Origin of the sequence: Raoultibacter timonensis (assembly GCF_022845715.1) — a bacterium.
In the GTDB taxonomy this organism is placed as follows: domain Bacteria; phylum Actinomycetota; class Coriobacteriia; order Coriobacteriales; family Eggerthellaceae; genus Raoultibacter; species Raoultibacter timonensis.
In genome coordinates this window covers 2,422,200-2,537,542 of record NZ_AP025564.1, presented here as the reverse complement: position 1 = coordinate 2,537,542, position 115,343 = coordinate 2,422,200, and the positions used below count along the sequence as shown (strand labels likewise).

Annotated in this window: 90 protein-coding genes, 2 tRNA genes, 1 other RNA gene and 1 riboswitch (2 of these 94 cut by a window edge); of the genes, 63 read left to right on the top strand and 30 right to left on the bottom strand. The window is 61.5% G+C overall.

Annotated features, from left to right (window positions below; genetic code table 11):
* Positions 1–187 carry the 3' portion of an SPFH domain-containing protein gene (locus MWL89_RS10455; protein ID WP_244385978.1) on the top strand. The gene continues 773 nt to the left of window position 1, outside the view, so only the last 187 of its 960 coding nucleotides appear in the window; the start codon falls outside the window, past its left edge; the stop codon is at positions 185–187.
* 109 nt (positions 188–296) lie between these two features.
* Positions 297–482 carry a type II toxin-antitoxin system antitoxin gene (locus MWL89_RS10450; protein ID WP_102377751.1) on the top strand — a complete coding sequence of 62 codons (186 nt, stop codon included), beginning with the start codon at positions 297–299 and terminating at the stop codon, positions 480–482.
* Positions 483–615: 133 nt separating this feature from the next.
* On the opposite strand, the gene MWL89_RS10445 is transcribed toward MWL89_RS10450, so the two are convergent.
* Both MWL89_RS10445 and MWL89_RS10440 read right to left on the bottom strand, forming a co-directional pair.
* On the bottom strand, positions 616–1,122 hold the full coding sequence (locus tag MWL89_RS10445; protein WP_244385977.1) for a hypothetical protein: 507 nt from the start codon (positions 1,120–1,122) through the stop codon (positions 616–618).
* Between the two features lie 106 nt (positions 1,123–1,228).
* Positions 1,229–2,482: a lysozyme family protein gene (locus MWL89_RS10440; RefSeq protein ID WP_244385976.1), complete on the bottom strand. Its 1,254-nt coding sequence runs from the start codon at positions 2,480–2,482 to the stop codon at positions 1,229–1,231.
* Between the two features lie 288 nt (positions 2,483–2,770).
* Here MWL89_RS10440 and map point away from each other — a divergent pair, with 288 nt between their 5' ends.
* The 8 genes from map (at position 2,771) to MWL89_RS10400 (ending at position 13,423) form a co-directional block, all read left to right on the top strand.
* The gene (map, locus tag MWL89_RS10435) at positions 2,771–3,541 is read left to right on the top strand and encodes a type I methionyl aminopeptidase (protein WP_244385975.1); all 771 of its coding nucleotides are present in this window, start codon (positions 2,771–2,773) and stop codon (positions 3,539–3,541) included.
* A 209-nt stretch (positions 3,542–3,750) separates the two neighbouring features.
* Complete coding sequence (locus MWL89_RS10430; RefSeq protein ID WP_244385974.1) at positions 3,751–4,986, top strand: carboxylate--amine ligase; 1,236 nt, start codon at positions 3,751–3,753, stop codon at positions 4,984–4,986.
* Positions 4,987–5,129: 143 nt separating this feature from the next.
* A complete protein-coding gene (locus tag MWL89_RS10425; RefSeq protein WP_244385973.1) occupies positions 5,130–5,915 on the top strand; it encodes an aspartate/glutamate racemase family protein in 786 nt (261 codons plus the stop codon).
* Between the two features lie 14 nt (positions 5,916–5,929).
* Complete coding sequence (gene asnB, locus MWL89_RS10420; RefSeq protein ID WP_244385972.1) at positions 5,930–7,798, top strand: asparagine synthase (glutamine-hydrolyzing); 1,869 nt, start codon at positions 5,930–5,932, stop codon at positions 7,796–7,798.
* 305 nt (positions 7,799–8,103) lie between these two features.
* A complete protein-coding gene (locus tag MWL89_RS10415) occupies positions 8,104–9,159 on the top strand; it encodes a murein hydrolase activator EnvC family protein (RefSeq protein WP_180994990.1) in 1,056 nt (351 codons plus the stop codon).
* Between the two features lie 33 nt (positions 9,160–9,192).
* Entirely contained in the window at positions 9,193–10,449 is a 1,257-nt protein-coding gene (locus tag MWL89_RS10410) for a coiled-coil domain-containing protein (RefSeq protein ID WP_244385971.1), read from the top strand.
* A 661-nt stretch (positions 10,450–11,110) separates the two neighbouring features.
* On the top strand, positions 11,111–11,896 hold the full coding sequence (locus MWL89_RS10405) for an ABC transporter ATP-binding protein (RefSeq protein ID WP_244385970.1): 786 nt from the start codon (positions 11,111–11,113) through the stop codon (positions 11,894–11,896).
* Positions 11,897–11,968: 72 nt separating this feature from the next.
* Positions 11,969–13,423, top strand: a complete 1,455-nt coding sequence (locus MWL89_RS10400) for a hypothetical protein (RefSeq protein ID WP_244385969.1) — start codon at positions 11,969–11,971, stop codon at positions 13,421–13,423.
* A 70-nt stretch (positions 13,424–13,493) separates the two neighbouring features.
* Here the strand turns inward: MWL89_RS10400 and murJ are convergent, their stop codons facing one another.
* Positions 13,494–15,482, bottom strand: coding sequence for a murein biosynthesis integral membrane protein MurJ (gene murJ / locus MWL89_RS10395; protein WP_244385968.1), 1,989 nt, complete (start codon positions 15,480–15,482; stop codon positions 13,494–13,496).
* A gap of 101 nt (positions 15,483–15,583) precedes the next feature.
* Here murJ and MWL89_RS10390 point away from each other — a divergent pair, with 101 nt between their 5' ends.
* Positions 15,584–16,483: an NAD(+)/NADH kinase gene (locus MWL89_RS10390; RefSeq protein WP_102377761.1), complete on the top strand. Its 900-nt coding sequence runs from the start codon at positions 15,584–15,586 to the stop codon at positions 16,481–16,483.
* Positions 16,484–18,262: 1,779 nt separating this feature from the next.
* Here MWL89_RS10390 and MWL89_RS10385 read toward each other — a convergent pair.
* The 7 genes from MWL89_RS10385 to MWL89_RS10355 all read right to left on the bottom strand — a co-directional run bounded on the left by MWL89_RS10385 (position 18,263) and on the right by MWL89_RS10355 (position 26,087).
* Positions 18,263–19,399 (bottom strand): ABC transporter ATP-binding protein, encoded by a 1,137-nt coding sequence (locus MWL89_RS10385; RefSeq protein WP_244385967.1) that lies wholly within the window; start codon positions 19,397–19,399, stop codon positions 18,263–18,265.
* Positions 19,400–20,434 (bottom strand): hypothetical protein, encoded by a 1,035-nt coding sequence (locus tag MWL89_RS10380; protein WP_244385966.1) that lies wholly within the window; start codon positions 20,432–20,434, stop codon positions 19,400–19,402.
* Complete coding sequence (locus tag MWL89_RS10375; protein WP_244385965.1) at positions 20,427–20,957, bottom strand: efflux RND transporter periplasmic adaptor subunit; 531 nt, start codon at positions 20,955–20,957, stop codon at positions 20,427–20,429. The genes MWL89_RS10380 and MWL89_RS10375 overlap by 8 nt, the downstream gene beginning before the upstream one ends.
* Before the next feature lie 58 nt (positions 20,958–21,015).
* Entirely contained in the window at positions 21,016–21,867 is an 852-nt protein-coding gene (locus MWL89_RS10370) for a carbohydrate ABC transporter permease (protein WP_102377766.1), read from the bottom strand.
* The gene (locus MWL89_RS10365; protein ID WP_244385964.1) at positions 21,864–22,727 is read right to left on the bottom strand and encodes a carbohydrate ABC transporter permease; all 864 of its coding nucleotides are present in this window, start codon (positions 22,725–22,727) and stop codon (positions 21,864–21,866) included. Before MWL89_RS10365 ends, MWL89_RS10370 begins: the two co-directional genes overlap by 4 nt.
* Before the next feature lie 9 nt (positions 22,728–22,736).
* Positions 22,737–25,067: a type 2 periplasmic-binding domain-containing protein gene (locus MWL89_RS10360; RefSeq protein WP_244385963.1), complete on the bottom strand. Its 2,331-nt coding sequence runs from the start codon at positions 25,065–25,067 to the stop codon at positions 22,737–22,739.
* Positions 25,068–25,172: 105 nt separating this feature from the next.
* A complete protein-coding gene (locus tag MWL89_RS10355; protein WP_244385962.1) occupies positions 25,173–26,087 on the bottom strand; it encodes a hypothetical protein in 915 nt (304 codons plus the stop codon).
* Positions 26,088–26,270: 183 nt separating this feature from the next.
* Here MWL89_RS10355 and MWL89_RS10350 point away from each other — a divergent pair, with 183 nt between their 5' ends.
* Together MWL89_RS10350 and MWL89_RS10345 are read left to right on the top strand one after the other, a co-directional pair.
* Positions 26,271–26,849, top strand: coding sequence for a helix-turn-helix transcriptional regulator (locus MWL89_RS10350; RefSeq protein WP_244385961.1), 579 nt, complete (start codon positions 26,271–26,273; stop codon positions 26,847–26,849).
* Positions 26,850–27,035: 186 nt separating this feature from the next.
* Entirely contained in the window at positions 27,036–29,765 is a 2,730-nt protein-coding gene (locus MWL89_RS10345; protein ID WP_244385960.1) for a cell wall-binding repeat-containing protein, read from the top strand.
* Between the two features lie 138 nt (positions 29,766–29,903).
* Here MWL89_RS10345 and MWL89_RS10340 read toward each other — a convergent pair whose 3' ends face one another.
* The 3 genes from MWL89_RS10340 to MWL89_RS10330 all read right to left on the bottom strand — a co-directional run bounded on the left by MWL89_RS10340 (position 29,904) and on the right by MWL89_RS10330 (position 34,728).
* Positions 29,904–31,382 (bottom strand): DUF1846 domain-containing protein, encoded by a 1,479-nt coding sequence (locus tag MWL89_RS10340; protein WP_244385959.1) that lies wholly within the window; start codon positions 31,380–31,382, stop codon positions 29,904–29,906.
* Positions 31,383–31,457: 75 nt separating this feature from the next.
* Complete coding sequence (locus MWL89_RS10335; RefSeq protein ID WP_244385958.1) at positions 31,458–33,065, bottom strand: helix-turn-helix transcriptional regulator; 1,608 nt, start codon at positions 33,063–33,065, stop codon at positions 31,458–31,460.
* 151 nt (positions 33,066–33,216) lie between these two features.
* The gene (locus tag MWL89_RS10330; RefSeq protein WP_244385957.1) at positions 33,217–34,728 is read right to left on the bottom strand and encodes a flavocytochrome c; all 1,512 of its coding nucleotides are present in this window, start codon (positions 34,726–34,728) and stop codon (positions 33,217–33,219) included.
* 447 nt (positions 34,729–35,175) lie between these two features.
* Between MWL89_RS10330 and MWL89_RS10325 the strand changes: the two genes are divergently transcribed.
* The 29 genes from MWL89_RS10325 (at position 35,176) to MWL89_RS10185 (ending at position 68,154) form a co-directional block, all read left to right on the top strand.
* Entirely contained in the window at positions 35,176–36,780 is a 1,605-nt protein-coding gene (locus tag MWL89_RS10325) for a CTP synthase (protein ID WP_244385956.1), read from the top strand.
* Between the two features lie 9 nt (positions 36,781–36,789).
* Positions 36,790–37,695, top strand: coding sequence for a site-specific tyrosine recombinase XerD (xerD, locus tag MWL89_RS10320; RefSeq protein ID WP_244385955.1), 906 nt, complete (start codon positions 36,790–36,792; stop codon positions 37,693–37,695).
* A 314-nt stretch (positions 37,696–38,009) separates the two neighbouring features.
* Positions 38,010–39,281 (top strand): lysylphosphatidylglycerol synthase transmembrane domain-containing protein, encoded by a 1,272-nt coding sequence (locus tag MWL89_RS10315; protein WP_244385954.1) that lies wholly within the window; start codon positions 38,010–38,012, stop codon positions 39,279–39,281.
* Between the two features lie 504 nt (positions 39,282–39,785).
* Positions 39,786–40,748, top strand: coding sequence for a hypothetical protein (locus tag MWL89_RS10310; RefSeq protein WP_244385953.1), 963 nt, complete (start codon positions 39,786–39,788; stop codon positions 40,746–40,748).
* Between the two features lie 921 nt (positions 40,749–41,669).
* Positions 41,670–42,101: a division/cell wall cluster transcriptional repressor MraZ gene (locus MWL89_RS10305; protein ID WP_102377777.1), complete on the top strand. Its 432-nt coding sequence runs from the start codon at positions 41,670–41,672 to the stop codon at positions 42,099–42,101.
* Between the two features lie 18 nt (positions 42,102–42,119).
* Complete coding sequence (gene rsmH / locus MWL89_RS10300) at positions 42,120–43,076, top strand: 16S rRNA (cytosine(1402)-N(4))-methyltransferase RsmH (protein WP_102377778.1); 957 nt, start codon at positions 42,120–42,122, stop codon at positions 43,074–43,076.
* Positions 43,077–43,205: 129 nt separating this feature from the next.
* Positions 43,206–43,676, top strand: a complete 471-nt coding sequence (locus MWL89_RS10295; RefSeq protein ID WP_102377779.1) for an FtsB/FtsL family cell division protein — start codon at positions 43,206–43,208, stop codon at positions 43,674–43,676.
* Between the two features lie 4 nt (positions 43,677–43,680).
* Positions 43,681–45,438 (top strand): peptidoglycan D,D-transpeptidase FtsI family protein, encoded by a 1,758-nt coding sequence (locus tag MWL89_RS10290; RefSeq protein ID WP_244385952.1) that lies wholly within the window; start codon positions 43,681–43,683, stop codon positions 45,436–45,438.
* 10 nt (positions 45,439–45,448) lie between these two features.
* Positions 45,449–46,930: a UDP-N-acetylmuramoyl-L-alanyl-D-glutamate--2,6-diaminopimelate ligase gene (locus MWL89_RS10285; protein ID WP_244385951.1), complete on the top strand. Its 1,482-nt coding sequence runs from the start codon at positions 45,449–45,451 to the stop codon at positions 46,928–46,930.
* A 14-nt stretch (positions 46,931–46,944) separates the two neighbouring features.
* Positions 46,945–48,378, top strand: coding sequence for a UDP-N-acetylmuramoyl-tripeptide--D-alanyl-D-alanine ligase (locus MWL89_RS10280; protein WP_244385950.1), 1,434 nt, complete (start codon positions 46,945–46,947; stop codon positions 48,376–48,378).
* A 1-nt stretch (position 48,379) separates the two neighbouring features.
* On the top strand, positions 48,380–49,426 hold the full coding sequence (gene mraY, locus MWL89_RS10275) for a phospho-N-acetylmuramoyl-pentapeptide-transferase (protein ID WP_244385949.1): 1,047 nt from the start codon (positions 48,380–48,382) through the stop codon (positions 49,424–49,426).
* Position 49,427: 1 nt separating this feature from the next.
* Positions 49,428–50,906, top strand: a complete 1,479-nt coding sequence (gene murD, locus MWL89_RS10270; protein ID WP_244385948.1) for a UDP-N-acetylmuramoyl-L-alanine--D-glutamate ligase — start codon at positions 49,428–49,430, stop codon at positions 50,904–50,906.
* Positions 50,907–50,985: 79 nt separating this feature from the next.
* A complete protein-coding gene (locus tag MWL89_RS10265; protein WP_244385947.1) occupies positions 50,986–52,269 on the top strand; it encodes an FtsW/RodA/SpoVE family cell cycle protein in 1,284 nt (427 codons plus the stop codon).
* A gap of 3 nt (positions 52,270–52,272) precedes the next feature.
* The gene (gene murG / locus MWL89_RS10260) at positions 52,273–53,373 is read left to right on the top strand and encodes an undecaprenyldiphospho-muramoylpentapeptide beta-N-acetylglucosaminyltransferase (protein ID WP_244385946.1); all 1,101 of its coding nucleotides are present in this window, start codon (positions 52,273–52,275) and stop codon (positions 53,371–53,373) included.
* 96 nt (positions 53,374–53,469) lie between these two features.
* Positions 53,470–54,894 (top strand): UDP-N-acetylmuramate--L-alanine ligase, encoded by a 1,425-nt coding sequence (gene murC, locus MWL89_RS10255; RefSeq protein WP_244385945.1) that lies wholly within the window; start codon positions 53,470–53,472, stop codon positions 54,892–54,894.
* A 10-nt stretch (positions 54,895–54,904) separates the two neighbouring features.
* A complete protein-coding gene (gene murB, locus MWL89_RS10250) occupies positions 54,905–55,831 on the top strand; it encodes a UDP-N-acetylmuramate dehydrogenase (protein ID WP_244385944.1) in 927 nt (308 codons plus the stop codon).
* Positions 55,785–56,828: a cell division protein FtsQ/DivIB gene (locus tag MWL89_RS10245; protein ID WP_244385943.1), complete on the top strand. Its 1,044-nt coding sequence runs from the start codon at positions 55,785–55,787 to the stop codon at positions 56,826–56,828. Before murB ends, MWL89_RS10245 begins: the two co-directional genes overlap by 47 nt.
* A 345-nt stretch (positions 56,829–57,173) precedes the next feature.
* Positions 57,174–58,295: a cell division protein FtsZ gene (gene ftsZ / locus MWL89_RS10240; protein ID WP_102377786.1), complete on the top strand. Its 1,122-nt coding sequence runs from the start codon at positions 57,174–57,176 to the stop codon at positions 58,293–58,295.
* Positions 58,296–58,319: 24 nt separating this feature from the next.
* Complete coding sequence (locus MWL89_RS10235; protein ID WP_102377789.1) at positions 58,320–59,153, top strand: purine nucleoside phosphorylase YfiH/LACC1 family protein; 834 nt, start codon at positions 58,320–58,322, stop codon at positions 59,151–59,153.
* Positions 59,154–59,158: 5 nt separating this feature from the next.
* A complete protein-coding gene (locus MWL89_RS10230; protein WP_244385942.1) occupies positions 59,159–59,851 on the top strand; it encodes a YggS family pyridoxal phosphate-dependent enzyme in 693 nt (230 codons plus the stop codon).
* Positions 59,852–59,920: 69 nt separating this feature from the next.
* On the top strand, positions 59,921–60,817 hold the full coding sequence (locus MWL89_RS10225; RefSeq protein ID WP_102377791.1) for a cell division protein SepF: 897 nt from the start codon (positions 59,921–59,923) through the stop codon (positions 60,815–60,817).
* A complete protein-coding gene (gene proC / locus MWL89_RS10220; protein WP_102377792.1) occupies positions 60,817–61,656 on the top strand; it encodes a pyrroline-5-carboxylate reductase in 840 nt (279 codons plus the stop codon). The genes MWL89_RS10225 and proC overlap by 1 nt, the downstream gene beginning before the upstream one ends.
* Complete coding sequence (locus tag MWL89_RS10215) at positions 61,650–61,910, top strand: YggT family protein (protein ID WP_102377793.1); 261 nt, start codon at positions 61,650–61,652, stop codon at positions 61,908–61,910. The genes proC and MWL89_RS10215 overlap by 7 nt, the downstream gene beginning before the upstream one ends.
* A gap of 44 nt (positions 61,911–61,954) precedes the next feature.
* Positions 61,955–62,740, top strand: a complete 786-nt coding sequence (locus MWL89_RS10210; RefSeq protein ID WP_244385941.1) for a DivIVA domain-containing protein — start codon at positions 61,955–61,957, stop codon at positions 62,738–62,740.
* Positions 62,741–63,389: 649 nt separating this feature from the next.
* Complete coding sequence (locus tag MWL89_RS10205; RefSeq protein WP_102377795.1) at positions 63,390–64,166, top strand: MerR family transcriptional regulator; 777 nt, start codon at positions 63,390–63,392, stop codon at positions 64,164–64,166.
* A 97-nt stretch (positions 64,167–64,263) separates the two neighbouring features.
* Complete coding sequence (nirJ2, locus tag MWL89_RS10200) at positions 64,264–65,277, top strand: putative heme d1 biosynthesis radical SAM protein NirJ2 (RefSeq protein WP_244385940.1); 1,014 nt, start codon at positions 64,264–64,266, stop codon at positions 65,275–65,277.
* A 67-nt stretch (positions 65,278–65,344) separates the two neighbouring features.
* Positions 65,345–66,370, top strand: a complete 1,026-nt coding sequence (locus tag MWL89_RS10195; RefSeq protein WP_102377797.1) for an ABC transporter substrate-binding protein — start codon at positions 65,345–65,347, stop codon at positions 66,368–66,370.
* A gap of 10 nt (positions 66,371–66,380) precedes the next feature.
* Positions 66,381–67,397 (top strand): FecCD family ABC transporter permease, encoded by a 1,017-nt coding sequence (locus tag MWL89_RS10190; protein WP_244385939.1) that lies wholly within the window; start codon positions 66,381–66,383, stop codon positions 67,395–67,397.
* Positions 67,384–68,154 carry an ABC transporter ATP-binding protein gene (locus MWL89_RS10185; protein ID WP_244385938.1) on the top strand — a complete coding sequence of 257 codons (771 nt, stop codon included), beginning with the start codon at positions 67,384–67,386 and terminating at the stop codon, positions 68,152–68,154. The genes MWL89_RS10190 and MWL89_RS10185 overlap by 14 nt, the downstream gene beginning before the upstream one ends.
* Before the next feature lie 50 nt (positions 68,155–68,204).
* Here the strand turns inward: MWL89_RS10185 and MWL89_RS10180 are convergent, their stop codons facing one another.
* Both MWL89_RS10180 and MWL89_RS10175 read right to left on the bottom strand, forming a co-directional pair.
* Complete coding sequence (locus MWL89_RS10180) at positions 68,205–69,554, bottom strand: FAD-dependent oxidoreductase (protein ID WP_244385937.1); 1,350 nt, start codon at positions 69,552–69,554, stop codon at positions 68,205–68,207.
* Positions 69,555–69,641: 87 nt separating this feature from the next.
* Positions 69,642–69,932, bottom strand: coding sequence for a hypothetical protein (locus MWL89_RS10175; protein ID WP_244385936.1), 291 nt, complete (start codon positions 69,930–69,932; stop codon positions 69,642–69,644).
* Between the two features lie 667 nt (positions 69,933–70,599).
* Here MWL89_RS10175 and MWL89_RS10170 point away from each other — a divergent pair.
* On the top strand, positions 70,600–71,520 hold the full coding sequence (locus MWL89_RS10170; protein ID WP_244385935.1) for a LysR family transcriptional regulator: 921 nt from the start codon (positions 70,600–70,602) through the stop codon (positions 71,518–71,520).
* A 95-nt stretch (positions 71,521–71,615) separates the two neighbouring features.
* Here the strand turns inward: MWL89_RS10170 and MWL89_RS10165 are convergent, their stop codons facing one another.
* The 3 genes from MWL89_RS10165 to rnpB all read right to left on the bottom strand — a co-directional run bounded on the left by MWL89_RS10165 (position 71,616) and on the right by rnpB (position 73,676).
* Entirely contained in the window at positions 71,616–72,299 is a 684-nt protein-coding gene (locus MWL89_RS10165; protein ID WP_244385934.1) for a DUF2461 domain-containing protein, read from the bottom strand.
* A complete protein-coding gene (locus MWL89_RS10160) occupies positions 72,289–73,167 on the bottom strand; it encodes an RNA polymerase sigma factor (protein ID WP_244385933.1) in 879 nt (292 codons plus the stop codon). The genes MWL89_RS10165 and MWL89_RS10160 overlap by 11 nt, the downstream gene beginning before the upstream one ends.
* Positions 73,168–73,314: 147 nt before the next feature.
* An RNA gene (rnpB, locus tag MWL89_RS10155) (RNase P RNA component class A) lies at positions 73,315–73,676 on the bottom strand.
* A 46-nt stretch (positions 73,677–73,722) separates the two neighbouring features.
* Here rnpB and MWL89_RS10150 point away from each other — a divergent pair.
* From MWL89_RS10150 to MWL89_RS10140, 3 genes are read left to right on the top strand one after another with little or no spacing between them, the layout of a single operon-like run.
* Positions 73,723–74,217, top strand: coding sequence for a GNAT family N-acetyltransferase (locus MWL89_RS10150; protein WP_102377800.1), 495 nt, complete (start codon positions 73,723–73,725; stop codon positions 74,215–74,217).
* Between the two features lie 2 nt (positions 74,218–74,219).
* Complete coding sequence (locus MWL89_RS10145; RefSeq protein ID WP_244385932.1) at positions 74,220–74,732, top strand: GNAT family N-acetyltransferase; 513 nt, start codon at positions 74,220–74,222, stop codon at positions 74,730–74,732.
* A gap of 1 nt (position 74,733) precedes the next feature.
* Complete coding sequence (locus tag MWL89_RS10140) at positions 74,734–75,384, top strand: thiamine diphosphokinase (protein ID WP_244385931.1); 651 nt, start codon at positions 74,734–74,736, stop codon at positions 75,382–75,384.
* A gap of 154 nt (positions 75,385–75,538) precedes the next feature.
* On the opposite strand, the gene MWL89_RS10135 is transcribed toward MWL89_RS10140, so the two are convergent.
* The gene (locus MWL89_RS10135; RefSeq protein ID WP_244385930.1) at positions 75,539–76,360 is read right to left on the bottom strand and encodes a hypothetical protein; all 822 of its coding nucleotides are present in this window, start codon (positions 76,358–76,360) and stop codon (positions 75,539–75,541) included.
* Between the two features lie 161 nt (positions 76,361–76,521).
* Positions 76,522–76,649, top strand: a riboswitch (TPP riboswitch).
* On the opposite strand from MWL89_RS10135, the gene thiC reads away from it, so the two are divergent.
* The 4 genes from thiC (at position 76,638) to thiD (ending at position 80,395) form a co-directional block, all read left to right on the top strand.
* Positions 76,638–77,936 (top strand): phosphomethylpyrimidine synthase ThiC, encoded by a 1,299-nt coding sequence (gene thiC, locus MWL89_RS10130; RefSeq protein WP_102377807.1) that lies wholly within the window; start codon positions 76,638–76,640, stop codon positions 77,934–77,936. It overlaps the preceding riboswitch by 12 nt.
* 97 nt (positions 77,937–78,033) lie before the next feature.
* Positions 78,034–78,873 (top strand): hydroxyethylthiazole kinase, encoded by an 840-nt coding sequence (gene thiM, locus MWL89_RS10125; protein ID WP_102377808.1) that lies wholly within the window; start codon positions 78,034–78,036, stop codon positions 78,871–78,873.
* Positions 78,874–78,876: 3 nt separating this feature from the next.
* Entirely contained in the window at positions 78,877–79,524 is a 648-nt protein-coding gene (thiE, locus tag MWL89_RS10120) for a thiamine phosphate synthase (RefSeq protein ID WP_244385929.1), read from the top strand.
* Positions 79,525–79,612: 88 nt separating this feature from the next.
* Entirely contained in the window at positions 79,613–80,395 is a 783-nt protein-coding gene (thiD, locus tag MWL89_RS10115) for a bifunctional hydroxymethylpyrimidine kinase/phosphomethylpyrimidine kinase (RefSeq protein WP_244385928.1), read from the top strand.
* 697 nt (positions 80,396–81,092) lie between these two features.
* On the opposite strand, the gene MWL89_RS10110 is transcribed toward thiD, so the two are convergent.
* Together MWL89_RS10110 and MWL89_RS10105 are read right to left on the bottom strand one after the other, a co-directional pair.
* Positions 81,093–82,718, bottom strand: a complete 1,626-nt coding sequence (locus MWL89_RS10110) for an amidohydrolase (protein ID WP_244385927.1) — start codon at positions 82,716–82,718, stop codon at positions 81,093–81,095.
* Positions 82,719–82,808: 90 nt separating this feature from the next.
* Positions 82,809–83,846 (bottom strand): MBL fold metallo-hydrolase, encoded by a 1,038-nt coding sequence (locus MWL89_RS10105; RefSeq protein WP_244385926.1) that lies wholly within the window; start codon positions 83,844–83,846, stop codon positions 82,809–82,811.
* A gap of 154 nt (positions 83,847–84,000) precedes the next feature.
* On the opposite strand from MWL89_RS10105, the gene MWL89_RS10100 reads away from it, so the two are divergent.
* The 4 genes from MWL89_RS10100 (at position 84,001) to MWL89_RS10085 (ending at position 92,041) form a co-directional block, all read left to right on the top strand.
* On the top strand, positions 84,001–86,622 hold the full coding sequence (locus tag MWL89_RS10100) for a cation-translocating P-type ATPase (RefSeq protein ID WP_244385925.1): 2,622 nt from the start codon (positions 84,001–84,003) through the stop codon (positions 86,620–86,622).
* 8 nt (positions 86,623–86,630) lie between these two features.
* Entirely contained in the window at positions 86,631–87,653 is a 1,023-nt protein-coding gene (locus MWL89_RS10095) for an alpha/beta hydrolase (protein ID WP_244385924.1), read from the top strand.
* 107 nt (positions 87,654–87,760) lie between these two features.
* Positions 87,761–88,270, top strand: coding sequence for a GNAT family N-acetyltransferase (locus MWL89_RS10090; RefSeq protein WP_244385923.1), 510 nt, complete (start codon positions 87,761–87,763; stop codon positions 88,268–88,270).
* 267 nt (positions 88,271–88,537) lie between these two features.
* On the top strand, positions 88,538–92,041 hold the full coding sequence (locus MWL89_RS10085; RefSeq protein ID WP_244385922.1) for a bifunctional diguanylate cyclase/phosphodiesterase: 3,504 nt from the start codon (positions 88,538–88,540) through the stop codon (positions 92,039–92,041).
* A gap of 70 nt (positions 92,042–92,111) precedes the next feature.
* Here the strand turns inward: MWL89_RS10085 and MWL89_RS10080 are convergent, their stop codons facing one another.
* The 4 genes from MWL89_RS10080 to MWL89_RS10065 form a co-directional block, all read right to left on the bottom strand.
* Complete coding sequence (locus MWL89_RS10080; protein WP_244385921.1) at positions 92,112–93,536, bottom strand: SLC13 family permease; 1,425 nt, start codon at positions 93,534–93,536, stop codon at positions 92,112–92,114.
* A 138-nt stretch (positions 93,537–93,674) separates the two neighbouring features.
* Entirely contained in the window at positions 93,675–95,093 is a 1,419-nt protein-coding gene (locus MWL89_RS10075) for an SLC13 family permease (RefSeq protein ID WP_102377817.1), read from the bottom strand.
* Positions 95,094–95,175: 82 nt separating this feature from the next.
* Complete coding sequence (locus MWL89_RS10070; RefSeq protein WP_102377818.1) at positions 95,176–95,985, bottom strand: 4Fe-4S dicluster domain-containing protein; 810 nt, start codon at positions 95,983–95,985, stop codon at positions 95,176–95,178.
* 3 nt (positions 95,986–95,988) lie between these two features.
* Positions 95,989–98,601: a molybdopterin dinucleotide binding domain-containing protein gene (locus MWL89_RS10065; protein ID WP_102377819.1), complete on the bottom strand. Its 2,613-nt coding sequence runs from the start codon at positions 98,599–98,601 to the stop codon at positions 95,989–95,991.
* Positions 98,602–99,020: 419 nt separating this feature from the next.
* On the opposite strand from MWL89_RS10065, the gene MWL89_RS10060 reads away from it, so the two are divergent.
* Positions 99,021–99,986, top strand: a complete 966-nt coding sequence (locus MWL89_RS10060) for a LysR family transcriptional regulator (RefSeq protein ID WP_244385920.1) — start codon at positions 99,021–99,023, stop codon at positions 99,984–99,986.
* Positions 99,987–101,545: 1,559 nt separating this feature from the next.
* Positions 101,546–101,806, top strand: a complete 261-nt coding sequence (locus tag MWL89_RS10055; RefSeq protein ID WP_102377822.1) for a hypothetical protein — start codon at positions 101,546–101,548, stop codon at positions 101,804–101,806.
* Between the two features lie 142 nt (positions 101,807–101,948).
* Here the strand turns inward: MWL89_RS10055 and MWL89_RS10050 are convergent, their stop codons facing one another.
* Positions 101,949–103,424, bottom strand: a complete 1,476-nt coding sequence (locus MWL89_RS10050) for a response regulator transcription factor (RefSeq protein WP_244385919.1) — start codon at positions 103,422–103,424, stop codon at positions 101,949–101,951.
* 241 nt (positions 103,425–103,665) lie between these two features.
* Between MWL89_RS10050 and MWL89_RS10045 the strand changes: the two genes are divergently transcribed.
* Positions 103,666–105,312, top strand: a complete 1,647-nt coding sequence (locus tag MWL89_RS10045; RefSeq protein WP_180994998.1) for an FAD-binding protein — start codon at positions 103,666–103,668, stop codon at positions 105,310–105,312.
* Positions 105,313–105,688: 376 nt separating this feature from the next.
* Here the strand turns inward: MWL89_RS10045 and MWL89_RS10040 are convergent, their stop codons facing one another.
* Positions 105,689–107,203, bottom strand: a complete 1,515-nt coding sequence (locus tag MWL89_RS10040) for a helix-turn-helix transcriptional regulator (RefSeq protein ID WP_102377825.1) — start codon at positions 107,201–107,203, stop codon at positions 105,689–105,691.
* Between the two features lie 208 nt (positions 107,204–107,411).
* Between MWL89_RS10040 and MWL89_RS16400 the strand changes: the two genes are divergently transcribed.
* From MWL89_RS16400 to MWL89_RS10015, 6 genes are all read left to right on the top strand, one after another.
* Positions 107,412–107,771, top strand: coding sequence for a zinc-ribbon domain-containing protein (locus tag MWL89_RS16400; RefSeq protein ID WP_425226267.1), 360 nt, complete (start codon positions 107,412–107,414; stop codon positions 107,769–107,771).
* A 33-nt stretch (positions 107,772–107,804) separates the two neighbouring features.
* Positions 107,805–107,981, top strand: coding sequence for a hypothetical protein (locus MWL89_RS10035; protein WP_244385918.1), 177 nt, complete (start codon positions 107,805–107,807; stop codon positions 107,979–107,981).
* 18 nt (positions 107,982–107,999) lie between these two features.
* A complete protein-coding gene (locus tag MWL89_RS10030) occupies positions 108,000–110,612 on the top strand; it encodes a molybdopterin-dependent oxidoreductase (protein ID WP_244385917.1) in 2,613 nt (870 codons plus the stop codon).
* Position 110,613: 1 nt separating this feature from the next.
* On the top strand, positions 110,614–111,441 hold the full coding sequence (locus MWL89_RS10025) for a 4Fe-4S dicluster domain-containing protein (protein ID WP_244385916.1): 828 nt from the start codon (positions 110,614–110,616) through the stop codon (positions 111,439–111,441).
* A gap of 71 nt (positions 111,442–111,512) precedes the next feature.
* On the top strand, positions 111,513–112,922 hold the full coding sequence (locus MWL89_RS10020) for an SLC13 family permease (protein ID WP_180994999.1): 1,410 nt from the start codon (positions 111,513–111,515) through the stop codon (positions 112,920–112,922).
* 69 nt (positions 112,923–112,991) lie between these two features.
* The gene (locus MWL89_RS10015) at positions 112,992–114,401 is read left to right on the top strand and encodes an SLC13 family permease (protein ID WP_102377829.1); all 1,410 of its coding nucleotides are present in this window, start codon (positions 112,992–112,994) and stop codon (positions 114,399–114,401) included.
* A 78-nt stretch (positions 114,402–114,479) separates the two neighbouring features.
* Here MWL89_RS10015 and MWL89_RS10010 read toward each other — a convergent pair.
* The 3 genes from MWL89_RS10010 to MWL89_RS10000 form a co-directional block, all read right to left on the bottom strand.
* Positions 114,480–114,556: transfer RNA gene (locus tag MWL89_RS10010), tRNA-Glu, on the bottom strand.
* Between the two features lie 98 nt (positions 114,557–114,654).
* Positions 114,655–114,728, bottom strand: a tRNA-Gln gene (locus tag MWL89_RS10005).
* A 341-nt stretch (positions 114,729–115,069) separates the two neighbouring features.
* Positions 115,070–115,343 carry the 3' end of a CDGSH iron-sulfur domain-containing protein gene (locus MWL89_RS10000; protein WP_102379494.1) on the bottom strand. The gene runs 437 nt beyond the window's last position, so the window shows 274 of its 711 coding nt (coding positions 438–711); the start codon falls outside the window, past its right edge; it ends in the stop codon at positions 115,070–115,072.

Below are 115,343 nucleotides of genomic sequence, written 5' to 3'. Positions count from 1 at the left end.
CGCCCGTGAGAAGATCGTGCAGGGTGCGGTTTCGATGGTCGACATGGCGCTCTCCGAGCTTGCGGCGAAGCACGTGGTCGATTTGGACGACGAGCGCCGTGCGGCGATGGTTTCGAACCTCATGGTGGTTCTCTGCGGCGATTCCGAAGCCCAGCCCGTGCTCAATACGGGTACACTGTATCAATAAGCGAACGGCTGCATGCGGCACACGCGGCGGTTTCCTGGACGGAAAGCGGTGCGCCGCGCATTTGTGGGCAGATGGCGGAATATGACAGTAAGGCGGTACCGGAAGCGTTATGGCGAAGCGGAAGCAATATCCTTTACGCGTTGATTCGGAGATATGGGAGGCTATCGAGAGATGGGCCGCCGACGATCTTCGAAGCGTCAATGCGCAGGTGGAGTTCATCTTGCGCAAGTCGCTCAAGGATGCCGGTCGCTTGGGCAAGAGGGATGCGCCCGCCGACGAGTCGGACGAGGGCTAGAGAAGATCGAGGAACGTACGCGGGCGGCTATCAACGGCCGCCCGCTTTGTTTTGCCGGGTTCTTGAGCCTCGAACGCCAACCGGCCGTCTTCCGAGCGGGACGGCGCTTCCGAGAGGGTCGCAGCGGGCGGCCTCATGTCGCCTGCATGCGCTTCGAAAAGAGCGAAAGGACGACAAACGCTGCCGCCATGGCGACGAGGCCCGCGCCGTCGAACGCCACGAAACGTGCGATGCTCGATGCGAGCAGGTCGTGCCCTGCGGGGATCGAGACGAGAATGGCGCTTTCCCCGATAAGCCCGATCGTCTGCTGCGTCAACACTACGGCGAAGAGGGTGCGGTGCTTGGCAGGATCAACGATGACGGGCGGGTAGGTCGCGTTCCACATGAGGAACGCGACCCCGAGCCCCTGAACCGCGATGTTGCCCGCGACTCCCGAAAGCTCGTAGGCGGGCGCGAACGTATCGGGCCAGACGATGAACTGCACTGCGCACTGCACGTTCATGAGGAACACCGCGAGAACCGCTACGCGCGCTGCCCAGAGCACCGCCTTGTACACGGTTGGCTGAGGGCACGCGCGCGGCGCCCCCGATTCCTCGGCCGCCTTTGCGCAAGCTGCATGCTTCCTGTTCCCGTCGTCCACCTGTTCGCCTTTCGTGCTATGGCCCCTATTGTACCCGATGGACCGACGGGAGCGCGGCCTTGAAGCTGCGTTCCTTTTACTGAGCAGCAAGGAGCCGAACCCGAAGCTACGCGCTCTGTTTGCGGCCGAGGTCGGTGTTGTCCTTCTTGCGGTCGCGGAGCCCTTCAACGGGGCTCTCTTCGTCTTCGGAGCGGTAGTCTTCGCCTGCTTTGTCCTGGAGTTCGCGGATGGCCTTATGGCTCGGCACGTCCTGCGTGCGGCCGTTCACCCGGGCGTTCCACGCGAAGAACTCATGGTCGGCAGGCAGGGTGTCGACCTCGACGAAGTCCTCCTTGTCGGCGGTCAGCGTAACCTGGTTGGCGAGGACGTCGCGCACGTAGTCCTTCGTCTCGTGGAAGTCGAGCAGCTCGGGGAACTCCCCGTCGGTGCCCATGGTTTCCTGCCACTCTTTGCCGTCGTACTTCTCGAGGAGCTCGGCGGCCTTGTGCAGGTGGGTGATCTCCTGTTCGAGGTGCATCTCCCACATCTTCTTGACGTACGGGTCTACCTCGGTCTCGAAGAACGAATAGTACAGGTAGCACTCCATGTACTCGCGCAGAAGCATGTTCTCGAGCCAGGTGCACGTGGGGTCGAGCAGCGCGCCGTAATGGGTCACGTGCTGCTCTTCGACCATGGCGATTTCCTGGTAGAGATCGCGGCCGACGCCTTCGGGGTAGGTGTTGCCGAGGTTCATGTAGAAGTTCATGGTCTGCTGCTCGCCTGCGGTGAGGATGAGCGCTCCGAGCTTCGTGCGGATGTCGGCGGTCTTGAAATCGCGTGCTTCCTTCACGGCCTCCGAGGGATGGCGGTGATGTGCGATGGTGGGTCGGCCGGGTGTGATCTCGACATAGCCCCTCACGAGCTTGTGGGCTGGAATGTCCTCGTCCATCTTGAGCAGGTCGGCGTAGCGGTACAGATGGTCGAAATCCTCGAGCAGGGCGAAGTCCATGCAGGCCTTCGCGTACTCGTCAGGCTCGTGCATGGCGAGCCAGGCGGTCAGATCGACGGCGAGGTGCTCGTAGCCGATGGTCAGTTCGAGCTGCGTCTCGTCGCTCGGGCTCATCCAGTTCACGTGCTTTTGCTGCTGCTGCTCCATGCGGCGCACGTAGGCGAGCTCGCGGCGCAGGTCGTTGTCGGGGCAGTTGCGGTGGAAGTTGTGGCCGAACATGACCGCCTCGACCTCGATGCCGTTCATGAGGATGATGCGCGTCTTGGTGTAGGGGTCGGCCTCCAGCTTGCCGTAGGGTTTCGGGCTCATGGTGCTCCAGTCCATGACCATCTCGTCCATCTTCTTCTCGGGTTTCTGCTCGAACGGGTTCATTCGGGCCTCCTTTCGTGTTGGCTGTCTCTCGTCTGACGGCGCGAAGCGTCGTAGACTCGATGGTGACTTGCCCCTCGCGCGCGCAAGGCGCTTCGTTGCTGCGCCGCATATCGTTCGTTGGCTTTGTTTTTGATTTGTGAGTCGCGCGATGAGGGATGGTTGCGGCTTTGTGAAAAACCATGCAAAACGGTCATATTTGCAAACATGACAACGGTCGAAGGCGCATATACGGGAGTGCTATACTGTGCCGAGGCGTAAAAACGACAGCAAGGATAAGGTGCATACGGCATGATCATCAAGAAGTCACCGGCGGAAATCGAAGCGATGAAGGAAGCCGGCCGCATTTCGGCAAAGGTGCTCCGCGAGGTCGGCGCACGCGTACAGCCCGGCATTTCCACGCTCGAACTCGACCGCTTCGCCGAGACGTTGATCCGCCTTGAGGGAGGCATCCCGGCATTCAAAGGCTACGGCGGCTTTCCCGGATCGATCTGCGCGTCGGTGAACGAGCAGATCGTCCACGGCATCCCCGCAGCCGACGTGATCCTTCGCGAGGGGGATATCCTCTCGGTCGATACGGGGGCCATCGTGGACGGCTGGGTGGGCGACAACGCATGGACGTACGCGGTCGGCAAGATTTCCGAGGAGAAGCAGCGGCTACTCGACGTGACGGAAAAGTGCATGTGGGCGGGCCTCGAAGCCGCTCGGCCCGGCAACCGTCTCGGCGATATCGGAGCTGCGGTGCAGGAGATCGCCGAAGCTGCGGGCTACGGCGTGGTGCGCGAATACGTAGGCCACGGCATCGGGCGCAACATGCACGAAGATCCCAACGTACCCAACTACGGGCGCAAGCACACCGGCGTGCTGCTCGAGCCCGGCATGGTGCTCGCCATCGAGCCCATGATCAACGTGGGAACCCATAAAACCAAACAGATGCCCGACGGATGGCTTGTGGTCACGCGCGACGGCATGCCCTCGGCGCATTTCGAGAAGACCGTCGCCATAACCGAAGACGGCCCCTTGATCCTTACGACCGAAAAGGACCACCGGCGCCCGGTCTAGGGAATTCGGCACGGGGTGTGCGAGGACGGTTGCGCGTCCGCGCGCCGAAGCGTTGGCGCACTTGCTCGCAACGTGCCTGTTGAGCGTTCTTCGGTATGTATCTTTAGCGGACAAGCGGGGCAATGTTCTTCGGGGTTTGCCCCGCTTGCTTATAATAGACGCTCATCGTACGAATCAACCCGCACAGGCGGGAATGGAAAAGGATCCGCGTGAAGACTTCAGTTGATTTCGCCCCGGTGCTTTTGGGCGGAGACGCCAACGCCTACGGAATGGCCCGTTCGTTCTTCGAGGAGTACGGGGTCGTTTCTGCGGCTATCGGAAAAGGCGCATTCCATATCTGCCAGCACAGCAAGATCGTCCGTTTCGAGGTGTGCGAACCGCGCCTCGAGGAAGACGAGGTGTTCGTCGACACGCTCTTGCGCTATGCGCGCGATCATCGGGGGGTGCCGCTCGTGCTCGTTCCGTGCGGCGATAACTATACCAAGATGCTGGTGCGCAACCAAGAAAAGCTGCGCGACAGCTACCGGTTCACCATCATGTCGCCCGACCAGTACGACCTTGTGTCGACCAAGGAGCGGTTCTACGATACCTGCGCGAAGCACGGCCTTCAGTTTCCCGAAACATGCGAGGTGACGGCTGCGACGGCAAAGGGCTTCGAGCCGCCGTTCGCCTATCCCGTAGTGGTAAAGCCCTCGAACAGCGTTGCGTACTGGAACTGCGATTTTCCCGGCAAGAAGAAGGTTTTCGTCGTCCAGACTGCCGACGAGATGCGCCGCATCCTCGAGGGCGTGTACTCATCGAGCTATCAGGACAGCATGATCGTGCAGGATTTCGTTCCAGGCGACGATACGCGCATGCGTGTGATGAACTGCTACAGCGATGCGGCGGGCGCCGTGAAGATGATGGTGCTCGGCGATGTGCTGCTCGAAGAGCACACGCCGGAGGGCATCGGCAGCTACGGTGCCATCATGACCGGCTACGACGAGGGCGTCAACGAGCGCATCAAGGGCTTTCTCGAGGAGATCGGCTACGTGGGCTTTTCGAACTTCGATCTGAAATACGACGAGCGCGACGGCTCGTACAAGCTGTTCGAGATCAATCCGCGCCAAGGCCGCTCGAGCTATTTCGCCACCGCGTCGGGCAAGAACCTGGCCCGCTATCTTGTGCGCGATGTCGTGTACGGCGAGGATCGCCCGATCGACATCGCAACGCTCGAGGACGAACGCCTGTGGACCATGATCCCGCTCTCGGTCATCCGCACGTACGTAAGCGATCCGTCGGCGCGTGAGCGCGCAGAGCGCCTTATCGCAGCGGGCAGGGTCAGCCGTTCGTACTGGTCTGAAGACGACCGCTCGCTTCTGCGCTACGTGAGCTACCGCATGAACCAGCGCAACTACCGGCGCCAGTACAAGGAGTGCTTCAACCGCAGGGGCATCGACGATTAGGAGAAACCCCCGGATTCGCAGCTCCCTGCGAATCCGATCGGACAGCCGATGGCGGGCATCGGGCCATGGCGACGTGCGCGATCGAGCGCGCTTCGCGGAGAGACGGAGGCGAAAATCGTGTCGAGAGGAAGCGAGGTGACGGCATGGAGAGACTCGGAATCATCGGGGGATTGGGCCCCGCAGCGACAGCGCGCCTGTTCGCCCAGATTGTCGCATATACCGATGCCGCGTGCGACCAGGAGCATCTCGACGTGACCATCCTCAATCGACCCCATATACCCGATCGGACTGCCTACTTGCTCGGCAAACCGGGCGCGCAATCGTTCGTCGAGCCCATGCAGGAAGCCGCGCGCGAACTCGAAGCGGCAGGATGCGGCGTGCTCGCCACGCCGTGCAACACGGCCCATGCGCGCCTCGACGAGATCGCCTCGGTGCTGGGGCGGTCGCACTTCGTCGACATGCCCGCCTCTGCGGCGGCGTTCGCCTCCGATCTCGGATGCACTCGCGTGGGCGTGCTCGCAACCGACGGGGCGCTTGCGACGGGGGTGTACCAGCGCGCGCTCGGCGCTGCGGGGATCGAGTCGATGCTGCCCGATGAGGCGGTGCAGGCGAAGGTTATGAGCATCATCTACGATGATGTGAAGGCGGGCCGCGTTGCCGACGCCGAGAAGGTGGACAACGTGTGCGATGCGTTGACGGATGCGGGATGCAACGGCATCATGCTTGGATGCACCGAATTATCGCTTCTGGGGTTGCCTCGCATGCGCGGCGGGGCGTGCATCGTCGATGCGCTCGACGTGCTTGCCTGGAAATGCATTACCGAATGCGGCGCGAAGGCCCGCAATCTGAGAGACGAGTACCGATGCCATGTGCGTCCCGACGGCTGCCTTGACGAGCGGGGCGCTGTCGGGTCGAGGACGATAGAGTAAGGAAGACGCAGACTATGTGCGGATTTGCAGGATTCATCAACAACTACGCCGACCTTGACGCCGCGCGCGTCATCGAGCTCATGGGGGACCGCATCAAGCACCGCGGCCCCGACGACGCCCAGTACTACATCGACGACGAGGTGGCGCTTGCGTTTCGGCGCCTTTCGATCATCGACCTCGAGGGAGGCCGTCAGCCGCTGTTCAACGAGGACGAATCGATGGTGCTCGTGTTCAACGGCGAGATATACAACTTCCCCGAGCTGCGCGAAGAGCTGATCGCCCGCGGGCACGTGTTCGCAACCAAATCGGATTCCGAGACCATCCTGCACGGATACGAGGAGTACGGCCGCGGCATCCTCGATCGGCTGCGCGGCATGTTCGCGTTCGCCATCTGGGACAAGAACGAGAAGAAACTGTTCGGAGCCCGTGACATCTTCGGTATCAAGCCGTATTACTACTATCGGGAAAACGGCCTGTTCTTGTTCGGCTCGGAGATCAAGAGCTTTCTCGATCATCCCGGCTTCGACAAGCGCATCGATCGCACGCGCATAGCCGACTATCTGTCCTACGAGTATCTTCCCGATGAGAACACGCTGTTCGAGGGCGTGTACAAGCTCATGCCGGGTTCGTATTTCGAATGGACCGAGGACGGCTTCACCACCGAGCGCTACTACAATCCCACCTATGCGATCGACGAGGATCCCTCGCTCGACGAGTGGGCCTCGTCGATCGAGGACGTGTTCTCCGAATCGGTGCGCGCTCACCAGATCGCCGATGTCGAGGTGGGCGGGTTCCTCTCGTCGGGCGTCGATTCGAGCTACGTGGTCGATCGCGTGTTCGCGCAGGGAACGAAGATCCGCACGTTTTCGGTGGGCTACGAGGAGGAGCAGTACAGCGAGCTCTCCTACGCGAAGCAGTTCTCCGACGAGCTCGGCGTGGAGAACATCTCCAACAAGATATCTGCCGCCGACTTCTTCGACGCGATGCCCGACATCCAGTACTACATGGACGAGCCGCTGCCGAACCCGTCTGAGAACCCGCTGTACTTCTTGGCGGAAAGCGCTGCGAAGCATGTGAAGGTGGTGCTGTCGGGGGAGGGCGCCGACGAGCTGTTCGGCGGCTACCCCAACTACCTCGCCGAAGCCCATCTCGGAACCTACTGCAAGCGCGTTCCCCGCCCCGTGCGCCGCGCTCTTGGAGCGGTTGCGGGCAAGCTCCCCCGGTTCAAAGGACGGCACTTCCTCGTGCACGGTGCGATGGAGCCGTGGGAGCGTTTCTCCCGTGCCGATTACGTGTTCGAGAACGAGGACCGCCAGCGGTTCCTCAAGGATCCGATCACCGGGCCTACGCCGCAGGAGCGCTCGAGACGCTATTTCGATCACGTCGAGGGCCTCGATGCGGTGACGCAGCTGCAGTACGTCGACATGCAGACGTGGATGGCGTTCGACATCCTGCTCAAGGCCGACCGCATGTCCATGGCCCATTCGCTCGAACTGCGCGTGCCGTTCCTCGACAAGCGCGTGCTCGAGCTGGCGCTCAAGATACCCTCGCGCTACCGTGCCGCCAACGACGAGTCGAAGATCGCCCTGCGCCACGCCGCCGCCCGCCATCTGCCCGAGCGCGTGTACGGCAAGGAGAAGCTCGGCTTCCCTTCGCCGCTTGCCACGTGGCTGCGTGAAGACGAGTACTACGAGCGCGTGAAAGCGGCGTTCACGGGCGAGACCGCGCACGAGTTCTTCGTGCCCGAAGCTCTCGTGAAGCTGCTCGACGAACATCGTTCGGGCCAGGTTTCGCATATGCAGAAAATCTGGTCGTTCTACACCTTCATCGTATGGTACGAGGAGTTTTTCGGTACGGGCAACCGTGCCCAGTGCCGCGCATAGCGGGCGTTTCCATACATGAGGTATGCGGTGTTCAGCCGTTCGCAACATATAGCGCAGCGTGGGCGAAAAGTGCAGGCAAAAGGGGTCTTTCCGATATAAGAAGACCTTATGTGACTTTCTTGAATGGCTTGGTTTCGCTCGCGGGGCTTTGCTATGATCGGCCATGCTTCAAGCAATTTCATAGAAATAAGGTGCATATGCTGACTTTAACCACACAACGCACTTTCCGTACAACCACGTCCGTGTTCCTGGCGCTTCTTTTGGCAGCCTCCTTGGTGGGGCTTGCTCCCGCGCAGGCATTCGCCGTGACAAGTGCCGAGAAACAGGCCGAGGCCGACGACATCATGCGCAGCATCGATTCGCTGCAAACCCAACTCAACGAGGCCAACGCCGAGTACGAGCGTGCAACGCAGGAGTACGAGACCGCTAAGGCGGCCGCCGAAGATGCCGCAGCGCGCGTGAAGGCCGCCAAGGAGCGCATTGCCGAGCTGCAGGAGCGTTTGAGCGAGCGCGCGACGAGCATGTACAAGACGGGCGGCTCGATGTCGTTCATCGACGTGCTGCTCGGTGCGACGTCGTTCGAGGATCTGGTTACCTCATGGGATGCGTTCGAGAAGATATCGAGCCAGGACGCCGAGCTCATCCAGGAGAGCAAGGACGTGAAGGCCGAAGCCGAATCTGCCGAGCAGGAATACAACGAGCAGAAGGCCAAGGCGGCCGAAGAGGTCGAGAACGCCAAGGCTGCCCAGCAGGAGATCGAAACCACCAAAGCATCGATGGAGGAAGAGCTTACCCGCGTCAACGAAGAGGTCGTTGCGCTGCAGGCTAAGGAAGAAGAAGAACGCATCGCCGCCGAAGAAGCCGAGCGCAGGGCCGAAGAGGCGAGGAAGCTTGCGGAATCGACCGTCGTTCCCGGGACGGGCGGCGGCGGATCCTCGAGTGCCGGCTCGTCGGGCGGGGACGGTTCTGTGAACGTTTCCGGATGGGTCAACCCCTGCCCGTCGTACTACGGTGTGACCAACGAGTTCGCATGGGCTGGCGCTTGGGACGGCAACTACCACAACGGCATCGACCTCGGTGCCGCGTCGGGTGCCGATATCCTTTCCGCCGGGCCGGGAACGGTTACGTACGTGGGATGGTACGGTACGGGCGGAAACGCCGTCATCGTATCGCACGGCAACGGCGTGCGCACCATCTACATGCATATGAGCGCTCAGGCGGCGACGGTCGGCCAACAGGTTTCCGCCGGCGATCTGATCGGCTACGTGGGATCGACCGGTTATTCGACGGGACCCCACCTGCACTTCCAGATAGAAATCAACGGAACTCCAGTCAACCCCCGCAATTACTTCAGCTTCTAAGCACGCGGGCAGAAAACTGAGGAGGCGCACTTTATGGAGCAGAATCGAACAAAGGTAACCAGGCGGGCGTTTCTCGGCGGCGCGGCGGCTTTCGGCGCGGTGTCGCTTACGATGCCGTCGTTGGCGTTCGCCGACCCGACATCTGCCTCCAAACAGGCCGAGGCGGACGAGGTGCGCAGTCGCGTGGCCGCCATGCAGTCCGAGCTTTCCCAGAAATCGGAAGAATACTACGCGGCGCTCGACGCCCATGATGCAGCGGTCGCCGCATGCGATGAGGCGCAGGCGCGCATCGACGAGGCAAGCGGGCAGATTTCCGAGCTGCAGGAAAAGCTCGGCACCCGTGCGCGCAGCATGTATCGCAGCGGCGGCACGTCGTTTCTCGACCTGCTGCTCGGTGCGACTACGTTCGAGGAATTCGTGACCAATTGGGACATCCTCAACCAGATGAACGAAAACGATGCGACGATGGTCCAGCAGACCAAAGATCTGCGCGCCGAAGTCGAAGCCCAGAGGGAAGAGCTCTCCAAACAGGAGCAGATTGCTTCCGATAAGGCCGAAGAGGCACGCGTCAACAAGGAGAACGCCGAGGTGACGGTTGCAGCGTTGCAGGCCGAACTCGACTCCCTCGACGCCGAAGCCCGCGAGTTGCTGCTGGCCGAGCAGGAAGAGGCGGCTGCGGCAGCGCGTGCGGCCGAGGCGGAGGAGAACGCCAACCGACCCAACTCGGGCTCGGGTGGCGGCGGCTCGTCCAACAGCGGCGGCAACGACGGCGGCAACGATGGCGGAGGCGGCGGTAACGACGGCGGAGGCGGCGGTAACGACGGCGGCGGAGGCGGTAACGACGGCGGCGGAGGCGGTAACGACGGCGGCGGAGGCGGTAACGACGGCGGCGGAGGCGGTAACGACGGCGGGGGCGGCGGCTCGTCCTCGGGCGGCGGCAACTACGTTCCGCCGAACGGATCGGTCGTCGATTATGCGGTGTACTGTCTGGGCACTCCCTACGTGTACGGCGGCAATACGCCGGGCGTCGGACTCGACTGCTCGGGCCTCACGTACTGGTGTTACAGGCAGGTGGGCAAGACCATCCCCCGTACCACCTACGGCATGCCGAATTCAGCGGCGTGGTCCGGCCCCGTTTCGTCCGCCGAGCCGGGCGACGTGCTTTGGAACAGCGGCCACGTTGCCATCTGCACGGCATCGGGCGGCGGCACTTACATCCACGCGCCCCAGCCGGGAGACGTGGTGAAGTACTCGTCCTGGCCCCAGTTCTCGCTCGCTTTGAGATTCTAGCGCACCCCTGACGTACGTACGGTTCGGCACCCGCTCGCGGGTGCCGTTTTTTCAACCGCCCGCTTCCCGCGTCCGGCACTCGGGCGGGCATCCTTTTGCACCCTGCGGGCGGAAGCTGTGTCCGCCAACCGCCTCCGTGCGACGTTTTCGGCTGCCGTTTCAGGCAATGCGTTTACGCGACCTGCGGAAACGTCTTTCTGCTTGGCTGAAACAGGCCGTTTTGCATCGCATGGAGCGCCTTCGCGGACATCGTGTCCCGTTCGCGGTCCGCTGCGGTTCGGGCATGCGCCGGGAACCCTCGAGCGCCTGCATGCGGCGCGCTTCCGGAACCGGGAAAGCACGGGGGGGGGGAGGAGGAGCCTTCTTTTACCGCATTGGCCGGCGAGCGTCGTGCGCTGGACCGTTGAGCGTTGCTCGGTATCCGGCCGGTTGACGGCGACATCGTGCGGTCAACCAGACGTCCATTGCGTCAACCAGAGGTATTCGATCATACTGGATGCAGGGCGCTGCGGAAAAGATCGCCGCACGTCGGCTGGGAGGCGTGCCTTGCGTGACGCATGCGCCGTTGAAACGACGGGCTTGCCAGCGAGCGGCAAACGGCCGAGCAAGCTTTGCTCGCCGGCGCACGGCGAAGCGAACGGATGGAAGCGAGGCGGGCGATATGCGCGGTGAAGGATGCGCGAAAACGGATCGATGCGGGTGCGCTTTGCGCGTGAGCGGCCTTGCATGCCGCTACGCGGCTGCGGAGGTATTCGCCGAAGCGTCGTTCTCGCTCGACCAAGGCTCGATCTCGTTTCTCGTCGGGCCGAACGGGGCGGGAAAGTCGACCCTGTTCCGGTGCCTTGCAGGGTGGACGAGGCCCTATGCGGGTGCGGTCGAGCTGTTCGGCGAGCCGTTCGACGGGTCGAGCAGGGAGCAGCGCCGCGAGATAGCGTATGTGCCCGACGTGCCGTCCTTCTACGACGACCTGACCACGCAGGAGCATATCCGATTCGTGCAGCAGGCGAACGGAGGCCTCTCGGCGGACGGGCTTGCCGACGACCTCATGGACGCATTCGGCCTATCCGCCCATCGGGATCGGTATCCGTCAGCGTACTCGCGCGGCATGCGGCAGAAGCTCGCGCTCGTCATCGCATTAGCGGCAATGCCCCGGTTGCTCTTGCTCGACGAACCCTACGGCCCGCTCGACCCGGGGGCGGCCGAGGTTTTGAGCTCGCTGCTCGACGGTGCGCGTTCGTCGGGGGCGGCCGTGCTGGTAAGCTGCCACCACGGCGTTCCCAACCTGAAGCCCGATCAGCTTCTCCGTCTCGCGGACGGAAGCCTCGAGGTTGTCGAATCCGACGGCTTCGCAGACGGCTTGTCTTCCGTCGGGCCTGTCTCGGCGCCGCTCGCCACCGCACCCGGTGCGCCGGGTGTTTCCGACGGCGTTTGCGCGCGGCGGGGCTGAGCGGTCGTGCTGCACGATATCCGACTTCTCCTCTGGCTCCGTATCCGCCATGCTCGGACGGCGTTTTCGCGTATGATGCACCTCGCGGGCACCGATCCCGTATCCGAAGGCGGTACGGGGGAGCGGGTGTACCAGGTCTATATCGCCGGCTTCGTGGCCATTGCGCTTGTGGCGCTATGGGCTGCGATGCTCGATGCGGTAGCGACATCGTTTGCGGCCCTTTCGGCAGACGGATCGATCATCGTGTTCAGGTTCGCCCTGATCGCACTTGTTGCGGTATTCGCCGCAATGGGAGTGCGGGGCTTGAGGACCGCGCCTCTGAAATGTTCCCATGCCGATATCGCGTACGTGATTTCGGGCGGCATGCGCATGCAGGCCACCGTTTTGGCGAGCGTGGTTCTGCGCGGCGTCGGCTGCGGCATCGCGGGGTTGGTTTTGGGCTTTGCGCTCGGCACGGGATTGGCCAGCGGCATGCAAACGGGGCTCGACCCGATGGCGGCGTCGGTGTTTTTCGCCATGGGCGCCGCCGCAGCAGCGTCGGCGGGCTGGCTTGTTGGGGCGGTTCGCCTCGCCTGCGGCTGCCGCTTCGGCGCCGTGGCCGTCGAGGCCGTCGTTGCGGCTCTCGGTGCGGTGGGCTGCGTGGCGCTCGCGCTCTATGCGGACCCCTTCGTCCTGCTCGGGGGGTCGGGTCTCGCGGCCGGCGCTTTTGCGTTCGGCTCGATCGCGCTTTTCGGCACAGCGGCATCGACGGCTCTCGCAGCGCGGTTCGATCGCGCGATCGTCATCGAGGAGAGCGCTCTCTTCGCCGATACGCAGCCGCTCGCTTCGGCATCGCTTAACTTCAACATCGATCCGAATCTCGTACGGGACTACCGTCGGCGCAAGAAGCTCGCCAGGCGCCGTGTACGGTTCGGATTGGGGCGGGGCAGCGGTCATTGGGCTCTGACCTCGCGTGCGGCCCTTTCGCTGCTCCGCCAGTACGACGGATGGCCGACGCTTATCATGCAGGGAACCGTGGCGGCGCCGATCGGCGTGGTCGCGCTTTCGGGTACGGGCGGGCTGTCGTCGATCATGGTGTGGCTGCTGGCTCTGCTTCTGTTCGGTCACGGCATCCGGGAGGAAACCCGCGCGTTCGGCGATGACATGCGTATTCGCCTTGTACGCGATCGGCTGCCCTTCGGCGCGCTCGAACTGCTCGTGTTCGACACGATTCCGGCGTTCGTCGTCGTTACGGCGGTGTCGCTTGCGACGATCGTGCCCCTTGCGGCCTATACGGGCGTGCCTCTCGTCTGGGCTCTCGTGCTCGGCGTTGCGCTCAACGTCCTGTACGTGCTCATGCGCGGCTTCGACGCGGTGCGGTTTCCCCTGACGGGACGCCGCATCGAGTACGAAGCGGGTGCGTCGGTGGCGGCCGTCTGCTTGATGCTCGTATCGTTTTCGGGATCCTTCGGCGTGCTCGCGGGTGCCGTGGTACTTGCCTGCGTCATGTGCGCGGCCATCGTGCATTACGGAACCGAGTGCGTGTAGGCGGACCTCGCGGGGTTCGCGAGCCTAAGCGCTACGGGGCCAAGCGTGCCTAACGCGTACGCGCTGGGATCTACCTGCGCTTGAGCTTGCCGGTCACGCGCGCCATGATCGAGCTCAGAAACGCCGCTTCGGGTATCTTGAGCTTGAGCGCGATGCCGAACGTGACGACGAGACTCACGATGCCGCAGACCACGATGTAGGCGAACGCCTGCGCGATCGAGCCTGAGAGGGGGGCGATGAACGTTTGGGCGGCGAATAGCGCCCCGCCTCCCGCAGCGGCGCCGAGTGTGCCGAGCACGAGCGCGACGATGAAGGCCTTGGCTGTCGAACGGAGTCCGAACGCCCCGAACCTCCTGCGCAGGTAGGTGAACAGGCAGATGTCTCCTACCAGGTAGAACACGAGCTCGGCAACCGCGATGCTCTCGATGGGAATGTCGGCGATTCCGTTCGATGCGGCGAATACCGCGGCTCCCGTGAGCGCGACCTGTACGGTGGCCGCAATGATGTTGAACCCGGCGAACACCGTCATTTTCCGCAGGCTGCTGAATATCTTCTGCAGGTAGGTGTTGATGCCGTAGAACGGAAGCGATACGGCGAATACCGCCAGATAGCTTGCGACGGTGGGGATGTTTTCTGCCGTAAACGCGCCGGCGCTGTAGAGCGTGATGAGGGGCGTAGCGAACACGACAAGGTAGAGCGCGAACGGGATCATGAAGAACAGGATCTGGTTCGTGCCCGAGATGATGCCGCGCTTGACGCCCTCGGTGTTGCCTTCCGCCTGCATGTCCGCCAGTTCGGTGAACATGGCGGTGGTGATGGGCACGGCTAAAAACGAGTAGGGAAGCATGAACCACAGGCGCGCATAGTAGATGATCGAGGGACCGTTTTCGGCGAACGCATAGGATGCGGCGCTCTGGACCGAGACGACGGCGGTGGAGCTCAGCATGACGATGACGGCGGGAATGCCGATGGCGAGCGTCTCGCGCAAGGCCGGGTCGTGCAGATCGATGCGCGGGCGGATGCGGATGCCGTTGCGTTTGAGTGCCGGTATCTGGATCGCCATCTGCACGAACACGCCGAGCGGGTTGCCGATGGCGATGATGTAGAGCGCAAGCTCGGGGTCGTTCGGTGCGATGAGGGCGTAGGCGAAGAACGTCGCGATGACGATCACGTTGTTCGCGACCGGCGCGATCGAGGACCAGAGGTAGTCGCGGTTCGCGTTCAGGAGGCCCGATACGACGGCACTCGCCCCGTAGAATACGATTTGGATGGCGAAGAACTGGAAGAAGAACACCGACGTAGCCATTTCGGACTGATCGGAGTAGAAGCTCTGGGTGAAGATGGCCTGTGCGGGGAAGGCCATGCAGATAAGCGATACGATGCCGAGCAGTATCACGACGAGGGTGAGCAGGTTCGAAGCGTAGCGGTTGCCCTCTTCGGTTCCGAGCTTCTTCTTGACCGATACGTACACGGGCAGAAACGCCGTAACGATCATGCCGCCCGCTACGAGCTCGTAAAGCATGTTGGGAAGGTTGTTCGCCACGGTGTAGGAGCTCGCGAGCAGGGTCGAACCGAGCGCGAAGGCCATCGCCCACGTACGGACGAATCCGGTGATCCGCGAGATCATGACGCATACGCTGATGAGCGCAGCCGACGAGCTGACCGTTTTGCTGTCGTCGTCGTTCGGGGGCGAGGCGAGTTCGGTTGCGACATCGTCGCCGTCGGGGGTGCGGGCGAGCATGTCGTCCGCGGCGTTGTAGATCTCGGGTTCGGGAGCGAGCGCGGCGCCATGACGGCCGAAAGCATCGTTGGGCGACGAGGATCGCGTGTACCCGCCTGTCGTTGCCTGCTTTGCATGGCGTCCGACCTTTTCGGGGCTGCTTGCGCCGGCGGATGCCCGTTTGGCGTGGCGGCCCGCGTACGGATCGTAATCCGCCTCGTCGATCTCGAAGCCGAGCTCGCCGATCCGATGGAACGAGCCAGTGGTATCGGGAAGCTGAAGGAGCTCGCGTTCAACCGCTTCGCGGGTATGTTTGGCTCGTGAGAGCTTGTCCGACATCGAATGGGCCTTCTTGCTTTTGGATATAATGGTTCACCAACGGTGAGCGGCTGCGCAACGGCAACCGCTCACATCATAGCAAACACGGAAAGAGGCGCTTCATGCATATCCTGATAGTCCGCAATAACTCCAATGCGAAGGCGGTCGACGCGTCGCTGCTCCTCGCGGCTTATCTGGGCACGCAGTCCATTCAGTACAGCATGATCGACTCTTCCGATTTGAACTATCTGGGCGATACCGATGACGTCGGCATCATCGATTCGGGTTCCTGCGATCTCGCGGTCGTGCTCGGCGGCGACGGCACCATCCTGCGCACGGCCCGACTCGTCGGCACGACGGGCGTTCCCATTCTCGGCATCAATTTCGGGCGGCTCGGGTTTTTAGCCAATGCGAGCGACGAGGGGGTTGTGGCCATCGTCGCGGCGGCTCTTGCGGAAGACGCGGTGCGTGAGAGGCGGACCAACCTGCGGATCGACGTTCTGTGCGAGGGCGACGATCTCGACGAGGTTCCCTGCTCCGACGACGAGCCGATCATCGCCGAAGACGGCGAGCGCCGCAGCTTCTTCGCCCTGAACGAGCTTGCGGTTACGCGCGGCGCTATGGGCCGCATCATCGATTTCTCGCTCTCCATCTCCGACTCGCATATCGCCGATATGCGCGGCGACGGACTCGTGGTTGCCACCGCCACCGGGTCGACCGCCTACGCGCTCTCGGCGGGCGGTCCGCTCGTGTCTCCGGGTTTCGAGGGTCTCGTTGCCGTTCCGCTTGCGCCGCATACGCTTCATTCGCGTGCGATAGTGACGGCGAAAAACGATGTGGTGGAGGTCGATCTCACCAACAACCAGGCTTCACGCGAGGCGACGCTGTTCGTCGACGGCGAAATGCTCACGTTCGAGCGGCCTGTCGCAAAAGTGTTCGTTCGCGCCGGTTCGGAGCCTACGGTGCTCCTGCGCTACAAATGCGAGAACTTCTACGACCACGCCTCGAAGGTGTTCTTCTAAGCCCATCGGGTGCACCGAGCGTGGGGTGCCTCGGTTTGCGGCAGAAAAAGCGAGATATTCGTCGTCGCTCGGAGCTTCTTCGCAGTTGATTTTTAGACCGTTTCTCCGATCAGGGGTAATGAAGCGGTGTCGTTTCCCGGTCGTCGATTTCGTTTCGTCGAGCGGGTGTAGACGACGAATTACTTTCATTTTCTGCCGCGAATGCCCTTGTTCGCTGATAAGCCAGAATCGGAATGCGTTCGTTCGGGATCCCAGAGAGCGAAAGCGCCGTCGTGAGCGCTGTCGAGGCATGCGCGTCTTGGATTAACGCGGTGGCTCCTTTGGGTTCGCGTGGCAGCGAAGCTCATTGCCTTGCAACCTTGCATAGCGGTAGTGCGGATCCGATGTAATCGCGAAACGCACTCAACGTAAATCAAGCGCGCTCCTTGCGGAAACCGCATGCGGATGTTACGTGGGAAGGACTCAGCTCATACACCCGAAATTCGTACTCTTATCAGGTGCTATATCGTGTTAATATGCCAGCATGACGGTGATCCTGTCCAACATATCTGCACTCGAGTTTTGGCGATCGCCACTAAGCGACAGCAGTAGAGCGCGCAAGCCGTCTCGCGCTCGAATCATGCCCGAAGATGCACCGCACGCAACTGCAATCGAAGAGTATGGGCTCATCGGCAACGAGGTCTTTTCTTTGCCTCTGCATGTCATGGCGCTCGATGGAAGGAGGAAGAGCACGCATGATCTCGTTGTCCATCAATCGCGATTCTTGCCTGCCGGTTCTCTGAGGTCTATTTCAATACCCGGTTGCGACAAGGCCGTTTTCGTTACAAGCTCAGAACTTACCTTGGTTCACATGGCCTCCCTCTTGAGCTTTCCGCAAACCGTCCATCTAGGTTACGAGTTTTGCGGAACCTATGCTCCCGACAAGAGCCGACCATACGGTATTAGGGGGAGGATTCCCCTCGCCACTCCATCCAGTATAAAAGCTTGCCTTCTCGAGCTCGAAAACGTCAGGGGAACGAAAACGGTTCGCAAAGCACTTCCTCACATATTGGAGCAATCGGCTTCCCCTCGGGAATCGACGCTGGCTGCGCTTGTGACGCTTCCCTGCATGCGAGGGGGAAGCGGTATCGCCCATCCTCTCATGAACGCTATCGTTCCGATCGGTAAAAGAAACCGATGGACGGCCGATAAATCCTTTTTTCGGTGCGATTTGCTTTGGCCCGATCAGGGCGTAGCCGTAGAGTACGATAGCACTCTCTGTCATACAGGTGCCGAGCGGATTGCCCAAGACGCACAACGACGCAACGCTCTCGAATCGCTCGGAATAACCGTTGTAACCGCAACGTGGCAGCAGGTGGCCAACTATCGGGAATATAATCGCTTTGTACGGATTTTAGCGAGACATTTGAATTCGAGAATAAGGCCGAGCTGTTCAGATTATCCTCGCAGGCAGCTTGCCCTTCGATCGGAGCTGCTCGATTGCCCCCCGTTCTTTGGCTGAAACGCCTTTTGCTCGGTCGTACCCGAGCTTGTGGCAAGAAACGAAAGTTTTTCGTCCCCGTGGGAAGCTCGGTGGCTCCAAAGCGGGTTTCTGGGATCAAGCTGGTTGTGTTTTCCCAGCACAACGACGCACTTAATGATGTGTCTTTTCCACTTACCCTGCACTACGACGAATTTCTTTCGTTTTCTGCCATCTTCGAGGGTTTCGCTACCGATTCAGGTTCGGTGCTTGGCACCGAGTCTCAGAAGCATTGCTCTCGCCGTCATCGTTCCGCTGCATCATGGGGTGATGTTCAGCGTGGATATAGGGTCGAAGTAGAGCAATCCTTCCCGGCGGAGGCCGAGCCGCACCTCGTCTCGGCCTCCCGCATGGTGAAGCGATTCCAAGCTCGTTTTGCTGACGATGACGGAATCTCCCACTTCAAACGAGATGTACGCGTCCGAGCCGACGATTTCGTCTCGCAGCCTCCGTCCCGTGAGCATCGCATAGTGCTCGTGGGATGAAGCGGCATCTGCGATGCGCTGATCGCAAGGCGAGGCGGTATCGCATCCTATCAGGACGTTTTCGGGACGTATCCCCGCAACCACGCGGGGCTGCGCAAGGGAAGCGGCCAATCCGGGAGGTGCGGGAATTCCGTCAGGGCTGTCGAGGAAGCGCAGCATGCCGCGGTCAACGCGGCATTCGAGGAAGTTCATCTGAGGGGATCCGATGAATGCGGCGGTGAACAGGTTTCGGGGATGAAAGTACAGCTCGCCAGGCGTGCCGATCTGCTGTACGCGCCCCTGGTCCATGACGACGATCTTCGTCGCGAGCGTCATCGCCTCGGTTTGATCGTGGGTCACGTATACGATGGTCGCACCCGTTTTGCCGTGAAGCCTTGCCAGCTCGCCGCGCATTTGGGCGCGCAGCTTGGCATCGAGGTTCGAAAGCGGTTCGTCCATGAGGAACAATGCGGGATTGCGCACGATTGCCCGGCCTATGGCGACTCGCTGTTTCTGCCCGCCCGAAAGCTTCGACGGTTTGCGATCGAGCAGATCGGATATGTCGAGCATCGAAGCCGTGGCGCGTATCCGTTCTTCCCGTTCGCGTTTGGGTACCTTTCTCGCTTTGAGCGGAAATGCGATGTTGTCGAACACCGTCATATGGGGGTAGAGGGCGAAATCCTGAAACACCATCGCTACGTTGCGCTCGGCGGGAGGCGCGTGCGTGATGGTGCGCCCGTCGAGACGGATCGACCCCGATGTCGGGGTCTCCAGACCTGCGACGAGACGCAGCGTGGTCGACTTGCCGCAACCCGACGAGCCGACGAGCACGACGAACTCGCCCTGCTCGATGCGCAGCGAGAGCTCGTCGACTGCGCGGATCGCGCCTTTGCCGTAGGTTTTGGTCAGCTGCGCCAATTCGAGAAACGACATCTATCTCACCCGGTTCTTTCCGTGGCCTGCACTTGTTCGCGCATCCCAGTATGCGAGTTTTCGAGCAGCGACGGCGGCGCATGCCAACGACGCGAGCCCGAGCGCCACTGCGAGCACCCAGGGAAGAAGCACCCGCATATCGGGGATTCCCTCTGCTGCAAAAGCGATGCGCGAAAAACCGTCCTGCAGGGATGCGGCAGCCGTTTGCCAAGCGGAAAAGTCCGACCAGTGGGTGGGAAAACGGCTGCCGAACCGCGAGAGCGCCGAGGCGAAGGTTGCCGTTGCGGCGATGGCGGCGAGTGCGGGAATCGCGTAGGCGATGGCCGCGAGCGCCGGATGGCCGGCTGGGCGCTTGCGCAAGGGCCGGCAGTGCCAAGCCGCATAAGCGGCGAGCGCTGCGGGATAGCAAAGCAGCAAGGCGAAGGACGCGAGCGAGAGGAGGCCGTAATCGAGCTCCGCGCACTCGACGCCAAGCGATGAGGCGATCGTTTCGGCGGTGATGGGAAAACCGTCCGCGTCCGCATCGGCTGTGGTGATTCTCGTGTAGGCGACGGGGAATTCTCCGGCGGCCGATCCGTCCATGATGCGGACCGGTGCGTCTTCGGTGCGGCCGCCCGAAGCGACGGACGGTTTTTCGGCCTCCAGGGCGTTCGCCCGATACGTGCCCGGCTCGGTGGGGCAGGCGGCTGCGTCGGGGAATACGAGTCCGATCTCGCCCGTAAAGTACAGCACCGTTTCGCCCGCGCCCTCTGCGTTTTCCGCGGCGATCGGGTCGCTCGCGTTCGCCGCGACCCCGTCGACTTGGGACCACAAGACGATGGGGAACGGATCGGCCGCCTCGCCTGACCGCTCCAGAACCGAGGCGGCTTCGCTCGGCCCGATACCGCCGCCTGCGAGAACGAACGTCTTCGTGTTCGCGTAGGCTCCGGAAAGCGTGCCGTACGCGGCGATCTGCGCTCCAAAGCACGCGAGCGAGACGAGGAAAGCCGCTATGGCGGCCAAGGGGATGCGCCGTATGCCGAGAGCCTTACGCATCGGCGAGCCGAACCTTACTGCCGTCAGCGAGAACCCTATCCGATCTGACGATGATCTTCTGCTGCGAGGATACGGCTCCCTCGGCGAGCGCCGCCCAGCTCGCATTCGTGTCGAGCACGGATACGGGCACCTTTCGGGCGACCAGCTCGACGCCCGAGAATCCCCCCTGCTCGGCTACCACGTATACGTAGGATCGCGCGCCTTCCCGATGGACGGCGGCGAGGGGAGCGCATGAGCCGTATTCGCGGGCGGCGGCCGGTGCGTTCGCATCGACCGATGCTTCCGGGGCTTCGCCTTCGGGTACGGTAGCGCAACCGGGTACGGCTTCGCCCCCGGTTGCAGCTCCGGGATCGAATGCCGTACCGCCGTCTGCCTCGATGGCTTCCTGCGCGAAGGTCTGCGTGCTCGGTGCCTCCGCTGCCACCAGCGCGGTGCCCGTGCTGCTCACGGCCCTCGACAGGATGCCGAAGCATGCCATCGCAACGAAAAAGACGAACAGTGCGGTTGCGGCCCTGCGTTTCATCGGGCGCTCCTTCCCTGCAGGCTGTGTCCGTTGCGGTGCGCAATCGCGGCCCTTCGTTTCATGACCGGTCCTTTCGGGCGGTTGCGGCGATTCCCCGTTCGAGGTACTCCCTGCCCATGGCGAACACGAGCACGGCGGGCACGGCGGCGATGACGGCCGAGGCGAACACGAGCCCGACGTTGTCGAAGGATACCGTCGGTTGGAACAGCGAAAGGGGCCAGAGCGCCTGATCTTTCAAGAAGGCGAGCGGCTGTTCGACCAGGCTCCAGTACTCGAAGAACCCGAGCACGAGCGCGGCGAATATGCCGGGTAGGCCGAGGGGGATGCCGATAGTCAGAAATACCCGCAGTTCGCCTGCGCCGTCCAAACGGGCCGATTCGATGATGGCGTTCGGGATGGTGGCGAAGAAGTGCCTCATGATGAACACGGGAAACGCCGAGAATATGCCGGGCAGGATGATGGCGGGAAGCGTATCGTTGATGCCGAGCGCGTTCAGTACAAGGTAGTTCGGCAGCATGACCACCTGGAAGGGCAGCATCATCAGCAGCACGTAGAGGAAGAACAGCGCGTTTCGCCCCGGGAATTCGTAGCGCGCGAGCGCCCAGGCGGCGGGCGTTGCGAACAGGAGCTGTCCTGCGAGCACGCCCGCCGTAATCGCAGCCGAATTCCAGAAGAGCACATGGTAGGCAGGCGTGTCGACGAGTACGGCGACATAGGATTCCAGAGTGGGGTTCAGGGTGAGAAGCGGGGCTTGCGCATACCCTTCGCCCGACGGCAGGACGCCGCCCAGGACCGAGGAAAGTTCGGTCTGTCCCATGAGCGATCCGGCAACTAGCATGACCAAGGGAAAGCACAGAACGAACCCGGCGAGGGCAACGCATGCAGCCGTCAGCGTCGTTCGAACCTTCATCGGTCTGCCCGAACCTGTTTGGCCCACGAACGGAAAAGCAGGCAGACGACGAGGAAGAGCACGAGCCCCAGCAGTACGCCGCCCGCTGCGAGCTTGGCGGTTGAAAGGCTCGCGAACCAGTTATTGAACAGGTGCGGAAACAGGTACATGCTCTCGTGGGGATAATTCCCCGCCACCAGGTACGCTTCGCGGTACACCTTGAAGGCGTTGATGATTGCCAGCACTACGACAACCGCGCACGAGGGTGCGAGCAGCGGCAGGGTGATCCGCACGGCGATCTGGCGCGAATTCGCCCCGTCGACGCGCGCCGCTTCGTACAGGGTTTCGGGGATGCAGGAGAGCGCGGCAAGCCAGAGCACGATGCAGTAGCCGAGGTTGCGCCACACGTAGCTGGCTGCGAGTACCCAGAAAGCGGCGTCGGTACCCATCCAGGCTACGGGTTCGAGGTCGAAGAAGGCGAGGATGCCGTTGGCGATTCCCTCGGCGTCGAACGTGACGCTCATCAAAAGCGCCGCCGAGAAAACGGGGATTGCGAGCGGCAGGAGAAGAGCCGTCTTCATAAGCGCCTTGAACGGCGTGCTTTTTCGTAAGAACAGCGCGACGGTCAGGGAGGCTATCAGCAGGATCGGAATGCAGACCGCCATGAACTTGGCCGTATTGAGAGCGGCCAGGCGAAACGCCTCGTTGGAAAGGACCGTTGCGTAGTTGTCGAGCCCGACGAACTCGGTGCCCGACGGGTTGGCGAGCGACCGCCTCGCGACGTCGAGCGAGGGCGCGAGGAAGAAGACGGCGAGACCTGTGAGGCTCGGGGCCAGAAAGGCCCCGACGACGATCGCTTTGGGCGGGCGCGGCATGCTCATGATCGCCGCCTACTGCGCCAGGTAGAGGTCGATCTTCTGGATCGCTGCATCGAGGGCCTCGTCGAGCGTCGCCTCGTTGCGGCAGTAGGCGAGAAGCCCGGTCGAGAGGATGTCGCTTGCCGTCTTGTCGGGCATGCACGCATGGGTCGCGCTCTCGACGAGCGCGCAGTTCGCCTCGACCTCCGCTTCGGTGAAGGGGCCGCGACTGACAGAGGAAAGCTCGCTTCCCCCGTCGCCCATGACCGACATGCCGTAGCCGCCGAGCTCGATCTGGGCTTCTCTGAAGGCGGTTTTGTTGACGGCGATGCCGATGTCCAATGAGCCCTGCTTCTGCTGCGGTTTCGACAAAACGTAGGAGACGAAATCCTTTGCCTGGCCTGCCTCTGGTGTGTTGGCGTTCACGGCAAGGATCGAGCTCGGCACGAACACGCGCTCGGGCGAGAAGCTCAACGGCTCGAGGGCGCACGCGAACGAGGCGTTCTCCACGGCGAGGCTCGCCGAGCCGAAGCTGGTGCCCGAGAGGAGCGAGGCTATTTCGATGAACTGCTGATCGGGGTTTTCTGCGAAGAGGATGCCCGATCCGCTGATGCCGGAGCCGCCGCCTTGCAGGTCGTCGAGCTGGCTTCCGAGATAGTCGTAGCCGGTAGGCGCATTCTCGTAGTTCCTCCTGTCGTTGAGCATAAGGAGCCGTTTCGAGCAGGCGAAGAACGTTGCGAGCGCGTCCCGGTCGACGCTTCCGCCCGTATCGAAGATGCTGCGGTAGCTTGCCGTGTACAGCGATGCCACCGAGAAGGTCGCATCGGTGCCCGTCGGGCTCTCGCTCTCCGATTCGATGTAGGAGGTGAGGCTTTCAAGCGATTGCGCGCAATCGATCGCCTCGGCGCTTCCGACAATCGCGGGTATGCCGAACCTGCTCGGAATCGCGAAGCAGCCGTCATCGGTTGCGAAGGCGCCCACGACGTTCTCGAAGTACTCGTCGTCGGTCTCGCGAGCGTCTTGGATGATGCCCGAAAGATCGAGAAGCGCGCCCTGTTCGGCGAAGCCGTCGAAGGGAAGCCCGTCGAGGACGATGACGTCGGGACCCGTGCCGGAAAGGATTTCGGCGTTGAGGGTTCGCAGGGCGTCGTCGGCCGAGAGCCCTGAGCCCGCCGGGATGCCCACGCGTACCTCGATCGCGATCTCCGGGTGCTCGTCACGGTAGGTTGCGGCCGTCTGTTGGATAACGGAGCTGTCTTCGAGCGTGTACACGGAAAGGCTCGAGGTGGATTTCGGCTGCTCGCCCTGCGGGTAGCGGTAGAGCGTATAAGGATTGGCCGAGCCGGACCGTTCGCGGTAGAGCACCGCGATGTCGTCGGATCCGGATCCGACGAGCAGCCGGTCGGGGGTTTTGCCCGTATTCGAGAGGTTCGTGGCATTGCCTGAGGCAAGGACGGTCGCCGTCTCGCCCGAACAATCGTAGATCGCGCCCGTCGAGCAAAGGAAGATCCCGCTTTCGCTCGCAGCCCAGATGGGTGTTGCAACAGCGGACGCGTCCGTCGGGGGAAACGCGGCCGCGAATACCGATTCTTCGTGAGCATCGAGGTTCACCTGTTCGCCGGTGTCGTAATCGAAAACGTACAGCTCGCAGGTAGGGTTGGCGGAGCTGCTCTTGGAAGCGCTCGCGTATACGCGGTTGCCGTGCACGGTGAAATCGGCGAGGACGGTGCCGCTCGGCAGGCGATACGTGCACACCGTGTCGCCTGTCGTGTAGTCCGCTCGGAAAAACGAGCCGGTCCAGTCGGATGCGATCACCGTGTCCTCGTCGAACGAGCGCATGATGGCGATGCGGCCCGCCGGCAGGGAAGCCTCGCTCTGCGAACCGGGATCGACGAGGTAGCAGCCACCGCCGTCTCCTTCTGCGGTAAGCGTCGTGCATAGAAGGCTTCCCTGCGGGGTGAGGCACGCGGCCCCGATAGAGGTGTCGTCGTCAAGCGATGCGGCCAAGGTAGACGTGTCGAAGAGCGCCTCCCAAGAGCCGTCGGCGGTCTTGGCGAACACAGCGACCGTATTCCAGTCCGTCGTGTTGGCCGCCATGAGCATGCCTCCGTCGCTTGTGTAAGCGATGTCGGAGATGTGCATGATGTCCGTCGGGAGTGTGACGGCCTGCTCGAAGCGACTCGTTTCGCTGCGCGCGGCTACGCTGCCGTTCGGTGTCGGGGTGCAGGCGGCAAGGCCGAGTGCGAAGATTGCGGCGAGCGCGATGGAAAAGACGCGTTTCCCCATCGTGCTTTGCGTCGAAGCAGGGGGTTGTGCGGTGTCGGCTTTCGGCGGGCAAGCCGATGCGTTCGAGCTCGGGTTCATGCAGTCTCCTTTTCGGGCGGTTTCTAGGGATGGACGTTCTTGTTTCGGCATGGCTGACGCTGAGCCCTTGGGCAGCGGTTGCATTGCTTCGGTTGTGCGGAAGGTCTATTCGAGCCAGAGGCGGTACGTGGTTTTGGTTCGGTAGTCGACCGTCTGGATGCAGTACTTCGAGAAATCAATATGCCTCGAGGTCCCGTCGGTTTTGAGGGCTTCGTTGGGAACGATGAAGGGCAAAACGACCGTTTGCGTCTCGCCGGGTTTTACGTTGACGGGCGCTGTTTGGATGTCGTCGGATGGGGGATCGTCCAAGGAGGTGTATTCGGCGAGCATGGTGAAAGCGTAAGCGTCGAGGCGTACGCCTGCTCGCATGGTTCCGTCCGAAAGGGGGCCGGCCTCGACGACAAGCGTGCCGTCTTCTGCGTGGATCGCCTCGGCGTACGTGTCGGTCCATGCATCGGTCCAAAGTCGAAACTCAGGCAAGCCGTCACTGCTGTACGGTCCGACCGAACCAGCGATGAGCGTGTTCGAGGTGTTGGTGACGGTTGCCGAGACAAGCACCATCGTGCTGTCTTCCGGATAAACTGGATAAACTTCCTGATTCGAATACTCCGGGTAGAGCTCTTTGAAAGCCGATCCCGATACCGATCTCACCTCATCGATACGCATCTCGAACAGGGGATACTCGTACTCCCAATCGCCGATGCTCTTCAGGTGCTCGATGTACTCGTCGCTGGGGATGGTCTCGTTTGTTTCCCCGATGCTTGCGGTAGGATGATCCGTTTCCCAGATGAAGGCCATGCCCTGCACTATTCCCTCGAGCGCTGCGCTGCGGCCGAACTCGCAATCAACGACTCTTTGGGAGGACTCGCCATTGCCATCGTACATGCCGGCGTAGAGGAGCGATGCGGGGCCGTGCGGCACACTGGGTATGTAGCGTCCGACAAACCAACCCATGGCAAGAGCGGCAACGACGAGGCATACGATGCCGACTGCAGCGCGCTTTTTGCGTTTGGCTGTCATGTGCACTCCTTTCGGCGACAAGGTTGCGGTGCTTTGCTGCAACGCCTTCGCCGAAGCTATCATGATATTCGGTGCGTTAGCAACGGTGAGTTTTTTCACCCGGTCCGCGAGTCCGTGCAATGGCATGGTTCGTCGTAGTATTATGCATGAAAACAAAGGATGCGCGCGAAGGGCGGTTTGGTGATGGATTGGATGTCGGTTGTAGCGGTCATTGGCGGTGTGGGAGTGCTGTTTGTCGCATGCTGCGTCGCGATTGCCCAGGCGGCCTTTTCTGAGACCATGTCGAGAACCAAGCTTCAGGTAGCCATTTTTTACGGCACGGTGTTTGCTGTTGCCCTGTTTGGATGCCTTGCGATCACGCAGGCCGCCGACACGGGGGCCGCCTCGGTTTTCTCGCTCGCTTTGTGCGCTGTGTCGCTTTTCGTCGGTTGGCATCTGTCGCGCGCATGGCGTCTCAACGAAGATGTCGAGATCGCCTCCCTCAACGAGCTGCGCAGGTTCGTCGAGACCCACCAAAACGTTGAAGACTCCCTTGAGGAGCGGTGCGCCCGCACCGCCCGCGATTACGATTTGACCCGTCGGGAAGAGGCTATCCTCAATCTGCTGCTCGAGGGAAAGACGCGCTCCGAGATTGCGCGCGAGCTTGTCGTGTCCGACAACACAGTGAAGACGCACATCCGCAACCTCTACCGGAAGATGGGCGTATCGGGGAAAGACGAGCTCGCCGATGCGATGGTCGAGCGATGCGGCAACGCCGGGTAGGGCTGCCTCCGCGATTTCGCGCGAGCGAACCTTGCGGTATCCGGGATAATTCTTACGCGCAGCAATCGGAACGGAAATCCACCTCATATTAAGTAAGTACTTATCAAATACAGTAGTTTGTTGTATACTTTTCTCAAATGGCTCGAAAACAGTAGCATTTTCGAGCCCAGGAGAAAGGCGTGGACTATGAAGAACGCGACGATCGAGGGGGGACCGGGCGCATTCTTTCGCCTTGCTCTCTGCGCGCTGCTCGTGTGGGGTTTAGCACCGCTGAGCGCGTATGCGGACGAGCCGTCTTCCGAAGCTCCAACGACACGAGAGGAGGTTATTGCCCCGGGCGATTCCGAAGCGCTTGAATCCGATACGGGTGTCGAGAGCGCAGCCGATGAAGCATCCGGCGGCGGCGACGGCGCTTCCGACGGCATCGCGGCTGGCGCCGATGGCGCAGGCGCGCTCGATGCGAATGCGGCAGGCGAAGCCGAGCTGTTCGATCCGCCCGACGCCGAGCCGGCTGCGGAAGCCGACGAGGCCATCGACTTTGCGGAGGTGTCCGACTTCGCATCGCTTCAGTCCGCCGTCAACGCGGCCGCCCCGGGGGCGACCATCGAGGTGGCCGGAACCATCGTGTTCACCGACGAAATCGCCCTCGACAAAGCTCTGACCATCAAAGGCGACGGCAGTGCCGTTCTCACGGCTGCTCCGGGCAAGCGGCACTTCAGGGTGGACGGCACGACGATTACCGGTGCTGCGGCCATCACGTTCGAAAATGCGGTCTTCGAGGGGCCAGCGTCGACTATCGACGACGAACCCAACGGCGGCATCGTCGTATCCACTACGAGCATGGACAACCTCGTCGATGCTCGTTTCGTCGTGAAGGATTGCTCGTTCTACAACAACGCCAATATGAAAACCGGCTCGGGCATCTCGTACGGCGGCGCGCTCGGCGTTACGTCGAAGACGCGGGGCGTCGAAATCTCGAACAGCGATTTCGACGGCAACTACGCCTTCGGCGACGGAGGCGCTCTGGGTCTGAAAAGCTCTTCGGCGACGTTGACCGAATGCACGTTCACGAACAACCGAAGCGACACGGGGGGCGGTGCGCTGTCCGGCGCTGCCGGAACCACGATCGTCGATTGCCTGTTCGAGGGAAACGTTGCGGAGGGCAACGGCGGAGCGGCGACGTTCACTCTGAACAACACGAGCGCCATTACCGTGCAGGGTTCGACGTTCTCGGATAATTCCGCCAAGAACTCGGGGGGCGGCTTGCATGTGCTGAACTTCAACTTCTCGGGCATTCCCACCTGCACCATCGAGAACAGCACGTTCGTCGGCAACGAAGTGACCAACCCCATCTCGTCGAACCGCACGTATCTCGGCGGCGCGGCGCTCCTCGATGCGCAGACGACGCTGCGCAGCGTGACCGCTGTCGGCAACAGCGGACCCGACGGATCGAACGGAACCGGAGCCGGCATCGTTTTGTTCGAGCAGGGTTTCGACGGCATGTATGCTAACGTGGTCGAAGGATGCCTCGCCGTCGGCAACTATCAGGACGGCGTCGAGAAGAACCTCGGCATTATGAACGGGATGCCCTTCGGCTCTCTTGCATACGAACCGTTTGCGAGCGCAGCGGCTTCCGTCACCGAGATTCCCGCCGGGCTGTCACTCGGCGATATCGTATCGGTCGACGATGCGGGCGCTGCATTGCTTCAGAACAACGGCGGCATCACGCCGACGGTTGCCCTGAACCCCGATGGCATCGCCGTCGATGCGTACGAGGCGGCCGACGTGACGCTTGCCCCTTTGGGTGTGGATCAGCGCGGCAAAACCCGTCCGGCGGGGGACGCGGGGCGCAATGATGCCGGCGCATTCGAGCTGCAGGACAATGAGCGGAGCCGCGGATTGAGCATTGCGCGCCTGTACGGCGCCGATCGCTACGAGACGTCGCGTGCGGTGTCCACGCACGACAGGGCAGGTTCCGACGTGGTGATCCTCGCCTCGGGCGACGATGGCCGCTTCCCCGACGCCTTGGCTGCGAGCGCGCTCTCGGGTGCCGAAAACAACGCTCCCATCGTGCTTACTCCGACGAGTTGGCTCTCGACGGAGGCGCGTATGGCTATCGAAGTAGACTTACAGCCGAGTCGCGTGATCATAATCGGCGATCCGAACGCCGTTTCGATGGCGGTTGAAGACGAGGTGAGAAGCATTCTCGGCCCCGCTGGAACCATCGAGCGCATCGGCGGTACAACCCGTCAGGATACGGCGGACAAGATCTACGAGACGTATGCCGATGAGCTTTCGACGACGGCGATCCTTGCGCTCGCCACCGATTTCCCCGATGCTCTTTCGATTTCGTCGTGGGCGGCCAAAACGAAGAGCCCTATCTTCCTCGCTCATTTCGGCTCGACGGGGCTTTCGGGTAAAACGCTCCGAGCGCTCTCCGACGGCGGTTTCGAGCGTATTCTCGTTATGGGAAGCAGCCTCTCGGTCTCCGACGAGGTTGTGCTGCAGGCGCTTGAGGCCGCGAATCTCGGCTACGGCGATTACAGGCGCTTCGCCGGCATCGACCGCTACGAGACGTCGGCGCTGTTCGCTGCTTGGGCCACGAGTGCCGACCGCGATCCTTCGGAGCGGCTGAGCATGCACGGCGGTGCCATCGTGCGCGGTGACAAGCACGCGGATTCGCTGACGGGCGGTGCTCTGCAGGGCCGCGACTCGTCCGTTGTTCTGCTCACGCGGCGCGACGCCGCAACGCCCACGGTGGAAAACCTGCTCGATGCCCATGTCGGCGAGATCGGAGAGCTCAGGTTCTTCGGTGACGAATACGCCGTCGAGCTCGATGTTGTCAGGCACTACATCCAGAGGATCCCGTATACGGCGATCACCTGGCTGCCCGATGATTCGGTGGCGATTCTGTAGGCTGACCGAGCGAACGATACGCGCGGTGTGGCTTCCGGCGAACCCTTGCCGCACGATCGAAGAAAGCCCGGGAACCTCGCTGGTTCCCGGGCTTTTCCCTTGCGAATGCACCGACGGTGCGAAGCGTTTGTTCGCCGGCTACTTGTGGTAGTACCGATGCTGCTCGTACTTCGGCTCGCAGCATACGTTGATGCCGAGCGTGCGGTAGAGCTTCTCGTCGGTCGAGGAGATGATGACCGAGAAGAACGCGTCGCAGCCGCGCAGCTCGCCGGTGTGTTCGATGATCTCGGCGGCGAGCGGGTTGGTGACCGAGCTGATCGAGAGGGCGATGAGCGTTTCGTCAGAGTGGAGGCGCGGGTTCTTGTGGTTCAGATGCTCGGTCTTGAGATGGCAGATGGGCTCGATGACCGAATCGCTGATAACGTCGATGTCGCCCGTGCCGCCAAGTTCCTTGAGTGCGTTGATCATAAGCGACGAAGCCGCTCCGAGAAGCGTCGAGGTCTTGCCGGTGACCACTTTGCCGCCAGGCAGCACCATGGCGCCTGCGGGCGCTCCGGTCATCTCCTCCTTGAGGAGCGCTGCCGAGCGTGCGGGGGAGAGGCTCGAGTTGACGCCCGCCTGGTTCATGAGCAGTTCGAGCTTCTCGATCTGCTCCTCGCCCGTGCCGGTGCGCTTCGCATCGACCGCGGTCTGGAAGTAGCGTCGGACGATCTCCATCTTGGCGGCGTCGCAAACGGCTTCTTCGTCGACGATCGCGTAGCCCGCCATGTTCACGCCCATGTCGGTCGGCGATTTGTACGGACTCTCTCCGCTGATCTTCTCGAGCATCGCTTTGAGCACGGGGAATATCTCGACGTCGCGGTTGTAGTTGACGGTGGTCTCCCCGTACGCTTCGAGATGGAACGGGTCGATGGTGTTCACATCGTCGAGATCAACCGTAGCCGCTTCGTAGGCGATGTTCACCGGATGCTTGAGCGGCAGATTCCATACGGGAAACGTTTCGTATTTGGCATAGCCCGCCGCGACACCGCGCTTGTGTTCATGGTAGAGCTGCGAGAGGCACGTGGCCATCTTGCCGGAGCCGGGGCCGGGAGCGGTTACCACGACGAGCGGACGGCTCGTTTCGATGTACTCGTTTTTACCGTAGCCCTCGTCGCTGACGATATGGTCGATGTCGTAGGGGTAGCCGGCGATGGGGTAGTGCAGATGGCATTTGATGCCCAGCCCGTCGAGCCTACGGCGGAACGCGTCGGCGTCGGGCTGGTTGGCGTAATGGGTGACAACGACGCCGCCCACGAGAAAGCCCATGGAGCGGAAGTTGTCCATAAGGCGTAGCAGATCCTCGTCGTAGGTGATTCCCAGATCCCCGCGCTGCTTGCTCTTCTCGATGTCGTTCGCGTTGATGACGATGATGATCTCCACGTCGTCGACCAGGCTTTTGAGCATGCGGATCTTAGCGTCGGGCTCGAAGCCCGGCAGCACGCGCGCGGCATGGTAATCATCGAAGAGCTTCCCGCCGAATTCGAGGTAGAGCTTCCCGCCGAACTGGTCGATGCGGTTACGGATATGTTCTGCCTGCAATGCGATGTACTTGTCGTTGTCGAATCCGATGCGCATGGAAAGAGGCGTCCTTTCGAAGGGTTGTGGCGGGCGGTTTGGGCGCTTCCGTGCAAAGGCAGCGCACCAGGGAGATTATAGCTTACTTTCGTCCTGCCCATGCGAGCCTTGTTCCTCCAAGCGGTCGAGCAGTTCTTGTTTGCTGTGAATGTCGAGCTTGGCGTATATGTTCTTAACGTATGTGCGAACGGTGTTTTCCGATATGTAGAGCTTTTCGCCGATGCTGATACGGCTCCTGCCCTGGGCCAGAAGGCCGACAACTTCAAGCTCCCGCTCGGTCAGGCTGTACTGTTTGCCGAGCTGGGAAAGGTGCTCGGCGTAAGACGCCTCCTCGCGGACTTTGGGCGTTGCGCCGTCGTGCGCCGGTTCGCCTTCCTGCCTTGATGCGGGATCGCCTGCGGGTGCGGCGTATCGGTCGGCGAGAGCGGCCTGTACAGAGGCATTCGCTTGCGGGCTCCTGAACTCCGCAAACAGGTGGCGTTTGACGGGTATCGAATCGTTGAGCAGAAAGACCATGGCGAGGGCCAGGAGCAACACGACGAACGCGATGACCAGTATCGCTTCGGAAGAGTGCGGTTCGAGCAACCATATGCCCGCCCTCCCGATCTCTCTCGGCAGCACGTGCGCGAGCCATCCGACACCGAGTATCAGGTAAGAAGGTATGCCGCTGTGCCGCGCGATGTCGTAGCAGCTGAACCACAGAAGGCCAACCGCGAAGGTGTTGGAGATGGAGATGAAGGTTGCGCCCGCCAGCGTTGCCGTCGAGTCCGAAAGCGCAAGCAGCAGAACGCCGATGATGATCAGGGTTACCGAGATGTTCCAGAGAGTCGAGAAGCGGATGCTCCGCCTTTTCGCGACGGCCCACCATATGAGCGCGAGCGAGATGAGCAGCACGGAGAACTGATGTATGGCCTGGAAGGGGATCGTGAGCGCGATCGATTCGCCCGAGGGGTACCCGCGCGCTATGCCGAGGGCAAGGTTGAAGAGGGCCATGCCGGCGATCAGGCGCGCGAAGGTCGATTTCGGTTCGCCGTCGTAGACGGTATCGCGTTTCGGAAGCGTTGCGGCGCCCGAAGACGTGCGAAGCGCTTCATCGCGCTCGTCGAGCAGTTGGCTTGATCGTTGCAGCATGACAAGCGAGAGGGCGGGCATGACCATGGCAACCAGGTAGGTGAAGGTTGCGGGCAGAAGCCCGAGGAGAAACCCGAGCATCGAGCTCGCCCCCAGCGAGAGAAACGCGTAGATCAGCGCTTCGTCCGGGGGGAAGCGCTCGTACACGGTTATCCAGATGCCGCCACCCCATACGATGCCGCAGCCGGCGCAGACGCAGGCTGCGAACAGGACGATGTGATTCGGGGTCTCGACGTTGACGAGGAACAGGATGCTCGCAGCCGTCATGGCGAAAGCCGACGCATATCCGAGCATCCTTTGAGATCGCTTCGGAAAACCATGGCGGACGACGATGGCGATGAGGATCACGATCAGCGCGACGCGGGCGAGGTTGGACACGATGGTGATGATTCCCGAGTCCGTCGACGTGTAGCGATCGTACAGGTTGCATTGGATCCAGATGCGGACCGCCACGAGTCCGCAGAAGCTCAGGGAAAACAAGGGGAGAAGCGAAGAGAATGCAGGGGAAGGCTTCGCTTGAGCCGTGATGTGGTTGCTTGTTGAAGTGCCCATGATCTCCCTCGCTTCCGTATGGAAGATGGTACCACAACAACAGGACTCCACCGTAGTGATGGAGTCCTGTACAGCGGTCGCTGTTGTCGCATGCGAGGGTTCGAGGTTCTGCTCGGGCCTCATGTAGGGTGGAGCCCCGGCCTTTCCCCGTCTAGGCGGACAGGTACTCGACAGCAGATTCGGCAGCCCGGTGTCCGAACACGTTGATGTCGCACACCGCGTTTCCGCCGAGCCTGTTTCCGCCGTGCACGCCGCCGGTCACTTCCCCCGCGGCGAACAGCCCGGGGATAGGATCGCCGTTCGTGTCGAGCACGCGCGTTGCGGTGTCGATCTTCAGGCCGCCCATCGTATGGTGAATGCCGGGTGCAACCTTCACGGCGTAGAACGGCGCGTTCACGATGGGGTTCAGGCTCTTCGTGCGCCCGAAGGGATCTTCGACTCCCTGCTCGATGCACTCGTTGTAGGTGGTAACGGCGCCGATGAAGTTCGTCGGATCGATTTCTTCCATGACGCCCGCAAGCTCTTCGATCGTATCGCCGGAAAGCAGCAGCCCTTGTTTCTCGAACTTCTCCTTGATGCTCTTGTTGTCATCGTAGACGTGCTGGTCGAACACTGCGTACGCCCAGCCGCCCGGCTGCTCCCACTCGGCGGCCGTCACCTTGTCGCGCGTCAGAAGCTCGTTCACGAAACGGTTGCCCTCGGAGTTGATGAGGATGGCTCCGTCGCCGCGGATGCCCTCGCTCAGAAGGATCGAGGTGCTCTGCTCGACGGTGGGGTGGACCTGGATGTGCTCGAGATCGACGGTATCGGCGCCGATGTCGGTGGCGATCGCGATGCCATCGCCCTGCGCGCCCGGCTGGTTCGTGGTTACGGCGTCGATGAGCTCGGGGCGGTACTGCGCGAGCATCTCGTGGTTGGCGCCGAATCCGCCTGTAGCGAGGATGACGACGGGGGCTTTGTAGGTGTACTCCTTCTTGCCGTCGCTTGCTACGAGGCCGGCGATCTTGCCGTCCTCCACGATAAGGTTCTTGACGTCCATGTTCGTGCGGGCTCCGATGCCGCGTTCGGTGCAGAGGTCGTGCATGTGGGTTACGAGGTACCCGCCGACGGCGCTGCCGTCCTCGGGGCGGTGGATGCGGGGCACCGTTGCGCCGCCCGAGGTCGATATCTTGGTGAGGTGCATGCCTCGCTCGGCCAACCGTTCGATGGCGGCGTTCGAGTTCTCGCACATGTAGCGGATAAGCTCCTTGTCGCCGAGTTCTTTGCCGCCGATGAACGTATCCTCGGCGAACAGCTCGTTGCTATCTTCGACGCCCTCTTCTTTCTGAAGGGCGGTTTCGCTTGCGTTCATGCCGCCTTCCGCGAAGTTCGTGTTGCCGCCCACGACGGCCATTTTCTCGAGCAGCACCACGTTCGCGCCGGCCTCCTGCGCGCTGAGGGCAGCGGTCATGCCGGCACCGCCCGCTCCGACCACGATGATGTCGAAGGTCCCCTCGTCCTTTACCGTCGCCTCGCCCGATCCGCTCTGCGGGGAACATCCGACGAGTCCGACTCCCGGCAGCATCGCCGCGAGGCCGAGGCCGATCGAACCCGCCAAGAACGTGCGGCGGCTTATGGCTGCGCTTGCACGCTGGTTTTCATTGCTGTCGATGCGTTCGTTCATGGTTGTGCTCCTCCTTGTGTCGATGCGCCTCCAGGGCGTTTTCGTTGGCTCTACGGTAAGGCGCAAGGACGTGCGAGCGGAAGCGTCGTATCGGGTGGCTTGTACGCCCGAATCGGGTGATCTTTGCATTTTTGCTGATCAATGGAGGGGTTTAACTCCTGCTGAGAAGGGGTTTAACTCCTGATGAGCGGCTTTTCGGGTACGGCGCTTCCTTTGCGCGCCCGTTTTCGGCCAGAGCGCACGCCCCGGTTTCCGCGCTCGTGTTTCCAGTGTGTGAAATCGAGCGACGGGTGGGGGCGGCGTGCGCGTTGTCTTGTAGAATAGAAAAGCGTTTGGAAGCATTGTGCAATGCTCGCCGGCGCTTTTTTCTTGCGGGGACTCGTTTTGCCCCGCGCATCGGGGTAAAACGACCCCGCGCCGGTCCGATGGAGCCGTTTGGAGAAAACCATGACCAAGCACATATTCGTGACCGGCGGCGTCGTGTCTTCTTTGGGGAAGGGCATCACGGCCGCCTCTCTCGGGCACCTGCTCAAGGCGCGTGGCTACAGGGTTACCATGCAGAAGATGGATCCCTACCTCAACGTCGACCCCGGAACGATGTCCCCCTTCCAGCACGGCGAGGTCTTCGTGACCGACGACGGGCACGAAGGCGATCTCGATCTCGGGCACTACGAGCGCTTCATCGACGAGAACCTCACGCGGGAATCGAATTTCACCCAGGGCTCCATCTACCAGAGCCTGATCGCGCGCGAACGGCGCGGCGATTTTCTCGGGGGTACCGTGCAGGTGATCCCGCACGTGACCGAAGCGATCAAAGAGCGTTTGCGCCGCGTGGCCGAACAGAGCGGCGCCGACATCGTCATCTCGGAGATCGGCGGCACCATCGGCGATATCGAATCGCAGCCGTTCATCGAGGCTGCGCGCCAATTCAAGAAGGAGAAGAAGCCGGGAGACGTGCTGTTCGTGCACGTGACGCTCGTTCCCTACATTGCGGCTGCCCATGAAGTGAAAACCAAACCGACGCAGCACAGCGTGAAAGAGCTGCGTTCCATCGGCGTGCAGCCCGATTTCATCGTGTGCCGGTCCGATCACGAGATATCCGATCAGGTGCGCGAGAAAATCGCGCTCTTCTGCGATGTCGCTTCCGAAGAGGTGCTTGCCTGCACCGATGCGCCCTCGATCTACGAGGTGCCCGTGAACCTGCATGTGCAGCGCTTCGACGAGATGGTGCTCGATCGCCTGGGGCTCGAGCATCGCGAGATCGACCTGCGCCCCCTGCAGGCGTTTCTCTCTGCCTCGAACCAGTGCGGCAAGCAGGTTGATATCGCGGTTGTCGGTAAGTACGTGAGCTTGCCCGACGCCTACCTCTCGGTCATCGAAGCCCTGGGACATGCGGGCGTCCACCACGGATACCACGTGAACGTGCATCTTGTCGACGGAGAAACGCTCGACGGCTCGACGGTTGCCGACGCGCTTGGAGGCATGGACGGCATCCTCGTTCCCGGCGGCTTCGGTAAGCGCGCGTTCGAAGGCAAGATCCTTGCGGCGCAGTACGCCCGCGAGAACAGCATTCCGTTTTTGGGGATATGCCTCGGCTTGCAGGCTGCCGTGTGCGAGTTTGCCCGTCACGTTGCCGGCATGTCCGGCGCCACGTCGGCCGAATTCGACGAGGGGGCCGAATACCCCGTGATCGACCTCATGCCCGAACAGGAGGATGTCGAGAACAAGGGCGGTACCATGCGTCTCGGAGCCTATCCCTGCCGCGTCGAGCCGAACACGTTGGCGTTCGCGGCATACGGCGACGAGGTGATCTACGAGCGCCATCGCCACCGCTACGAGGTGAACAACGCGTTTCGCGACAGGCTTGTCGAAGCGGGTCTCGTTGTTTCGGGGGCTTCTCCGGACGGTCGCCTGACCGAAATGGTCGAGCTGGCCGATCATCCCTGGTACGTGGCGAGCCAGGGCCATCCGGAGTTCAAGAGCCGTCCGACGCGGCCTCATCCGCTGTTCCGCGATTTCGTCGGCGCGGCGATCGCCCGCGGCGCCAGGTAGGGTACGCTCATGCTCGATACCGAGATCCGCGAGTACATCGCCTACCTGAGCATCGAGCGCGGCAGCTCGCCGTTGACCGTTTCGGCCTACGAGCGGGATTTGAAGCGGTACGCAGCGTTTCTCGAAGCGCAGGGGATAGCATCGCTCGAACGCATCGACCGCGATGCGGTGCTTGCGTACGAGGCGGAGCTCGTCGCCTCCGGGCTCGCGCCCTCGACCATCGAACGGCGGGTGTCGGCGATTAAGGGTTTCCACCGCTTTCTCGTGCGCGAGAACATCGCGGCGAAAAACCCCACCGATTCCCTTCGCTTACCCAAGGTTCCCGAAACGCTTCCCGATGTGCTTTCGGTCGAACAGGTGGAGCGGATGCTGTCGCAGCCGTTCGACGACAGCGCAACGGGCCTGCGCGATCGGGCGATCCTCGAGGTTCTGTATGGTTGCGGGTTGCGCGTGAGCGAGCTCACGGGGCTCGATCTGGGGAGCCTTCTGCTCGATGAGGGGTTCGTGCGCGTGGTCGGCAAGGGGTCCAAGGAGCGCATCGCCCCCATTGCGGGGGCGGCCGAAACGGCGCTTCGAGCGTATCTTGACCGAGGTCGCGCCGAGCTTGCGAAACCCTATGCCAAGCCGACCTCCGCGGTGTTCCTCAACGCCCGGGGCGGGAGGCTTACGCGGCAGAGCGCGCATGCGATCGTTGCGCGGGCGGGCCTTTCCATCGGGGTCGAGAACCTCCATCCCCATACGCTTCGCCATTCGTTTGCCACGCACCTGCTCGGCGGGGGAGCGGATTTGCGCGTTATCCAGGAGATACTCGGCCACTCCGACATTTCGACGACGCAGATATACACCCATGTCGATCGCGCCCACATCCACGACGAGTACATCAGCGCGCATCCCCGCGCTCGGTGCAGGGAATAGGGGGTAGGGGCGCTTTCGGGCGAGCGCGCGTGCGCATTACGGATGCGCCGCGCTGTCCGCTCCTTCGCTTGCGCCTCGCATCCCGCGACGCGCACGCCTTCCGCGAAGGCTGCGAGCTCGCGGCTTCTCGGCGTCCTGCTCTCGCACGGATCGTTTCTTGCCCGCGCAACGTTTCGGCAGGCGGCTTCCCGTTCGCGCAACGTTTCGGCGACCGTAATCTGTCCCTTTCTACACAGCTTCCCTAATCGGAGCCGTGCGCGGCCGATCCTAGTGTATTATTCCATAGCATATCTGCACGGACGGAGACGGCAAGCGTGAAGTTCAGCATACAGAAGCTCATGATGGGCCTTGTGATCGTCATTGTTTTGGTGTTCGTTCTGCTGCGCGGCGATCAGCTGGTAGAACTGGTCGAAACCATGAAGAAAGGCGCGATCGTCCCGCTTATCGCGGCGATCCTCACGCAGCTGTGCAAGTACTTCGCCCAAAGCTTCGCGTATTCGTATTCGTTCTCGGCGGTCGAAGAGAAGATGGATCCGCGGGAAACGCTCCCGCTCGTGTTCGGCACGTTCTTCATGAATACGATCGCCCCCTCGCTCAACATGGCGGGTGCAACGCTCGTCGTAGACGACGCGCATCGCCGCGGCATACCGGCCGGCAAAGCTACCTCGGCGGCGCTGCTCATGCAGATGTCGATCGAGTCGGGATTCATGACCATTATGATCATCGGGTTTATCATTCTCGAGTTCACCGGTCAGCTCGATCCGCTGTGGTTTCTGCTCGGGCTCGTGGTTGTGCTGCTCGTAGTTGTCATGGGATCGATCATGGTGCTCGGGCACAAGAAGCCCGCGCTGCTGATGCGCCTGTTGCGTCCCGTTGAGCGGCTGGTTAACCGCGTACGTGCGCGGCTTAAGAAAGAGCCGCTCAAGCCTTGGATCGAAAGCGCCGTGACCTCGTTCGGCGATGCTGCCGTGCTCATCGTGAAGAACCCCAAGACCACCGCCAAAGCGTTCGGGTGCTCGATTCTTGCGAGCACCTGCGAGCTTGCGTGCTTCTGCTTGGTGGGCGTCGCATTCGACGTGTACAACCCCCAAGCGCTCATCTGCGGATACGTTGTCGCTACGCTGTTCGCCATGATCTCGATCACGCCTCAGGGCGTCGGCGTCGTCGAGGCGGCCGTGCTCGTGCTGTTCACCTCCTACGGCGTGAGCGGCGCGTCGGGTATGGCCATCGCCCTCGTGTACCGCGGTCTCGTGTTCTGGATGCCGTTCCTTATCGGCGCCATCCTCATCCAGCGCACGAAATCGTTCAGGCGCGACAAGGGGGAGAAGAGCGGCAGGAAAGGCGGGAAGCGCGCTTCGGAAAATCCTCCCATCGAGGGTACGACCCTCGATGCCAAGCGCCTCGAAAAGGGCGACATGCGGGGCGTTCCGGCGATTCCGCTATCCAGACCCTCCGGCGGCGACGAGCCCACCGACGGCTCGACGCCGGGCGGTACAGGGGATCCGATGGCGTTCGCCCCCGTGCCCCCGCGCGATGCCTCCCGCCGGGCCGTCGATGCGCCGCCGAACTCGAACCAACCCGACTAAGCGCAAGCATCCCGCGAAAGCCGTCTTCGGGTCGGCTGTTGGCATCGTCTGCCGCTCTTCAGCATGTCGGCCAGCCATAGTTTTGATCTTGCTTTCGGTTTTGACCTCGTATCCGGTTGCTTGTCTCCCGATGTCGGAGCAGCCGCGTCGTCTTCCGGTCGCTTCTTCGCCACATGTCCGCCAACCGCCTCCGTGCGAGGTTTTGCCGCCTGTTGTGAAAAATCCTGTTGGTGTTTTCGCAGGTCGGTATCTTTTATATCTGGGTTGATCGCGAAAAATCCTCGCACGGAGGCGGTTGGCGGACATTGCTTCGCCGGACTTGCTGGAATCAAAGGGATGGGCGGGGCCTGCGAGCGCAGGCCGGCTGGTACGGATACGCGGATGACGCGCAAACCTTACGGATCTGAGACTCGAACCTTACCCGTTTCAAACACTATGTAAATTCAAAATACCAGATCAAATATCGAAAACGGCCCCTTTAGAAAAGGAGTTGCGTGATACCCTATGCGCATGGAAATCGTTATCTCGCATCAGTCGGCTCTTGAATTCTGGCGCTCGGGGCAAGAGCACGTTTTGCTGCAGCCCGGCGGTTTTTGCGATTGGGGTGCGGCGATCTTTGGCGAGCGCGGCTTGCGGGCTGCCGTAGTGGAGGAAGCGTGCGGGCGAGAGCTCGGTTTTCTTTCGAGCCCCCTCCATCTTCTTGTGCGCGATGCGGGCGAGCGGAGCAGGACGCGCCGTGTCGTATGCCACGTTCTACCGCAGAATTTGCCGCGCAAATCATTCGTCGAAATCGGGAAGGGCGTGTACGTTTGCCGGCCCGAGCTTGTATTTGTGCAGATTGCGAAAACCGAAACGCTTCCGAATGCGGTACTCATAGGACTCGAAATGTGCGGAGCGTTCCGTATGCCCGAAGGCGGGCGGGATGTCTCTTTCCAGAAGGTGCCGTTGACGACGAGGGCTGCATTGTCTGCATATATCGAAGCTTGTGTCGGAATACGCGGTGCGGGGAAAGCGAACCAGGCGATCCTCTACATTGCCGACGGTTCGGAATCGCCAATGGAAGCGAAGCTCACGATTATCCTCTGCTTTCCTGTTCGCCTTGGCGGGTACGGGCTTCCGATGCCCGTACTGAACCGGGCGATACCGACTACCCCTGCGATCAGGAAAGCGACGGGGCGGTCGAGCTTTCGATGCGACCTGCTGTGGCCCGATGCCGGTGTTGCGGTGGAGTACGATGGCAAGGAGCACGATCGGCGTGTTGCGAGCGATGCCATCCGACGTACCGCATTGGCGGAAATGGGTATCGATGCGAGCACGGTGGTCACGATGGAGCACATGAGAAGCGAGGCGCAGCTCGATCTTGTCGTGAAGCGGCTGAGCAGGCTCCTTGGCATCCGGAAGAAGCCGACGATGCGCGACTGGTCGGCCGAGCGCCACGCTCTCCGTGCGGCTCTCGGTTTGGCCTGAACGGCGATAAGCGCCTGCAGCCGCCCGGGCATTGGGCGCGGCTCGTGTTCGAGTGCGGCCCGCGCCTGGTGCGAACGGCCTCGATGGGTGGATGCCCGGAGGCGTCCGGTGCCTGCTCGCTCACGGAGCAGGCCACCCGCCCGCCCGCTTACTTACGCGCAAGCTATCTGATTGCCCGTCCGCCTACCTGCGACGTAAGCTACCTGTCCATCTACGGCGTAGGTTACCTGTCCGCCAACCGCCTCCGTGCGAGGATTTTTTGCAGGATCTCTCGGGTCTTTTAGCAGCGAACAGGCATTATGCCGACGGAGGCGACTCTGTGGGATCCCGAAACCTCGCACGGAGGCGGTTGGCGGACAGGGAGCGTGATGGGGGCTTGCAGCCTTGGGCGGGCGCATGCATGCATCGACGGGTCCGACTGCCGACAGGCCCGACCGCCGATGGGTCACCTCCCGCCCGCACCCGCACCCCGCACCCCGCACCCCGCACACACCCGCGCCTCCCGCCCGCACCCGCACCCGCACCCGCACCCACCTTCTCCCACCCGCCGCACCTGTCCGCGCACCGTTGCCCGTCCTGCCCGCCTGCGGTCGCATCGGGTAAGGGATCCCTGCCGTTCGCGGTGCTGTTCGGGTCGCTTCCATCCACGTTTTGCGCACATCTTCGGGTTGCCTCAAGCGCGCGTTTCGGATTCGTTACCCACGTCTTCCCACTTTGTCCCCACCTACATCTGGTATCCGGGAGCAACCGTGATGCTACATGTGGCGTGACTCCTGCACCCACGGTGCCGGAGGCGGTGTAAAGCGGTGTGCCTAGGGGGTCTGATTAGGGAGATATTCCCGTATTTTGTTGCGAAGTGGGGCAAAGTGGGATAGAATACCACCCATCGGAAAACACGCGAGCGAAAGGCAAGGAGGATACATGACGGATCTCGTTGGCGAGTTTCGGCACAAGCTGGACGCCAAAGGCCGTCTGTCACTCCCTTCTGATTTTCGCAAAGTGCTACCGATGAACTTGAAGATCACGCTCTCTCCGAAGAACGACAGCTTGTACGTGTTCGATTCAGACGGCTTCAGCGCGTGGGTGGCATCTCTTTTCAACAAAGACGGGGGATTCCAGCCGAGCAACTCCAAGCATGTGAACATGCGCAAGGTGCTCAACTCGCGTGCGAAGAACGTCGAGCTCGACGCCTCCGGCCGGATCGGCATCTCCGCCGATCTGCGCAACGCCGCAGGCCTTGGCAAGGACGTCGTTTTGGTGGGGGATACTGACCACTTCGAGATTTGGGACGCAAAGCGTTGGGACGACTTCTGCAACAGCGTGGATCTTTCTTCGCTGTTCGACGAAGACTAGTTTTCAGACGTGAGCGCTATGACAAACGAATATCGGCATACACCGGTCCTGCTCGCCGAGTGCCTCGAATACTTACACCTTAAAACACAGCACATATTCGTGGACGCAACGCTCGGCGGTGCAGGGCATTCACTCGAAGCAGCCCGTTTGCTCGGGCCGGATTCGACTCTGATCGGCATCGATCAGGATGCGGTGGCGAGAGCCGCTGCGGGGAAGCGCCTCAGGGCACTTCCCGACGACATCCGGCCGAACATCGAGTTATTGGCGGGTAACTTCGGCGATATGGATGAGCTCCTCGTATCTGCGGAGATACCGGGGGTCGATGCGTTCCTCTTCGACCTCGGCGTATCTTCGGTGCAGATCGACACGCCTTCTCGTGGCTTCTCCTTCAAGGAGGACGGCCCACTTGATATGCGGATGAATCCGGGTAACGACACTCTAAACGCAGCAGAGATCGTCAACACCTACAACGCAGCAGATCTCACTCGGATCATCCGTAGCTACTCAGACGAGAAGTGGGCGAGTCGCATTGCGGAGTTCATCGTAAAGGCGCGCCAGGACGCGAGGATCGAAACGAGCGCACAGCTCGTCGAGATCATCAAGGCCGCCATTCCGGCTTCGGCCAGGCGCGCTGGAGGCCATCCGGCGAAACGCACGTTCCAGGCGCTGCGCATCGAGGTCAACTCCGAGTTGTCCGTGCTGCGCGAGGGCCTTGAGGCGGCGGTTCGTTGGTTGAATCCGGGAGGTCGGCTGGTCGTCATCAGCTACCATTCGCTCGAAGACCGCATCGTGAAGGATGTCATCGCGAGCTATGCGAACCGATGCACCTGCCCCCCAGACCTTCCGGTCTGCGTGTGCGGGAAAAAGCCGATACTCAAATCCGTCACGCGCAAGCCCGTTTTGCCGACCGAAGAAGAAGTCGAGCGCAACCCGCGCGCACGAAGCGCCAAGCTGAGGGTCGCCGAGAAGCTCTAGATCCGTGCCGGATCAGCCGATCGAGCGGTACCGCCCTCAAACTCGGGCTTGAGAGTCGCCTCGACGAACAATGGAAAAGAGAAGCATCAGACCACCTGAAACACAGCTGAAACGGAAGGAGGAGTGGTTATGGGCGCAGCTCCTGCATACCGGTATCCCGAGCGGATGCCCGAACGATCTCCGAAAGTCCGTGTTGTTCCAGGGGGGAGGCCCCAGAGCCGCCCCGATTCGATCCCGTCGTCGGTCATTTTTCTCGCCAAGGTGCTCGCCGCCGTTCTCGTCGTGTTCGCTTTGCTGGGCTTCGTCCGCATCGGCCTCGCGTCGGCTACGGTTACGACGGCCTTGTCCGCCGATGAGCTTTCGACCAATATAGATTCCGCGCGCTCCGAGGGCAACGAGCTCGAAGTGCGTCAAAGCTACCTTTCCAACCCCGCGAACGTCAAACAGGAGGCGGCTTCGAAGCTTGGCATGTCCGAGCCCGAGCAGACGCTTACCATAACGCTTGGAACAGATGTCGTTGCGACCGACGCGGACGGCAACCTCTCGCTCGCTTCGAGCGTCGAGGCCGCATCGGCCCAGGCGGCGGCAGCGCAAGGCTAGCCTTATGGCCGACAAGCGGGGACACAGGTCATCCGGCTCGCGCCGATCGGGTTCGGGCCGTACCGCACCGCGCAGTTCGAGTGCGAACTTCATCGGCAGCGATGCGCTGGCGGACGGGTCGAACCGTGCGGCCGTCGCCATCGCTGTCTTTGCGGTAATCGCCCTCGTGTTCGTCGGTCGTCTCGTGTATCTGCAGGTCATCAAATCGAGCGAGTACTCGGCAATGGCCCAGGAATCCCGTACCGCCAACATCGAAACATCGCCGCGCCGCGGCACCATCTACGATCGCAACGGCTACGTGCTCGCCACGAGCGTCGACGCGACGACCATCTATGCGAACCCCTACGAGGTCACCGATGCCAAAGGGGAGGCTAAGGAGCTCGCGGAGATACTCGGCGGCGAAGCAGCGGATTATGAGGCGCTGCTCACCAAGGACGACATCTCGTTCGTCTACATCAAACGCAAGGCCGACGTCGAGGTAGCCGATCGGGTGAAGGAGCTCAAGCTCGCTGGCATCTACTTTTTGTCCGATACGAAACGCGAGTACCCGTACGGCCAGATCGGCGGCCAGGTCATCGGTACCGTTAACATCGACGGGGAGGGCCTCACGGGTCTCGAGCTGCAGTACGACGATGTGCTTTCGGGCACGGGCGGCAAGCTCGTGGTGGAGCGCGGTCGCGACGGCACGCCCATACCGGGCGGCGTCAAAGAGGAGGTTGCCGCAGTCGACGGGCAGGACATTATCATCTCGCTCGACATCAGCTTGCAGGAAAAGGTCGAAGAGAGCCTGACCCAAGGCGTTAAGGACGTCAACGGCGAGAGCGGCAACGCCATCGTCATGGATGCAGGCACTGGCGAGATATACGCCGCAGCATCGCTTCCGCTTTACGACCCGAACGATCTTTCGACCATCGTCGACGGATCCGAAACGCAGGCGAAATCGATCACGCAGATATTCGAGCCGGGTTCGATCTTCAAGACCGTATCGACTATGGCCATTCTCGAGAACGGCGTGATGGGCCCCGAAGACGAGATATTCTGTCCGGCGGTCATCGAGGCCGACGAATACCAGGTGTCGGATGCGCACGAGCGTGGCGACGAGACCATGACCTTGCGCCAGATCCTCGATAACTCGTCGAACGTCGGCATATCGCTGTCGGTCGAGAAGCTCGGATTCACGGAGCTGTACAACAAGATCGTCAAATACAACCTCAACGAACTTACGGGCGTCGATTACCCGGGCGAGGGCTTGGGATCGCTTCTGCCTCGCGAGCAGTGGGCTAAGATCACGGGCTACAACATCAGCTTCGGTCAGGGCGTTTCGGTTACGCCGTTGCAGATGGTGCGCTTCTACGGTGCGCTCATCAACGACGGCGTCGAGGTGACGCCCCATTTCCTTGTCGAAAAGCCCCTGTCCGACGAGACGCCTGCCTACGCCACCGAGGACGTCGTCGACAACAAGGAAGCCATCCCCACTATCACGAGCATGCTCGAGACCGTGGTCTCGTCGGGTACGGGCACCGGGGCGCAGATCGAGGGGTACCGTGTTGCCGGCAAGACCTCGACGGCCGAGATCGCCGAGGAGGGCGTGTACAAGAAGGACGTCTACAACCTGTGCTTTACGGGCTTTCTGCCCGATTCGAGTTCTCAATTGGTTTGTTTTGTGGGCGCAAACGAGGTTCCAGGAGGCGGAAACGTCAGCTCGGTTTTTAAGGATATAATGGCTTTTGCGATTGACCGCTACAAGATAATGCCGAACTAGAGGGAACGTCATGGGTAAGACTTGCAAAGAGCTGTTCGCAGGGATCGACTGCACCATCATCGGAAACGAAAACGAGATGGTCGAGGGAATCGCCTACCGGAGCGATCGGGTCGGCTCCCACGATGCCTTTTTCTGCATCGTCGGCCTCGTGACCGACGGGCACTCGTTCGCCCAGGATGCGATCGACCATGGGGCGAAGGTGCTTGTCGTCGAGCGCAAGGTGTACCTTGCCGACGCGACCGACATCACCGAGGTCGTAGTGAAGGATACCCGCAAGGCCATGGCGGCTGCATCGGCGAACTTCTACGATCATCCGTCGAAGAGCCTGTCGCTCGTGGGCATCACCGGCACGAACGGCAAGACTACGACGACCTATCTCGTCGAGCACATTGCGCACGTTGCCGGCAGGCGCACGGGCGTCATCGGCACGGTGGGCGTGCATATCGGCCAGAAGCTCGAGAAGAGCGAGCACACGACGCCCGAGTCGCCCGATCTGCAGCGGTTGTTCGCGCGCATGCGCGACGAGCGCGTCGATGTGGTGGCGATGGAGGTGAGTTCGCACGCGCTCGACCTCGAACGCACCTGGGGCACCAAGTTCGCCGTGACGGCGTTCTCGAACCTCACGCAGGACCACCTCGACTACCACAAGACGTTCGAGGCCTACTTCGAGGCGAAGGCGCGCCTGTTCTCGCGCGACTATCCCGCCAAGCGCGTCATCTGCATCGACGACAAATACGGCAAAGAGCTGCTGCGCCGCTGCTCGGTTGCCGAAGACAGCGTCATTACGACGGGGTTCGATCCGTCGGCTCAGATCAGACCCGTCTCGGTAACCTACGAGACCACCCATACCTCCATCGTGCTCGACGTTCGGGGGACCAAATACGCCTTCGATTACCCGCTCGTCGGCAAATTCAACGTCGAGAACATCATGTGCGCGTTCGGCATCGGCATCCAGCTGGGCTACCCGGCTGCTGCGATCGTCGAGGCGCTCTCCGAGGCCCCGCAGATCCCCGGCCGCTTGCAGCGCGTCAACGGCGCAGGCGAGGATTTGGATATATCCGTATACGTGGATTACGCCCATACGCCCGACGCCCTCGAGAAGGCCATCGCTTCGATCAAAGCGCTCACGAAAGGCCGCACGCTCGTGGTGTTCGGTTGCGGCGGCGACCGCGATTCGAGCAAGCGACCCATTATGGGCCGCGCGGCCCTTACCGCCGATTTCGCCGTGGTGACGTCCGATAACCCGCGTCACGAAGATCCGATCGCCATCATCGACGACATCCTTCCGGGTATGACGGCCGGCGCCGATCGCTACGAGGTCGAACCGGATCGCAGGCGCGCCATCGCGCGGGCGATCGGGTTGGCCCGTCCGGGCGATTCGATCCTCATCGCGGGCAAGGGGCACGAGGATTACCAATTGGTGGGCGACGAGGTCCTTTCATTCGACGACCGCATCGTTGCGGCCGAAGAACTCGACCGGGCTTCGAGCTAGGCGGACGCTGAAACATGCGGCTCAACTCCAAACAAATCTGCGAATACACCGGCGGGCGCGTGCTCGTCGAGCCGATCGATGCGAGCAAACTCGCATGCGGAATAACCTGGGATTCACGCACGGTCGAGCTCGACGACCTGTACGTGGCGCTTCCCGGAGAAAAGGTCGACGGACACGATTTCGTGGCCGCAGCGCTCAGGGCCGGTGCGGCTGCGGCGCTCGTGCAGGAGGCGCCCGACGAGGCGACCCGCCTGCTCGCGAGCGAAATGGGTGCAGCGGTGATCGAGGTCAGCAGCACGTTTGCCGCAGTCACCGATCTCGCGCGCGCATGGCGGGGCTATCTGCGCGGCCACATCGTGGGCCTGACGGGATCGACGGGCAAGACCACCACGAAGAACCTCGTGCGCGACGTGGTCGCCGCTTCGTTCTCGGTCGCCGCCACCCAAGGCAACCAGAACAACGAGCTCGGCGTGCCCAAAACGCTGCTATCCGCCGACCCCGAAACCGAGGTCGTGGTCGTGGAGATGGGCATGCGCGGCCTTGGCCAGATAGCCGAGCTCTGCGAGTTCGTGAAGCCCGACATGGGCCTTATCACCAACATCGGCGAAAGCCACATCGAACTTCTGGGCAGCCGCGAGAACATCGCCCGCGCCAAAGCCGAGCTGATCGAGGCGCTTCCGTCGGGAACGGGATGCGCGTTTCTCAACGCGAGCGACGAGTTCACTCCGTTCGTGCTCGAATGCGCTGAAGCGCAAGCCCGCTCGCTCGGGGTCTGGCGCTACGACGGTTCCGCGGCGGAAGCGGATGAGACGGCCGACGCCTATGCGACCGACGTACGCCTTGACGATGAGGGAAGACCGCGTTTTACGCTGCACGTTGCCGGCGAAGAGGCGGCGTGCGAACTCAACCTGCGCGGGCTGCACAACGTGCACAATGCGTGCGCTGCAGCGAGCGTGGGCGCGCGTCTCGGCATGGATGCGGCAACGATCGCTTCGGCGCTTGCTGCGGCTCAGCCTGAGGCGGGCAGGCAGCACGTGATCAGAGCACGGGCCGGCTTCACCATCGTCGACGATGCGTACAACGCCAATCCCGATTCGATGCGGGCGTCGCTTGCGATGTTCTCTTCTCTGGCTACGTCGGGAAAACGTGTCGCCGTTTTGGGCGATATGGGCGAACTCGGCGATTACGCCGTAGCCTGCCACGAAGGCGTCGGCCGCGCCGCCGCCGCTTCGGGGCTTGATTACCTTGTGTGCATCGGCGAGCTTTCCGCCCACATCGCGCGCGCTGCGCGTGAGGCGGGCATGGACGCCGATACCGTATTCGAAACCGATTCCATACCCGGCGTGCTCGGGGAGTTGGACAACCTGCTCGAGCCGGGAGACACGGTGCTTGTCAAAGCGTCGCACTTCATGGGTCTCGAGCGCGTTGTCGGGGGGCTTGTGAACTGATATGTTTTCGATTTTCGCACAATATCCGACGTTTCTCGTGTTCCTCGCGATCGTGATCGCGATCGTGGTGACCATCGTGCTCATGCCCGTATGGATCCGCTTTCTCAAGTCGAGTCATATCGGCCAGCAGGTGCGCGCTGACGGGCCTGAAAGCCATCTGGTGAAGCAGGGCACGCCCACTATGGGCGGCGTCATCATGCTCGTGGCGGTTGTCGTGGCGGCCATTCTCGTGGGCAAGCCCACGCCCGAAACCTACGTGCTTTTGGGGGCCACCGTTCTCACCGGCTTTTTGGGGCTCGTCGACGATGGCTCGAAGGTCGTGAAGGAGCGCTCGCTCGGCCTTACGCCCAAGGCGAAGCTCGTCGGCCAATTCGCTATCGCAACGGCGTTCTGCCTCGTGGCGGTTAACCTGCTCGGCGTGGCGCCGACGGTCGAGATCCCGTTTGTCTACACGTTCGATTTCGGCATCCTCACCACGGTTCTGCCCATCGGCGACGGGATAGCGATCCCGTGGCTCTATGTCATATTCGTGAACATCCTGCTCGTGGGCATGTGCAACGCGGTGAATCTCACCGACGGTCTGGACGGTCTCGCATCGGGTACCGTCATGATCGTCATGATCGTCATGGCCGCCATCGCGTACCGCTCCGATCTGCTCGAACCCGCCATCTTCGCTGCAGCGCTCGCCGGCGCCTGCATCGGCTTTCTGTGGTTCAACTCTCATCCGGCCGACATCTTCATGGGCGACACCGGATCGCTCGCGCTCGGCATGGCGCTCGGCTGCTTGGCCGTGGTGACCAAGACCGAATTCGTTTCGCTCATCATCGGCGGCCTGTTCGTCGCCGAGGCCGTATCGGTTATGATCCAGGTCTTCTACTACAAGAAGACCAAGAAGCGCTTCTTCCTCATGGCTCCCTTGCACCACCATTTCGAGAAGAAGGGGTGGAGCGAAACCAAGGTGGTCGTGCGGTTCTGGATCATCTCGGGCGTGCTCGCCGCGTTCGGCTTCTCCATCTACTTCGCCCAATCGCTTGTGGGGGTGATCTAGGATGGACGAACCCGTGCAGACAGATCCGGCCAAGAAGCACGCCCCGACCTCTCTCGGGCGCGTGCTCGTTTTGGGGCTCGGAAAAAGCGGAAGGGCCGCAACGGCCTATCTGAGCGCGCTTATCGGCGACCGCGTCGAGAGCGTGACGGTTGCCGCGGGGGATAAGACCGATGCTGCGCTCGCGTTCGCCGAATCCGCGCAGGCCGCTGGCGCGCGCGTATTGTTCGACCATCGCGAGATCGAAGGGGCGTACGATGTGTGCGTGGCGTCTCCGGGCATCTCCCAGTTCTCCGATTTCTACCGTTGTGCCGCGAAAGCCTCGACCGAGATCATCAGCGAAGTGGAACTCGCCTGGCGCGAGAGCCCGGCCGACTCCCGCTGGGTGGCGGTAACGGGCACGAACGGCAAGACGACCACGACGGCGCTGATCGCGCACGTGCTCGATTGCGCGAACGTCGCCGCCAAGGCGGTCGGCAACATCGGCGATACGTGTTTGGAGGCGGTCGCGGCCGGGGGAACCGATGTGTTCGTTGCCGAGACCTCGTCGTACCAGTTGGCTTCGACCTCGCTCTTCGCGCCCGAGGTGGCCGTGGTGCTCAACATCACGCCCGATCACTTGAGCTGGCATCGGTCGTTTGAGAACTACCGGGATGCGAAATTCAAAGTGCTCGACAACCTTTCTGCGGTCGATGGGGCCGTGGCCGTGTTCGATGCGACCGATGCGGTGGTGCGCGAGAAGGTCAAGCAGGTACGCGCCCTCGGTCCGACGCGCGGATACGCCTACGTTCCGCTCGGATCGAAGGCGGGCCTCGACGCGAGCATGCGCGAAGCGTGCGGGAGCGAGAACGCCGCCTACCTCGACAAAGGCGAGCTCGTCGTCGAATTCGGAGGCGAGGTGTCGCGACTGTGCTCGACGGGCGACCTCAAGATCAAGGGTATGCACAACGCCTCGAACGCTCTCGCGGCGGCAAGCGCCGCGCTCGCACTCGGCGTCGATGCGCAGCGCGTGGGCGAGGGCTTGCAAACGTTTTCGCCTCTCGAGCATCGCATCGAACCGTGCGGCACCGTGGCGGGCGTTGCGCTGTACAACGATTCGAAAGCCACCAACGTCGACGCGACGCTCCATGCGCTCGACGCGTTCGGAGCCGTGAAGCCCATCGTGCTTCTGGGCGGAGACGACAAGGGCACCGATCTCGCGGAGCTCGTCTGCGCCGCCGAGCGCCACTGCAAGGCGGTGGTCTGCTTCGGGGCGGCAGGGCCGCGGTTCTTCGAAGCGTTCGCGCATGCATCCCTTCCCGTCATGCAGGCGCCGACGCTCGAGCCCGCGCTCGATGCGGCACTCGAGGCCGCCGAGCCGGGCGATGTGGTGGTGCTGACGCCTGCGTGCGCCTCGTTCGACGAGTTCGATTCGTTCGAACATCGGGGGCGGGCGTTCAAAGGTCTCGTGAAGCGACGAGCCGAGCAGGAAGGCGCTGATTAGGACCGTGGCGCGCAGGGCTCAAAACACACCATCAACCTACCCGAACAAGCCCGCATCATCACCACGATCGGCGGGGTCTGTGCCTTCGCATATCCAAGGCCCCCGTATCCTGCTGCTGCTCTCGGTGTTCGCGCTGCTCCTGCTCGGGCTCGTCATGGTGTACTCGGCCGGTTCCATCGAGGCGATCAGCGAAGGAAGCTCTCCGGCAGCTTATTTCACCAAGCAGATCGGCTTCGCCGTCATCGGGTGCGTCGGCGCGTTCGTGCTCTGGAAGTTCATCCCGTACCACGTATGGTCGGGCAGGCTTCTGTGGCTCGCGTGGATCGTCGCCGTGCTGCTCTTGCTGTTCACTGCCGTCATGGGAACGGTGGGACTCGGCGCGCAACGTTGGCTCTACATTGGGACGATCGGCATCCAGCCCTCCGAGTTCGCCAAGATCGTGTTCGTGCTCATGATGGCGCGCATCCTCTTCGATTTCCGCAACGGCGATATCGATGTGAGAAGCCTGTTCGTGCAGGTGGCGCTTCTTATCGTTGTTCCTCTTTTCATCATCTACCGCACGCAATCGGACCTCGGCACCACGATCATCTGCTTCGTCGGCATTCTCATGGTGCTCTGGATCGGGGAGGTGCCCCTCAAGTACATCTTGCTGCTCGTGCTCGGCGGCCTCGCCTTCGCGGCGCTCGCTTCGATGGTGGGATACCGCCAGGATCGCTTCGTGTTCTTGAACCCGTGGGACGACGGTGAGGACGGCTACGGCAACGGATACCAGCTCATCCATTCGTTCTATGCGTTCGCCGAGGGGGGCTTGTTCGGGGTGGGACTCGGCAACTCGCGCGAGAAGTTCCTCTATCTGCCCGAAGCCGAAACCGACTTCATCTACGCGATCATCGGCGAGGAGCTCGGGCTGATCGGAGCGCTTGCCGTGCTCGCGTTGTTCTTGCTGTTCCTGTACGCAGGCATCCGCGTTGCCCGCTCGGCACCCGATAACTTCGGTGCGATGATCGCGGGCTCGTTCACGATCATGATCGTGTTCCAGGCGTTTCTCAACATCGGCTGCGTGCTGGGCATGCTTCCCACGACGGGCAAGCCGCTTCCGTTCATCTCGTCGGGCGGCTCGTCGTTGATCGCCTGTTTGTTCATGGTCGGCTTCATCCTGTCGGTGTCTCAGCATTCGGATGTGCCGAGCGTCTACGAGCAGAGGCGGCAGGATCTGCGGATCGTTCGCTCGACGTCGTCGCGCGGTTCGTCTCCGTCGCGCAGCGGGGCCTCGTCGGGCAGCGGCGCTTCGCGCCGCGGACGTTCGGGTCCTTCGAATTCGCGCGGCAGATCAGATTCGAGTAGGAACAGGGCGAGGAGGTAGACCATGGTCATCGTGTTATCAGGCGGGGGAACCGCAGGGCATATCAATCCGGCGCTGGCAGTGGCCGAGGTGCTCGAATCGCGCGGGCACACCGTGCTCTTCGCCGGTACGCCGCAGGGCGTCGAAGCGCGTCTCGTGCGCGAGGCGGGCATCCCGTTCACCGCGTTCGAAGCGGCCGGCTTCGATCGCAGCCGGCCGGCGAGCATCGTCTCCGCCGTGGCAAAGATACTCAAGAGCACGCGCGACGCGAAGCGCTGGTTCGCCGATGTGCGGCCCGACGTTGTGGTGGGCTTCGGGGGCTACGTTTCGATTCCCGTGGGCCGCGCCGCCGAAATCATGAACATCCCCGTGGTGGTCCATGAGCAGAACTCGGTCATGGGCATGGCGAACAAGTACCTCGGCAAGCGCGCGAAGGCCGTCGCGCTCACCTACGAGGTGGCCGGATCCGCGCTCGACGATACGTCGAAGGTGGTCGTGACGGGCAATCCCGTGCGCTCCTCGGTGCTTGCTGCGAAACGCGAAGACGGCCGCGCCATGCTCGGCATTCCCGGCGATGCGCTCATGCTGCTCGTGTTCGGCGGCAGCCTCGGCGCGCGCCATATCAACACGGCGGTCTGCGCGCTCAAGCAACGGCTGCTTGCGGTCGATGATCTCTTTATCGTGCAGGTGACGGGACCGAAGGAACTCGAAGCGGTCGAGGCCGATCTCGCCCTGACCGATGAGGAGAAAAAACGTTGGAAGCTTTTCGGCTACCAGGATCGCATGGGAGAGACGCTCGCTGCGTGCGATATGGTGGTGTCGCGTGCGGGAGCGACCTCGCTCGCCGAGATATCGGCGCTCCACATCCCCGCCATGCTCGTGCCGTTCCCCTTTGCCACCGAAGACCACCAGACCACGAATGCGAAGGCGTACGTTCAGGGCGGTGCCGCCTACATGATGCCCGACGATCAGGTCGAGGGCGACCGGTTCGCCGAGCTTCTGTTCTCGATGGTCGGGGATGCGGCGGTGCGCGATCGGATGCGCGAAGCATCGAAGGCGTTTAAGACGAAGGACGCAGCATCGAGATTGGCAGATGTTGTGATCGCGGCAGCCGAAGGGCGCTAGCGGCGATACAATGCCAGCGGCGGGATTGCAGCTTCGCGAATGCGCAGAGATGCGCGAGCGCAGGGTTCAGCAGACGAAAGGTACACCGAAACTACCATGACAGATAATCGCATCGAATCAGTTCACTTCATAGGGATCGGCGGCGTCGGCATGAGCGGCATCGCACGGGTCGCCCACGACCAGGGCATGCGGGTGACCGGATCCGACCTCAAGGAGAGCCGCTACACCAAGCAGCTCAAGGAGGCCGGCATCGACGTATACATCGGCCATAGCGCCGACAACATCCCCGAAAGCGATCCCGACGTCGTGGTCGTATCGACGGCCATTCTCGACAACAACCCCGAGTACACGGCGGCGCGGGAGCGCGAGCTGCCCATCTGGCACCGCGCGAAGATGCTCGCCGAGCTCGGCCGCGGCAAGCTGACGCTCGCGGTTGCGGGCACCCATGGCAAGACGACGACGTCTTCGATGCTCGCGAGCACGCTCGATGCGATGGGAGAGGATCCGAGCTTTCTCATCGGAGGCATCGTGCGCGCCTATTCTACGAACGCCCACTCGGGAGACGGCCCGTACTACGTCGTCGAAGCGGACGAGAGCGACAAATCGTTCACCTACCTCGATCCCAAGGCGGTGCTCGTCACCAACATCGAGGCGGATCATCTCGATCACTACAGCGGCATCGAGGAAATCTACGGGCTGTTCGGCCAGTTCATCGGTTCGGTTCCCGCTGACGGCGTGTGCGTTGCGTGCGGTGAGGACGCCTCGCTTGTGCGCATAGCGCGCGAAACGGGACGCACCGTTTACACCTACGGTTTCGGCGACGAGTGCGATATCCGCATCCTGTCCTTCGAGACCCGCGGCATCGGAAGCGATTTCGCCGTGGCGTTTCCCGACGGAAGCGAGGTGGCAGCTCATATCAAGCAGAACCCCGGCAGGCACAACGTGCTCAACGGCGCAGGCGTGCTCGCTCTGGTGTGGGCGCTCGGGTTGCCCGTGGAGGCCGCCGCCGAGGCGCTCGCGCACTTCTCCGGCGTTCGGCGGCGGTTCGATCTGGCGGGAAGCGCGGCGGGCGTCACCGTTATCGACGACTACGCCCATCATCCCACCGAAATTGCAGCCACCATCCAGGCTGCGAAGAAGCTCGACTTCAAGCGCGTGCACGTGCTGTTCCAGCCCCATCGTTATTCGCGCGTACCGCTGTTCACCGAAGTGCTGAAAGACGAGTTCGGTTCCGCGTTCGATGCAGCCGACTCCGTGACGTTCATGGACGTGTACCCCGCGGGCGAAACGCCCGTTCCCGGCGTGTCGGGCAAGACGTTTCTCGACGTGGTCCTCGATCATGCGGGCCATCCCGATGCGGCCTACGTTCCGCGCCGCATCGAAGTGGTGCCCTACCTCGCCTCGAAGGCGGCGCCGGGCGATCTCGTCATCACGATGGGCGCGGGCGACGTGACGGCGATCGGCCCCCAGCTCGTTTCCGTGCTCGAAGAGCGCGGACGTGCTGCCGGGTGCGGCGAATAAGGACGCTGCGATGACCGCGCGCCACACTTCGGCTCTCGAGGCCCTGCTCGTCGACCAGTCCTTCGACGGAGACATCTATCCGGGCGAGCCGCTTGCCCGCCATACTTCGTACCGCATCGGCGGACCCGCCCGCTTCTACGTGTGCGCCTCGTCGCTTTCGGCCCTTTCGCAGCTCGTGAAAACGTGCGAGGCGAGCGGGGTCGAATGGCTGGTGATGGGGAAGGGGAGCAACCTTTTGGTCTCTGACGAGGGCTTCGACGGCGTCGTCGTCACCCTCGGCAGCGATTTCAAGACGTGCCGCTTCGACGAGGAGCGCTCCTCGTTCGCGGTCGGTGCGGGCGTACCCCTCTCGTCGGTCGTGCAGGATGCGTTCAAGCGGGGCCTTGCGGGCCTCGAGTTCGCCGTCGGCACGCCGGGAACCATCGGCGGCGCGGTGCGCATGAACGCGGGCTCTCGCGACGAATGGATCGGATCGCGCATCGTATCGGTTACGACGCTTTCGACTTCATGCGGTCTCAAGCGCTATGCGGGCACCGATATCGCGTGGGGGTACCGCACATGTTCGCTTCCCGCCGACGAGATCGTGCTCGAATGCGAGCTTTCGGTGCAAAGTGCGCTGCCCTCGTTCATTCGTGGGAAAATGGAGGCCGCGCTTGCGAAGCGCAAGAAATCGCAGCCGCTCAACCAGCCTTCCTGCGGGAGCGTGTTCAAGAACCCCGAAGGGCATTCGGCGGGCGCGCTGATCGAGGAAGCGGGGCTCAAGGGCGTGCGCACAGGCGGCGCGCAGATTTCTGAAAAGCATGCGAACTTCATCGTGAACGTCGACAACGCGACGGCGCGCGATGTGATGGAGCTCATCGAGCTCGCACGTACCAAGGTGAAAGAAGCTTATGGCATCGAATTACAACCGGAAGTCCGCTTCCTCGGGTTCTCGTAGGAAGCCTGCGACGCGAAGCGGCGGGGCTTCGGCGTATTCGACGGGTCGCGGCGCTTCGCGGCAGCAGCCGAGAAGCCAGGCGACCCGCGGCCGCTCAAGCGCACCGCGCTCCCGTCAGGCGGGCGGCTACGGCGCGCCCCGGGGCGGCAGGCAGGTTACGTCGGTGCGCATCGGCGATATCGACCAGGTCACCCGCAACGCGCGCGCCCAGAAAACCTATCGGCGCTACATCATCCGCATCGGCCTGATCATCGGGCTCATCGGCGCGCTCGCCATCGGCGGCGCGGTCGTGTACAACTCCAACCTGTTCACCGTCACGAACGTGACCGTTACCGGCGTCGAGCACCTGACTGCGACCGAAATGACCGAACTCGCATCGGTTCCTGCGGGAACGACGCTGCTGCGCGTCGACGCGGGCGGCATCAAGGAGCGATTGCTCGCCGATGCATGGGTGCTGGACGCTTCGGTGAACCGCATATTCCCCGATACGCTCGAACTCGCCATCACCGAACGAACCATCGCGGCGGTGGTGAGCGTGCCCATCGACAGCGCGCAGACGACCGAAGACTGGGCGATCGCCTCGGACGGGACATGGCTCATGGCCATTCCCGCAAAGGGGTCGGAAGCTTCCAAGACCATCAGCCAGAAGGTGTACGAGGATGCCGAGAACGTGCTCCATATTTCGGATGTGCCGCTCGGCGTGTCGCCCGAGGTGGGCGCGCACTGCACCGACGCCAACGTCAACAACGCGCTCGACATCGTAAGCGGGCTGACGACCGAGCTTGCCGATCAGGTGAAGTCGGTGAAGGCGACCGAGACATCCTCCACGGTGCTCACGCTCGAAAACGGCATCGAGATCTCGTTCGGCGAAGCCGGCACGACCGAGGAGATACGCAACAAGGAGCGGGTCATCCTGCAGCTTATGGAGGAAAACCCCGGCACGATCGCCTACATCAACGTGCGCGTGGTGGACCGCCCCACGTGGCGTTCGCTGTAGGGCGGAACGCGGGTGCTGCTCCCAGGCCCGCGCAAGCGCGGCCGTCGGCGCTTCCTGTTGGCGCGAGGGTCCATGCGCGCCTCGGCCCGCTCCGCGTTTCGCCTCGGCTTCGCTGCGGTCGTAGGCGAAGGTGCCCGTTTCGGTAGGCTTTCGCCCCTTCAGCGCTCGCACCTGCGCCGTTGCGCCGTCGTGTGACGAATTACCGTTTTTTGACGTATCTGTTGTTTCACCGTGCTGTAATTTGCAATTGCAGTATCATCGTGTACAATAACGCCACGTTCTAAAACGTACGTATACGCAGGAAAACGCAGCATTTGAAAACGCAGCATATGTGGGGAGTATAGGATGCCAAACATAACAGGTCCCGAGCATTTGGCGGTCATCAAGGTAGTTGGTGTTGGTGGCGGCGGCACGAATGCAGTCAATCGCATGGTCGAGGCTGGCATTAAGGGCGTTGAGCTCATTGCCGTGAACACCGACCGACAGGCCTTGCTCATGTCCGATGCCGATAAGACGATCCATATCGGCGAAGAGCTCACCCGTGGCCTGGGTGCGGGCGCGAACCCCGAAGTCGGTTGCCAGGCAGCAGAAGAGAGCCGTGCGGAGATCCGCGAAGCGCTCGCCGAAGCCGACATGGTGTTCGTCACCGCCGGCGAAGGCGGCGGAACCGGTACCGGTGCCGCTCCCATCGTAGCTGAGATCGCGCGTGAGGAAATCGGCGCGCTCACCGTGGGCATCGTTACGAAGCCCTTTTCGTTCGAAGGACGTCTGCGCCGCAACCAGGCGGAGCAGGGCATCGATCTTCTATCTCAGAAAGTCGACACGCTCATCGTCATCCCGAACGACCGCCTGCTCGAGATCGTCGAGAAGAAGACCACCATGCTCGACGCGTTCCGCATCGCCGACGACACGCTGCGCCAGGGCATCCAGGGCGTCACCGACCTCATCACCATTCCCGGTCTCATCAACCTCGACTTCGCGGACATCCGCACGGTTATGAAAGATGCGGGCACCGCGCTCATGGGCATCGGCCGCTCTTCGGGCGAGAGCCGCGCGCTCGACGCCGCGCAGCAGGCTACGAACTCCAAGCTGCTCGAATCCTCGATCTCGGGCGCCTCGCGCGTCCTGTTCTCCATCGCCGGCGGCCCCGACCTCACCCTCACTGAGGTCGACGAAGCGGCCCGCACGGTCGAATCCTGCGCCGACGAGAGCGCGAACATCATCTACGGCCAGATCATCGACGAGTCGCTCGGCGACGAAGTGCGCATCACCGTCATTGCAACGGGCTTCAAGCAGGGCGCATCGCAATCTTCGATGGATTTTTCGCGTAAGGATCTGTTCGCTTCGACGACGCAATCCGCTCCCGAGCCGGTGCAGCAGCCTGCGTCCGTCAATTTCTCGAACACGCCGAACGGCCGCTTCGCCGACGAGGACTATATCCCGGACTTCCTGAAGCGCCAGCGCTAAGCCGCATAAGCTGTTTCACGTATCATGGAAACGACCCTTGAGTTGCCATTGCCGCATCTGACCAAGGGTCGTTTTGCGTCTCTTGAGGTTATCACCGACGAAGCGCTGTTCGAGTGCACCGGCGTGCGCATCGCATTCACCGAACGCGCGGGGGGCGCAAGCGAGGGGCCCTTCGCTTCGCTCAACCTCGGCGACCATGTAGGCGACGATCCCGTGCGCGTTGCGCGCAACCGCGCGATCGTGGCCGAGGCGTTCGGCATCGCTCCCGAAAACCTCGTGGTGCCCCGTCAGGTCCACGGAAGCCGCATCGTGCGTATCGGGGAAAGCTCCGCTGAAGCGGTTGCGCACGCCCGCGAGGAGTCCTCGGCGGGAGCGGACGGCCTTGCCGTCGAGGCATCGGACGTGGCCGCCCTTCTATGCTACGCCGATTGCGTTCCCGTTATCCTGGTATCGCCGAGCGGGCGTTTCGTAGTCGTACATGCGGGTTGGCGGGGCGTGGTGAACGGGATAGCCGAAGATGCGGTGCGGTTGCTGTCCCGCCTCGACAAGGAGGACGGCCTGGGTGCGACGGCATCCCGTACGAACGTCTACCTCGGCCCCCATATCCACAGCGAGTGCTTCGAAACCGGCGAAGACGTGCGCGCGCAGTTCGTCGATCGGTTCGGAAGCGCCTGTGCGCCCGACCGTACGCACGTCGATCTCGGCGCTGCGCTTCGCACGGGTTTGGCCCGTGAGGGCGTCGAGCGCGTGTGCGATGCGGGCGTATGCACGGTTTGCGATAACGATCGGTTCTTCTCGCATCGCGCCCAGAATGGCACCGCAGGGCGCCACGGCGCGTTTGCGGTTCGAAAGGGATGAGAGCTATGAGCATACAGACACGATACGGTTCGTTGGCGGACCGGATCGAAAAGGCCTGCCTGAGCGCGGGTCGCGATCCGCGCGAGGTCACCTTCGTAGCCGTCTCGAAGACGGTCGGCCCCGACGAGGTAGCGCAGGCGTTTTCTGCCGGTGCGCGCAACTTCGGCGAGAACAGGCCTGAGGGCCTGCTGGAAAAATCACCGCGGTTCAATGATGCCACCTGGCATTTCATCGGTAACATCCAATCGCGCCGCATTGGCGATATCGTTGCACACGCCGATCTCGTGCACTCGCTTTATCAGGCGCGCCATGCCGATAAGATAGACGCCGCCGCTCGCGAGGCAGGCAAGGTGCAAGACGTGCTCCTCGAGGTGAACGTGTCGGGGGAGGCGAGCAAGAGCGGGCTCGCGCCCGACGAGGTCGAAGGAATGCTCGAGCACTGCCTCGGGCTTGCAAACCTTCGGGTCTGCGGATTCATGACCATGGCCCCTCAGGGGGATCAAAGCGTTGCCCGGGCGAGCTTCGAGGGCTTGCGCGAGCTTCGCGACAGACTCAAAACCGCCCATCCCGCGTGCGACGATCCTCGTTTCATGCATGATCTTTCTATGGGAATGAGCGAAGATTGGCGCGAGGGTATAGCCGCGGGCGCTACCATAGTCCGAATCGGGAGAGCAGTTTTCGATGATGCCTTCGAATGAGCGGGCATTTCGCAATAGAAGCAAGGCGCCGGACACGCAGCATCCGGCCGAAACGAAGCAGGTGATACGATGGAACTGCCAAGGATAGGGAAGTCTGACGGGGGAATGCTCAGCGGAATCAAGAGCAAGCTCGGTCTTGGCGACAGCAACAACGGCGCCTACGATGACGAATACTACGACGACTACGGCGACGAGTACGGCGAAGGATACGAAGAGGACTACGGCGAGTACGGAGAGGGATACTCCGACGACTACGGCTACGAGGAGCGCGGTTCGTCGCGCTCTGCGCGCACGGGTGCCCACAGCGCATCGTCGCCCCGCTTGGTGTCGATCGACGATGTGCGGGCCAACACCCAGGTGCCCGAGAGCTTGAAGCGGGATCCGCTGCCGCCTCGGCACGCAACCTCTGCGACGACCGCTTCGACATCCTATTCGGCGGGTTCCTCCTCGTACAGCGCGGGTTCGGGCTATCGTTCGAGCTACGGCTCGTCGCGCCAAGTCGAGCGTGCAGCCGATTACCTGCGCAGCACCGAGACGAGCGACCTTCCCTCGGGAACCCAGCGTTCCGAGGGGCTGAACTCGCTGTTCACCTCGACGGCTGCCGCGGCGGACGCTTCCTCCTCGACGCAGGCATCGCCGTCGTCGAGCTACGACCCCTACGAGGCGTACGCGGGATCGGGCGCCTCCTCGCACAACCCGACCCGTTCGCTCAGCGTGCTCAAGCCTTCGAGCTACGGTGAGGTCGAGCGCGTGGCGAAAATCGTCAAGGCGGGCGACGTGGTGGTGCTGTCGCTGCGCAATACGCCCGATCATCTCGCCAAGCGCATCCTCGATTTCTCGTTCGGCGTCTCGAGCGCCCTCGATGCGAGCGTCGAGTGCATCGCCGACAAGGTCTTCGTGATCCTGCGCGGTAACGCGCTATCCGCCGACGAGCTGACGGCTTTGCGGAACCAAGGCGTGCTGTAATGGTGCAGCTTTCGAAGGACGTGCGCATAGCGCTCATCGGAGGCGGCAAGATGGGCGAGGCCGTCATGGGCGGCTGGATCGCCTCCGGCAAGGAACCCGCAGCGTCCCTTACGGCCGAGAACTTCGTCGTGGCCAACCCCGGGTTGCCGCGACGCGAGCACCTCGAGCAAGCCTACGGAGTCGCCTGCGTCGAGCAGGCCGTCGACATCGATGCGGCCGATATCGTGGTCCTGGCGGTCAAGCCCCAGGTGATGATGGGCGTGCTCGAGGCGATATCCTCCGAGCCGCAATTTGCGGAGTGCCTGTTCGTCTCCATCGCCGCCGGCATGACGACCGAGCGGCTGCAAACGGCGCTTCCCTCGCGGGCTCGTTTGGTACGCACGATGCCGAACACGCCGCTGCTCGTCGGCGCGGGGGCAACGACCGTGTGCGGTTCTGCGAGTGCGACCGAAGGCGATATCGAGCTTGTGCAGGCGCTGTTCTCCTGCCTCGGGGCCGCCTTCGTGGTCGACGAGGACGATATGGATGCGACCGGTGCTCTTTCGGGATCGGGGCCCGCTTATGTGGCGGCCATGATCGAGGCGCTTACCGCCGCCGGTGCAGGCGAGGGACTCGATGCCGGCTTGGCCGAGCAGCTTGCCCTGCAGACCGTGTTCGGCACCGCCGAGCTCATGCGCGAAACGGGCCAAACGCCCGAGCAGACGCGCATCGCGGTATGCAGCCCCGGCGGATCGACGCTCGCCGCCCTTGCTGCGATGGACGAAGCCGGGCTTTCCCGGGCATACGAGGCGGGCGTGCGCGCCGCCGTACAACGATCTAAGGAGTTAGGTGCATGCTAAGCTTCAAGTACCTGCTTTCGTCGCTCGTCGACGTGTACACCATGATCATTTTCGTGTACGTGCTCATGTCGTGGATACCGACGAAGCGGGGCATTCTGGCCGACATCGACAACGTGCTCGCGAAAATCTGCGATCCGTACCTGAATCTTTTCAGGAAATTTATACCTCCCCTTGGAGGAATGGTGGACGTTAGCCCCATAGTTGCCCTGCTTGTATTACAATTTGGATTACGTTTGATCTTAATGCTCTTTTAAGGCATTACCATGTGTTCGCAAGGACAAAGTGAAGGGAAATCGCAATGGCTATGACTTCGGCTGATATTCAGAATCAGAGCTTCTCCATAGACCGTAAGGGTTACGATGTGGATGAGGTCGACGTATTCCTCGAGCATGTCGCGAACGAACTCGACGATATGAACGCGATCATCGATCAGCTGCAAAGCGAACTCGACGACAACAAGTTCGGCGGCTTCGACCGTCCGGCCCGCAATATCCCCAGTGCTTCGAACGAGGAGCTTGCCGAGAAGGATGCCCGCATTGCGGAGCTCGAGCGCCAACTCGAAGAGAAGAAGGCCGACGGCAACGCTATCGCCCAGGCGCTCATCATCGCCCAGCGTTCCGGCGACGAGATCATCGCTACCGCCAACGCCGAGGCCGCTCAGACCCGTGCGGACGCCGAAGACGAAGCCCAGCGCATTCTCGACAAGGCGAACAACGAGAAGCAGAAGATCATGGATGCCATCAAAGATCTCGAAGAGGACCGCGAAGACGTCCGCGGCGAGTACCAGGATCTCCTGAAGGACTTCATCGAGTCCGCGAGCAAGAAGCTCGTCGAGATCGGCGGACCCGCTCCCGCATCCGTTGCGAGCGCGCATGCCAAGCCGGCAGCCCGTACCGCCTCAAAGGCTCAGGCGCCCATCCGCAAGGAAACCGCCGCCGCTACGACGGCTGCGGCTTACACGACGCCGTCTGCGAGCACCTCGTCGGTTGTCGTGCCCACCACGCCCAAACCCTCCCGGGTCGAGAAGGACCTCTCCGGCTTCGGCGATGCCGACGACGGCTTCGAGTTCGAGGAAATCGACTAAAGCAATCATGCGACGCGGGCTTCGGCCCGCGTTTTTTTATTCGGCAGGCGGTACGGGCGATTGGGCGGTTCCCTCATTCGGCGGCTTGCGGTTGCGTGCGGCGCTCGCGTTCGCGCTTTGCATTTGCGGCTCGCGTCCCGCGTGGCCCTTGCATTTGCGGTTGGGATTCCCGCACGGTTTGCACCCGGCAGCTTGTGCGCGTCCGCGTGATCCTCATGTCCGCCAACCGCCTCCGTGCGACGTTTTTCAGCCGATCGGTGCGCTCCTCTCTTGCATCATGCCTGGTCATGAAAAAATAGAAGGATGGAAACCGTCATTAATTGTCGCACGGAGGCGGTTGGCGGACAGGGAACTTCTTCGGTTCGCGCTCGCAGGTTTTGCGGCTGAGCTGCATGCGCTTCGCGGAATGCGCTTGCTTTTTGCCTGCTTGCATGCGGCATGCTTCAAAAGCGGCATGGGCGGGGTTTTCCCTATGCGCGTGCGTGGTTTCCACCATGGTTTTGTACGATAATTCTGAAAGCCGAAAAAAGCTGTTGACGATGACGTAGCGTCATCACGTATCGTTTTGTGCTGTTCGGGGCTTGCACCCGTTCGCGAAGACGAGATTGCCAAGGCGAGACGCTTGCGTCCGCCGAATGTAGGAGAACTGATGACCGATCCGGCATATCTGACGGTAGGGGATCTTGCGCGCCGCGTGGGGGTTACCGTGCGCACGATCCAATACTACGATCAGCAGGGCCTCCTTTCGCCGTCGGCGAAAGGGCCTCAAAACCAGCGTTTGTACACCGAGGAGAACGTACAAGATCTGTACCGTATTCTGACTCTGAAGTATCTGGGGCTTTCGCTTTCGGAGATCAAATCCGGTGCAGGACTTTTCCGCGATGCCTCGGCGTTTCATGCGCTGGCTGACGAGAAGATGGACGACATCGAGAAGGACTTCCAAGAGCTGTTCAAGCGGCTGACGACGATGCGCGCGTTGCTCGAAGCTTCGAACAACCCCGGCGAGGTCGAATGGGAGAACATGGCGGCGACCATCGAGCGGAGCCAGGACGATAGCCAGTTCTTCTGGAGGCTCACCTGCATCAGCGAGAGCGGCCTCACCGAGGCTACCGACGAGGACATCGCGCTGCGCGGCCAATCGGTATCCAAATGGCACGAGCTTATCGCCGACACCATCAGGCAGATGACCGAAAACGAGGCGCTCGATAGTCCGGGCAACCGCGATCTCGCGCGTCGATACCTCGAACTGGACGAATCGCAGCAAACGCTTTCGGCAAACCAGAACTTCATCCTCATGGAGAACATATCGCCGCATCGCGGCCATGCTGCGGGGCATTACGGGGAAGACGGCTCGTTCGACGAGCTGCGCCAGTCGGTGTGCGATCATCTCGATGCGGTGGTGGCGGCTTACCAGCGGGCAGAATAGAGGCAGGCTGCTCGATCCAAGGGCGCGGCATGGATACCGACCAATAAAGTAATACATTACTAAATAGACGAATAGCGACGAGAGGAAGGCACCGACGATGATCGTGTCATGGATGACGACGAACCAATGCAATCTCAAGTGCGTGCACTGCTACCAGGATGCCGAAGAGCAGCAGGAGCGCGAGCTTACCACCGAAGAGGGCATGAAGATGATCGACGAGATCGCCCGTGCCGGGTTCAAGATCATGATCTTCTCGGGCGGCGAGCCGCTTCTGCGCCCCGATATCTTCGATCTGGTCGCCCATGCGGCGCGTGCCGGCCTGCGCCCGGTGTTCGGCACGAACGGCACGCTCATCACCGAAGAGGTCGCCCGGCGCCTTAAGGAATGCGGAGCCATGGCGATGGGCATCAGCGTCGACAGCCTCGATCCCGCCAAGCACGACAAGTTCAGGGGCCTTGCCGACGCCTACGACCTCACCATGGCGGGCATCGAGGCGTGCAAGCAGGCGGGCCTGCCGTTCCAGCTGCACACCACCGTGGTCGACTGGAACCGCGACGAGGTGTGCGCCATCACCGATTTCGCCCAGGAGATCGGCGCCATCGCCCACTACATCTTCTTCCTGATTCCCGTGGGCCGCGGCGTGTACATCCAGGAGACGGGCCTCGAAGTGCTCGAGAACGAAGCGCTGCTCAAGGACATCATGCTCAAATCTGCCGAGGTCTCCATCGACGTGAAGCCCACCTGCGCCCCGCAGTTCACCCGCGTGGCCAAGCAGCTCGACGTTGGGACGCGGTTCTCGCGCGGGTGCTTGGCGGGGCTCACGTACTGCGTGATCGGTTCGGAGGGCATCGTGCGCCCGTGCGCCTACATGACCGAGGAGGCGGGCGACGTGCGCGAGACGCCGTTCGATGAGATATGGAAGACGAGCCCCGTGTTCGAGCGCTTGCGCACCGAGGAGTACAGCGGTGCGTGCGGCACCTGTGACTACAAGCAGGGGTGCGGAGGATGCCGGGCGCGCGCCGCGTACTACCACGACGGCGACATCATGGCGCAGGACGAGTACTGCGCCCACGGCCAGAAGCTCGAGGAAACGAACGGTGCGGCCGTTTAGGCGGAGATCGGGCGTGCGAAGCGCGCTGTTGGTTGGCACGGTACCTATGAACGGAAGGGAAGCGAAGATGGAAGCTGTACGACACGATGTGAAGGTGTTTCTTGCGGGGCTGGCGGCGGTGGTCGTGCTCTGCCTCGGGGCCACGGCTCTGCTCGGCTGCTCGTCGCAGGATGCGTCGAGCGAGCCGGCGGATAAGAATCAGGCTGCGGAATCGGATGCCGCTCAAGGCCAGAACGCGACAGAGCCCTATACGTTTACCGACGACACCGGCGCCGAGGTGACGGTGCAAAACCCCGAACGCGTGATCGCCTGCATGGGCAGCTTTGCGAATACGTGGGAGCTTGCCGGCGGAACGCTCATCGGCGCTTCCGACGATGCGTTCGAGAGCTATGCGATCGAATCGGCCGATGTGGCGAAGGTCGGCGACTTCTCGGCACCGAACCTCGAGACCATCATCTCGCTCGAACCCGATTTCGTCATCATGACGAGCGGATCGGGCGGACGCGGCGGCGATTCGAACCAGGCGGAACTCAAGTCGAGCCTTGAAGCGTCGGGCATTCCCGTGGCGTTCTTCGAGGTGACTACGTTCGACGACTATCTGCGAATGCTGCGCACCTTCTGCGACATCACCGGGCGCGACGATCTGTACGACAAAAACGGCCAAGCGGTCGCCGATTCCATCGAGGGGATCAAGGCGAAGGTGCCTGCGGGCGAGGAACCGAGCGTGCTTCTGATGACCACGTTCTCGGGCGGTACCCGCGTGCAGAATTCATCGAGCATGACCGGCGCCATGCTCGCCGAGCTCGGCGCAGCGAACCTCGCCGACGAGAACCAGAGCCTCCTCAAAGACTTCAGCCTCGAATCGGTGATCGAGCTCAATCCCGATTACATCTTCGTGGTGCCCATGGGCAACGACGATGCGGCCGCGATGAAAAACCTCACCGAGGCGACCGAGGCCAACCCCGCCTGGTCGACGCTCTCCGCCGTGCAAGACGGGCACTACATCACACTCGAAAAGGAACTCTTCCTCTACAAACCCAACGAGCGCTGGGCGGATAGCTACCAGACGCTCTTCGACCACCTGTATGCGTAACGTTTCTCCCATGAACGTGCCCCCTCGCAAGCATACCGGTGCGTGTATCGCCCTCGCCGTCGCCGCAGTGCTCGTTGCGGTGACGGCGGCGGCGTTCCTCGTGGGATCGTCGTCGGTGAGCCTCGGAGATCTTATCGCCTGGGCAACCGGGGGCGAGGTGAGCGATGCGGCGAAAAGCATCCTCGTGAACGTACGGCTTCCCCGCGTGCTCGCCGCGCTGCTCTCGGGTGCTGCGCTCGCGGTTGCGGGCGCCATCATCCAGGCGGTGCTCGACAACCCGCTTGCCAGCCCCAACATCATCGGCATCAACTCGGGCGCGGGGCTGTTCGTTCTCTTGGCCGCATCGCTTTTCCCCGGAATGCTCTGGCTGCCGCCTTTGGCCGCGTTTCTCGGGGCGCTTGCAACGGCGCTCATCATATTCGGCATATCGCTGGGCGCGAGTACGTCGAGGCTCACGGTGGTGCTCGCGGGCATCGCCATCACCTCGGTGTTCGGCGCCGGCATGAACACGATCCTCATCGTGAACCCCGATGCCTACATCGGGTCGTCGACGTTTCTCGTGGGCGGTCTGGCGGGCGTGCTCATGAAGGACATCCTGTGGCCCGCCGCCTACATCGTACTCGGCCTGATCGCGGCGTTCGGCGCAGCGGGCAAGCTCAACATCATGGCCCTCGGCGACCAGACGGCCCACTCGCTCGGCATGCGCGTTGCGCGGGTGCGCCTCTCCCTGCTCGGGCTCGCCGCCGTGCTTTCGGGCGCGGCTGTGAGCTTTGCGGGGCTACTCGGGTTCGTGGGTCTGATCATCCCGCATCTCGTGCGGTTCTTCGTCGGCTACGACAACCGTTACGTGCTGCCGCTTTCGGCGGCTGCGGGCGCGGCGTTCGTGGTGTTCTGCGATCTCTGCTCGCGCGTGCTGTTCGCGCCTTACGAGGTGCCCGTCGGCATCCTCATGGCGTTTCTGGGCGGACCCTTCTTCATCTACCTCATCCTCAAGAACCGAAAAGGAGGACTCGATGACCGCGGTTGAGATACAGGGCGTATCGTTCTCGTACGGCAAGATGCCGTTCATCGAGGATCTTTCCGCCTCCTTTGCGGCGGGCGCGGTCACGAGCATCGTCGGGCCGAACGGGTGCGGGAAGTCGACGCTCGTGAAGCTCATCGACGGATTGTACCGCCCGCAGGCGGGGCGCGTGCTTATCGGGGGCAGGCCGACGCTTGCGATGCGCGGTAAAGAACGGGCACGGAAGGTGGCGGTGCTCGCGCAGGCGTCGAGGCCGCCGGCCATGACGGTCGAGGCGCTCGTCGCCTGCGGCCGCTACCCCTACCAGTGCCACGAGGGGTGTTTGGGCCCCGAGGACAAGGAGCACGTGGAATCGGCTTTGGCACTTGCGGGCGTCGAGCGGTTCCGCAACCACGATCTGCGCCACCTTTCGGGCGGCGAGCGCCAGAGGGCGTTCATCGCGATGACGCTCGCTCAGGACACGGGCATCATCGTGCTCGACGAGCCGACGACCTACCTCGATATCCGAGCCTGCCACGAGACCATGCAGCTGGTGCGCCGACTCAATGCCGAGATGGGAAAGACCATCATCATGGTGATCCACGACCTCGATCTGGCGCTGCGGTACTCCGACAACCTCATGGTGATGGAGCGCGGCATCTGCTCGCATGCAGGTACCGTCGACGAGGTGCTCGAATCGGGCGCGATCGAGCATGCCTTCGGGGTGAGCATCCATGCGGTGGGATCGAGTTTCGGCCGTTCGTACAGCCTGTTCCCGGCGTAGGCGCGCCCACCGGGCGCGCCTACGCCGATCTTGGCGAATCTCTGTCGAGATTATTCTGCAGCTGTTTCTGCTGCGAGCTTTTGACCTGCTATGCGGCCGTAAGCGAAAGCGAAGCTGACGTAGCATCCGCATCCTGGATAGTTGCCGGGGATACCGAAGATATTTGTTCCGACGTCGTTGCCCGATGCATAGAGGTGGGGAATGGGGTTGCCGTTTATATCGAGCACTTGAGCATCGGTGTTGATGCGCACGCCTCCGTGGCATTCGGCCATATTCATGGCCGGTACTTCCATATACCCCTCGTCGTCCATGTTCAACCACGAATTGAAAACATCGTTGTACTGGGGATCGTACTGATACACTTGGGCTACCTCAATAGGGTAGAAGTTACACATGTTGTACAGATCGGCACCGATGGACATGGCCGCGTTGATGCCGTCTCCCTCGCAGTCGTAGCACATATACGTCGTGTAGGGCAGAGCTTCTTGGCAGAACTTCATTTTCATGTCGTCGGATGCGCAATACCCTCCAGTAGCGAGCATGACGCCCTTGGTTGCTTTTATGTTGATGCTGCCAGAATCGGTGGTCGCAACTACTCCGATCACCGTCCCGTCTTCATCGGTGATGAATTTTGAAAGAGCGGTTTTGAATTCGGCAGAAATAACGCCGTCTTTGATTTTTCCGTTGATGTTTTCGTAAAGCGGTTCGAATAGTTCTGGCCCCGAGTTTGCGGCGTTTCCTTCGGAGTGCGCCCAATGGGAGCGGGCTACCGCTTCGGCTTTCGAGATGCCAAACTTATCGTACTCGCATCCAACTGCATTCAAACAACCTGCGGTTACTCCGTTTCCGCCGTCGCCTGTGGCCTCATTACCCTGGGCGCCTTCGTTTTCGACTGCCATGCCTAGTTCGAATAGATCACGTCCGCAGTAATCGGTGCACATCTGTTGCAGCCAGTTAACGTTTTCACCCGAGTGCTCTGCGTATGTCCGGATGATATCATCGGGGCAGAGTTCGTAATTCTGGTTTACGCACGTTTTAACCCAGTTGTAGAGCGCATCGGCATCGTCTTCGACGCCGAGTTCCTGCTGAACTTTGGTGCCCGCCCCCATGATGGCGCCCCCGCATCGGGCCATTGATCCGCCTGGGAGTTCGGCTTTTTCGATAATCAGTACTTTGGCACCGTTGTCGGCTGCTTCTATAGCGCATGAGGCACCTGCGGCACCGTACCCGCAAACGAGTACCTCGGTTTCCCTGTCCCACGTTATGCCGCTTGCGGGCTCGGTTGTCGCTGAAGCGCTCGAATTCGACGAGCATCCTGCCAGAGCTCCTGCTCCTGCAGCGGTTGCGCCTAGCATCGCAAGCGATTTGATAAAGGTGCGGCGTGATAATTGTTCTTTCATCGGTTCCCCTTCCCGGTGTCGATCCCGACACCATGTATGCAAACAGGACTCTTTGTCTCCCGTTCGTTTCGCTGATCGGTTAGTCCGCTAAGCCGCGTGGCAGGTGTTGCATTCGTAGACGTTGGTGTGATGGCATGAAGTGCAGGCCCTCTGTGCCGTCTTTTCGACGCCTGTGCTCGAGTGGACTTTGTGACAGGACGTACAGGTGACCTCGGCATGCTGGTCTCCTTCGGGAAGATCGTGCGGATTGACGACGGTACCATTCTCGTCTGTGAGAACGGTGCTCGCTTGAGACTTTTCAGCTACGTCTTCATGGGCATGGCAGGATTGGCATACCGCTTCGTCGTCGACTGCAGTCGCTTTCAAGGTCGATGGCATTTTGCTGTCCGCCCTGGCATCCGCATGTACGCTCGCCAGGGCGCTTGCGTCGGTATGGCATTGCATGCATGTTTGGCTCGCGTGCTTCGATGCAAGACATGCTGAGTCAGTTTGGCTTTCGGCTTGTTTGTCATGGCATGTGGAGCAATCGCTTTCTGCGGACCATTCCACCGTGATTGCCGGAGCTTCGTTTTCCCTCGCTTCCGCTGCTCTTTGTGTATTTTGCTCTGCTTGCTGTGGACTGCATGCCGTAAGGGTCAGTATGGCAAGCACGCCGATAAAACAGCAGGCTGAACGCGTGTGCTTGGATGCAAGTAGCATGATTTCCTCCTCGTTTATGGCATAGGTGGGTTTGCGGGCAGATCTTCCGTTTGCAAACCCTGTGCGAAGTTCCCCTTAGCTCGTATGATAGAAGCATCAGTTGCTTGCTGTTGCAGCAACCTGCGAGATGGGGTTTGCTGTGTTCGTCATTGGCGATCTGCGAGTCGAAGTGCCCCTTCTCCTATTTGCATAGAGTTTCGTTTTCGGATCCCAGAGCGTTGCAATAATTGCAAGAGGCGTTTCGAGCTGTTGCAATCAGCTTTTCTCTAACATGGGTTAAGATGAGGAGGCATCATAGGGGATACATGCATGCAGATCGGATTGATTTCAATGGCAAGGAGGGGCTATGGAAATCGAAATGCTGCGGGAGTTCATTACGTTTTCTAAACATATGAACGTTACAAGGGCGGCCGATGAGCTTCACCTTGCTCCGTCTTCGCTGAGCAGGCATATATCGGCAATGGAAAAAGAGCTCGGTATACCGCTTATTACCCACAAGGCGACGAAGCTCTTTCTCACCACAGCGGGATCTCAATTGCTCGATGCTGCCTGCGCAATAGCTGCGCGTTACGACAACCTGATTCATAAGGTAGACGGACTGAAACAAGCGGGTTTCAGCGACGTGCGTATTGTGTATGCGCTCGATGATCGATCGATCATCGATATTGTCTCGCTTGCCTATGCTTCGCTTTGCGACACGCTCGAGGGGTTGTCGGTTCGATCGGAGTGTATACGGGGTAAAAGCATTTGTGAGGCGCTCGATGACGATGAGGTTGATATCGCTATTCTGTACGATCTAAGCGGAATAGATTTCGATGCGTACAGTGCGGTTCCCCTTATCGAGGATTCGATTCTGATCGCTTTGCCGAAATGCGCTGCTGTCGAAGGAAGAACGAGTATCGATCCGTGCGAGGTTATGGCAAGGTCGGTGCCTTGGCCAACGGCTTCGCGAGACAACTACCTCGAGCGCGCTATGCGTATGTTCGACGGATGCGAAAAAAAGCCCTCGATTCACTGGATCGACGCCGACAACATGGATACGTTTTTCATGCATATGCTCGATGATCAGGAGATGTGGTTCTTTTCGAAAAAGCAGTACGAAGAATACCGAAACTGCGTGCCAACGTGCTTCATGAACTCCGTTGTTGCCTACGAAGTCGAACGCGTTGATTCGCGGTTCACGCGATATGCGGTGTATCGTACCGACACGCCAAACCGTGCTGCCGCCCTGTTCGCGGAGGCCATGGCGAACGTAGATTTCGATTAAGCAATGGCTTGACTTTGATTCGACGTGGACGGCATGCCGGGCCGGTTGGCGCCGGGAAACGGCATGCCGCCTTCCGATACGAACCGATCAGCCCGCTAGGAGCGCATCGGGAACGCGAATCCTTCGAGGGCCTCGTTCAGGTACGCGTTGAACGCGCGCATGGAAAGAAAGCTATCGAGCAGCCTCTCTCGCAGGGCTTTTTCGTCTTCCACGACGGCGTCGGCGATGGCCTCTTCGATCGACCAGCAGGTGCACCTGAGGTATTCGGCGGCGGGGTTTTCCGCATCGTAGCCTTGCGGCATGCGCTTGAGCGGCATGCCGATGAACGCGAACCGGGCTCTGAACGCCTCGTCTTCCACAAGAGAGAGGAATGTTTCAGGATCTGCCGCGATGGCGTCGCGGACCAGCTTCACCGCCTCTTTGAGCCGCGGCGCAAAGAGGCCGCCGCCTGCAAACGAGTTTCCCGGAGCGATGCTCACGAAGTAGCCGACGGGTACGGGCGCGCGTCCCGCAGGCGAGATATGCGCTCTGAACACGGGGTTGTAAGGCGATTTATCGTTGCTGAACCGCGTATCGCGGTTGATGCGAAACACGAGGCTTTTGGGATCGAGGTGCCCGACCTGCTCGCCCTGGGCGGCAAGATCGTCGATGCAGGTTTGCACGAGTGCGAGAAACTCTTGCTGGGCGGCTTTCTTTCGATCCTCGTTTGCGTGCATCCATGCGAGGCTGTTGTGCTCGCGGACGTCGGCGAGGAAACCGAGCAGAGCGCTAGTTGCCATATCCGGCCCCCTTGCTCGGATCGAGCACGATGTCGAAACTCTGCGTGCTCATACAGGCAGCGAGGAGTTCTCTGGTTCGCGGCGTCGATCGATACGACGGAAGCGAGTCGAACAAACACGAGTAGCCGTCGAGCTGATCCATGGCATCGACGAACGCGTTGTTCTCCGCATCGGATCGATCGAGCGCCGAGTATTCGAGGCTGCGGGGCTTAAGCCTTTGCGTTGCGATGGCGAAGTTGACGCGCCGCCCGCACGAGCAAACATCGGAGCCTCCGTGCTGGCAGTAGGCCGAGAGGAACTCCGAGACCGTTTTACGAGCGCGGGAGAGACGCTGTCGATATGCCTCGGCGGTGATGCCGAGAATGTCCGAGGCGGTGGTGCTGTCGATCTTGAACATGGTTCCGAGCACGTAGGCGCATCGGCTGTCGGCGTCGAGGCATTGCAGCATGACGTTGGTGCAGGAGAGCTTGAGCTCGCGTTCGAGCAGGCTTTGATCGACGCCCTCGGAATGATCGGGCACGTCGAGTGCCCGCTTGTCGCAGATGTCGGCACCGTACATCTCGAAACTGAACGGCGCGTCGGCGAACATATGGGAGCGGCAGTCTTTCAGATGATTCACGGCAATGCGGTAGACCCAGGTTGAAAACGCGCTCTCTTTTCTGAAAGAGGAGAGGTGCGTCATTATCTTGACGGCGATCTCCTGGGTGGCGTCTTCCGCGTCGTGGATCGTACCGAGGAAACGCAGGGCAAGATTGAACGCGAGATCGCTCGCGCTGTCGAGCAGCTCTTCGAGTGCCTGGCCATCGCCTGCGACCGCCTTGTCGATGAGTTCGAAATCGTGTTCGTTTGCCTGTTCGTTTGGTTTCATGCATCCGCCTTTCTGCTGGCGGCAGCGCCGCCTTCTGTCCGTTGCATGTGATTAGACGGGTACGCGGGCGCAACTGTGACACAGAATATCAGGAAAAACCGCAGAGCGGCGAGGGGTCCCGCATGCCAGGCGATGCGAAGAAAGAAAAATCCGAGTGGGCCGGTAAGCCGGGTTCTGTCGTTGGGACGATCATTTATCTCGAACGCATGTCGCCATGCGCCTCTAGCACGCAACCCGAACGCACGGAAGGGCAGCCGTATCGCGTTCCTATTTGCGCTTGCTCCAGATGGGGTTTACCAAGCCGCGCCGTTGCCGACGCGCTGGTGCGCTCTTACCGCACCGTTTCAGCTTTTCCCCCGTTTCCGCGCACCGAAGCGTGTTTCCGCGAGGGAGTCTTCTTTTCTGTGGCACTGATCCGTCGGGTCGCCCCGCCCAGCCGTTAGCTGGCATCTTGCCCTTTGGAGCCCGGACTTTCCTCACACACAGTGCGCGATCGTCTGGCCCACTCAGGTATGGTATTCTACCAAATCATCACCCAAGATAAGGCAGGAACACATGAACGGCACCACTGCGCATTTTCGTTTCGCAACCAAAGGCGATATACCGGGCATTCTCGAGATGATCCGCAGGCTTGCTGCCTATGAGCATGCCGAAGACGAAGTGCGCGCTACGCCCGAGCTGCTCGACGAGTGGATGTTCGAGAGGCGCGCGGCCGAAACCGTCGTCATGGAGGCGCCCGATGCGGGCATCGTCGGGATCGCGGTGTTCTTTCAGAACTTCTCGACGTGGACGGGAACGGGCGGCATGTACCTCGAGGACCTCTACATCGACGAGCCGTACCGCGGCAACGGCGCAGGCAGGGCCCTCATGGCCCATCTTGCCGGCATCTGCAAGAAGCGCGGTTGGGTTCGCCTCGATTGGTCGTGCCTCGATTGGAACGAGCCGAGCCTCGGGTTCTACCAGCGCATCGGTGCGGCGCGGATGGACGAATGGGTGCACCATCGCCTTTCGGGCGATGCGCTCGAAGCGCTTGCGGCAGAGGCGGTGTAGCCGTGCTGCGGGACGGGGCCGCAACCGTACGTCCGGCGACCGAGGCCGACGTCGGCTTCCTGATCGATCTGATGGCGGGACTCGCGGCGTATGAGGCGACGATCGAAGGCGGCTACGCGGGGGAAGTGACGGTAACTCCCGAAGCACTTGCGGAGCTTCTCTTCGAGGAGCGTTCGATCGGAGCGCTCGTGGCCGAAGACGGACGGGGCCGCATCGTCGGCTGCGCGACGTATTTCCAGATCAGATCAACGTGGACGGGAGCGCCTTGCCTGTATCTCGAAGACCTGTTCGTCGATCGGCGCGCCCGCGGGGCGGGGATCGGCCGAGCGCTCATGGCATCGCTGGCAAGCCTGTGCGAAACGCAGGGCCTCAAGCGCATCGATTGGATCTGCTCGGCGTCGAACGAGCCGAGCCTCGGTTTCTACGAGGGGCTCGGAGCCGTGCGCATGGACGGGTGCCTGCACCATCGCCTTTCGGGCGATGCGCTTGCAGCGCTTGCGAAGGAGGCGCGCTGATATGGCAACGTGCGCCCTGGTCGGGGCTGTTGAGTTCAATGCGGAGCACTTCGCCTCTCAGCGGTTTGACTTCGTGATCGCGGTGGATGCGGGATACGCGCATCTCGAGAAGATCGGCGTCGCGGCCGATCTCGTGGTGGGCGATTTCGATTCGCTCGGCTACGTGCCCGCCCATCCCAACGTAGAAACGCATCCGTCGCACAAGGATGCAAGCGATATCGAGCTCGCGATGGACAGGGCCGCCGAAGAGGGCTTCGACACGCTCGTGGTGTACGGTTGCATGTCGGGCAGGCTCGACCACACCTACGGCATGCTCCAGCTCTTGGCGCGGTTCGCCCGTCGCGGCCTGCGCGTCTTCGCGATAGGCGATACGTTCGCCGTGTGCGCGCTTGAAGGCAGCAGGTGCGGGACGCTGCGCTTCGATGCGGTCGAATCGGGTACGCTTTCGACGTTCGCCCTCACCGATGCAGCGCGCGGCGTAGATGAGGCAGGTCTTGAATACCCGCTCGATAAAGCGACGCTTTCAAACGACGAGCCCCTCGGCGTTTCGAACGAGTTCATCGGCGAGCCCGTGACCGTTTCCGTCGAGGAAGGCACGCTGCTCGTTTTTTTTCCGCTGCATGCGTGGTCTGCGATGTCTTTGGGCGAGTAGAGCGCCCGATGGCGGCTCGTCTCTCCGAAGTCTCGAGCGGACGCGTACCGATCTTCGCTTCGCATCGGATACCGCCGAAGCTGCGTCCACTCGGCGAAGGCCCGGGTCGGGCGGGGTGAGATTGCCCCGGTTTCGTTTCGGCGCGTCTGCGATCCTATGCGGGTTCGGCCGAGACGAAGATTCTGCTTGCGGGATAGTAGGTCAGATAACAGGTGTCGCCGGAGTCGACGATCTCCTCGAGCGCTGTTCGGTCGTGCTCGGAAATCGAAACCCTGCGGGAGGTTCCGTCCTCGAGAGCGGTGAACTCGATCTCGAGGGTGGTTGGGGAAAGGGCGCGATAGCGGCCGCTCGGACGATTCTCCTCGACACCGCTCAACCAGCACAGCGAAGTCTGCGGGCCGCTCGCGCGATCGGCCGCGTATTCCGAAAACGTCATGGAGCCCCCTAACGCACCGAGCGCGGCCATGGCGAGCATGAAGAGGATGAGCCAGAACGGTCCGATGGTCTGATACGTTCGCGGATGCTTTTTGTTCCGTCTGCGCCATAGGACGATCGCAGCGATGCAAAGAGCCATGACTGCCAGTCGAAACACCACGTCGAACGTCGAATCCGCTCGGTCGAGGCTCGAAAGCGCACCGAGGGCGACAAGTGCGCAGCCACCGTAGATGATGATGGTCGCGCCCAGCTTGCCCGTTTCGGAGAGAATGGCGATCGCGCAATCGTGGACCGCCTCGCTTCCCCGCGGACGGCTCGTCCAGGCATCCATTGCGAAAACGCTGCCGAACAGCAGCATGGTCACGCCGAAGCCTATGAAGCCTGCTCCGAGGATGCCGTGGTTGCGCAACCCCTCTTCGCCTACCGTCGTGGATTGCATGCCGAACAGTATTGCGGCAAACGAGGCGAACAGGAGCACAACGCCTGAGATCAGGATTGCTTTACGGGAAAACGGTGTGCCTGGGGCAACGATGGACGGCATGGACATTCCTCTTCGACGACGATACGCATCCATTGTACCCGCTTGGCGCTGCCCGTTTCCGAGGAAATCGCGCACGTTCGCCGTCCTGGCGCGCGAACGCGGCGAGGAGGGATATACTGGCTCATTGGCTGGCGCGTATGCGCCGCCGGCGGTTTTAGCCGCCTACATACCAGGGGAGCTTGCAGGAGGCGCATGCGCGCTGCGGCAGGCTGAGAGGAAGCGCGATCCCGCTTCGACCCTAGAACCTGATATGGATAATGCCAGCGAAGGGAGCTCTATGACGCAGATTACTGCTGCACGCGACGGAACCGTCACACCCGAGATGAAGATCGTTGCCGAAAAGGAGGGCAGGCCCGTCGAGGAGATACGCGCGGGCGTGGCTGCGGGGCGCATCGCCATTCCTGCGAACGTCAACCACCATGCGCTCTCGCCCGAGGGCGTGGGCGCAGGCCTCAGAACGAAGGTGAACGTCAACCTCGGCATATCGGGCGATCTTCACAACGAGGAAGAGGAGTTCGCCAAGGTTGCCGTGGCGCTCGAGCTGGGCGCCGAGGGCATCATGGATCTATCGAACCACGGTAAGACGCGCGAGTTTCGCACGCGCCTCATCGGGATGTCGAGCGCGATGGTTGGCACGGTGCCCATGTACGATGCGATCGGATACCTCGAAAAGGCGCTCGTCGACATCACGGTCGACGATTTCCTCGAAGTCGTGCGCGTGCATGCCCAGGACGGTGTTGATTTCGCGACCATCCACGCGGGCATGAACCGCCGCGTCATCGACTCGTTCAAGGAGACGGGACGCCTCACCAACATCGTAAGCCGCGGCGGGTCGCTCATCTTCGCATGGATGGAGGCGACCGGCAACGAGAACCCGTTCTTCGAGTACTACGACGAGGTGCTCGCCATCTGCCGCGAATACGACGTGACGATCAGTCTCGGCGACGCCATGAGGCCTGGTTGCACCTACGACGCAACCGATGCGGCCCAGATCGCCGAGCTCATCGAGATCGGAAAGCTGACCGAGCGCGCATGGAACGCGGGCGTGCAGGTGATGGTCGAGGGGCCGGGGCATATGGCGCTCGACGAGATAGCGGCCAACATGAAGCTCGAGAAACGCCTGTGCCACGATGCGCCGTTCTACGTGCTCGGGCCGCTCGTCTGCGACATCGCGCCCGGATACGACCATATTACCGCGGCGATCGGCGGAGCGGTTGCCGCTTCGGCGGGCGCCGATTTCCTGTGCTACGTCACACCGGCGGAGCATCTGCGCCTGCCCGACGTGGCCGACGTGCGCGAGGGACTCGTGGCTACGAAGATCGCAGCGCACGCCGCCGACATCGCCAAGGGCATCCCCGGTGCGCGCGATATCGACAACCGCATGAGCGATGCGCGTCGCCGCATCGACTGGGAAGAGATGTTCGACTGCGCGATCGATCCCGTGCGCGCACGGGAGTATTTCGAAAGCGCGCCTCCTTCGACGGAGGGCACCTGCACGATGTGCGGGAAAATGTGCGCCATGCGTACGGTGAACACGATCATGGACGGCCTGACCATCGATCTCGATGCAAAGTAGCCGAGGTCGGGGCCTCGGGCGAAAACGGCCGATTTTGAAGGAAAAGAGTACGCGGGGCGCCTTCGCGACAGCGCGGGCGCAGGAAAGGATATGAGACATGGAGCAGTTTGCTTTGAAGAACGCGGTCGAGACGGTGCGCGCGAGCGTGCCCCTCGTGCACAACATTACGAATTACGTGACGGTCAATGATTGCGCCAATGCGCTTCTGGCCTGCGGGGGAAGCCCTATCATGAGCGATGAGCCCGAAGATGTGGTCGATATCACGAGCATCTGCGGAGCGCTCACCCTCAATATCGGCACGCTGAACAAGTCGAGTATCGAGGCGATGTTTCTGGCGGGAGCCCGTGCGGCAGAGCTCGGCCATCCCATCGTACTGGATCCCGTGGGGGCAGGGGCGTCGGGGCTGCGGACGCGCACTGCCGCCGAACTCCTCGACAAGCTCCCCATTGCGGTCATCCGCGGCAACATGTCGGAAGTGAAGGCGCTCGCCGGCGGTGCGGCGACCACGCGCGGGGTCGACGTGTGCCCTGACGATGCGGTTACGTCCGAGAACCTTGCCGAGTCGGCTGCCTTCGCCCGGGATTTCGCGCAGCAGACCGGTTCGGTCGTTGCCATTACCGGTGCGATCGATATCGTCGCGCACGGCGACGAAGCCTACGCCGTATCGAACGGGTCGCCCGTCATGGGCAAGATCACCGGTGCGGGCTGCATGCTCTCGTGCGTCTGCGCCGCGTACGCCGCAGTCAACCAGGATTCGATGCTCGATGCGACGGTTGCAGCGGTTGCGAGCATGGGGCTTGCGGGCGAGACCGCCGAGAAGCGCATGGGTTCGCGCGATGGCAACGGGTCGTTTCGCACGTATCTGCTCGACGCGTTGTACCGCATGGACGGCGAGGCGCTCGAAGCGGGCGCGAAGATCGAGCGGATCGATCGGTAACCCATGTATCCGCGCGACAGAATACGCGAGGGCATGCGCCTCTACGCCGTCACCGACGACGCCTGGCTCGACGGGCGGACGCTTGCCGAGTGCGTCGAGCAGGCGATTGCAGGCGGTGCGACGTTCGTGCAGCTGCGCGACAAACGCGCTTCGACCGAAGAGCTGGTTGCCACGGCCGAAGCGCTTGTGCCGTTGTGCCGTAAGGCGGGCGTTCCGTTTGTGGTAAACGACGATGTCGAAGCGGCGATCGCCGCCGATGCCGACGGCGTTCACGTGGGTCAGGACGACATGGCGTGCGCGTCCGCCCGCGCCGCGCTCGGCTCCGGCAAGATCGTGGGGGTATCGGTGCAGACGCTCGAAGAGGCGCTCGAGGCCGAAGCGGCCGGAGCCGACTACCTCGGGGTGGGGGCGATGTTCGGCACGCCGACCAAGCCCGAGGCGGTCGACGTGGGCTTCGACGAGCTCAGACGCATATGCGCGGCAGTCGGCATCCCGGTTGTGGCCATCGGCGGCCTCAACGCGTCGACGGTCCCCGCGCTGGGCGGTTGCGGCGTTGACGGCGCTGCGGTGGTGTCGGCGATTTTTGCGGCGCCTGACATCGAAGCGTCAACGAAACGCCTTCGCATTCTCGTTGACGAGGCGCTCGGTTAAGCGCTACGATTTGCTCGGGCGCGCTGCGTACGCGCGGGCGCCCGAGCGCTTTTTCGAAGGCAGGATACGACAATCGGAAGGACCGATCATGGAAGCAGTCTTGAGCATCGCAGGCTCCGATTCGAGCGGCGGCGCCGGCATTCAGGCCGATATCAAAACCATCGCAGCCCATAAGCTCTACGCCGAGACGGTCATCACGGCGCTCACGGCCCAGAACACTACGGGCGTATACGGTGTAGTCGAGATCGATCCGGCCTTCGTCGCCCAGCAGATCGATGTCGTGTTCGACGATATCCGCCCTCGGGCGGTGAAGATCGGAATGGTTTCTTCCGCGGCTATCATCGAGGCAATCGCCGACAGGCTCGTGGCGAACGCCGCGGAGAACATCGTGCTCGATCCGGTCATGGTCGCCACTTCGGGCGCTCGGCTGATCGACGACGGGGCCGTAGCGGCGCTCATGGACAAACTCCTTCCCCTGGCCGACATCGTTACGCCGAACATTCCCGAAGCCGAGGTGCTTTGCGGACGTGCTATCTCGACGGAAGACGATATGGAGGCTGCCGCAAAACAGCTTGCCGGGAAAACGTCCGGAGCGGTGCTCGTCAAGGGCGGCCACGGAACCGAGCGCGCCGACGACGTGCTCGTGACCGAGCACGGCCGCGTGGTATGGCTGCGCCACAAGCGCATCGAAACCGAGAACACCCACGGAACCGGGTGCACGCTCTCTTCGGCCATCGCCTGCGGGCTTGCGCAGGATTTCGACATGCAGGCCTCCGTTTCGAAGGCGAAGAACTACGTGACGGGAGCGTTGCAGTACGGCCTTTCCCTCGGCCGCGGCAACGGTCCGCTCAACCACATGTGGGATTACTGATCGCCTTTTCGGGTACGCGTGTCCGGTTCGCTGCGCCGGTGCCGATCGCATGGGACGACGCGGCGGCGCCGGGCGTGCTGGCTGGGCGCGGCATGCGGGCGTTGATCTGCTGCCAAACCAGGATCGACATGCGCCCGTTCGGGGCCTCGAAACGCCAGATGCCCGTCGGGGGCTGCATGCGAGGCCTGCGCTACCCCCGCAAATGGGGCTTAGCGGCGGAAGTGCCGAATCGTGACAGGAAAACGAAGATATTCGTCGTTGCCCGGCCATCGCATTGCAATCGGCTTCGGAGTCGAATCGCTGAACTGGGGTGATTCGAGAGCTCAAGGTCGGTGCCTTTGATCTCGTCGTACCAGGTGCGCTGCGACGACGAATACGGGCGTTTTTCTGCCAACTTCGGGCAGATTGCGTGCTCGCGGGTCGGGGCGGGGGCCCGGGGGCTACCTTCGAGGTGCTTGCGGCACGGGCGCAGTGCCGTCGGCTATTCTCGAAGCTGCTCATAGCGCCGTGCGCATGGGCGCGCGAGAGCTCCTGGTGTCCGCCAAGGGCCGCTGTGCGACGTTTTGAGACGTCGTTTGGCAGAACCGAGTTCGGCGACCTGCGGAAACATCGATTGATCGAGCGGAAATGCATCGAATTTTGTCGCACAGCGGCCCTTGGCGGACATCGGCTTTCCGTTGGGGATCGTCGATGCGGCTCATGCTTCGTAGAGGCACTGCCCGCCCACGTAGGTGGCGAGCACGCGGGCACCTTGGATCTCGTCTTCGGGAACGGTGAGAAGGTTGCGGTCGAGCACGGCGATATCGGCGAACTTGCCGGCTTCGATCGTCCCGAGCTCATGTGCGCGTCCGGCAGCTTGCGCGCTTCCGAGCGTGTAGGCGCGGATCGCTTCGGCCATCGTGATGCGCTCGGCGGGCAGCCAGCCGCCGAGCGGCTCGTGGGTTCGCGGATCCTGGCGCGTGACGGCGGTATAGAGCACGTCCATCGAATTTACGTCGACGACGGGGGAGTCGGTACCGAATCCCATCTTGACGCCCTGCTCCAAAAACGTGGCGAACGGCCACATCCAACGTATACGTTCGAGTCCCAAATCGCGCTCCGGGCCGCCCGGGTCGAGCGTGATGTGCGGCGGCTGAACGGCGGCCAGCACGTCGAGTTCGGCCAAACGCGCGATATCGTCTGGCTGGAAGTTCTCGAGATGCTCCAGGCAGTTCTGGCCGTGTTCGAGCGGCCCGTAGCGCTGCCGCGCCTCATCGAAGATGTCGAGCGCGCAGTGGATGGCCTCGTCGCCGATCGTGTGGACGCGCACGGCATGGCCCGCTTCGGCCGCTGCGAGTACGAGCCGGCGCATCGTGGAAGGTTCGACGGTGGGCCGTCCGCGATCGCCCTCGAACTGGGCGTTCGCGTAGGGTTTTTCGAGGTAGGCGGTGTGCTGGCTCGAAACGCCGTCGAAGAACTGCTTGAAGCCGGGAGCCTGCAGGCGGGGGCCGGTGAACCGCTGTTGCATGGTTTCGAGGCGGGACATGTCCTCGGTGAGCGTAGGAAACATGTGCACGCGCACGGCGAGCCTGCCTTGGCGCTCGAGCGATTCGTAGATGTCGTCGCGCACGAAGTCGAGACCTGGACTCGCCATGAGCGACATGTCGCATACCGAGGTGATGCCGTTTTCGAGCAGCCTGTCCATGAAGCCGCAGTAGGCATCCTGCATCTCGTCGTCGGTGAACGAGGAGACGATGCGCCCCATGAGCTCCATGGCGGCTGATTCGCGGATGATGCCCGTAAGCTCGCCGCGTTCGTTGCGGTCGTAGGCGCCTCCCGCGGGTGGTTCGGTCGTTTCGTCGATGCCGAGCACGTCGAGCGCAGCCGAGTTGACCCACAGCGTGTGGGCGTCGCCCGAATAGAGGGCAACGGGCCGGTCGGGGTAGGCTTCGTCGAGCGAACGTCTGCTCGGCATGGCTGCCGGGTTCCACCGGTACTCGCGCCAGCCCTGAGCGAGCACCCAAGAGCCTTCGGGGCGCGATGCGGCGAGCGGTGCGAGGCGGGCGACGTAGTCGGCTTCGCTCGAGCCGAGGTAGTTCATCGCAAGGGGCGAGCTGTAGAGCGCAGAATGGAAGAAGTGCAGGTGCGAATCGTGAAAGCCGGGAATGACGAGCGCGTCGCCGTAATCCTTCACGATGGTTTCGGGGCCGCGCCATCCTTCGGCATCCGCCTTGGAACCCGCAAAAACGATGCGGTCGCCCGCAACGGCGACGGCGCCCGGTACCGCATCAGCACCTACTCCCGTGAACAGCGCTTCCGTTTCGATGATGGTATCGGCGAACACGGCCGCTCCTTTCAAATGAACCAGCTTGTGCGGTTCGGCCCGCATCGCGGGCGGCCGCGTTCAGCTTCTCTGCATACGGTAGGGAGCCTCTTACGACGGAAGCTCGAATCGGTATTCGTCTCCGCAGATGGTCTGTTTGATCTTTCCATCGCATACGAGGTAGACCAGATGAGCCATCGTCTCCGCCATCGAGAAGTACTTCTGGTCAAGCGGCCAATGGCTCCAGTTCGGATACTTCCATTGCGCGTTCTGCGAGATTGAGATGATGTCGTGATGGCCTTGCGCCACGAGTTCGTAGATTTCCTCCAGGCGTTTCTCGTGGTGCTCCTTCAGGTACAGCACGCGTCCGGCAAGGTCGGTGAACGGGTCGCCATGGGCGGGGAGCACGAGTTCGACGTCGTAGCGCTGCATCTTGCCGAGGCTCTCCATGAACTCCTCGAGCGCATTGTGGGTTGCGAACCACGACGAGATGCCCGGCGTGATGCGCTCGAGCACGTGATCGCCGATGAGCATGGTCTTCGTTTGGGGTTCGTATAGGCAGATGTGCCAATTGTCGTGACCAGGGGTTTCGATGATCTCGAATTCGTAGCCGCCCGCCTCGAACGTATCGCCCTCTTCGATGTATATGACGAGAGGCCGATGTTTTAACGGGAGCAGTTCGGCATGGAGTTTCAGGCGCACTGCGCCCTTCTCGAACGAGAGGCCCTCGTCCTGCGGTCGAGCCGCCTGTCGGACGAGCGGCTCGAACACCTTCGCCTCCATCATTTGAAGGTTCTCAACCTCCTGGAAGGAGTGGAGGTTCGCGTATACGCGCATGCCGTGGGAATAGATGCGATCGAGGTTGCCCGTATGGTCGGGATGGGAATGTGTGAGCAGGATCTCAACCGAATCCCAGGTTCGGCCGAGCTCGGTCAGAGCGGCATCGAGCGCCGCTTCGCATGCGGGATGGTCGAACCCGACGTCGACGATGGTCGTCTTTTCGTCGCTGAGGATAAAATACGAGTTCAGCTCGCGCAGGGGGTTGTCGGGCAGCGGTACCCTCACGCGATACACGCGGGGAATGACCTCGGTGATGAATCCGTCGTAGTCGAAGTCGTAGCTCTGTGTGTTCGGTGACGCGTCTTCCATGGTTACCTCGCGGGGGATTGCCGTCGTATGCGTTCATTGTACCGCTGCCAAGGTATCGGCTGCGGGACATCCCGAAAACGGTCCGTTTACCGTTTCGTTTGCGCCGATAGCGGTGGGGTACGCTCTTCGATCATGAAGATCGTAAGGAGCGGGCATGTCGCAGCAGCCGTACCGTCTGAGCGCAGACGAGGTTTTGAGTGAACAGCAATCCGGTATCGAGGGCCTCTCGCCCGAAGAAGCGCAGGCTCGCCTGCGCGCATACGGTGCCAACGAACTCGACGAGAGCAAGAAGAAAAGCACACTCGCCGTTTTCTTCGACCAGTTCAAAGACTTGCTCGTCATCGTCCTCATCGCCGCTGCCGGCATATCCCTTTTGTCGGGGCATATCGAAAGCGCCGTCGTCATCTTCGTCGTCATCGCCCTCAATGCCGTGCTCGGCACCGTGCAGACGGTCAAAGCCGAGCAGTCGCTCGCCAGCCTGAAGGCGATGAGCGCACCGCTCGCCCGCGTGGTGCGTGCGGGGGAGCGAGTCGAGATTCCCGCTGCAGACGTGGTGCCGGGCGATATCCTCGAACTCGAGGCGGGCGATCTCGTGGCGGCGGACGGCCGCATGTTTGAAAACTACTCGCTCAAGGTGAACGAAAGCGCCCTTACCGGAGAAAGCGAAGGCGTCGAGAAGACGGTCGCCCCCATCGAGCGCGACGATGCGGTCGTGGGGGATCGGACCAACATGGTGTTCTCGGGGTCACTCGTGATCTACGGGCGCGCTCGCGTGGTCGTGACGGCAACCGGTATGGCGACCGAGCTCGGCAGGATAGCCTCGCTGATGAACGAGACGAAGCAGCGCAAAACGCCCTTGCAGGTGAGTCTCGACGCGTTCTCCGCAAAGCTGGCCATCGGGGTTATCGCCATCAGCGTGCTCGTCTTCGCCCTTTCGGTGCTGCGCAGCGGTATGGGGATCCTCGACTCGCTCATGTTCGCCGTGGCGCTCGCTGTGGCCGCCATCCCCGAGGCGCTCGGATCTATCGTGACCATCGTGCTCGCCATCGGTACGCAGAAGATGGCCAAGCAGCACGCGATCATCAAGGAGCTCAAGGCGGTCGAATCGCTCGGCAGCGTCTCGGTGATCTGCTCGGATAAGACCGGTACGCTCACGCAGAACCGCATGAGCGTGCAGAAGATCTACGTCGGCGACGCCCTCGTGGATTTCGACGACATAAGTATGGACGACGAGCTGCAACGCCAGCTCGTCGAGATCGGACTGCTCGCGAGCGATGCGACCACCGACGAGGAAACGGGGTCGCAGATCGGCGATCCGACCGAGGTGGCGCTCGTGCATATCGGTGACAGCCTGGGCATCGACGAGGGCTCCTACCGCGCGAGCCATCCGCGCCTGCGCGAGCTCGCGTTCGATTCGGACCGCAAGCTCATGAGCACGCTGCACGAACTGCCGCGCGGCATCATGCTTCTGACCAAGGGAGCTCCCGATGTGCTGCTTGCGCGGTCGACGTTCGTGCTCACGGCGGATGGCCCCGCGGTGCTCACCGAAGAACGCAAAGCGGAGATTGCGGAGGCGAACAGCCGCTTGTCGGAGCAAGGATTGCGGGTGCTCGCATTCGCGATGCGCGAGATCGGCGAGGTGCGCGATCTCGCGCTGGCCGACGAATCGGATTTCACGTTCGTCGGCCTCGCCGCCATGATGGACCCGCCGCGCCCCGAGGCCGTCGCCGCCGTTGCCGACGCGAAGCGGGCGGGCATCAGGACGATCATGATCACGGGCGATCACAAGGTGACCGCCTCGGCGATCGCACGCGAGATCGGCATCATGGAGCCCGGCGACGAGGTGCTCGACGGCGCCGAGCTCGACCGGCTTTCCGATGCCGAACTCGATGGTGAGTTGCCGCGCATCTCGGTGTACGCGCGCGTTTCCCCCGAGCACAAGATACGTATCGTGTCGGCGTGGCAGCGCCGCGGCGCCATCGTGGCGATGACGGGCGACGGCGTGAACGATACCCCGGCGCTCAAACGGGCCGACATCGGCATTGCCATGGGCATCACGGGCACCGAAGTGAGCAAGGACGCTGCGGCGATGATCCTCTCGGACGACAACTTCGCCACCATCGTGAAGGCGGTCGAGAACGGCCGCGGGGTCTATGCGAACATCAAGAACACGGTGCACTTCCTGCTTTCGGGCAACATGGCGGGTATCATCTGCGTGCTGTTCGCCTCGATCGCAGGGCTCGCCGCGCCGTTCGCGCCGGTGCACCTCCTGTTCATCAACCTCTTGACCGACAGCCTTCCCGCCATCTCGATCGGCATGGAGCCCGTCGCCGAAGACGTGCTCGACCACAAGCCGCGCGATCCGAAAGGCTCGATTCTCGACCGCAGCCTGCTTATCCGCATAGGCGTCGAAGGCGTTCTGATCGCGATACCGACGATGACCGCGTTCTTCATCGGGCTCGCCGAAGCCGGTGCGGCGCTCGGCATGACGATGGCGTTCGCAACGCTTTCGCTCGCACGGTTGTTCCACGGATTCAACTGCCGCGGCGACGCCTCAATCGCGTGTCTGGGCGTTTCCAGCAACCCCTATACGCTGTTCGCGTTCGTCGGCGGCGCGGCGCTTCTCGCCGCCGTGCTGTTCATTCCGTTTCTTCACCCCCTCATCCAGATTGCCGATGTTACGATAGGGCAAGCCGGTTTGATCGTCGCATTGGCGTTCGCGCCGACGCTGGTGATTCAGGTCTACCGTATGGCGAGAGATCTCATTCGTAGATAGGAATTGGTATGGGGACGAAAACTCGAGCGGTTATCGCGGGTGCGGGTGCGGCGCTTGCAGCCTTGTACGGCCTTTCGGTCGTGCTCATCGGAAACAAGTGCGTCGATTTCGCGTTGGTGCCCGGCAAGGACGGCAAGACCGGGCGGATGCGAAAGCCCGATCGCATCGGGGGAGACCTTGCGAACGGATCGGTTGACGCCTCGGTGGCAAGCCTTGTCGAGGCGAACCGGGAAGCGATGCTGGCGAAGCGCGACGCGTGGCTCTCGTCGGTCGAGGTAGAGCGCGTGCGCATCAAGGCGGCGGGCGAGTCCTACGACTTGGCGGGGTTCGTGTATCCCGCCAAAAAACCGACGCTGAGGTGGGCGATGCTCGTTCACGGCTACACGAACACGCACGCTGACATGGAATACCTTGCAGCTTACTACGCCGATCGGGGCTACAACGTGCTGGCCCCCGACCTGCGCGCCCACGGTGAAAGCGGGGGCGACCTCATCGGCATGGGATGGCCCGACCGCATCGATCTTGTGCATTGGGCCGATCATCTGATCGGGCGGTTCGGCGAAGAGGTGTCGATCGCGCTGCACGGGATATCGATGGGCGCAGCCGCCGTATGCATGGCATCGGGCGAGACGCTACCGTTCCAGGTGAAGGCCGTCGTGTCGGATTGCGCGTTCACCGATCTGTCCTCGATGCTCGCCGGGCAGGTGAAGAAGCTCTACGGCCTGCCGCGCCACCCGGTCGTCGACGACGCGCGCATCATGCTCAAGGCGCGGGGCGGATACGACATCAAGCGCGCTTCGGCGCTCGATCAGGTGAAGAAGAGCTCGACGCCCACGCTGTTCATCCACGGCCTGAGCGACGGGTTCATTCCCGCCTCGATGGCGCGCGAGCTGTTCGAAGCGTGCGCCGCGCCCGAGAAACGACTGCTCATCGTTGCGGGGGCGGGCCATGCGCTTTCCGCCCAGACCGATCCGGACCTCTATTTCGATACGGTGTTCGGCTTTCTCGACAGCAAGATGGGCGAAGCGTAAAACGTACATGTTGGATGGGAGCGCGGTGCGCTCCGGCCGAAGTATGCGGGCAAGCTCGAAAGCAACGGCGGCGGGGGCTTGAACCTCGCTTATGCGAAAGGAAAGAGATGATCGTCAGACAGGAAACAAGCGGGGATTACGACGAGGTATACGGCTTGGTCAAGGAGGCGTTCGCGTCGGCCGAGCACAGCGATGGCAACGAGCACGACCTGGTTGCCGCCCTGCGAAAAAGCGCTGCGTTCGTACCCGAGCTCTCGCTTGTGGCCGAGGCGGATGGGAAAATCGTCGGGCACATTCTGTTCACCGAGGCGACGGTGGGCGACGATACCGTGCTCGCATTGGCCCCGCTCTCCGTTCTGCCCGCGTATCAGAAAACGGGCGTCGGCACGGCGCTGATGGAAAAAGGGCATCGGATCGCACGGGAGCTTGGCTACTCGTACTCGGTGGTTTTGGGAAGCGAAACGTACTATCCCCGTGTCGGGTATGCGTCTGCCGACGGGTTCGGGATCGAAGTTCCCGAGGGAGTGCCCCCTGAAAACTACATGGCGATCAAGCTGCAGGAAGATGCCGCTCCCGTTGCGGGCACGGTAGCGTACGCGGAAGAGTTCGGGATGTAGCGAACCGGGTCAATGCGACCTGCCTGCCCGTCTTGGGCCGTGGGCTTGCCGTGCGGCTCGACTCCCTGAAACGCCCATCAAAGCGTTCGCGATGGCGAGCGCCGCTTCAGTGCGGCTGCGGCCGGCTTCGTTGACACACCGCATCCATGAAATACAAGTATCATCCTCGCATTCCCATAATCTTTATATGACCGAAGGGGTACTATATAGAAAAACCGAGTCCGCTGGCATCGATGCTTCCAACGGGCGAGAACGGAGGCCTGCTTAGTGCTGGGAATCATGGACGATATCCTCGAGATCGTGTACGTGGTGGATATCGAAACGTACGAGCTGCTCTATCTCAACGAGTCCGGCAAGCAGCTGTTCGGGTTGGACGACGTTGCCGATCACAAGTGCTACCAGGCGCTTCAGGGATTCGATGATCCCTGTCCGTTCTGTACGAACAGCAAGCTCAAATCGGATGCCACATATACGTGGGAGCATTCGAACGCGCTCACGGGCAAGCGCTACCTGCTCAAAGACCGCCTCATCGATTGGGGGGGACGGGCGGCGCGCATCGAAGTCGCGGCTGATATGACCGCAAGCGAAGAGGACGATCTCGGTTTGCGCTATGCTCTGGACGCCGAGGGCATGGTGCTGCGTTGCGTCGACGATCTGTACCGCGAAGCCGACCTCGATACGGCTTCGAAGAGCATGCTGCGAATCATCGGCGAATGCCTCGAATCCGACCGCACGTACATCATCGAGTTCAGCGAAGGACTCGCGAACAACACCTACGAATGGTGTGCGGAAGGCATCGAGCCGGCTATCGACTTGTTGCAGGGGATCGACTTGCAGACCGTTGCGCGGTGGCTCGATCTCTTCGAGCAGGGCGAATGCGTGATTCTCGAAGATTTGGAGACCATCCGCGAAAGCTCCCCCGAAGAATACGGATTGCTAGTCCAGCAGAACATCAACAGCCTTGCCGTGGCGCCGCTCGAACAGAACGGGCAGATAATCGGCTGCATCGGCATCGACAATCCCCCTGTCGACCGCATACGCCATCTCGGCCCGCTGCTGCGCACGCTCGCGTACTTCTACCTCATGACGGTGCGTCGCATCGGCGACGAAGAAGAGCTGAGGTACCTCAGCTTTCACGACGGGCTGACCGGGTTGTACAACCGCAACCGATTCGCAGAGGACTGCAGTCGTCTCGAGGAAGCGGGAGGTCCGCTCGGTGTCTTGTACGTCGACGTAAACGGGCTCAAGACAATCAACGACAGTTTCGGCCATCTTAAAGGGGATACCGTGCTGCGCACATGCGCCCGGAAGATGGTCGAGGTGCTCGATGGAGCCGAGGTGTACCGCCTCGGCGGCGACGAGTTCGTTGCGTTGGCAAACGGTGTCGGGAGCGCCGAGTTCGAGGCGATGCGCTTGCGGCTCGAGCAATCGTTCGAGCAGGACGACGACGAGCTGCTCTACGTGTCGCTGGGAGCTAAGTGGTCGAACGATCCGAAGGATGTCGCCTCGATGCTCGCGGCGGCCGATGCGGCGATGTACGAGCAGAAGCGCTTCTTCCACATCGGGGAGGTGCGCGAGTCCCGCCGTCTCGCCAAATCCGAATCGACGTCGGCGCGCTACGACGGGTTGGGCGTTGATTCCGAAGACAGCGTTTTGCTCGACGAATACAACATGCTCATGAGCGCCATGCACGTAAGCGTGAGCAAGCATCTGTTCACCGAAAAGTTCGAGGTGCTCTGGGCGAACGATTTCTACTACGAGATGACGGGCTATACCCGCGAGGAGTACGACAAGCTATTCAACGGCAACTGCGGCGATTACTTCGCGGACTATCCCGAGGAGTACGGGATGCTCAGCCAGGTCGTCGTGAGCGCTTACGAGGCGGGCGAGCCCGGCTACGAATGCCTTATGCCCATGCCGATCAAAGGCGGCTCGCGCATGTGGATCCGCGTTGTGGGCAGATTCACGAGCGAGACGGCCGGGGGTTTCCCGGTGATTTACGCTACGTTCACGTGCGTGGACGATGTTGTGCAGCTTGAGCGGGAGCGCTCCATCGCCTTCGACGCGATTCCCGGCTTTGTCGCGCGCATCCGCATGCGAAAGAACGGCTTGAAGCTCCTGTATGGCAACGATCGCTTCGTCGATTTCTTCGGCCCTGTCGACGAGGCGGCCTCGCAAGCGCTGTTCAGGGAGAACGCGGCGATGAACCACGAGGTGATCAAGGAGAACTATCCGGCCATGCGCAGGGGCGAGTCCGTTTCGTTCGAGGTGGTCGGGCGGAGCAGGCGCGGCGAAGATGCGTCGTTTCGATTGTACGCTGATTGCATCGATTGGATCGAGGGGGACCCGGTGTATCTGGCCCTGTACCTCGATACGACCGAAATCACCCGGCAGCGAAGGCTCGTCGAAGAGGCGAACGAGAAGCTGCGGATGGTTGCGTACGTCGATCCGGTGACGGGCGGTCGGAACCGCACGAGCTTCGAGCACGACATAGCCGAGACGATCGGATCGAATCCTCCGAACACGTATGCGTTCGTGTCGATCGACCTTCAGAAGTTCAAGGTGATCAACGATTTGTTCGGTACCCGGTACGGTGATCTTACGCTCAAGTTCTTATACGGAAACTTCGAATCGCATCTCGAACACGGCGAGTACGTCGCTCGCATGTCGGCGGACCTGTTCTCGCTTCTGCTCAAAACCAACGGGAAGACGTCGATCGAAAATCGACTCGAGGCGATGGTGCAAGACGCGAACGCCCGCATCGCCCAGACGCTCGCCGACAACGAGATGGCCCGCCCCTACCTTGCTACGATGACCGCCGGCATCTACGTCATCGACAACCCCTCGCTGCCCATGGTGCAGATCCAGGACCGCGCCAATATGGCGCGCAAGAAGACGGGCGCCTTGACCGAAGGCGGCGCAGCGAGCGGGCGGGTGTGCACGTGCCGGTTCTACCGCAACGACGACAACGTTCGCCTGGCTGCCGAGAAGGACATGGAAAACCGTATGACGGTAGCGCTCGAGACGGGCGAGTTCGTCGTATACCTCCAGCCCAAGGTCGATCTTCGCAGCAAAGCCGTCGCGGGTGCCGAGGCGCTCGTCCGATGGGCCGACCCGGGAAGGGGCGTCGTGCCGCCGGACGAGTTCATCCCGCTGTTCGAGAAGAACGGTTTCGTCATCGAGCTCGACCTGTACGTGTTCGAGCAAGTCTGCGCGTTGCTGCGCGATTGGCTGCATGCGGGCGTGGCCCCCGTGCCCGTTTCGGTGAATTTCTCGCGGGCCCACCTGATCGACCCCTTGTTCCTGGAGCGCTTCGAGGCGATCCGGGAGTCTTACGGCGTGCCCACATCGTTCATCGAGCTCGAGCTCACCGAGACGCTCGTCTTCGAGAACCCGAAGCTGCTCGCCAGCGTTATCGACCGTCTCCACGGAGCGGGATACAGCTGTTCGATGGACGATTTCGGCAGCGGGTACTCGTCGCTCAACGTTCTCAAGGATCTTGCCGTCGATGTGCTCAAGCTCGACCGCGTGTTCTTCGAAGCGTTCGATTCGGCGGGATCGCGGTGCTCGGATGTGGTGGATGTGGTCATCGATCTCGCGCGGCGCCTCGACATGAAGACGGTTGCGGAAGGCGTCGAAACCGAGGAGCAAGCCGCGTTTCTGGCCGAGGCGGGGTGCGACATGATGCAGGGATACCTGTTCTCGCGTCCTGTCCCGATAGGCGATTTCGAGCGGCTGGCGTTCGGCGGCGAGGTGCATACGGGCGAATGAACCTGCCTTCTTCTGCGTTGCGCGCAGGGTTGCAGCACCGTCTGCGCGCAACGCGAAACGAAGCGGGTTCCTACACGAACCCGAACAGCATGCACAGGGCGGGCAGGAGCGTGGATGTCAGAGCCACCAGCAGCACGGTGGGAATCCACCCTATCCTCGCCATGTCGGACATGCGGTAGTAGCCGGTCGAGTACGTGAGGATGGGCACGCAGTCGAGCGGGAGCACGAAGGCGAGCGACGCGTGCAGGGCCACCACCATGAGCATGCAGTACATGCTGATGCCGAAATCGCCCGCTATGACGCCGAACGGATAGGCGAGGATGCCCGCCACGGCGGGGCCCACGGGAACTATGTTGTGCACGATGGCGCCGATGGCGGAGAGCACGACGAGCACGACGACGGGTATCCTCCAGCTTTCGGGCAGCGCTCCCACAACGGCTGTGACCATCCAGTCGCCGGCACCGGTGGCCACCACGAAGTGCGCCACCGAGAGGATGCACATGATCATGATCAGAACACCCCAGTTCATGCGCGAGACGAGTCCCTTGAACTCAAGCGTCGAGCATCCGGGAACCGAGAGTAGCACCACGGCGAAGATGGCGATCATGGCGGTGTTGAGCGCGGGAATCCACGAGCTTAGGATCCAGAACACCATGGCGAGCGCGATGATGACGACGGTCATCACCTCGGGGCGCGATATCCTTCCCATGTTCGACACTTCGGCCATGGTGGCATCGATGGAGGCCTGCGAGATGGGTTCGGGCTTGAAGAACCGGGTGATGATGAACCACGAGGCGAACAGCATGATGAGGCAGAACGGAAAGCCGAGCATCGACCATTCGATGAAGTTCATGTTCACGCCGAAGAGCGACGAGAAGAGCCCCACGGTGATCACGTTGCATCCGTTGCCGGTCATCACCGCGCAGCCACCGGCATACGATGCCCATGGAATGGCGATCATCATGGCCTTGCCCATGGGCGATTTGAGCTTTTCGGCTTCGTTGAGTTCGAGCAGGCGCTTGCCGACGGAGATAAACACGCCGCATGCGGCGACGTCGGACATGAAGAACGAGAGAAACGCCGTTGCGCACATGAAGCCGAGCAGCATCTTGTTGGTGTTGGTGCCCGACCAACGCAGAACGAACGCGGCGATGCGGGTGGGAATGGTGGTAGCGTCGAGCGCTACCGTGAATGCGAAGGTGCCCATGAGAAAGAACACCGTCGACCCCATGGCGTTCGCGTACGCTTCGTCGAAGGTGCATACGCCCATGATCGGCATCATGATGAGGACGAGCAACGCCGTTGCCGGCAAGGGCAGCGATTCGGTCACCCAGAGCAGGATGCCCGATGCGAGAATTCCCAGCACCATGCGGCCCTCGTAGGTGAGGCCCGCCGTCGGCGGGGCGAGCGCCGTTGCCGCGATGATGGCGACGGCGAGAAGTATGCACACTGCATTGCGCGGTCGAAGCGTGGTGCGCAGGATAGCTTCAGACACGGTTTACCCCCATATGGTAGATGTCCCCTTGCGAAAGCCGCATCCGGCAAACTCGCTTGCAGGGAACCGGTCGAGTTCGGACGAGGCGTTTGCTCGGGCCCCGTACAGCAGGGGCCCGAGAATCATGCGAACGAAACTTTACAACGCTCCCACCATAGGCGGAACAACGAGGAGGAATGCGCTGAAGAACACCATCGTCGCGATGGTGACGGGCAAGCCGCCCTTCCACATCTCGTTGAACTTGTAGTAGCCGCCGGCATAGGATACCAGCAGTACCGAGTCGAGCGGCACGAGGAAGCACAGGGCGCACCACAGGGCCAGCATGAGGATGGTCGCGGTGAAGTTGCCGCCCACGGCGGCAACCAAACCCAGAACAGGGGCGGTCACGAGAGCTGCAAGGCCGGGGCCCGAGGGGAAGAAGTTGTGCACGATGGCCAGCACGACGCTGATTACCATGAACAGCATGACGAAGCTCATGCCGGAGGTCACGCCGAGCAGCATGTTGACGATCCAGGCCACCGATCCGGCGGCGGACATGGCGGCGACGATGCCGTTGATGGAGGCCATCATGAGCAGGATGTCCCAGGGGCTCTCCGAACGGTACTGCTTGGTGGTGATCATGGACGTGCCGGGCAGGAACAGAAGGCCGAGTGCGATGAGCGCCACGAAGGTGGTGTTGAGCACGGGAATCCAGGAGCTTGCGATCCAGCACACGAGGGCGACCAGCAATACGCCGATGTTGAACTTCTCCTTGAAATCCATCGGCGGCAGGGCGGAAACCTCGCCGAGAAACGTGTCGACGGTCTCCTGGCTCAAGGGCTCGGGCTTGTATACCTTGATGAGGATGATCCAGCAGGCCACGAGGCTCAATGCCACGGGAACGATGGTGTAGCCGAACCATTCGGCAAACGTGATGGTCACGCCGCAGGCGGATTCGGCCAAGCCGAGCACGACGACGTTGATGGGGGTGCCGGAGGGCAGCAGGCAGCCGCCGAACATAACCGCGAAGGGAATGGCGAGGGCGAGGCAGCGGCCCATGTTCGATTCGCCGGGCTTAGCGCCGGCCGCACGCAAAAGCGATGCGGCGAAACCCATCATGATGGCCGTCAAGGCGATGTTCGACATGACCATGGAGATAATGGCGGATATGACCATGAAGCCCAAAATGACGAGGTTGATATTGCCCTTAACCATACGCACGACCATGGCTATCAGACGTTGCGGGAAGGTCGACACCCCGAGAAACGTCGTGAAGCCGAAGATGCCGACGAACATCCACAGCGAACTGGTGAACGTGGCGGCCCAGATGTCGTTGTAGGCCGCGATCCCCAAAAACCCGCACATCGCCACCATGACGAGGGAGGTGATGGGCAAGGGCAGCGCTTCGGTTGCCCACATGACGACCGCGGCGAGCAGAACCATGATGGCGGTTTGGCCTTCGCGGGTCAGATCGGGCGACCACAGCGGGCCGATCTGACCGATGATTATCAGTACGATGGCAACGGCAATCCATATCCATTTGAAGACTACCTTGTTGCTCTTGGCTGTTTCAGCCATTGTTACCCCTTCCTGTTACTTGTTGTTAGAACCCCCGCAGCGTCGATGACGGCGCTGCGGGGGAAGACCCCTCAAGGACGGTTTACGCGACGGCGCTCAGGAAGATGTCGCCCAGAACCACGTCTTCTGCGGTTGTGTCGGCGGCGAGGGCCACGTCCTCGTAGCCTTCGATCGATGCGGTGACGGTGTAGGCCTTCTCTTCCAGCTCTTTGAAGCGGAACTCTCCGAACTCGTCGGTGACGACGGATGCGACCTCGACGCCCTCGGCGTCGACGAGCTTCACCGTCGCGCCGATGACGACCTCGTTGATGGTCCTGTCCACCAGCACGCCGTACACCCAGCGCTTGGGAACGTTCACGTAGTACACGTGGGGATGGAGCTCGGCGGCGGCGGGCATGGGAACGGCTTTCTCGGGCACGTCCTCTTCATCCACCACTTTGAGCGCTCCCGTGGCGCATACGTCGACGCAGCGGGGAACCGTCCAGCCGTCGTCGAGCAGATGCGCGCAACCCGTGCACTTCTGGGGGAGGTCCAAAGCCTCGTTGTAGTAGACGACGCCGGCGGGGCAGGCGTCCGCAATGGCCTTTTGGCCCTTGGCCTTCACCGGGTCGATGATCACGAGGCCGTCTTCGCGGCGGTATACGGCACCGTCGGTTGCAGCCTCCATGCAGGCGGCGTTTTCGCAGTGCCCGCACATGACGGGGGCGTACTGCACCTTCACTTCGGGGATCTTGCCGCGTGTGGTCTGCTCGACCTTGCACCAGAACTGGCCGGTCGTGGGCTGTTCGGCGGCGATGGGGCTCCAATCGTTGCCGCAGTGTTCGTCTTTGCATGCCATCTGGCAACCGTAGCAGCCGTTGCACAGGCTGGCGTCAAACAGAATCGTCTTCATTATTTAAGCCTCCTGCAGGTAGTCGTAGACATTGGTGCCCGTCTCGATGGTGTAGTGCTCCGCTTCGAAGGCTTCGGGGTACTGCTCCATCAAAGCGTGGATGTCGCATTTGCGCACGCCCACCAAGAAGCCGCCCGTCACTTCGCCGGCCGCGTTCTTGGACGAGGTCTTGCTCGGGGCGATGAGGTTGTTCGCGCCGCCGCGGTCGATGCCTCCCACGCCGGTGACAATCGGATCGGTCTCGGCGCCGTGATCCTGCAGAACCGCGCCGGGAATGACGCGTTCGGTGATGTAGGCGCCGCCGAGCACCGTGCCGCGCTCGTTGAACACCTCGACGATATCGCCGTTTTCGATGCCGAGCTTCGCGGCATCGGTGGGATGGATCCAGACGGGCTCGTAGGCATAGCCGTCAATGCCCACCACCTTGCACGTTTCGATCTCGCGCGTCCACGGGCAGTCGTCGAAGTTGGCATGGATGCGCCAGCGCGGATGGTTGGAAACCAGCAGGAAGGGATAGTCCTTCGCGCGTTCGCAGCTGATGCGCTCCTGGTGGCTCTCAGACTCCTCGATCCACTTGGCAACGGGTTGGCGCTCCATGTCGTCGGGGAAGAAGTTGGCCAGGCCGGTGGAGTAGAACTCGATCTTGCCCGTGGGGGTCTCCATGGGGTTGTTCTCGGGGTCTTCGTAGAACTCGATCATGCCTGCGGGCTCCTGCTCCCAGCCCTCTCGGGTGGGCAGCATCTGATAGCCCTGCTTTTTGATCAGTTCGAGATCCTGCTCCTCTTCGGGCAGGCCCGATCCCTGATAGCCGACTTCCTGCCACTCCTCGACGGTCATGTCGCCCGAAAGGTGGCTCGCGCAGTCCTCGTAGACGCCGCCGTACTTTTCGAGCTTCTTGGCCACCTCGAGCACGGCCTCGTAGTCGGAGAGCGATTCGTGCTGGCGATCGCACGCCTTCTGCTCCCAGATGATGGAGTTGAACTGGCCGGAATACGTGTCGACGCCGAAGTCGTCCAGCTCGAGCGTCGTCGAGATGGGAAGGATCAGATCGGCGAACAGGGTGTCGTTCTCCATCCAGGGGTGCTCGACCAAGAAGAACTCGAGGTTGGGGTTCAAAAGCGCATCCTGGAACTCGTTGCCGCCGTTCCAGCAGGTGGACCAGCAGGGGGAGTCGGACCAGATCATCTTGATGCCGTGATCGCCGTCCTGCGGGAACTGGAACTTCTTGAACTGGTCGGTGCGGTGGTGGCGGCTCGTGGTGTGGCCGTACCATTCGACCTTCTCGCCCGGTTCGACGGTGATGCACTGGGGCACGAGGGTCTTCGGGATGAACGAAGCGGGAAGCTCGCCGAGCACGGAGCCGTGATAGCATGCGCGAACCTCGGGCAGGAAGTTTCCGGGAGGCAGCGGATTGAACGAGTCCATGCCGATGAGCGCCCATTCGATGAACTTCACCTGGTTGCGGCCCGGTTTGCCGACGGCCTGCATGGCGAGCAGGTACACCTCGAGGCGCGCGGGTTCGTGGGAGTAGCAGGAGCGGATGTAGGAGCCGCCGTTGCAGTGCCCGATCGACACGTTGTGCTTGGCCCAGTAGCGGGCGAGCGCCTTGATGCGGTAGGCGGGCACGTGGCATTTCTCCTCGGCCCATTCGGGCGTCTTCGGGACGCCGTCCTCGTTGCCGAGCACGTAGTACTCGAACCAGTCGAACCCTTCGGTATGGGTTTCGACGTAGTCTTTATCGAAGGTGCCCTCGGTCATCCAGACGTAGGCGATGGCCAGCTGGAGCGCGGCGTCGGTGTTCGGGAGCACGGGGATCCACATGTCGGAGTGGACGGCGTTGGCGTAGTTCACGTCGGGCGCGATGTGGATCTGCTTCACGCCGATCTCGGTGAACCAGAAGCACAGGCGCGACGCCTGCTGCCCCGACCAGCCCCATGGCGTAGTCTCGGGGTCGCATCCCCAGAACAGGACGGCGTCGGAGTTTTCGGAGATGTCTTTGAACAGGTTGTGCTGATGGGTGTTCTGGCCCAGGGGCTCGTTTCCCCAGGCGTGCTTGGCACCCCAGTACCAGCCCTCCCAGCTGTCGGGTTGGCGGGCCTGCATGGTCAAGCCGCCCGTCATGTCGAGGAGGTTCGCCATGGTACCGTGGGGCCCGTGAATGGAGCCCGTCTCGCCGTGGCCGTCGCCCTGGCAGAAGATGGAGTTGCGTCCGTAGGTCTCGTCGATGCGCACGATCTCGGAGGCGATGATGTCGGTCGCCTCATCCCAGCTGATGCGCTCGAATTTCGATTTGCCGCGGTTTTGCGGGTTGCGCTCGCCGTTCGGATCCCAGTCGACGCGCTTGAGCGGGAAGGGGATGCGGTTGGGGGAATACGTACGGGTCTTGTAGATGAAGGTGAACGGGGAGTTCAGCGTCTTCATGCCCGGCTCGAACGTATGGCCCTTCGCGTTGATGGTCCAGTAGTTCAGATCCTCTTTGGTGTAGTGCTCGTCGTAATGCACGGGGCGCATACGAACGATCTTTCCGTCCTTGGAGTCGACAGCGGTGAGGTTGGCGCCGTTGCCGAAAGAACATAGCGACATGTTCTTGTAGATTGTCTTGTCAGACGTCTTCATGCTCCTCCTACTTTCTTCGTCTTCTGCTGATGTCCCAAGCGAGGGGCGGGGCCTCGTCTTGCCTTGCCTGCGCCTGCCTGCTTGGGCGAGCGATCGTAGAATCTTGGCTCCCGCGCGCACAAAAGCGTTGATCCGATCCCCTATTGGGAGTGTATGGATCGGAGGCGGTGGTGAAAATAAGCGTCCCGTTGGGCTGCCTCCCGTTTTTGTGGGGCATGCGCGGGGCTTCGCATTTCGTTGACGCAGCTCAACGTTTCGTTGCCCCAGGCGGTCATCGAAGCTGTTCAGCGGTAGGAAAACGCGGCTGAGGTGCCGATTTGCATGCTTCATGCCGACCGTTGTTTGCGATTGTGGGCGCGCGGGCTGCCTCTTTGCCATATAATGGTCGCGATTCGGCCAGATCGATGTGGGGGTCAGCTATGAACATCGAATACTTGCACTACTTCTTGGACGTGGCGAAAACCAAATCCATCACCCGGGCGGCGAAGCTGAATTTCATCTCGCCCCAAGGCATGAGCCGGGCGATGAACGAGCTTGAAAAGGAGTTGGGCTGTCAGCTGCTCATCCGCTATTCCAACAAACTCGCCTTATCGCCCATCGGCGAGGAGCTGGCTCCCAAGGCGGCCGAGATCATCGGCGGCTACGACAGAATGCTCGAATTCGCCGCTGCGAAATCGCAGGTGCAGCAGGCGGGCGGCCACTCCATCCAGCTTGAATGCCAGAACGTCGCCATGCTGGCGTTTCTCACGCAGGAGGCGAAGGACTACATCTTCGAATCGCGCGAGATCCATTTTCGGGAATCGCAAAACTCCCAGATCAGGCATGATCTGCTACTGAGCAACGCGGGTGACCCATCGGGCGCTTGCCCCATCATCGGGCTCGTGTGCTTCTTCAATCAGGATCGCAGCTCCAACATCGGCGGCATCGACGACTTGGAAGAGAAGGGCTACCAGTACCGCCCCTATCTGAAAACCTACGACAAGGTGATGGTGAACGCGCAATCGCCGCTCGCTGCGAAGGAGACGCTCTCCGACGAGGATATCGTCTCGAAGCCTATTGCCTCCACGAACACCTACCTGTACAGCATCCTGTCCAAGCGGTTCGGCCGCAACGCCATCGGGCTCTCGAGCGCCGATTTCTCGTTGCGCAAAAGCATGGTCGAGTGCGATTCGGCCGTGTCGTTTTTACCTGCCATCGCCTCGCTTACCATGGCGGAGGAGACGGGGTTCGTCCTGCGCGACATGGAGCGCTCCTACGAGGTGGAGATCGGGTTCGTCGGCATGGAATCCGATATGGAATCCGCGTGCTTCCAGGGCCTTATGGACATCTTGGACGGGTTCTATCGCGCCCATACCGATTCGGGGCTGTACGCCCTGTGCGATTGATCTACGCGCTGGGCGTTCGGGCGGTTCTCGCTCGGAAGCCCGCGCGGGGCGCTTGGCTGGCTCTTCCGCTCGGCTGACATCGCGGGGCGGCTTGGCTGGCTTCTCGTCCGCCCGGTCGGCCCATCAACGCGAACAGCCCCGCACGGGGCTGTTCGATGTTCGTTGCGTTTCGAGGCGGGGGCTGTTGCTGCGGTCGCTTTAGGCGGTCGGGGCCTTGGGCGCTCCGGGGGCTTTCGGGGCGCCGGGTGCCTTGGGCGCCCCCGGCGCTTTCGGCGCTCCGGGAGCCTTGGGCGCTCCGGGCGATGCGGCCCCCGATGCAGCGAAACCGCACTCCTCGCATACGGTTGCAGAGATGGGGTTCTCGTGACCGCACATGGGGCAAGCGATCACGTTAGCGTTCACGGCTGCTGGTCTGAAGCACATAGATTCCTCCAATCGGTTGGCTTACGGCTTCTCAGCATAGGGGAGCGGCTCGTTGCTTAACAGCAGCCGGATATTGATGCTCCCCAACGAAAACTGTGGGGTAAGGTTTTCGGCGATCCTTCGGTGGAGCCTGCGCGCCGCCGGTTCGCTGCGTGCATGCGCGCCGCTGCCTCGCCGAGGGCCTGAGCGTTTGCCTGCGTGTTGGGGCTGGCCCTGCACGCGATAGAGCCGGCCGGTGCGTGCTGGGCCTACTCGGTGCGTGCCGAAATCGGTTGCGTACGCTGAAGGTGCTCGGGCATTGCTGGCGGATCCGCGTCGATGCGCACAGAAGGTTTCCGGGCATTGCTGCCGGTTCTGCATTGGAATTGCAGATATCATGACAAAAACCGCCGTTCTGAAGGGTTTTCTCGATCTTGAAAGCATTCGGAGAATGCTTGACGACCGCAGCCCGGGGACCACGTGCAATCGCGGGATCTTGATCAGGCGATTCGATAGAGCCTACGAAAAACTTGAAATGCTACCGAAATAGGTGCAACTTCAGAACGGCGATTATTGTGTGGTTTGATAGACCCAACTTGAAGTTGGCGGAAAACGAGAGGTTTTCGTCGCTTCGCGAGCCGAATCGGAGCAAGTCCGCCATCGGCATGCCGCTGATCGGGATCGATCTGGCCGGCCGGCTCAAGACGGCTTGTTTCGGAGGTGCGAGCGGCGATACGGCGACGAAAACCTTCCGTTTTCTGCCGCAAGTTCCGCTTCGGCGTTTCCTGGCGACCGATCGTGGAGCGAAGGTGCTTTTCGCGCTTTTACGGAGCTGCGCGGATTCCGGCTTAACGCTTGGGCGGGATTGCGCGTCCAGCTCTATGCGGTATGGCGGATGCTTCGGGATCACACGGTGCCAAGCCGCCTCCTTTGACGGCGATAGTGCCCGAGATGCACGGGATCGTCGGATCGCCCTGATTCGAGGCCGCGCTTCGCAGTCCCCGATCAGCTGGGGCTAGCTCCTCTGCGGCCGACACCGAACATCGCGTATCCTCTATTTGTTGCGGAGCCTCCCGTTTTCGTTGGCCTGATCTCGGCGTATTTTTCCGACGGGTACGTATCATGTGAGTACTGCAAGCTACTGATTGGAGGATGAAATGCTTGGACCGCTTGGTGGAGATCGCCTGTGGAACCCGAAGGAGCTCGACAAGTGCAGGGCCGCAGCGCAGGAGCTCGTCGACGCCCAGGATAAGGCCGCAGAGGAAGGCGGCATCATCTACGGATACATGTACACCATGAACAACAGCAACTACGGATACAAGGGCGACGATCTCGAATTCAAAAGCGCTGCGGAAATCGCCGCATTCGACGCGAACGGCCAGGTGAAAGAGACCTACGTCGTATACAAGCAAGGGTAGGGCAGACACTTTCTTGTTGCAACCGAACACTTGGGGGCCGCATGATGGATGCGGCCCCCATAAACCAAGTTGCCCTTGCGGCTCGACGCGGAACGCGTCAGGGCGCGAGGGCTTTCTTTCGCCCCAATGCCTTCGCGCGCAATCAGCGCTCCGTCAGGAGGTCGAAAAGCTCCTGCTTGGAGTGGATGTCGAGCTTCTTGTAGATCCTCGTCATATGCGTTCTTACGGTTCCTTCGGCAAGCACCAACTCGTTGCATATGTAGGGAACGCTTCTTCCCTGGGCGAGCAGTTCGAGTATCTCTCCCTCGCGTTTCGTGAGGCGGTACCGTTCGGAAAGCGCCTTGCTTCGCTGTATCACGCCATCGAAAGGATTGACGTTTTCGGCGAATGCATCGTTTTCGGAATCGAAACCAGCTGCCGCCTTCTTATCGGCCGATGCGACGTTCGGGGAGGCCACTAAAACGACGAGGAGGTAGGCAACGACAACGATTGCGATGTTGGCGATCGATCCGATGGATTCAAAGAAGAACATCCAGCAAAGAGCAAGAACCCATGAAAACCCGGCAGCTAATCCGGCAACGGCTATGCCAGCCGATGGCATTTTCCTCATGCTGTCAACGACGGCGAACGTAAATATGAGCTGGCAGAACAGCTCGATGGCCGAGTTCAGGGTGATGCGCGTCGTCGCGTCGAGGGAATCTCCGGCCACTGCGAGGATCAGAAAGCATCCTATGAGCACCAGCAGGGGAATGTGGTAGCGGCTTTTACTCGGATTCTTGAAGAACACCCAGAAGGAGACAAGCGCGACTGCGAGAAAGAGGGCTATCATCAACGCCAGCGACCCTGCGAACATGGAGCCATTGACGCGCTGGTCGCCCCAAACGCCGCCGTTGCTCGATCCTCTGAGGGCTATCATGGCAAGGGTGATCATTGCCAGCTGAAGAACCTGTCCTCGGTTGACGGAAAAAGATCGAGCTACCGCTCGGAGCTGCTCGCCCATGCCGAGCGTGCGGGGCTTGTCGTCGCGGGTGGGGGATGCGGCGGCGATATCGAAGCGCTCGAGCAGTTTGAAGGCTGCGAACAGGGCGATAAACACGATGATCACCAAAACCAGCGCTGCGGTAACCTGATCGCCCGAACCGCCCAGGTCTTGAACGAAGGCGCTGGCGATCGCCGAAAGAGAGCTCGAAATCGAACAGCAGACAACGACATGCCAGAGCGATCCCGTACGTCCAAGGATGCTGTACGCGCACAGCGTTCCCCAGGCGTTGCCTATGCCGAGCAGTGCCCCGCCCACAAGGAACATGCTGCCAGGGTCTATGATCGATTGGTTCGACGCGAGCCCGAACATTCCCGTCCCCATGAGCATCAGTACGGGAACGAGCGGAAAAATCGGCGTGCGCAATCCGATGGCTTTACTGCCAAGCAATGCGAAAACGATCACGAACAAGGCGCTTGTTGTCATGAAGCCGAATCTGCCGGAGGATGCAAGAGCCTGATCGCCTGCGGCAACGAAAGCGGGGCTGTAACCGACAAGGTTGAACCAGGTGCCCCTCGCGGCCAAGGCGACCGTCGTGCAGGCAAGGACTGCAGCTTTCAACGTGCCGCTTGACGTCACGGGATGTTCCTCCGTTTCCCTTCGGTAGGGTAATCCGTTTCATATTACATCGGCGAATGCCGAAAAATACGATGATTGATCGGACTTCTGCCGCATGCGCGGCGTTCCTATTATACAGGTGTCCGCAGATGTTCGTTCGGCGAACGGAGTACGGGCGCTGCGCGGGGGTTCGTGTCGCCGTTGTCGTACGGCACTCGGGCGAAGGCGCAAAGGAATACGCTCAACAAGGAAAGGTGAGAACATGAAGCAGGGAAGTGTGAGCAGGAGGGGCTTCATAAAGGGGGCCGGTATTGCGGGGCTGGGTATCGCGGCTCTCGGCGCATTGCCCGCATGCGCGAGCCAGGGCAACGGTTCGCAAGGCGCAACAGGGGCGCAGGATGTCCCATGGGACGTAGAGACCGATGTGCTCGTTGTCGGTTCTGGCACGTCGGCCTTTGCGGCCCTGGTTGCGAAGGCAAACGGCGTAGAGAACGTTACCATTATCGAGAAAAGCTCCATCTGGGGAGGTACGTCTGCTACATCGGGCGGAACGCTCTGGATCCCTCTGTTCTATGCGGGGCAGGATGCGGGTATGGCCGATACACGGGAAGACGCCTTGAAGTACATGAAGGCAGTCGCAGCGGGGCGCGGCAACGAAGCTGCTATGGAGCTGTACGTCGACAACGCCAACGCGCTGCTCGAGTGGACGCGTGACACGTTCGGGTGGGAATGGGTTGCAGATACGCCGGGTATGGGCTTCAAAGACTATTACGAGCCTTACGACGGCTTCAGATCCCAAGGCCGGCAGGCGAGTCTGGGCAACGGCGGAGCGGGACTTTGGTCGCAGCTGCAGCAGGATGTCAAGGATCAGGGAATCGAAGTGCTTATGGGTACGGCGGCTGAAGAGATCATCGTCGACGAAACGGGCACGGTCATCGGCGTGAAGGCGACCGATGGCGGAAAGGAAATGCGCATCAAGGCCAACCAATGCGTCGTTCTGGGAACAGGCGGTTTCGACCATAATCCGGATATGGTGCGTGCGTTTCAATCGGTGCCGATTTACGTAACGAACGCCGCCGAAGGAAACGTGGGGGACGCTCAGGCGATGGGCGTTTCGGTGGGAGCCGCTCTTTCGAATATGGATACCAACTGGGGCGTACCGAGCTTTTTACCCGAGCCGTTCGACGAGAACGCCGATGCCGTGTTCAGTATTTCTCTGACGGACTGGGGTATCTACCGAAGCGGCGCGGGCAGTATCGTAGTGAACAAAGACGGCAGGCGTTTTGCGAACGAGTCCTCGGCCTACGCGGTGTTCAATAGGGCATTCGGGAATTACGATACAGCGAAACCGGGCTTTGCCAACATTCCGGCGGTGTGGATTTGCGACAGTAATTACCTCGCAAGCGGAGGCGGGCTGCTTCCTGGCATGAAGGCGGCGGAGGATCCGATTCCCGAGAATTTCTTCAAAGCGGACACGCTCGAAGAGATAGCCGAGCATTTCGGAATCGACCCGCAGGGGCTTACCGACGAGGTCGTAAAATTCAATGGATACGCCGAGCAGGGAATCGATCTTGATTGGCATAGGGGCGAGAAGGATGCAGACAAGGCCGTGGGGGCGTATCACCCCTACTTGAGCGAGCTGCCCAATCCCGTGCTCGCTCCGCTCGCAACGCCACCGTTTTACGCTTCGTTGTACGTTCCGGGCACGTGCGGCACCAATGGCGGCCTGAAAACCAACGAGTACGCTCAAGTCGTTGATGCGAGGGGAAACGTTATTCCCGGCTTGCTGGCGGTAGGAAACTGCAGCGCCAGCATCACGGGCGGTCAGTATTGCGGAGCAGGTATGACGCTCGGTGCGGGTGCGGTTATGAGCTGGATCGGCATTAAGAACATGCTGGGAAACCTGTAAGAGGCGCGCGCCGTACGCTCGCGCGGTACGGGTTTGCGTATGCGACCCGTCGACCGGCCGCATACGCGTCCAGGTTCTGCCGGGCAAACGGGGCTCCTGCGAGGGAGCCCCGTTGCATGTTCGGGGCTTCGCATGGAAGCGAAGCGGTTCCATGCGATCGGCCGCATAAACGGTACCGATCCTCGTGTAGGTCCTCGTGTAGGTGTTCGGCGATCAGGGCAACGACAATAAGAATACCGAATATGCTTTTGATCTGGGTTTCCTCGGCATAGCCCGCCTCGGGTGGGCTGACTGCGTTCATCGGGCGATCGACGGTAAGGGTCGGGCTGCGGGAGAGCGGTTTCTTTCGGGCCCATTCGCGCGATCTCCGTTTGCCCTACGACCGCATGTCGACAATGCGAATCAGCTCTTGTTGGGAGTTGATCGTGAGCTTCTGGTAGATATGTTGGATGTGCGTTCTCGTCGTGGGCCTCGCGATGCTCAGTTCCGCCGATATGGAATCGGCATGATAGCCTTTGGCGAGCAGCACAAGGACTTCGGCTTCACGTGGGGTCAGGCCGTACGATTGGGAGATCGCATCGCATCGATCACGAAAGCGCCTGCTTGGGACTTCGCTCCGTTCTCCGGTCTTACTCGCAATCGCATGCTGATCGTCGGTGTTGTTGTAGGTGCATAATTCGAGAAAAGCGAATGCGATGCATATCAGAGCTACGAGTGCCGCGATGATGACGGTGAAAACATCGGTGCTGGCATTGACGGCGACCTCGCATACGATAGCCCCGATCAGAAGTCCGAACCATCCGGGCATCTTCTCTTTGGAGAAAACATCGATCGGCCCACGCTTCTTCGAGGACGATTTGCGTGCGGTGCTGTACCAGCTGACGGTTGCTGTGAAGATGGAGGTAGCTATGATGGGGATGCTGCATAGTATGTAGCTTGCCATGCCGCCTAAGGGGAGGAACAGCAAGGGGGCGGCTACGGGCACGAATCCTATGCGACGAATATCCGCCCCCCTGTTGAGGGCTCCTGCGGAAAGCGCTATCAGCGCTATAATGCATCCTGCCATCCCCCCGATCGCCCCGTAGCTCACCGACATCGTTCCGATCGACTGAAGCAGGATGATGGCGAAACCGAAGTTGATGCCGCAGGTCGTTGCGTAGACAATCCGAGAGGCGCTTTTGAGGCCAGCGCGGCCGGAGGTGCCCTGTGGCTCCGTGTCGTTTTTCGCCGAAGCGGCATCCGATCCGTCTTCCTGCCTTTTCTTGAGCAGATGCAGCGGCATCTTGCTGGCGAAGAGCAGGAAAGCCAGCATGCCGACCGTTGCTGCTGCGCTTGCGAAACCCAGGAACAGGGAAGACGCCGTGTTGTCGAACGGGATCGTAAGCGAGTAGAGGAAGAACATCGAGAAGCCTATCACGTAGCCTACGGCTACGACGATGGCGGTCCACGAATCGAAGCACGCGCTGAAATACAACGCCCACGCGAACATGAGGAAAGCCAGGCTGAGCCCGTGCGCACTCCAGGCGATTACCCCCAACCATACGGGAGGCGTTGCCAGCAAAGGGAACACGGCCGAAAGCAGCAGAACCAAAAGCGCCGATAACGCGCCCAGACCGAGAACGAAGCTCGGGCGGTTCTCGAGGTTGCGATACGTTCTCGTGGCCACAAGAAAGCTGACGGCGAGAACGAAAAACCCGCTTACTCTCATGAACCAGAGAGAATCGCTGGGAAAGTAGGGAGCCGCAAAGGGCAATGCGCCGAAAATTCCGAGCAGCTCCCAGAATATATAGCATGAAAAACCTAAGAGGGCCAAGAGCGAAAGCGCGTTGAAGGGCGCTTTGGGTTCGCAGCTGCTTCTTTTTTCGGAAGAACGAATAAGAAAACGTTTCATGGTTGCCTTTCATCTCTGAACGCGAAGCCAATGATGCTGCAGAACGCATTCTCATTCTATCGGAACACACCCTTGTTGAGCATCATCTCGGGGTGATGATGCGCCCGGATTCGGTTGGTTCTCTGAGGAATGCGCTTTGTTTTCCATCCTGACAACAAGAGATTTCATCGTGTATTTATAGGTATTTGATCAGGTAATTCATCATGTGATGATGAGGTGTTCGGTCATTAAGGATCAAGGTGGCATGATGCATTTCCTCCTCCCGGTTTACATACTGCGTGTTCATACGCTTCGATGCGCGAAAGCATCGGCGTCGATGACGAAAGGAGGACGTATGTGTTTTAGGCCACCAAGTGTCGACGAGGGGGGAGAGTCGGTATGCACCTCGTGCGGCGCGACTAATCCATCGGGAAGCGAGGTGTGCACCTCGTGTGGAAAACCTCTCCTAAAGATCCCGGCAGCGGCTATGGGTCGCGCCGGCGCGCCGCCGGCACCCGGCGTTCCCGGTGCTCAGGGGGCGCCAGGCGTGCCGAAGCCGCCGACGGCACCTCGCGTTCCGAAACCGTAACGAAAACGCAAACTGCGAAGTGAGGAGGATGTTGTGGGTAACGAGGAGAAAAAGAAGGATGCATCGGCGAATAGCGTCCCGAACGCTCCGAGGGGTGCTGATGCGAAAGGACCCAAGCCTCCGGCGAAGCCGGCGGCGCCGAGTGAAAGCAAGATTCAGGATAAGGATGCCATGCCCGACCTCGATGCATTCAACTTCATGAAGTGGTAAGAAGACGAGAGGAACATTATGGGAAGTGCTAAAGGAAAAACGATCGTAAAAGGGATGGGCTTTTGCGCCTCCGCCATCGGAGCGAACGTATGCAGCGTCGACGTTGATGAAGAGCAAGACCGCATTCTGCGTATTCGCCCGTTTCACTTTGATGAAGAGTACGGTGAAGATCATTTCAATGCCTGGAAGATAGAGGCTCGCGGGCATACCTTCGAGCCGGGCTACAAGGTGGTATCGGGTCCTTTATCGTACGGGTACAAAAAGCGCGTGTACTCCAAGAACCGAATCCCTTATCCCATGAAGCGCGTGGATTGGGATCCGGCAGGCGAGCGCAATCCGCAAAACCGCGGCAAAAGCAAGTATGTTCGCATCTCGTGGGATGAAGCGGCTCAGACCATCGCCGAAGAGATCAAACGAATCCATGATGAGTACGGGCCGCTTTCGATCCTTGTTCAGGGCGACGGCCACGGCGAGACGAAGTTCGTCCACGGTACCCATGGATGTCAGACGCGCATGCTCGGCTTGATTGGCGATTACACTCTGCAGGCTCGCCAACCCGATAGCTGGGAAGGTTGGTATTGGGGTGCCAAGCATATTTGGGGTATGGATCCGCTTGGCCAGCAGAACATGCAGAACAACGTAATCAAGGATATTTCCGAAAACGGTGATGCCGTCCTGTTCTGGGGCTGCGACCCCGAAACGACTCCGTGGGGCTGGGGCGGTATGATGGCGAGCCGTTTATGCTTCTGGTTCACCGAGATAGGCGTAAAGCAGATCCATATATCTCCCGATGTGAACTACACCAACGCCGTGCACGCCGATAAGTGGATTCCCGTGCTCCCGAACACCGATGCGGCGCTCCAGCTGGCCATCGCCTACGTGTGGTTGTCGGAAGGTACATTCGACCGCGAGTACCTCGACACGCACTCGATCGGGTTCGATAATTTCGCTTACTACGTGATGGGGGGAGAAGACGGTATCCCGAAAACGCCTAAATGGGCGGAGAAAAAATGCGGGGTACCTTCCTACACCATTAAGGCGCTTGCCCGCTATTGGGCGAAGCATGCCGTATCGATCGCCCACTGCAACGGCGGTTCGTTCATTCGCTCCGCTTTCGCCCACGAGCCCGCTCGGCTCGAAGTCGCCCTCCTGGGCATGCAAGCGCTCGGAAAGCCGGGAGCGAACCAGTTCAAGTTCATCGAATGGTCGCTTTTCGGCATGGAGAGCGTGACTCCCATGCCCCCGTCGGTCGAGATACCGAACTGCGGACCCGCATTCCGCGGGCGCCAGTATTCGGTACGACCCAGCCTCATTCCCAAAACGATGATCCCCGAGGCCATCACCAATCCCCCTGTGCAGTGGTACGGGCACATTGCGGCCGGCCTGCCGCGCGAGGATCAGTTCGTCGGTCCGCTTACGTTCCCCCTCGAAGGCCAAGAGCGCATTCATATGATCTGGTCGGATGCGCCGTGTTGGGAAACGTGCTGGAACGGCGGGAACGAGATGCAGGAGGCTTTACGTCACGAATCCATCGAGTTCTTGCTCATTCAACATCCGTGGATGGAAAACGATTGCCTGTTCGCCGACATCCTCCTTCCCATCAATACGAAGTTCGAAGAAGAGGACATCGGCACCGACTCCGATAACGGGATGTGGTCGGTTGTGTACTACGAGCAGCAGGCCATCGAGGCTTTGGGCGAATCCAAATCCGATCTTGAGGCTGTTGAGGAAGTGGCCAAGAAGCTCGAGCGGTTCGGTGGAATCTACGAAGATCTGCATGCTCGCATGATGGACGGTGGCAAGACGGTTGGCGATTTCATCAAAGCCGGCTTCGAGAACACGGGTGCTTCCGAGAAACTGTCGTTCGAGGAGTTCAAGGAAAAGCAGTACTACCCGTTCCCGACGAAGGAAAAGTGGGAGGATCTTCCTGTAGGTTTGAGCCAGTTCTACGAAGATCCTGAGAATCATCCGCTTTCGACGCCCTCGGGCAAACTCGAATACTACTCGACTGCCCTTGCCGACATCTTCCCCGACGATGAGATTCGCGGTCCGATTCCTCGATGGATTGAAGAGGGAGACGGGCACGAGGAGCGTATCGATTCCAAGCGGGCGATAGACTATCCGTTCCTCATCGTTTCGAACCATCCGCGCTGGCGTGTCCATGCCAATTGCGATGACACTACGTGGTTGCGAGAAATTCAGACATGCAAGGTGGTCGGGCCGGACGGCTACGCATACGAGCCGGTATGGGTGAACCCGATAGACGCTGGAAAGCTCGGCCTGAAAACGGGCGATGTCGCGAAGTTGTACAACGAGCGAGGCGGCGTACTCGGCGGCGTTATCGTGTCGGAGCGCATCATGCCCGGTGCGGTTTACCAGGATCACGGGGCGCGCGTCGATACCATTGTGTCCGGGGTCGGCGGGCTCGACCGCGGCGGAGCCAACAATCTCATTGCCCCATCGGCAACTACGTCGAAAAATGCGCATGGCGAGGTTACCAGCGGATTCCTCGTCAATATCGAAAAAGTTGATGTATTCCAGCTTGCGGCGCAGTACCCCGAGGCATTTGGACGCGCATACGACCCGGCATCGGGAGTTGTGGTAGACGAGTTTATCGTGGAAGGAAACTAGCATGGGCAAAGTATTCGTAATTGATCCAGCAAAATGCAATGGTTGCCGAAACTGCCAGATTGCCTGCAAAGACGAACACTGCGACAACGACTGGTCTCCCGTTGCGTTGCCTCAACCCGATACCGGTCATTTTTGGATAGGCGTTAACGAGACGGTGCGCGGTAGCGTGCCGAAGGTCAAGGTGTCCTACGTTGTGGAGCTTTGCCAGCACTGCGGCGACGCTCCGTGCATGAAGGCGGCCCCCGATGCCGTCTACCGACGCGACGACGGGCTCGTGATCGTCGATCCCGAGAAGGCAAAAGGCAAGCGCGAGCTTGTGGAGGCGTGCCCCTACGGAGCGATTTTCTGGAACGAGGAATACGACGTTCCGCAGAAGTGCACGGGATGCGCCCACCTGCTCGACGAAGGATGGACGGTGCCGCGGTGCGTCGATGCGTGCCCCCATGACGCTATCCGCTTCGGAGACGAATCGGAGTTCGCAGACGAGCTCGGCTCCGCGGAGTTCATTGCGCCCGAGCGCGCTGACGTCGATCGTCCCTGCGTATACTATCTGAACCTGCCGAAGCGCTTCGTTGCCGGCGTCGTGGTCGACCTGGAATCGGACGAGGTGGTAGTCGGAGCGCAGATTACCCTCGAGAACGCCGAGACGTCGGAGCTGCTGCAGACCGAGACCGATGAGTTCGGGGATTTCTGGTTCCACCAGGTCGATGCCGCGCTCTACAACGTATACGTTGAGGCCGAGGGGTATATGACGCGCATGGTGAAAGCCGATGCGACGTCTAAGGATTGCAACGCCGGTCCGATCGATGTGTTCGCAGCCGCCGAATAACATCCGTGGTGGGGCGCTGCGTATTCTGCGGCGTTCCACCGATCCTTCAACACGAAATGTTAGGGGAATCTATGCAAAACGTATCTTCGGTAAAACAGACTGTCGGACTGGTTATTGCGGCAGTCATCGTAATCGCCGGGCTCTTTCTGCCCGGGACGGGCGACTTAACCCATGAGGGGATATTGGGGCTCGCCATTCTTTTAGCGACCGTTGCTCTGTGGATATGCGAGTCGATACCCATGGGGGTCGCGGGGCTTTTGGCGCTTGTCGTAGCCCCCATCGTCGGCATCGCCGAGATCAACACGGTCTTCTCGGGTTTCGGTACGACGACGGTCATTTTCGCCATCGCGGTATTCGGCCTCACGGCCATCGTCATGAAGTCGAACCTCGCGATTCGCCTGACGGCAACCATGACGAAATGGTCGGGTCCGAACTCGAACAAGCTCGTACTCGCCTTCATGTGCGTCTCCTGGCTGCTGTCGACGGTTATGAACGATTCGGCTGTGCTGGTGCTCGTAATCGGCTTGTCGATGATCGTCATCAACAATGCGGGCCATAAGATCGGCGAATCGCACTTGGCGAAGGCTCTCTACATCGGCATCGCCCTCTGCGCGTTCATCGGCGGCGGAGCAACCCCCGCGGGTTCTTCGATCAACGTGCTTGTTATCGGCATGCTCGAGCAGACCATGGGCCAGACGATCAGCTTCGTCGATTGGATGGTGGCCTGCATGCCCGTCTGCCTTCTGATGGTTCCCATTACCTGGTTCGCTGTCGTCAAAATCCTCAAGCCCGAACCGATCGAGCAAAAGGATCTCGACGAGCTGCAGAACCGCGCGAAGGCGCTCGGCCCGCTGGTGGGCGAGGAAAAGAAGACGCTGTTCTTCCTTATCGCCATGCCGGTCCTCTGGATCGCCGGCTCGTGGATTCCTGCGCTCAACGTTACCACGGTGACCGTGCTCGGTCTTGCTGCGATGTTCCTTCCCGGCATCAAGCTGCTCACGTTCGAGGAATTCCAGCGCGAGGTTCCGTGGACGATCGTCATCATGATCGGCGCCGTGCTGTGCTTGGGCGGCATCGTCAACGCTACCGGCGGCGTCGCGTACCTTGCGAACATGTTCCTCTCGACGGGGGTCACCGAGCTCGGCGGGTTCTTCTCGCTTCTGCTCATCATGCTGGCCGTATACGCATTCCATACGCTCGTTCCGATCGGACCTGCATTCATCACGTTGCTCGTTCCTCCCCTGATGGCGTTCTGCGTTTCGGTCGGCATGTCTCCTGCTGTGCCGGGCATGATGCTCGCGATCCTGCTCTCGGGCAACTTCCTGCTTCCTTTCAATCCCGGTATGGCGCTTGCCTACCGCGACAACTGCTGGACGGCAAGCGAGCTGTTCAAGACCGGCATTATCCCGGCCATCATCTTTGTGGTGCTGCTGAGCGCATGGACTCCGTTTGCTTCGGGTCTGCTGGGCATTGCCATGTAATGTATTACTGAGCATAATCGCTTACGGGCCCCGGCCGATTGGGCCGGGGCCCGGGGGATAGGGGGAGTTATGGTTCGTGTTAGCGTAAACAAGAAGTTTGTCGGCATCCCTCTTGCGCTTGTCATCCTGGTCGTCGGATGGTTCCTGCCTCCGATCGAGGGACTCACCCACGAGGGGATAGTGGGACTCGCCATACTGTTTGCGGCTGTTGCGATGTGGATATGCGAAACGCTGCCCATGGGTGTGACGGGTCTTCTCGCCCTCGTGCTCGCACCTCTGCTCGGCATAGCGGAGATCAATACGGTTTTTTCGGGCTTCGGCACAACGACGGTGATCTTCGCGATGGCCGTATTCTCGCTGACGGCCATCGTTATGAAGTCCGATCTCGCTATTCGTTTGACGGGATTTCTCGTGCGGATAGCGGGCAGGGATTCCCGCAAACTCGTACTGGCGTTCATGGTGGCAGGAGGACTGCTCTCGGCTGTAATGAACGATTCTGCAACGCTCGTGCTGTTCCTCGGGTTTGCCGATACGGTGCTCGAGAACGCCGGGCACGTGAAGGGGAAGTCTAACCTTGCGAAGTGCCTGTACCTCGGGAGTGCGTTTGCGATATTCATGGGCGGGATGGCTACGCCCGCAGGCGCCTCCATCAACGTGCTCGCACTCGGGCTGGTTGAGCAGGCAACGGGGCAGACGATCCCGTTTCTGTCGTGGATACTCGCAGCCGCTCCCGTCGCCATTGTGATGATCCCGATCATATGGGTTGTGCTTACCAGAGTGTTCAAGCCCGAACCCATCGACGAGGAGAGCCTGCGTGTGCTTACGGCGAAAGCCGCGTCGCTCGGGTCGTTGACGCTTGAGGAAAAGAAGACGCTGGTTTTCCTTTTAGGCGTTCCCGTGCTGTGGATCATCGGTTCGTGGGTGCCGGCGCTCAATGTGACGACGGTTTCAGTCGTAGCCCTTGCGCTCATGTGCGCCCCCGGCGTGAGGTTGCTCACGTTCGACGAGTTCCAGCGCGAGGTTCCCTGGACGATCGTCATCATGATCGGCGCCGTGATCTCCCTCGGCGGCATCGTCGGTTCGACGGGGGGCGTGGCTTTTTTGGCAAACCTGTTCTTGAACAGCGGCGTTATGGAATTGGGCATGTTCCTTACGTTCTGGCTCATCGTAGCGGCGGTCTATTTCACACATTCGTTCGTGCCGGTCGGTCCTGCGTTTGCCACTATTCTCATTCCGCCGCTCATGACGTACTGCATGTCGGCTGGGTATTCTCCCGCGATACCGGCCATTCTGCTCGCCGCGATCCTGTCGGGCAACCTGCTTCTTCCCATCAACCCCGGTTTGGCCCTCTCGTATCGCGATAACGTCTATTCGTTCGGCGACGCGTTCAAGGCGGGCATCGTGCCGGTCCTGTGCCTGATCACGCTGTTGGCGGCATGGGTTCCGTTCATGGTGGGTGTTTTGGGGATCCCGAACTGACCGGTGAGGGAACTTGGCGCAAACACGTTTCAGGCATCAAAAAAAGAACCCCCGACCTGCGGGGGTTCTTCAAATTTTTGGTAGTCCCGACCGGATTCGAACCGGCGACCTCCGCCTTGAGAGGGCGGCGTCCTGAACCGCTAGACGACGGGACCATGTGGCGCATCGTGGTAGTTTATAGGGAGTGGCAAGGTTCGTCAAGAACTTATTTCGTCAAACCTCGCAACACCCGTACTGCACGGTGCAAAAAAACTGGCTGGGGTGGAAGGAGTCGAACCCTCACATACGGTACCAGAAACCGCTGTCCTGCCATTAGACGACACCCCAGCTTCTTTGCGCTGAACTCGAAGACCTTCGGTTTCCGGGAGCAAACGCGAGTGAATATATTACGGTGATGTGCGCACTTCGTCAAGCCTGTTTTGACAAATTACCAAAAACGCGACCGAACGACCGGCGCTTGCCCTTGGCAGCCGGACGCAGGGTGCCAAGGGCAAGCGCCTTCGCGCACGTTGCGCTGCGCTAGGCAACAAAGATTGTCGGCCGAAAGACACGGATTCGCCGCAAAAACCGTGTCTTCCGGCCGACAATCCGCACACGACATGAAAGGGCGCGGGCGCCGAAGGGGCGCGCGCCGCGCCAGGGTGGTCGGCGCGCGGTAGCGCTACGGCCTACAGCCCGTCGTGAAACTCGGCGGGTACGTGCATCGCGTCGCAGAACGGCTTGTTGCGCGATTGGCCGCAGCGGCAGAGCGCATAGCGGTTGCGCAGCTCGTACATCGTGCCGTCAGCCGATTCGAGCGGGATTCCGCCTTTCACGTAGAGGCACGCGCTCACGCCTTTCTCGGGATCCTCGAGCAGCGATATCTCGGGTTCGAGGTCGGGTTCGATGAGCGTGCCGTCGTCGTTGCGACGATGGACGAGCCTTCCTGCGGGGCAGTCGGTC

Excerpts from the sequence above, each read along its gene's own strand:
- MWL89_RS10195 (WP_102377797.1), top strand. The coding sequence starts at position 65,345 with ATGGAAGCTGTACGACACGATGTGAAGGTGTTTCTTGCGGGGCTGGCG.
- rsmH (WP_102377778.1), top strand. The coding sequence starts at position 42,120 with ATGACAAACGAATATCGGCATACACCGGTCCTGCTCGCCGAGTGCCTC.
- MWL89_RS10060 (WP_244385920.1), top strand. The coding sequence starts at position 99,021 with ATGAACATCGAATACTTGCACTACTTCTTGGACGTGGCGAAAACCAAA.
- MWL89_RS10020 (WP_180994999.1), top strand. The coding sequence starts at position 111,513 with ATGCAAAACGTATCTTCGGTAAAACAGACTGTCGGACTGGTTATTGCG.
- MWL89_RS10325 (WP_244385956.1), top strand. The coding sequence starts at position 35,176 with ATGACCAAGCACATATTCGTGACCGGCGGCGTCGTGTCTTCTTTGGGG.
- MWL89_RS10175 (WP_244385936.1), bottom strand. The coding sequence starts at position 69,932 with ATGCCATCGACCTTGAAAGCGACTGCAGTCGACGACGAAGCGGTATGC.
- murD (WP_244385948.1), top strand. The coding sequence starts at position 49,428 with ATGGACGAACCCGTGCAGACAGATCCGGCCAAGAAGCACGCCCCGACC.
- MWL89_RS10075 (WP_102377817.1), bottom strand. The coding sequence starts at position 95,093 with ATGGCTGAAACAGCCAAGAGCAACAAGGTAGTCTTCAAATGGATATGG.
- thiM (WP_102377808.1), top strand. The coding sequence starts at position 78,034 with ATGGAGCAGTTTGCTTTGAAGAACGCGGTCGAGACGGTGCGCGCGAGC.
- MWL89_RS10450 (WP_102377751.1), top strand. The coding sequence starts at position 297 with ATGGCGAAGCGGAAGCAATATCCTTTACGCGTTGATTCGGAGATATGG.
- MWL89_RS10385 (WP_244385967.1), bottom strand. The coding sequence starts at position 19,399 with ATGTCGTTTCTCGAATTGGCGCAGCTGACCAAAACCTACGGCAAAGGC.
- MWL89_RS10100 (WP_244385925.1), top strand. The coding sequence starts at position 84,001 with ATGTCGCAGCAGCCGTACCGTCTGAGCGCAGACGAGGTTTTGAGTGAA.
- murJ (WP_244385968.1), bottom strand. The coding sequence starts at position 15,482 with ATGTCGGACAAGCTCTCACGAGCCAAACATACCCGCGAAGCGGTTGAA.
- MWL89_RS10400 (WP_244385969.1), top strand. The coding sequence starts at position 11,969 with ATGATGCACCTCGCGGGCACCGATCCCGTATCCGAAGGCGGTACGGGG.
- MWL89_RS10285 (WP_244385951.1), top strand. The coding sequence starts at position 45,449 with ATGGGTAAGACTTGCAAAGAGCTGTTCGCAGGGATCGACTGCACCATC.
- MWL89_RS10170 (WP_244385935.1), top strand. The coding sequence starts at position 70,600 with ATGGAAATCGAAATGCTGCGGGAGTTCATTACGTTTTCTAAACATATG.
- MWL89_RS10330 (WP_244385957.1), bottom strand. The coding sequence starts at position 34,728 with ATGAACGAACGCATCGACAGCAATGAAAACCAGCGTGCAAGCGCAGCC.
- thiE (WP_244385929.1), top strand. The coding sequence starts at position 78,877 with ATGTATCCGCGCGACAGAATACGCGAGGGCATGCGCCTCTACGCCGTC.
- MWL89_RS10370 (WP_102377766.1), bottom strand. The coding sequence starts at position 21,867 with ATGAAGGTTCGAACGACGCTGACGGCTGCATGCGTTGCCCTCGCCGGG.
- MWL89_RS10365 (WP_244385964.1), bottom strand. The coding sequence starts at position 22,727 with ATGAGCATGCCGCGCCCGCCCAAAGCGATCGTCGTCGGGGCCTTTCTG.
- MWL89_RS10160 (WP_244385933.1), bottom strand. The coding sequence starts at position 73,167 with ATGAAACCAAACGAACAGGCAAACGAACACGATTTCGAACTCATCGAC.
- xerD (WP_244385955.1), top strand. The coding sequence starts at position 36,790 with ATGCTCGATACCGAGATCCGCGAGTACATCGCCTACCTGAGCATCGAG.
- MWL89_RS10235 (WP_102377789.1), top strand. The coding sequence starts at position 58,320 with ATGGAAACGACCCTTGAGTTGCCATTGCCGCATCTGACCAAGGGTCGT.
- MWL89_RS16400 (WP_425226267.1), top strand. The coding sequence starts at position 107,412 with ATGATGAGGTGTTCGGTCATTAAGGATCAAGGTGGCATGATGCATTTC.
- murC (WP_244385945.1), top strand. The coding sequence starts at position 53,470 with ATGACAGATAATCGCATCGAATCAGTTCACTTCATAGGGATCGGCGGC.
- MWL89_RS10360 (WP_244385963.1), bottom strand. The coding sequence starts at position 25,067 with ATGAACCCGAGCTCGAACGCATCGGCTTGCCCGCCGAAAGCCGACACC.
- ftsZ (WP_102377786.1), top strand. The coding sequence starts at position 57,174 with ATGCCAAACATAACAGGTCCCGAGCATTTGGCGGTCATCAAGGTAGTT.
- MWL89_RS10350 (WP_244385961.1), top strand. The coding sequence starts at position 26,271 with ATGGATTGGATGTCGGTTGTAGCGGTCATTGGCGGTGTGGGAGTGCTG.
- thiC (WP_102377807.1), top strand. The coding sequence starts at position 76,638 with ATGACGCAGATTACTGCTGCACGCGACGGAACCGTCACACCCGAGATG.
- MWL89_RS10215 (WP_102377793.1), top strand. The coding sequence starts at position 61,650 with ATGCTAAGCTTCAAGTACCTGCTTTCGTCGCTCGTCGACGTGTACACC.
- thiD (WP_244385928.1), top strand. The coding sequence starts at position 79,613 with ATGGAAGCAGTCTTGAGCATCGCAGGCTCCGATTCGAGCGGCGGCGCC.
- MWL89_RS10410 (WP_244385971.1), top strand. The coding sequence starts at position 9,193 with ATGGAGCAGAATCGAACAAAGGTAACCAGGCGGGCGTTTCTCGGCGGC.
- MWL89_RS10335 (WP_244385958.1), bottom strand. The coding sequence starts at position 33,065 with ATGGGCACTTCAACAAGCAACCACATCACGGCTCAAGCGAAGCCTTCC.
- MWL89_RS10305 (WP_102377777.1), top strand. The coding sequence starts at position 41,670 with ATGACGGATCTCGTTGGCGAGTTTCGGCACAAGCTGGACGCCAAAGGC.
- MWL89_RS10280 (WP_244385950.1), top strand. The coding sequence starts at position 46,945 with ATGCGGCTCAACTCCAAACAAATCTGCGAATACACCGGCGGGCGCGTG.
- MWL89_RS10245 (WP_244385943.1), top strand. The coding sequence starts at position 55,785 with ATGGCATCGAATTACAACCGGAAGTCCGCTTCCTCGGGTTCTCGTAGG.
- MWL89_RS10390 (WP_102377761.1), top strand. The coding sequence starts at position 15,584 with ATGCATATCCTGATAGTCCGCAATAACTCCAATGCGAAGGCGGTCGAC.
- MWL89_RS10340 (WP_244385959.1), bottom strand. The coding sequence starts at position 31,382 with ATGCGCATCGGATTCGACAACGACAAGTACATCGCATTGCAGGCAGAA.
- MWL89_RS10310 (WP_244385953.1), top strand. The coding sequence starts at position 39,786 with ATGCGCATGGAAATCGTTATCTCGCATCAGTCGGCTCTTGAATTCTGG.
- MWL89_RS10230 (WP_244385942.1), top strand. The coding sequence starts at position 59,159 with ATGAGCATACAGACACGATACGGTTCGTTGGCGGACCGGATCGAAAAG.
- nirJ2 (WP_244385940.1), top strand. The coding sequence starts at position 64,264 with ATGATCGTGTCATGGATGACGACGAACCAATGCAATCTCAAGTGCGTG.
- MWL89_RS10015 (WP_102377829.1), top strand. The coding sequence starts at position 112,992 with ATGGTTCGTGTTAGCGTAAACAAGAAGTTTGTCGGCATCCCTCTTGCG.
- MWL89_RS10295 (WP_102377779.1), top strand. The coding sequence starts at position 43,206 with ATGGGCGCAGCTCCTGCATACCGGTATCCCGAGCGGATGCCCGAACGA.
- murG (WP_244385946.1), top strand. The coding sequence starts at position 52,273 with ATGGTCATCGTGTTATCAGGCGGGGGAACCGCAGGGCATATCAATCCG.
- MWL89_RS10135 (WP_244385930.1), bottom strand. The coding sequence starts at position 76,360 with ATGCCGTCCATCGTTGCCCCAGGCACACCGTTTTCCCGTAAAGCAATC.
- MWL89_RS10045 (WP_180994998.1), top strand. The coding sequence starts at position 103,666 with ATGAAGCAGGGAAGTGTGAGCAGGAGGGGCTTCATAAAGGGGGCCGGT.
- MWL89_RS10440 (WP_244385976.1), bottom strand. The coding sequence starts at position 2,482 with ATGAACCCGTTCGAGCAGAAACCCGAGAAGAAGATGGACGAGATGGTC.
- MWL89_RS10405 (WP_244385970.1), top strand. The coding sequence starts at position 11,111 with ATGCGCGGTGAAGGATGCGCGAAAACGGATCGATGCGGGTGCGCTTTG.
- MWL89_RS10140 (WP_244385931.1), top strand. The coding sequence starts at position 74,734 with ATGGCAACGTGCGCCCTGGTCGGGGCTGTTGAGTTCAATGCGGAGCAC.
- MWL89_RS10355 (WP_244385962.1), bottom strand. The coding sequence starts at position 26,087 with ATGACAGCCAAACGCAAAAAGCGCGCTGCAGTCGGCATCGTATGCCTC.
- MWL89_RS10290 (WP_244385952.1), top strand. The coding sequence starts at position 43,681 with ATGGCCGACAAGCGGGGACACAGGTCATCCGGCTCGCGCCGATCGGGT.
- MWL89_RS10025 (WP_244385916.1), top strand. The coding sequence starts at position 110,614 with ATGGGCAAAGTATTCGTAATTGATCCAGCAAAATGCAATGGTTGCCGA.
- MWL89_RS10180 (WP_244385937.1), bottom strand. The coding sequence starts at position 69,554 with ATGAAAGAACAATTATCACGCCGCACCTTTATCAAATCGCTTGCGATG.
- MWL89_RS10065 (WP_102377819.1), bottom strand. The coding sequence starts at position 98,601 with ATGAAGACGTCTGACAAGACAATCTACAAGAACATGTCGCTATGTTCT.
- map (WP_244385975.1), top strand. The coding sequence starts at position 2,771 with ATGATCATCAAGAAGTCACCGGCGGAAATCGAAGCGATGAAGGAAGCC.
- MWL89_RS10165 (WP_244385934.1), bottom strand. The coding sequence starts at position 72,299 with ATGGCAACTAGCGCTCTGCTCGGTTTCCTCGCCGACGTCCGCGAGCAC.
- MWL89_RS10185 (WP_244385938.1), top strand. The coding sequence starts at position 67,384 with ATGACCGCGGTTGAGATACAGGGCGTATCGTTCTCGTACGGCAAGATG.
- MWL89_RS10070 (WP_102377818.1), bottom strand. The coding sequence starts at position 95,985 with ATGAAGACGATTCTGTTTGACGCCAGCCTGTGCAACGGCTGCTACGGT.
- MWL89_RS10380 (WP_244385966.1), bottom strand. The coding sequence starts at position 20,434 with ATGCGTAAGGCTCTCGGCATACGGCGCATCCCCTTGGCCGCCATAGCG.
- MWL89_RS10375 (WP_244385965.1), bottom strand. The coding sequence starts at position 20,957 with ATGAAACGCAGGGCCGCAACCGCACTGTTCGTCTTTTTCGTTGCGATG.
- mraY (WP_244385949.1), top strand. The coding sequence starts at position 48,380 with ATGTTTTCGATTTTCGCACAATATCCGACGTTTCTCGTGTTCCTCGCG.
- MWL89_RS10030 (WP_244385917.1), top strand. The coding sequence starts at position 108,000 with ATGGGAAGTGCTAAAGGAAAAACGATCGTAAAAGGGATGGGCTTTTGC.
- MWL89_RS10040 (WP_102377825.1), bottom strand. The coding sequence starts at position 107,203 with ATGAAACGTTTTCTTATTCGTTCTTCCGAAAAAAGAAGCAGCTGCGAA.
- MWL89_RS10105 (WP_244385926.1), bottom strand. The coding sequence starts at position 83,846 with ATGGAAGACGCGTCACCGAACACACAGAGCTACGACTTCGACTACGAC.
- proC (WP_102377792.1), top strand. The coding sequence starts at position 60,817 with ATGGTGCAGCTTTCGAAGGACGTGCGCATAGCGCTCATCGGAGGCGGC.
- murB (WP_244385944.1), top strand. The coding sequence starts at position 54,905 with ATGACCGCGCGCCACACTTCGGCTCTCGAGGCCCTGCTCGTCGACCAG.
- MWL89_RS10090 (WP_244385923.1), top strand. The coding sequence starts at position 87,761 with ATGATCGTCAGACAGGAAACAAGCGGGGATTACGACGAGGTATACGGC.
- MWL89_RS10210 (WP_244385941.1), top strand. The coding sequence starts at position 61,955 with ATGGCTATGACTTCGGCTGATATTCAGAATCAGAGCTTCTCCATAGAC.
- MWL89_RS10055 (WP_102377822.1), top strand. The coding sequence starts at position 101,546 with ATGCTTGGACCGCTTGGTGGAGATCGCCTGTGGAACCCGAAGGAGCTC.
- MWL89_RS10345 (WP_244385960.1), top strand. The coding sequence starts at position 27,036 with ATGAAGAACGCGACGATCGAGGGGGGACCGGGCGCATTCTTTCGCCTT.
- MWL89_RS10095 (WP_244385924.1), top strand. The coding sequence starts at position 86,631 with ATGGGGACGAAAACTCGAGCGGTTATCGCGGGTGCGGGTGCGGCGCTT.
- MWL89_RS10225 (WP_102377791.1), top strand. The coding sequence starts at position 59,921 with ATGGAACTGCCAAGGATAGGGAAGTCTGACGGGGGAATGCTCAGCGGA.
- asnB (WP_244385972.1), top strand. The coding sequence starts at position 5,930 with ATGTGCGGATTTGCAGGATTCATCAACAACTACGCCGACCTTGACGCC.
- MWL89_RS10150 (WP_102377800.1), top strand. The coding sequence starts at position 73,723 with ATGAACGGCACCACTGCGCATTTTCGTTTCGCAACCAAAGGCGATATA.
- MWL89_RS10190 (WP_244385939.1), top strand. The coding sequence starts at position 66,381 with ATGAACGTGCCCCCTCGCAAGCATACCGGTGCGTGTATCGCCCTCGCC.
- MWL89_RS10205 (WP_102377795.1), top strand. The coding sequence starts at position 63,390 with ATGACCGATCCGGCATATCTGACGGTAGGGGATCTTGCGCGCCGCGTG.
- MWL89_RS10425 (WP_244385973.1), top strand. The coding sequence starts at position 5,130 with ATGGAGAGACTCGGAATCATCGGGGGATTGGGCCCCGCAGCGACAGCG.